The 112,151-nt window shown below is 64.0% G+C and carries 102 protein-coding genes and 1 pseudogene (2 of these 103 running past the window's edge); 32 read left to right on the top strand and 71 right to left on the bottom strand.

What is annotated here, in order from left to right; translation table 11 throughout:
• Positions 1-536, bottom strand: the 5' portion of a protein-coding gene (locus tag AC07PQ_RS22025; RefSeq protein ID WP_101337870.1) for a LysR family transcriptional regulator. Its footprint begins 352 nt before the window's first position; only the first 536 of its 888 coding nucleotides appear in the window; it begins with the start codon at positions 534-536; its stop codon lies beyond the left edge, outside the window.
• A 225-nt stretch (positions 537-761) separates the two neighbouring features.
• Here AC07PQ_RS22025 and glsB point away from each other — a divergent pair, with 225 nt between their 5' ends.
• Positions 762-1,670 (top strand): glutaminase B, encoded by a 909-nt coding sequence (gene glsB, locus AC07PQ_RS22020; protein ID WP_493186214.1) that lies wholly within the window; start codon positions 762-764, stop codon positions 1,668-1,670.
• Positions 1,671-1,875: 205 nt separating this feature from the next.
• Here the strand turns inward: glsB and AC07PQ_RS22015 are convergent, their stop codons facing one another.
• Together AC07PQ_RS22015 and AC07PQ_RS22010 are read right to left on the bottom strand one after the other, a co-directional pair.
• Positions 1,876-2,349 carry an LEA/WHy family protein gene (locus tag AC07PQ_RS22015; protein WP_007928537.1) on the bottom strand — a complete coding sequence of 158 codons (474 nt, stop codon included), beginning with the start codon at positions 2,347-2,349 and terminating at the stop codon, positions 1,876-1,878.
• 283 nt (positions 2,350-2,632) lie between these two features.
• Positions 2,633-4,072, bottom strand: coding sequence for a nucleobase:cation symporter-2 family protein (locus AC07PQ_RS22010; RefSeq protein WP_007928536.1), 1,440 nt, complete (start codon positions 4,070-4,072; stop codon positions 2,633-2,635).
• A 394-nt stretch (positions 4,073-4,466) separates the two neighbouring features.
• Here AC07PQ_RS22010 and AC07PQ_RS22005 point away from each other — a divergent pair, with 394 nt between their 5' ends.
• The 6 genes from AC07PQ_RS22005 (at position 4,467) to chrA (ending at position 9,382) form a co-directional block, all read left to right on the top strand.
• Positions 4,467-5,183: a helix-turn-helix transcriptional regulator gene (locus AC07PQ_RS22005; protein ID WP_062825795.1), complete on the top strand. Its 717-nt coding sequence runs from the start codon at positions 4,467-4,469 to the stop codon at positions 5,181-5,183.
• A gap of 86 nt (positions 5,184-5,269) precedes the next feature.
• Positions 5,270-5,578: a nuclear transport factor 2 family protein gene (locus AC07PQ_RS22000; RefSeq protein ID WP_493186371.1), complete on the top strand. Its 309-nt coding sequence runs from the start codon at positions 5,270-5,272 to the stop codon at positions 5,576-5,578.
• Between the two features lie 243 nt (positions 5,579-5,821).
• Positions 5,822-6,934, top strand: coding sequence for a cell division protein ZapE (zapE, locus tag AC07PQ_RS21995; protein ID WP_493186215.1), 1,113 nt, complete (start codon positions 5,822-5,824; stop codon positions 6,932-6,934).
• 32 nt (positions 6,935-6,966) lie between these two features.
• Positions 6,967-7,572 (top strand): DinB family protein, encoded by a 606-nt coding sequence (locus AC07PQ_RS21990; protein WP_493186216.1) that lies wholly within the window; start codon positions 6,967-6,969, stop codon positions 7,570-7,572.
• Between the two features lie 94 nt (positions 7,573-7,666).
• On the top strand, positions 7,667-8,158 hold the full coding sequence (locus AC07PQ_RS21985; RefSeq protein ID WP_009043737.1) for a GNAT family N-acetyltransferase: 492 nt from the start codon (positions 7,667-7,669) through the stop codon (positions 8,156-8,158).
• Between the two features lie 21 nt (positions 8,159-8,179).
• Positions 8,180-9,382: a chromate efflux transporter gene (gene chrA / locus AC07PQ_RS21980; RefSeq protein WP_493186217.1), complete on the top strand. Its 1,203-nt coding sequence runs from the start codon at positions 8,180-8,182 to the stop codon at positions 9,380-9,382.
• Between the two features lie 11 nt (positions 9,383-9,393).
• On the opposite strand, the gene AC07PQ_RS21975 is transcribed toward chrA, so the two are convergent.
• The 6 genes from AC07PQ_RS21975 to AC07PQ_RS21950 form a co-directional block, all read right to left on the bottom strand.
• Positions 9,394-10,812 (bottom strand): heavy metal sensor histidine kinase, encoded by a 1,419-nt coding sequence (locus AC07PQ_RS21975; protein WP_101337876.1) that lies wholly within the window; start codon positions 10,810-10,812, stop codon positions 9,394-9,396.
• Positions 10,809-11,483 (bottom strand): heavy metal response regulator transcription factor, encoded by a 675-nt coding sequence (locus tag AC07PQ_RS21970; RefSeq protein WP_007922715.1) that lies wholly within the window; start codon positions 11,481-11,483, stop codon positions 10,809-10,811. Before AC07PQ_RS21970 ends, AC07PQ_RS21975 begins: the two co-directional genes overlap by 4 nt.
• A gap of 489 nt (positions 11,484-11,972) precedes the next feature.
• Entirely contained in the window at positions 11,973-12,194 is a 222-nt protein-coding gene (locus AC07PQ_RS21965) for a hypothetical protein (protein ID WP_007922716.1), read from the bottom strand.
• A gap of 186 nt (positions 12,195-12,380) precedes the next feature.
• Positions 12,381-14,627 (bottom strand): TonB-dependent siderophore receptor, encoded by a 2,247-nt coding sequence (locus AC07PQ_RS21960; RefSeq protein WP_007922717.1) that lies wholly within the window; start codon positions 14,625-14,627, stop codon positions 12,381-12,383.
• Positions 14,628-14,829: 202 nt separating this feature from the next.
• On the bottom strand, positions 14,830-16,572 hold the full coding sequence (locus AC07PQ_RS21955) for a phosphoethanolamine transferase CptA (protein ID WP_007922718.1): 1,743 nt from the start codon (positions 16,570-16,572) through the stop codon (positions 14,830-14,832).
• Positions 16,573-16,856: 284 nt separating this feature from the next.
• Positions 16,857-17,030, bottom strand: a complete 174-nt coding sequence (locus AC07PQ_RS21950) for a DUF6026 family protein (protein WP_007922719.1) — start codon at positions 17,028-17,030, stop codon at positions 16,857-16,859.
• 230 nt (positions 17,031-17,260) lie between these two features.
• Between AC07PQ_RS21950 and gnd the strand changes: the two genes are divergently transcribed.
• From gnd to AC07PQ_RS21935, 3 genes are read left to right on the top strand one after another with little or no spacing between them, the layout of a single operon-like run.
• Positions 17,261-18,274, top strand: coding sequence for a phosphogluconate dehydrogenase (NAD(+)-dependent, decarboxylating) (gene gnd, locus AC07PQ_RS21945; protein WP_225970778.1), 1,014 nt, complete (start codon positions 17,261-17,263; stop codon positions 18,272-18,274).
• Positions 18,271-19,791 carry a glucose-6-phosphate dehydrogenase gene (gene zwf / locus AC07PQ_RS21940; protein ID WP_053261060.1) on the top strand — a complete coding sequence of 507 codons (1,521 nt, stop codon included), beginning with the start codon at positions 18,271-18,273 and terminating at the stop codon, positions 19,789-19,791. The genes gnd and zwf overlap by 4 nt, the downstream gene beginning before the upstream one ends.
• Complete coding sequence (locus AC07PQ_RS21935; protein WP_493186218.1) at positions 19,788-20,609, top strand: HAD family hydrolase; 822 nt, start codon at positions 19,788-19,790, stop codon at positions 20,607-20,609. The genes zwf and AC07PQ_RS21935 overlap by 4 nt, the downstream gene beginning before the upstream one ends.
• Positions 20,610-20,734: 125 nt before the next feature.
• Here the strand turns inward: AC07PQ_RS21935 and nhaB are convergent, their stop codons facing one another.
• The 16 genes from nhaB to paaF all read right to left on the bottom strand — a co-directional run bounded on the left by nhaB (position 20,735) and on the right by paaF (position 38,071).
• Positions 20,735-22,237, bottom strand: a complete 1,503-nt coding sequence (gene nhaB / locus AC07PQ_RS21930) for a sodium/proton antiporter NhaB (RefSeq protein WP_493186219.1) — start codon at positions 22,235-22,237, stop codon at positions 20,735-20,737.
• Between the two features lie 138 nt (positions 22,238-22,375).
• Positions 22,376-24,430 (bottom strand): phenylacetic acid degradation bifunctional protein PaaZ, encoded by a 2,055-nt coding sequence (gene paaZ / locus AC07PQ_RS21925; RefSeq protein WP_493186220.1) that lies wholly within the window; start codon positions 24,428-24,430, stop codon positions 22,376-22,378.
• A 58-nt stretch (positions 24,431-24,488) separates the two neighbouring features.
• Positions 24,489-25,742: an OprD family porin gene (locus AC07PQ_RS21920; protein ID WP_493186221.1), complete on the bottom strand. Its 1,254-nt coding sequence runs from the start codon at positions 25,740-25,742 to the stop codon at positions 24,489-24,491.
• A gap of 33 nt (positions 25,743-25,775) precedes the next feature.
• Positions 25,776-27,422: a cation acetate symporter gene (locus AC07PQ_RS21915; RefSeq protein WP_493186222.1), complete on the bottom strand. Its 1,647-nt coding sequence runs from the start codon at positions 27,420-27,422 to the stop codon at positions 25,776-25,778.
• Positions 27,419-27,727: a DUF485 domain-containing protein gene (locus AC07PQ_RS21910; protein WP_007926513.1), complete on the bottom strand. Its 309-nt coding sequence runs from the start codon at positions 27,725-27,727 to the stop codon at positions 27,419-27,421. The genes AC07PQ_RS21915 and AC07PQ_RS21910 overlap by 4 nt, the downstream gene beginning before the upstream one ends.
• Positions 27,728-27,899: 172 nt before the next feature.
• Positions 27,900-28,976, bottom strand: coding sequence for a 1,2-phenylacetyl-CoA epoxidase subunit PaaE (paaE, locus tag AC07PQ_RS21905; protein ID WP_102679948.1), 1,077 nt, complete (start codon positions 28,974-28,976; stop codon positions 27,900-27,902).
• A gap of 24 nt (positions 28,977-29,000) precedes the next feature.
• On the bottom strand, positions 29,001-29,531 hold the full coding sequence (gene paaD / locus AC07PQ_RS21900; protein WP_493186223.1) for a 1,2-phenylacetyl-CoA epoxidase subunit PaaD: 531 nt from the start codon (positions 29,529-29,531) through the stop codon (positions 29,001-29,003).
• Entirely contained in the window at positions 29,518-30,279 is a 762-nt protein-coding gene (gene paaC, locus AC07PQ_RS21895; protein WP_493186224.1) for a 1,2-phenylacetyl-CoA epoxidase subunit PaaC, read from the bottom strand. The genes paaD and paaC overlap by 14 nt, the downstream gene beginning before the upstream one ends.
• An 8-nt stretch (positions 30,280-30,287) precedes the next feature.
• Positions 30,288-30,569 carry a 1,2-phenylacetyl-CoA epoxidase subunit PaaB gene (gene paaB, locus AC07PQ_RS21890; protein ID WP_007926505.1) on the bottom strand — a complete coding sequence of 94 codons (282 nt, stop codon included), beginning with the start codon at positions 30,567-30,569 and terminating at the stop codon, positions 30,288-30,290.
• Positions 30,570-30,703: 134 nt separating this feature from the next.
• On the bottom strand, positions 30,704-31,693 hold the full coding sequence (gene paaA / locus AC07PQ_RS21885; RefSeq protein WP_007926503.1) for a 1,2-phenylacetyl-CoA epoxidase subunit PaaA: 990 nt from the start codon (positions 31,691-31,693) through the stop codon (positions 30,704-30,706).
• A 177-nt stretch (positions 31,694-31,870) separates the two neighbouring features.
• Positions 31,871-33,193 carry a phenylacetate--CoA ligase PaaK gene (gene paaK / locus AC07PQ_RS21880; RefSeq protein WP_493186225.1) on the bottom strand — a complete coding sequence of 441 codons (1,323 nt, stop codon included), beginning with the start codon at positions 33,191-33,193 and terminating at the stop codon, positions 31,871-31,873.
• A 102-nt stretch (positions 33,194-33,295) separates the two neighbouring features.
• Positions 33,296-34,501 carry a 3-oxoadipyl-CoA thiolase gene (gene pcaF / locus AC07PQ_RS21875; RefSeq protein WP_493186226.1) on the bottom strand — a complete coding sequence of 402 codons (1,206 nt, stop codon included), beginning with the start codon at positions 34,499-34,501 and terminating at the stop codon, positions 33,296-33,298.
• Positions 34,494-34,943 (bottom strand): hydroxyphenylacetyl-CoA thioesterase PaaI, encoded by a 450-nt coding sequence (gene paaI, locus AC07PQ_RS21870; RefSeq protein WP_493186227.1) that lies wholly within the window; start codon positions 34,941-34,943, stop codon positions 34,494-34,496. Before paaI ends, pcaF begins: the two co-directional genes overlap by 8 nt.
• The gene (gene paaH, locus AC07PQ_RS21865; RefSeq protein ID WP_493186228.1) at positions 34,936-36,453 is read right to left on the bottom strand and encodes a 3-hydroxyacyl-CoA dehydrogenase PaaH; all 1,518 of its coding nucleotides are present in this window, start codon (positions 36,451-36,453) and stop codon (positions 34,936-34,938) included. The genes paaI and paaH overlap by 8 nt, the downstream gene beginning before the upstream one ends.
• A gap of 2 nt (positions 36,454-36,455) precedes the next feature.
• On the bottom strand, positions 36,456-37,247 hold the full coding sequence (gene paaG / locus AC07PQ_RS21860; RefSeq protein WP_007926486.1) for a 2-(1,2-epoxy-1,2-dihydrophenyl)acetyl-CoA isomerase PaaG: 792 nt from the start codon (positions 37,245-37,247) through the stop codon (positions 36,456-36,458).
• A gap of 50 nt (positions 37,248-37,297) precedes the next feature.
• Entirely contained in the window at positions 37,298-38,071 is a 774-nt protein-coding gene (gene paaF, locus AC07PQ_RS21855; RefSeq protein ID WP_493186229.1) for a 2,3-dehydroadipyl-CoA hydratase PaaF, read from the bottom strand.
• A gap of 358 nt (positions 38,072-38,429) precedes the next feature.
• Here paaF and paaY point away from each other — a divergent pair, with 358 nt between their 5' ends.
• Both paaY and paaX read left to right on the top strand, forming a co-directional pair.
• On the top strand, positions 38,430-39,026 hold the full coding sequence (gene paaY, locus AC07PQ_RS21850; RefSeq protein WP_007926481.1) for a phenylacetic acid degradation protein PaaY: 597 nt from the start codon (positions 38,430-38,432) through the stop codon (positions 39,024-39,026).
• Between the two features lie 87 nt (positions 39,027-39,113).
• Positions 39,114-40,037, top strand: a complete 924-nt coding sequence (gene paaX / locus AC07PQ_RS21845) for a phenylacetic acid degradation operon negative regulatory protein PaaX (protein WP_087091048.1) — start codon at positions 39,114-39,116, stop codon at positions 40,035-40,037.
• 273 nt (positions 40,038-40,310) lie between these two features.
• Here paaX and AC07PQ_RS21840 read toward each other — a convergent pair whose 3' ends face one another.
• On the bottom strand, positions 40,311-40,577 hold the full coding sequence (locus AC07PQ_RS21840; RefSeq protein WP_007926479.1) for a hypothetical protein: 267 nt from the start codon (positions 40,575-40,577) through the stop codon (positions 40,311-40,313).
• Positions 40,578-40,928: 351 nt separating this feature from the next.
• On the opposite strand from AC07PQ_RS21840, the gene AC07PQ_RS21835 reads away from it, so the two are divergent.
• A complete protein-coding gene (locus tag AC07PQ_RS21835) occupies positions 40,929-42,254 on the top strand; it encodes a sigma-54 dependent transcriptional regulator (RefSeq protein WP_007926478.1) in 1,326 nt (441 codons plus the stop codon).
• Between the two features lie 60 nt (positions 42,255-42,314).
• Here AC07PQ_RS21835 and fapF read toward each other — a convergent pair whose 3' ends face one another.
• The 9 genes from fapF to AC07PQ_RS21790 form a co-directional block, all read right to left on the bottom strand.
• A complete protein-coding gene (gene fapF, locus AC07PQ_RS21830) occupies positions 42,315-43,607 on the bottom strand; it encodes a fibril amyloid transporter FapF (RefSeq protein WP_493186230.1) in 1,293 nt (430 codons plus the stop codon).
• 45 nt (positions 43,608-43,652) lie between these two features.
• On the bottom strand, positions 43,653-44,399 hold the full coding sequence (gene fapE, locus AC07PQ_RS21825; protein WP_492570332.1) for a fibril amyloid subunit FapE: 747 nt from the start codon (positions 44,397-44,399) through the stop codon (positions 43,653-43,655).
• A 44-nt stretch (positions 44,400-44,443) separates the two neighbouring features.
• Entirely contained in the window at positions 44,444-45,124 is a 681-nt protein-coding gene (fapD, locus tag AC07PQ_RS21820; RefSeq protein ID WP_087091044.1) for a fibril amyloid maturation endopeptidase FapD, read from the bottom strand.
• Positions 45,125-45,187: 63 nt separating this feature from the next.
• Positions 45,188-46,249 (bottom strand): amyloid-like fimbrin subunit FapC, encoded by a 1,062-nt coding sequence (gene fapC, locus AC07PQ_RS21815; protein ID WP_493186231.1) that lies wholly within the window; start codon positions 46,247-46,249, stop codon positions 45,188-45,190.
• 62 nt (positions 46,250-46,311) lie between these two features.
• Positions 46,312-46,890: a fibril amyloid subunit FapB gene (fapB, locus tag AC07PQ_RS21810; protein ID WP_007926468.1), complete on the bottom strand. Its 579-nt coding sequence runs from the start codon at positions 46,888-46,890 to the stop codon at positions 46,312-46,314.
• A 1-nt stretch (position 46,891) separates the two neighbouring features.
• Positions 46,892-47,353 (bottom strand): functional amyloid chaperone FapA, encoded by a 462-nt coding sequence (gene fapA, locus AC07PQ_RS21805; protein WP_493186232.1) that lies wholly within the window; start codon positions 47,351-47,353, stop codon positions 46,892-46,894.
• A gap of 354 nt (positions 47,354-47,707) precedes the next feature.
• Positions 47,708-48,232: an AAA family ATPase gene (locus AC07PQ_RS21800; protein WP_007926455.1), complete on the bottom strand. Its 525-nt coding sequence runs from the start codon at positions 48,230-48,232 to the stop codon at positions 47,708-47,710.
• Positions 48,229-48,795, bottom strand: coding sequence for a nicotinamide riboside transporter PnuC (pnuC, locus tag AC07PQ_RS21795; protein WP_493186233.1), 567 nt, complete (start codon positions 48,793-48,795; stop codon positions 48,229-48,231). Before pnuC ends, AC07PQ_RS21800 begins: the two co-directional genes overlap by 4 nt.
• A gap of 108 nt (positions 48,796-48,903) precedes the next feature.
• Positions 48,904-50,538 carry a methyl-accepting chemotaxis protein gene (locus AC07PQ_RS21790; RefSeq protein ID WP_493186234.1) on the bottom strand — a complete coding sequence of 545 codons (1,635 nt, stop codon included), beginning with the start codon at positions 50,536-50,538 and terminating at the stop codon, positions 48,904-48,906.
• Positions 50,539-50,822: 284 nt separating this feature from the next.
• Between AC07PQ_RS21790 and AC07PQ_RS21785 the strand changes: the two genes are divergently transcribed.
• On the top strand, positions 50,823-51,653 hold the full coding sequence (locus AC07PQ_RS21785; protein WP_037034808.1) for an undecaprenyl-diphosphate phosphatase: 831 nt from the start codon (positions 50,823-50,825) through the stop codon (positions 51,651-51,653).
• A complete protein-coding gene (locus AC07PQ_RS21780) occupies positions 51,653-52,078 on the top strand; it encodes a DUF1294 domain-containing protein (RefSeq protein WP_007926442.1) in 426 nt (141 codons plus the stop codon). Before AC07PQ_RS21785 ends, AC07PQ_RS21780 begins: the two co-directional genes overlap by 1 nt.
• On the opposite strand, the gene AC07PQ_RS21775 is transcribed toward AC07PQ_RS21780, so the two are convergent.
• The gene (locus AC07PQ_RS21775) at positions 52,075-52,419 is read right to left on the bottom strand and encodes an MmcQ/YjbR family DNA-binding protein (RefSeq protein ID WP_007926440.1); all 345 of its coding nucleotides are present in this window, start codon (positions 52,417-52,419) and stop codon (positions 52,075-52,077) included. The two genes, AC07PQ_RS21780 and AC07PQ_RS21775, sit on opposite strands and share 4 nt — an antisense overlap.
• A gap of 23 nt (positions 52,420-52,442) precedes the next feature.
• Positions 52,443-53,351: a LysR substrate-binding domain-containing protein gene (locus tag AC07PQ_RS21770; protein WP_493186235.1), complete on the bottom strand. Its 909-nt coding sequence runs from the start codon at positions 53,349-53,351 to the stop codon at positions 52,443-52,445.
• Between the two features lie 129 nt (positions 53,352-53,480).
• Here AC07PQ_RS21770 and AC07PQ_RS21765 point away from each other — a divergent pair, with 129 nt between their 5' ends.
• Both AC07PQ_RS21765 and AC07PQ_RS21760 read left to right on the top strand, forming a co-directional pair.
• The gene (locus AC07PQ_RS21765) at positions 53,481-54,092 is read left to right on the top strand and encodes an FMN-dependent NADH-azoreductase (RefSeq protein ID WP_007926437.1); all 612 of its coding nucleotides are present in this window, start codon (positions 53,481-53,483) and stop codon (positions 54,090-54,092) included.
• Between the two features lie 227 nt (positions 54,093-54,319).
• Positions 54,320-55,357: an alpha/beta hydrolase family protein gene (locus tag AC07PQ_RS21760; RefSeq protein ID WP_493186236.1), complete on the top strand. Its 1,038-nt coding sequence runs from the start codon at positions 54,320-54,322 to the stop codon at positions 55,355-55,357.
• Position 55,358: 1 nt separating this feature from the next.
• Here AC07PQ_RS21760 and AC07PQ_RS21755 read toward each other — a convergent pair whose 3' ends face one another.
• Both AC07PQ_RS21755 and AC07PQ_RS21750 read right to left on the bottom strand, forming a co-directional pair.
• Complete coding sequence (locus AC07PQ_RS21755; protein WP_493186237.1) at positions 55,359-56,546, bottom strand: MFS transporter; 1,188 nt, start codon at positions 56,544-56,546, stop codon at positions 55,359-55,361.
• 242 nt (positions 56,547-56,788) lie between these two features.
• The gene (locus tag AC07PQ_RS21750; protein WP_009043780.1) at positions 56,789-58,375 is read right to left on the bottom strand and encodes an ABC-F family ATPase; all 1,587 of its coding nucleotides are present in this window, start codon (positions 58,373-58,375) and stop codon (positions 56,789-56,791) included.
• A gap of 534 nt (positions 58,376-58,909) precedes the next feature.
• On the opposite strand from AC07PQ_RS21750, the gene lpxO reads away from it, so the two are divergent.
• Complete coding sequence (gene lpxO, locus AC07PQ_RS21745) at positions 58,910-59,809, top strand: lipid A hydroxylase LpxO (RefSeq protein WP_007926431.1); 900 nt, start codon at positions 58,910-58,912, stop codon at positions 59,807-59,809.
• An 86-nt stretch (positions 59,810-59,895) separates the two neighbouring features.
• Here the strand turns inward: lpxO and ligD are convergent, their stop codons facing one another.
• Both ligD and ku read right to left on the bottom strand, forming a co-directional pair.
• Complete coding sequence (gene ligD, locus AC07PQ_RS21740; protein WP_493186238.1) at positions 59,896-62,427, bottom strand: DNA ligase D; 2,532 nt, start codon at positions 62,425-62,427, stop codon at positions 59,896-59,898.
• A gap of 31 nt (positions 62,428-62,458) precedes the next feature.
• The gene (gene ku, locus AC07PQ_RS21735; RefSeq protein ID WP_493186239.1) at positions 62,459-63,343 is read right to left on the bottom strand and encodes a non-homologous end joining protein Ku; all 885 of its coding nucleotides are present in this window, start codon (positions 63,341-63,343) and stop codon (positions 62,459-62,461) included.
• A gap of 215 nt (positions 63,344-63,558) precedes the next feature.
• On the opposite strand from ku, the gene AC07PQ_RS21730 reads away from it, so the two are divergent.
• Together AC07PQ_RS21730 and AC07PQ_RS21725 are read left to right on the top strand one after the other, a co-directional pair.
• Positions 63,559-63,924, top strand: coding sequence for a hypothetical protein (locus tag AC07PQ_RS21730; protein WP_007926424.1), 366 nt, complete (start codon positions 63,559-63,561; stop codon positions 63,922-63,924).
• A gap of 67 nt (positions 63,925-63,991) precedes the next feature.
• The gene (locus tag AC07PQ_RS21725) at positions 63,992-65,143 is read left to right on the top strand and encodes a PQQ-dependent sugar dehydrogenase (RefSeq protein WP_493186240.1); all 1,152 of its coding nucleotides are present in this window, start codon (positions 63,992-63,994) and stop codon (positions 65,141-65,143) included.
• A 112-nt stretch (positions 65,144-65,255) separates the two neighbouring features.
• Here AC07PQ_RS21725 and rimI read toward each other — a convergent pair whose 3' ends face one another.
• Entirely contained in the window at positions 65,256-66,362 is a 1,107-nt protein-coding gene (rimI, locus tag AC07PQ_RS21720; protein ID WP_493186241.1) for a ribosomal protein S18-alanine N-acetyltransferase, read from the bottom strand.
• A 176-nt stretch (positions 66,363-66,538) separates the two neighbouring features.
• Here rimI and AC07PQ_RS21715 point away from each other — a divergent pair, with 176 nt between their 5' ends.
• Entirely contained in the window at positions 66,539-68,041 is a 1,503-nt protein-coding gene (locus AC07PQ_RS21715; protein WP_493186242.1) for a RimK family ATP-grasp domain-containing protein, read from the top strand.
• Positions 68,042-68,048: 7 nt separating this feature from the next.
• Positions 68,049-68,990, top strand: coding sequence for a magnesium transporter CorA family protein (locus AC07PQ_RS21710; RefSeq protein ID WP_492570347.1), 942 nt, complete (start codon positions 68,049-68,051; stop codon positions 68,988-68,990).
• Between the two features lie 4 nt (positions 68,991-68,994).
• Here the strand turns inward: AC07PQ_RS21710 and map are convergent, their stop codons facing one another.
• On the bottom strand, positions 68,995-69,759 hold the full coding sequence (gene map, locus AC07PQ_RS21705) for a type I methionyl aminopeptidase (protein ID WP_493186243.1): 765 nt from the start codon (positions 69,757-69,759) through the stop codon (positions 68,995-68,997).
• The gene (locus AC07PQ_RS21700; protein ID WP_007926402.1) at positions 69,756-69,959 is read right to left on the bottom strand and encodes a ParD-like family protein; all 204 of its coding nucleotides are present in this window, start codon (positions 69,957-69,959) and stop codon (positions 69,756-69,758) included. The genes map and AC07PQ_RS21700 overlap by 4 nt, the downstream gene beginning before the upstream one ends.
• 266 nt (positions 69,960-70,225) lie before the next feature.
• Between AC07PQ_RS21700 and ilvA the strand changes: the two are divergent.
• Positions 70,226-71,233, top strand: a pseudogene (gene ilvA / locus AC07PQ_RS21695) (threonine ammonia-lyase, biosynthetic); the annotation flags it as partial.
• A 198-nt stretch (positions 71,234-71,431) separates the two neighbouring features.
• On the opposite strand, the gene eco reads toward ilvA, so the two are convergent.
• Positions 71,432-71,914, bottom strand: coding sequence for a serine protease inhibitor ecotin (gene eco, locus AC07PQ_RS21690; RefSeq protein ID WP_102681206.1), 483 nt, complete (start codon positions 71,912-71,914; stop codon positions 71,432-71,434).
• 473 nt (positions 71,915-72,387) lie between these two features.
• Between eco and AC07PQ_RS21685 the strand changes: the two genes are divergently transcribed.
• A complete protein-coding gene (locus tag AC07PQ_RS21685) occupies positions 72,388-72,657 on the top strand; it encodes a DUF1652 domain-containing protein (RefSeq protein ID WP_007926398.1) in 270 nt (89 codons plus the stop codon).
• A gap of 147 nt (positions 72,658-72,804) precedes the next feature.
• Here AC07PQ_RS21685 and AC07PQ_RS21680 read toward each other — a convergent pair whose 3' ends face one another.
• The 8 genes from AC07PQ_RS21680 to AC07PQ_RS21645 all read right to left on the bottom strand — a co-directional run bounded on the left by AC07PQ_RS21680 (position 72,805) and on the right by AC07PQ_RS21645 (position 81,138).
• Positions 72,805-73,065: a DUF2790 domain-containing protein gene (locus AC07PQ_RS21680; RefSeq protein ID WP_007926396.1), complete on the bottom strand. Its 261-nt coding sequence runs from the start codon at positions 73,063-73,065 to the stop codon at positions 72,805-72,807.
• 278 nt (positions 73,066-73,343) lie between these two features.
• Positions 73,344-74,915, bottom strand: coding sequence for a hypothetical protein (locus tag AC07PQ_RS21675; protein WP_493186244.1), 1,572 nt, complete (start codon positions 74,913-74,915; stop codon positions 73,344-73,346).
• Positions 74,916-75,160: 245 nt separating this feature from the next.
• The gene (locus AC07PQ_RS21670) at positions 75,161-75,706 is read right to left on the bottom strand and encodes a DUF3304 domain-containing protein (RefSeq protein ID WP_493186245.1); all 546 of its coding nucleotides are present in this window, start codon (positions 75,704-75,706) and stop codon (positions 75,161-75,163) included.
• A gap of 70 nt (positions 75,707-75,776) precedes the next feature.
• Positions 75,777-76,277, bottom strand: coding sequence for a DUF3304 domain-containing protein (locus AC07PQ_RS21665; RefSeq protein ID WP_493186246.1), 501 nt, complete (start codon positions 76,275-76,277; stop codon positions 75,777-75,779).
• 90 nt (positions 76,278-76,367) lie between these two features.
• On the bottom strand, positions 76,368-76,865 hold the full coding sequence (locus AC07PQ_RS21660) for a DUF3304 domain-containing protein (RefSeq protein ID WP_493186247.1): 498 nt from the start codon (positions 76,863-76,865) through the stop codon (positions 76,368-76,370).
• Positions 76,866-76,869: 4 nt separating this feature from the next.
• A complete protein-coding gene (locus tag AC07PQ_RS21655; RefSeq protein WP_493186248.1) occupies positions 76,870-77,709 on the bottom strand; it encodes a DUF4123 domain-containing protein in 840 nt (279 codons plus the stop codon).
• Complete coding sequence (locus tag AC07PQ_RS21650; protein WP_493186249.1) at positions 77,706-79,778, bottom strand: type VI secretion system Vgr family protein; 2,073 nt, start codon at positions 79,776-79,778, stop codon at positions 77,706-77,708. The genes AC07PQ_RS21655 and AC07PQ_RS21650 overlap by 4 nt, the downstream gene beginning before the upstream one ends.
• 331 nt (positions 79,779-80,109) lie before the next feature.
• Positions 80,110-81,138, bottom strand: a complete 1,029-nt coding sequence (locus AC07PQ_RS21645; protein WP_037034791.1) for an NAD-dependent epimerase — start codon at positions 81,136-81,138, stop codon at positions 80,110-80,112.
• Between the two features lie 774 nt (positions 81,139-81,912).
• Between AC07PQ_RS21645 and AC07PQ_RS21640 the strand changes: the two genes are divergently transcribed.
• The gene (locus AC07PQ_RS21640) at positions 81,913-83,223 is read left to right on the top strand and encodes an OprD family porin (protein WP_493186250.1); all 1,311 of its coding nucleotides are present in this window, start codon (positions 81,913-81,915) and stop codon (positions 83,221-83,223) included.
• Positions 83,224-83,368: 145 nt separating this feature from the next.
• On the opposite strand, the gene AC07PQ_RS21635 is transcribed toward AC07PQ_RS21640, so the two are convergent.
• The 9 genes from AC07PQ_RS21635 to AC07PQ_RS21595 all read right to left on the bottom strand — a co-directional run bounded on the left by AC07PQ_RS21635 (position 83,369) and on the right by AC07PQ_RS21595 (position 95,103).
• Positions 83,369-83,986, bottom strand: a complete 618-nt coding sequence (locus tag AC07PQ_RS21635) for a transglycosylase SLT domain-containing protein (RefSeq protein WP_007932904.1) — start codon at positions 83,984-83,986, stop codon at positions 83,369-83,371.
• Positions 83,987-84,036: 50 nt separating this feature from the next.
• Positions 84,037-84,975: a carbohydrate kinase family protein gene (locus tag AC07PQ_RS21630; protein WP_493186372.1), complete on the bottom strand. Its 939-nt coding sequence runs from the start codon at positions 84,973-84,975 to the stop codon at positions 84,037-84,039.
• 2 nt (positions 84,976-84,977) lie between these two features.
• A complete protein-coding gene (gene xylB, locus AC07PQ_RS21625) occupies positions 84,978-86,486 on the bottom strand; it encodes a xylulokinase (RefSeq protein WP_493186251.1) in 1,509 nt (502 codons plus the stop codon).
• Positions 86,487-86,602: 116 nt separating this feature from the next.
• On the bottom strand, positions 86,603-88,087 hold the full coding sequence (locus tag AC07PQ_RS21620) for a mannitol dehydrogenase family protein (protein WP_493186252.1): 1,485 nt from the start codon (positions 88,085-88,087) through the stop codon (positions 86,603-86,605).
• Positions 88,088-88,101: 14 nt separating this feature from the next.
• Positions 88,102-89,205 (bottom strand): ABC transporter ATP-binding protein, encoded by a 1,104-nt coding sequence (locus tag AC07PQ_RS21615; RefSeq protein ID WP_493186253.1) that lies wholly within the window; start codon positions 89,203-89,205, stop codon positions 88,102-88,104.
• A gap of 148 nt (positions 89,206-89,353) precedes the next feature.
• A complete protein-coding gene (locus AC07PQ_RS21610; protein WP_493186254.1) occupies positions 89,354-90,184 on the bottom strand; it encodes a carbohydrate ABC transporter permease in 831 nt (276 codons plus the stop codon).
• Positions 90,185-90,194: 10 nt separating this feature from the next.
• A complete protein-coding gene (locus AC07PQ_RS21605) occupies positions 90,195-91,121 on the bottom strand; it encodes a carbohydrate ABC transporter permease (protein ID WP_493186255.1) in 927 nt (308 codons plus the stop codon).
• Positions 91,122-91,245: 124 nt separating this feature from the next.
• Positions 91,246-92,556 (bottom strand): ABC transporter substrate-binding protein, encoded by a 1,311-nt coding sequence (locus AC07PQ_RS21600; protein WP_493186256.1) that lies wholly within the window; start codon positions 92,554-92,556, stop codon positions 91,246-91,248.
• A 339-nt stretch (positions 92,557-92,895) separates the two neighbouring features.
• A complete protein-coding gene (locus AC07PQ_RS21595) occupies positions 92,896-95,103 on the bottom strand; it encodes a TonB-dependent receptor (RefSeq protein WP_493186257.1) in 2,208 nt (735 codons plus the stop codon).
• A gap of 239 nt (positions 95,104-95,342) precedes the next feature.
• Here AC07PQ_RS21595 and AC07PQ_RS21590 point away from each other — a divergent pair, with 239 nt between their 5' ends.
• The 6 genes from AC07PQ_RS21590 to AC07PQ_RS21565 all read left to right on the top strand — a co-directional run bounded on the left by AC07PQ_RS21590 (position 95,343) and on the right by AC07PQ_RS21565 (position 102,271).
• Positions 95,343-96,359: an AraC family transcriptional regulator gene (locus AC07PQ_RS21590; RefSeq protein ID WP_007930877.1), complete on the top strand. Its 1,017-nt coding sequence runs from the start codon at positions 95,343-95,345 to the stop codon at positions 96,357-96,359.
• Positions 96,360-96,695: 336 nt separating this feature from the next.
• Complete coding sequence (locus AC07PQ_RS21585) at positions 96,696-98,360, top strand: AMP-binding protein (RefSeq protein ID WP_053261098.1); 1,665 nt, start codon at positions 96,696-96,698, stop codon at positions 98,358-98,360.
• An 18-nt stretch (positions 98,361-98,378) separates the two neighbouring features.
• Entirely contained in the window at positions 98,379-99,140 is a 762-nt protein-coding gene (locus AC07PQ_RS21580) for an SDR family NAD(P)-dependent oxidoreductase (protein ID WP_007925739.1), read from the top strand.
• Between the two features lie 12 nt (positions 99,141-99,152).
• On the top strand, positions 99,153-100,340 hold the full coding sequence (locus AC07PQ_RS21575; RefSeq protein WP_493186258.1) for an acetyl-CoA C-acyltransferase: 1,188 nt from the start codon (positions 99,153-99,155) through the stop codon (positions 100,338-100,340).
• 9 nt (positions 100,341-100,349) lie between these two features.
• Positions 100,350-101,477: an acyl-CoA dehydrogenase gene (locus AC07PQ_RS21570; protein ID WP_007925734.1), complete on the top strand. Its 1,128-nt coding sequence runs from the start codon at positions 100,350-100,352 to the stop codon at positions 101,475-101,477.
• Positions 101,478-101,497: 20 nt separating this feature from the next.
• Positions 101,498-102,271 (top strand): enoyl-CoA hydratase, encoded by a 774-nt coding sequence (locus tag AC07PQ_RS21565; protein ID WP_007925732.1) that lies wholly within the window; start codon positions 101,498-101,500, stop codon positions 102,269-102,271.
• Positions 102,272-102,614: 343 nt separating this feature from the next.
• On the opposite strand, the gene AC07PQ_RS21560 is transcribed toward AC07PQ_RS21565, so the two are convergent.
• The 5 genes from AC07PQ_RS21560 to AC07PQ_RS21540 all read right to left on the bottom strand — a co-directional run bounded on the left by AC07PQ_RS21560 (position 102,615) and on the right by AC07PQ_RS21540 (position 107,843).
• Positions 102,615-103,766, bottom strand: a complete 1,152-nt coding sequence (locus AC07PQ_RS21560) for an acyl-CoA dehydrogenase family protein (RefSeq protein ID WP_101337936.1) — start codon at positions 103,764-103,766, stop codon at positions 102,615-102,617.
• A gap of 3 nt (positions 103,767-103,769) precedes the next feature.
• Complete coding sequence (locus AC07PQ_RS21555; protein WP_493186259.1) at positions 103,770-104,891, bottom strand: enoyl-CoA hydratase/isomerase family protein; 1,122 nt, start codon at positions 104,889-104,891, stop codon at positions 103,770-103,772.
• A 165-nt stretch (positions 104,892-105,056) separates the two neighbouring features.
• Positions 105,057-106,454: an ArnT family glycosyltransferase gene (locus AC07PQ_RS21550; protein WP_493186260.1), complete on the bottom strand. Its 1,398-nt coding sequence runs from the start codon at positions 106,452-106,454 to the stop codon at positions 105,057-105,059.
• On the bottom strand, positions 106,451-107,404 hold the full coding sequence (locus tag AC07PQ_RS21545) for a glycosyltransferase family 2 protein (protein WP_052034482.1): 954 nt from the start codon (positions 107,402-107,404) through the stop codon (positions 106,451-106,453). Before AC07PQ_RS21545 ends, AC07PQ_RS21550 begins: the two co-directional genes overlap by 4 nt.
• 25 nt (positions 107,405-107,429) lie before the next feature.
• A complete protein-coding gene (locus AC07PQ_RS21540; RefSeq protein WP_007925720.1) occupies positions 107,430-107,843 on the bottom strand; it encodes a GtrA family protein in 414 nt (137 codons plus the stop codon).
• Positions 107,844-108,160: 317 nt separating this feature from the next.
• Here AC07PQ_RS21540 and AC07PQ_RS21535 point away from each other — a divergent pair, with 317 nt between their 5' ends.
• The gene (locus tag AC07PQ_RS21535; RefSeq protein ID WP_007925718.1) at positions 108,161-109,024 is read left to right on the top strand and encodes a LysR family transcriptional regulator; all 864 of its coding nucleotides are present in this window, start codon (positions 108,161-108,163) and stop codon (positions 109,022-109,024) included.
• 169 nt (positions 109,025-109,193) lie between these two features.
• Here AC07PQ_RS21535 and AC07PQ_RS21530 read toward each other — a convergent pair whose 3' ends face one another.
• From AC07PQ_RS21530 to AC07PQ_RS21515, 4 genes are all read right to left on the bottom strand, one after another.
• On the bottom strand, positions 109,194-109,904 hold the full coding sequence (locus AC07PQ_RS21530) for an HPP family protein (RefSeq protein WP_493186262.1): 711 nt from the start codon (positions 109,902-109,904) through the stop codon (positions 109,194-109,196).
• A gap of 157 nt (positions 109,905-110,061) precedes the next feature.
• Positions 110,062-111,246, bottom strand: coding sequence for an MFS transporter (locus AC07PQ_RS21525; protein WP_493186263.1), 1,185 nt, complete (start codon positions 111,244-111,246; stop codon positions 110,062-110,064).
• Between the two features lie 217 nt (positions 111,247-111,463).
• Positions 111,464-111,997, bottom strand: a complete 534-nt coding sequence (locus AC07PQ_RS21520; protein ID WP_493186264.1) for a GNAT family N-acetyltransferase — start codon at positions 111,995-111,997, stop codon at positions 111,464-111,466.
• A gap of 42 nt (positions 111,998-112,039) precedes the next feature.
• On the bottom strand, positions 112,040-112,151 hold the end of the coding sequence (locus tag AC07PQ_RS21515; RefSeq protein ID WP_493186265.1) for an ArnT family glycosyltransferase. Its footprint extends 1,505 nt past the window's final position; the window shows 112 of its 1,617 coding nt (coding positions 1,506-1,617); its start codon lies beyond the right edge, outside the window — the gene reads right to left on this strand; its stop codon occupies positions 112,040-112,042.

Raw genomic sequence — 112,151 nt, 5'->3', positions numbered from 1 at the left:
GCGGGGGTTTGCGGGGTGCCGAGGCGCTCCAGCAGCAGCGGGCTGGCGACCAGCATATGCCGGTAGCTGCCGAGCAGGCGCGCCGGGCGCTCCTCGTCGAACAACGGCCCGGCGCGCAAGGCGACGTCGACCCCGTCCTGCGCCAGGTCGCTTTCCCGCTCGCTGGTATAGACCGCGACCTGGACCTCGGGATGGCGCCGCTGGAACTCGGCCAGCAGCTTCCACCAGCTCTCGAATGCCGCCGGCACCGACACACTCAGGCGGCCCTGCAAGTGCATTCGATCATTTCTGACAGCCTGTTCGCCCTCGGCCAGGGCCTCGATACCGCGGCTGGCGTGTTCATAGAGCTGGCTGCCGGCGGCGGTCAGCCGGGTGCCACGGGTGGAGCGTTCCAGCAGTTGCACGTTGAGGCTGCGTTCCAGTTCACGAATGCCTCGGCGGATGGTGGCCAGCGGTAGTTGCAGCAGGTTGGCGGCGGACGAAATGCTGCCGCATTGGACCACGCTGACAAACATCCTGGCGGCGTTGAGATCCATGAGCGCTCCCTGTCGAATGTAGTGGAAAGCCTATCAGCTGCGGCTCTGCCCGATCAAAAATGCGCGGTCCGCGGGCGATTTTCATCGACGGTTTTTTCTCCCGCGCGGGGGCGGTGCGAGGGGCCGCGCCAGGGATGGCCACGACAACTGTGTTCTCGACGCGGCGGGATGCGTCTAGCAGCGATAGCTTCGCGGCGGTGCGAGGCGGAACGTGCGAGTCTGAACATGCAAGCGTTGTTGAACGAGATCCTCGACGAGGTCCGTCCCCTGATTGGCCAGGGCAAAGTGGCCAGCTACATTCCGGCGCTGGCCGACGTGCCGGCCAACCAGCTGGGGATCGCCGTGTATGGCAACGATGGCCAGGTGTTCAGCGCCGGCGACGCCGATACGCCGTTCTCGGTGCAAAGCATTTCCAAGGTGTTCAGCCTGGTACAGGCCATCGGGCATTCCGGCGAGGCGATCTGGCAGCGCCTGGGGCATGAGCCTTCCGGGCAGCCTTTCAATTCCCTGGTGCAGCTGGAGTTCGAGCGTGGCCGTCCGCGCAACCCGTTCATCAACGCCGGGGCGCTGGTGATCTGCGATATCAACCAGTCGCGCTTCGCCGCGCCGGCGCTGTCCATGCGCGATTTCGTGCGGCGCCTGTCCGGCAACATGCAGGTGCTGGTGGACGGCGGCGTCGCCGATTCGGAATACCAGCACCGCGCGCGCAATGCGGCGATGGCCTACCTGATGCAGTCCTTTGGCAACTTCCACAACGACGTCGAGGCGGTGCTGCGCAGCTACTTCAGCCACTGCGCGCTGCGCATGAGCTGCGTCGACCTGGCGCGGGCCTTCTGCTTCCTGGCCAACGACGGCTTCTGCAAGCACAGCGGCGAGCAGATCCTCACGGCGCGCCAGACCCAGCAGGTCAACTCGATCATGGCCACCAGCGGCCTGTACGACGAAGCCGGCAATTTCGCCTACCGCGTCGGCCTGCCGGGCAAGAGCGGCGTGGGCGGCGGCATCGTCGCGGTGGTGCCGGGGCAGTTCACGGTGTGCGTGTGGTCGCCGGAATTGAACGCGGCGGGCAATTCCCTGGTGGGCATGGCGGCGCTGGAGTTGCTGAGCCAGCGCATCGGCTGGTCGGTGTTCTAGGGGCGGCGGGACAAGGGCGGCCGGTTGCGGGTGCTGCGCACCCGGTCGCAGGCTGCGCCAGCGGCTACAGGAACGCGGTGCTTGTGTAGCCGCTGCCGAGCCTGCGAGGCTGCGCTCGGTTTGGGCGGCATTGCGACGTAGCAACTGCAAAGCCTGAGTCTGCGGTCTGTCTGGATAAGCGTATTTGCGAGCGCAGCGCGTCCGCTTACCAGGTGAAGTTGGCGGTCTTGGGCAGGCTCAGCTGGCCTTTGTCGACGAAACGCATCGTGCCGAACGGGCCGCCGGCGAGCTTGCCGCGCAGCACGTAGGGCAGGTCGTCGAGGCTTTGCGTCTGGCTCAGGCCCAGGGTCTGGCGCAGCACGGCGAAGGCCGAGACGCTGACCGGCACCACCAGCACCCCCTCGGAGAAACGCCCGATGCTGCCGCTCTGGTCGCTCACCCCGGAGGCCAGCGGCTGGCCATTGACTTCCAGGTCCAGGGCCACGCCGTTGTAGTTGATCGCGGTTTCGTTGGGGTTCTGCAGGCGCAGCTTGACCGCGAAGCGCACTTCCAGGTCCTGGCTGGGCAAGGGTTCGATACCGACCACATTGATGTGCAACTGATCGCGCTGGGGAAACAGGGCGCAGGCGCTCAGGCTGAGCAACAGCAAGGAAAGGGTGAGGCCGAGGAATCTGCGCATCAGGGGTCGTCTCTGCGGGAAGGGAGGCACTGATGAATCTAGCGCGGCCAGGTCTGCACCACAAACCACGATGTCAAGAACGCCCGGTTTCTGTAGGAGCCAGGCTTGCCGGCGATTGGGCCGGCAGGGCTGGTAGTGAGCTTGAGGCCTGCCGTCTGGTGGTGTCGCCACCGACGCCATCGCGAGCAAGCTTCGCTCCTACAGATGCCAGTTTGGCGGTGCGGCCAATAACGCCATCGCGAGCAATCGAGCGTCGACCGGCTGCTCCTACAGATGCTCGGGGTCAGGCGTTGGCCTTGGCGCTCACATCCGGGTCCTGCATGACTTTGAGGGTCGCCGCTTCCGGGTCGAACTCGTCTTCTTCCAGCTCGATGAATTCTTCCGGCAGGAAGATGTTCAGCAGGATCGCGCACATCGCGCCCACGGTGATCGGCGATTCGAAGATGTTGTGCAGCGCCTTGGGCAGTTCGCGCAGGACTTCCGGCACCGCCGCCACGCCCAGGCCCATGCCCAGGGAGATCGCCACGATCAGCACGTTGCGTCGATGCAGCCCGGCTTCGGCGAGGATCTTGATCCCGGCCACGGCCACGGTGCCGAACATGATCAGGGTCGCGCCGCCCAGCACCGGCTTGGGCATCAGTTGCAGCACCGCACCGATCACCGGGAACAGCCCGAGCAGCACCAGCAGGCCGGCGATGAAGTACGCCACGTAGCGACTGGCCACGCCGGTCAGCTGAATCACCCCGTTGTTCTGGGCGAAGGTGACCATCGGCAGGCTGTTGAACACCGCCGCCACCATCGAGTTGAAACCGTCGGCCAGCAGGCCGGACTTGATGCGCTTGATGTACAGCGGGCCCTTGACCGGCTGCTGGGAAATCATCGAGTTGGCGGTCAGGTCGCCGGCCGCTTCCAGGGGCGAGATCAGGAAGATCACCGCCAGCGGAATGAAGGCGATCAGGTCGAAGGAGAAACCGTACTTGAACGGCACCGGCACGCTGACCATCGGCACGTCCGGCATCGCCGCCATATCGACCCGGCCCAGCAGCCAGGCGACCACGAAGCCCAGGGTCAGGCCGATGACGATCGAGCCCAGGCGCAGCATTGGGTGACTGAAGCGGTTGAGCACGACAATGGTCAGCAGCACCAGGGCGGCCAGGCCCAGGTTGCTGGCGGCGCCCAGGTCCGGCGCGCCGAAGCCGCCGGCCATGTCGGTGACCGCCACCTTGATCAGCGACAAGCCCATCAGGGTGATGATGGTGCCGGTCACCACCGGGGTGATCAGCTTGCGCAGCTTACCGATGAACTGGCTGAGGAACATCTCGATAAAGGCCGCGCAGAAGCAGATGCCGAAGATGGTCGAGAGGATTTCCTCGTTGCTGCCACCACGGCCTTTGACCATCAGGCCGGCGCTGAGCAGCACGCTGATAAAGGAAAAGCTGGTGCCCTGCACGCACAGCAGCCCGGAGCCGATCGGCCCCAGGCGCCGGGCCTGGACGAAGGTGCCCAGGCCCGAGACGAACAGCGCCATGCTGATCAGGTAGGGCGTTTCGTTCTGCAGGCCCAGCACGCCGCCGAAGATCAGGGTCGGGGAGATGATGCCGACAAAACTCGCCAGCACATGTTGCAGCGCGGCGAAGATCGCCGCGCTGAAATGCGGGCGGTCCTCCAGGCCATAGATCAGGTCGGACTTGTAGCGCGGCGTGGAGCGATCAGGTGCGGTCATGGGAAAAAGCCTGCCAATGACGTGTCGATAGGGCATGAAACACGTGGAGAAAAGGGGCGCGACGCGGGCTGTCGAAGGACGTAAGGCAAAATCTGCGGACCCGGTCAGAAAAATGGAGGCGCAGGATGCCAGAAAGGTGCCCGGGCCAGAAGGGCCAGCCTCACAATCATCCAGACATCGCCGGTCCCTGTAGCCGCTGCCGCAGGCTGCGATCGGCTGCGAAGCGGCCGCAATCCGGACAACGCACTCTGTCTGATGTACCGCAGGCTCAGGTTTTGCGGCCACTGCGTTGCCGATCGCAGCCTGCGGCAGCGGCTACGGGGTTCGCTACTGACAGATCCTGACAGGGTGCTCTGTTAAGCTGCGCCGATCCTTCCCTGTCGAGCCTGATGCCGTGTCGCGTACCACGCGTTTGTTGACCCTGTTGCAAGTGCTGCGCGGCAAGCGCTGCCCGGTGACCGCCGCGGCGCTGGCGGCGGAGCTTGCGGTGTCCGAGCGCACCCTGTACCGCGACATCGCCGAGCTGACGGCCCTGGGTGCGCCGATCCATGGCGAGGCCGGGATCGGCTATGTGCTGCGCAGCGGCCTGTTCCTGCCGCCGCTGATGCTCAACGCCGACGAGACCGAAGCCATCGTCCTTGGCCTGCGCTATGTCGACCAGCGTGGCGACGAAGTCCTCGGCAAGGCCGCCGCCGATGCCCTGGCAAAGATCGCCGCGGTGCTGGCGCCGGCAGCCCAGGAAGCCTTGCACAACCCAACCGTGCTGCCCGGCCCGCCGGCGTATCGCTACCCGGAAAACGTGGTGCCGCTGAATGTGTTTCGCCAGGCGATCCGCGAGCAGGCCAAGCTGCACATCGATTACGCCGACGTGAACAAGACGCCGAGCCAGCGCCTGATCTGGCCGCTGGCCCTGGGCTTCATGAACGAGGCGCGGGTGATCGTCGCCTGGTGTGAGCTGCGCGACGACTTCCGCACCTTTCGCACCGACCGCATCGCCGCCGCGAGCGAGCAGGGCCAGCGTTATCCGGGACGGCGCAGCGACCTGTTGCGCACCTGGCGCCAGCGCATGCAACTGGACGATGCCGGACGTTTCACTCCTGACAAGAACTGACGCGACGGCGTTTTAGCATGGCTCCAGCAATGACAAACAAGGAGCCGTAGCACCATGTCCAGCACAGCCATTCTCTCGCACCGGCCATCGCCGCCTACCTCGCGGCCACCAATGGCCGTGACAGTTCGGCGGTCGCCAGTTTCTTCGCCGAAGACGCCCAGGTGTTCGATGAGGGCCAGCACCAGGCCGGCACCCGGGCCATCGCCCAATGGATGGAAGACCGCGCCCGCCGTTACCAGCCACGGCTCGAGGTGCTCAAGGTCCAGCAACGCACTGGCAAGGTGCTGGTGGACAACCTGATCTCCGGCAGCTTTCCCGGCAGCCCGCTGGAATTGCGCTACGTGTTCCGGCTCGACGAGCAGGGCAAGATCGCCCGGCTGGATATCTCGTTGTAGCCATCGCGCCCGCGCTCGCTGTAGCCGCTGGCGCAGCCTGCGATCGGCAACGCAGTTGCCGCAAAACCTGGGCACGCGGTGTATCAGGTAGAACGCGCGGCCCGGATTACGGCAACTGCGTTGCCGATCGCAGCCTCGCGCTGCTCGGCAGCGGCTACACAGGCGTCGTGTTCCTCGTAGCCGCGGCGGTTGCAAGATGAGGCATGGCATACTGCGCGGCCCATTTGCGGATGCGTGGACCCCATGCCTTTCGATTCCCCCCTCAGCGCCTATCAGTACGCCCTCCAGGAGCGCGGTTTCGTCGCCGACGAGGCCCAGGAGCGGGCGATGCTGGCCCTGCAGCAGTGTCATGTCGCGCTGCATGAAGGGCGACGCTCGATCACCGGGGTCTATCTGTGGGGCCCCGTGGGGCGGGGCAAGACCTGGCTGATGGACCAGTTCTATCAAAGCCTCGAGGTGCCGGCGCGGCGTCAGCACTTCCACCATTTCATGGGCTGGGTCCATCAGCGCTCGTTCCAGCTGACCGGCACCGCCGACCCGTTGCAGGCCCTGGCCCGCGAGCTGAGCGAAGAGGTGCGGGTGCTGTGTTTCGACGAACTGTTCGTCAACGACATCGGCGACGCGATCATTCTCGGACGCCTGTTCCAGGTGATGTTCGAGCAGGGCGTGGTGATGGTCTGCACCTCCAACCAGTCGCCGCAACAGCTGTATGCCGACGGTTTCAACCGCGAACGCTTCCTGCCGGCGATTGCCGCGATCGAGGCGCATATGCAGGTGGTGGCGGTGGACGGCGCCCAGGACCATCGCCTGCACCCGGGGGTGGCCACCCAGCGTTATTGGCTGACCCCGGCCGGCCAACCGAGCGCCCTGGGCCCGGCGTTCGAACAACTGGCGGCGGGGCAGGCGGTGTCCAGCGCGGTATTGTCGGTGGGCTACCGCGAGGTCCGGGTGATCAAGGCCAGCGAGCGGGTGCTCTGGTGCCGTTTCGCCGACCTGTGCGAGCAGCCGTTTGCCGCCATGGACTTCATGGCCCTGTGCGACCGCTTCAGCGCGATCCTGCTCAGCGAAGTGCCCGAGCTCAGCGCGCAACAGCGCCCGGGGCGGATTGCCCGGGGCACCGAGGATGGCGCCGAGCGAGTGGTGGCGGGCGATCGCGAGCTGCCGCAGCTATCGGTGCACGATGACAGCGTGCGGCGTTTCATCGCCCTGGTGGACGAGTGCTACGACCGCAAGGTGCCGCTCTACCTCGAAGCGCGGGTGCCGATGGAGGCGTTGTACACCGAGGGCTACCTGGAGTTTCCATTCCGCCGTACCCTCAGTCGTCTGAAGGAGATGCAGCTGCAGCGTTTCGGCTGAGCACGCCTGATCATTACAAGGGAGACCTGACCGTGAACCAGCCCCTGTCCCATCATCTGCTGACCATGGCTTACCAGAACGCCTGGGCCAATCACCGCCTGGGCAAGGCCTGGGAAATACTGGACCCGAGCGAGCTGGCGGCGCCGCGGGTGAGTTTCTTTCCCAGCCTGAAAGCCACCCTCAACCACATCCTTACCTGCGACTGGTTCTACGTCGACGCGCTGGAGCTAGAGCTGCGCGGCGAGGCGCCACGGGCCGACTGCTATGTGTTTTTCGATGACGAAGAACCTTTCGACCAGGCCGCCGACCTGCGCCGCGAGCAGGCGCTGGTGGACCGCCGGCTGATCGCCTATTGCGCGCAGCAACGGGATGTGGACCTTGCGCGTATCGTCACCATCGCCCGGGAAAAACCCCAGCGCGATACCCGGTTGCGCCTGCTCTCGCACCTGTTCGAGCACCAGCTGCATCACCGTGGCCAGGTGCACGCGATGCTCAGCGGCACCCGGGTGGCGCCGCCGCAGCTGGACGAGTTTTTCTGCGCGGGCGAGGCGGCCCTGCGCGCCGAGGACTTTGCCGAGCTGGGCTGGAGCGAAGCGCAGATCTGGGGCGCGGAGGCGGTCGAGGAAAAAGAACGGTAGCGCTTGACGCGCTAGCCGCTCGTTTGGTCATGTGCCGGTGTTTACAATCGCTCTCCCGGGGACCCGCCCGGATCAATAACTGTTGAGGACAAACATGGACGTTGCAGACGTATTGGTACTCCAGGCCAGCTACACCAACCCGGTACACGCCGAGGCGATCGCCCTGGTGCTCAACCACTATGCCCAGGACCCGATGGGCGGCGGCCAGCCGCTGGACGCCGATCTGTTGCGGCAATTGCCCGGCGAACTGGCCAAGCGGCCCCACGCGTTCAGCGTGCTGGCCTTTGTCGGTGGCGAACCCGCCGGCCTGGTGAATTGCTTCGAGGGTTTTTCCACCTTTGCCGGCCGGCCGCTGGTCAATGTGCACGATGTGTCGGTGATCGATAAATTCCGCGGCCTGGGCCTGAGCCAGAAGATGCTGCACAAGGTCGAGGAGATCGCCCGCCAGCGCGGCTGCTGCAAGATCACCCTGGAAGTGCTGGAGGGCAACGCGGTGGCCCAGGCGTCCTACCGCAAGTTCGGCTTCGACGACGCCAGGCTCGACCCGAGCCATGGCCGGATGCTGTTCTGGAACAAAACCCTGTAAGGCCCTGGAGCCCGCCGGCCGATGAACTCATCTCCCCTGGATGCCCCCGTGACCCGCCGTGACAGTGCCTGGACGGTGTTCCTGGTGTTCCTGCGGCTGGGCTTGAGTTCCTTCGGCGGGCCGGTGGCGCACCTGGGGTATTTCCGTAGCGAATTCGTCCAGCGCCGCGCCTGGCTGAGCGAGGCGGCCTATGCCGAGCTGATCGCCCTGTGTCAGTTCCTCCCGGGGCCGGCCAGCAGCCAGGTGGGCTTTGCCCTGGGCTGGTCGCGGGCGGGGCTGGCCGGCGCGCTGGGCGCCTGGCTGGGTTTCACCTTGCCTTCGGCGCTGATCCTGATTGCCCTGGCCATGGGCCTGAGCGGTAGCGGCACAGGGTTGCCCGGCGGGCTGGTGCATGGCCTGAAGATCGTCGCGGTGGCGGTGGTAGCCCAGGCCCTGTGGGGCATGGCCCGTGTTTTGTGCCGCGGGCCGTTGCGCATGCTGATCACGCTGGTCTCGGCGATCAGTGTACTGCTCTGGCCGACCACCCTCGGTCAGGTCTGCGTGATGTTGCTGGCGGGGATGATCGGCGCAGGCCTGCTCCAGCCGACCTTCGACCAGCGCGAGGACGGGCTGGCGATCGCGGTCGGCAAGCGCACGGGCTACCTGGCCCTTGTGCTCTTTGCCCTGTTGCTGGCGGGCTTGCCGCTGCTGGCCGGGCTCTGGCCCAGCCTGTCGCTGCTGCTGGCCGACAGTTTTTATCGCGCCGGCGCCCTGGTGTTCGGCGGCGGCCATGTGGTGCTGCCGCTGCTGCAGAGCGAGGTGGTCGCACCGGGCCTGCTGAGCAACGATCTGTTTCTCGCCGGTTATGCCGCCGCCCAGGCGGTGCCGGGCCCCTTGTTCTCTTTTTCGGCCTTTCTCGGCGCCGCCATCGACGGCTGGCGCGGCGCGCTGGTGTGCCTGGCGATGATTTTCCTGCCGGCCATGCTGCTGATCGTCGGCGTCCTGCCGTTCTGGCAGCACCTGCGCCACCTGGGCCGGGTCCAGGCCGCGCTGGCCGGCGTCAACGCGGCGGTGGTCGGCCTGCTGGCGGCGGCGCTGTACGACCCGCTGTGGACCAGCAGCATCCTCAAGCCGCTGGACCTGGGGTTGGCGCTGCTGGCCCTGGCCGCGCTGATGCGCTGGAAGCTGCCGCCCTGGCTGGTGGTGCTCGCCGGTGGCGCCGTCGGCCTGCTGCTGGAGGCCTGAGGCCAGCGTCGTCAGGTGCGCGGCGGGTGGTTGAGCCGGGCAAACACCAGGCGGAACAGGGTGAAGCTGCCCGGCACGCTGCTGACCTCGGTCCGGCCCTGATGCAGGTTCATGATCGAGCGCACGATCGCCAAGCCCAGTCCCGTACCGCCTTCGGCGCGCGAGCGGCTGCTGTCGACCCGATAGAAGCGCTCGAACAGGTGCGCCAGGTGCTGCTCCGGGATACCGGCGCCGGGGTTGCCCACCGACAGCGACACGCTCGATTCATGTTCCTCCACCAGGATCGAAATGCTCGACGCCCGCGGGCTGTGGCGGATGGCGTTGGACAGCAGGTTGGAGATCGCCCGCTGGATCATCAGGCGGTCGCCATACACCAGGCCATCGCCGGACAGGCTGATGCCCAGGTGCTTTTCCTCGGCGCTCAGGGCGAACAGTTCCATGACCCGCCGCGCTTCCTCGCCCAGGGATATTGCTTCGAACGCCACCTGGGAGGCCGGATGGCTGACCTGGGCGAGGAACAGCATGTCGCTGACGATCCGGGTCAGGCGCTCCAGCTCTTCGGTGCTCGACTCCAGCACCGCCTTGTACTCGTGGGGCGGGCGCTCCCGGGACAGGGTGACCTGGGCCTTGCCCATCAGGTTGGTGATGGGCGAGCGCAGTTCGTGGGCCAGGTCGTCGGAGAATTGCGAGAGCTGCTGCACGCCGCCGTCGAGCCGGTGCAGCATGAAATTGATGCTGTGGGCCAGCTCGGCCAGCTCCCGCGGCAGGTTGTCCGGCGACAGCCGATGGGTCAGGTCCTGGGTGGTGACCTTGGCGGCTACCCGGCTGAATTGCTGCAACGGCGCCAGGCCACGCTGCACCACCCACCAGGCGCCGATGCCGATCAGCATCAGCAGCAGAGGCAGGGCGATCACCGTGGAACGCAGGTAGGCACTGAGCAACGCCTGGTCATTGGCCCGGTCCAGGGACAGCACTACCCGTACCTGTTCGCCATTGCGCAGGGTTATCAGGCTGGAGGCGCTGAGCAACCGGTTGCCGGCGCTGTCGAGCCAGCCGAGGAACGCCGGGCTTTCCGGCTGGGTCAGGGCTTCGGGCAGCGGGCCCAGGTTGCGGTTGCCGATGTTCAGCAGCGGTTCGGCCTGGGGATCGGCGGCGAAAATGCTCAGGTGCAGGTTGTCGTGGCCCATCACCAGGTCCAGCAGCGAATGCGGGCGGGCGGCGATATCGCCGGTCTTCAGGTCGCTGGTCAGGGTGTGGCGGATCTGTTCGAGTTTGTTGTCCAGGCTTTCCCGCGCCAGGCTGCCCAGTTCGTGGCTGAGGGCCAGGTAGGCCAGGGTCGCGAGCAGCAGCACCAGGCCCGCACCCATCAGGCTGACGGTCAGGCCCAGGCGCATGGACAGGCTGCTGGCGGTGCGTTGCGCGGCTTTCATTGGCGCACTTCCAGGACATAACCGACACCGCGGATGGTGTGGATCAGCTTGATCTCGCTGGCATCGTCGATCTTCGCCCGCAGGCGGCTGATGGAGACCTCCACCACGTTGGTGTCGCAGTCGAAGTTCATGTCCCAGACCAGGGAGATGATCTGGGTCCGGGTCAGCACCTCGCCCGATTGGCGCATCAGCACCTGCAACAGGGTGAACTCCTTGGTGGTCAGGTCGATGCGCCGCGAGCCGCGATAGGCCCGGTGCCGGCGTGGGTCGAGCTCCAGGTCGGCGACCCGCAGGGTGTCGGTCGCCGGCAGGTTCTCGCTGCGCCGCAGCAGGGTGCGCACCCGCGCCAGCAGCTCGGGAAACTCGAACGGCTTGACCAGGTAGTCGTCGGCCCCCAGGTCCAGCCCCTTGACCTTGTCGGCCAGGCGCCCGCGCGCCGAGAGCATCATCACCCGGGCGTTGCTGTCCTTGCGCATGTCTTCCAGCACCTGCCAGCCGTCCTTTTCCGGCAGATTGACGTCCAGAATCACCAGTTCGTAGTTTTGCTGTTCGATCAGGTAAAGCCCGTCGACACCGGTGGCGGCGCGGTCGACTACATAACCGCTTTCGGTCAGGCCCTGATGCAGATAATCGGCAGTTTTACGCTCGTCTTCGACAACCAGAATGCGCATGGAAAAGTGACCTCTTGATCATTAATACGATTTCAATGGCGCTGGATATGAAGTTGTTGTTGGACCAGCCATAAAGCCCGCGAAGTTGCTGCTGATAAATAGCCTCAGCCGTTTGGGTCGGGGAATGCTCAAGCCTGAAGTGGCTTTAGGGTCAAGATTTAAAGTGCTTGATATCAATAGCTTGTGCCTGTTTTCGACAGCCGGTTAGCTGGCTGGTCCAATAGCAAGCCAAGTGAAGTGATTCAAACTGATCATCTGTCATTTACTGTTTCAATATATGTCGTAGTTTGGCGGAAACTTATATTAATACAGCCGGCAGTGACGCCTGCTTAGATGGCGTAATTGTCATTTTGACGTCAGAAAGTTGATAGCCCATGGTCATGTCGCTGATATCGACGGCGATAAAAAAAGGCGCCCGTGAAAGAGCGCCGGAAGATCCTCTCTGGCAAGGGAGCATGATCGTCAGAGAGGAGTAGAGCTCGGGGCGTTTCAGGCGTCCGGTTGCGCGCTGGCGCGGGTCGGGTCCTCGGCGGGTGCCTGAGTTTTTTTCCCACTCTCGGAGGACGCCTGTTCGCTATCGGTGCGGGGTATCTGCTGGCTGATGGGGAAGTTGTCCCAGTAGTGCTTCATGCGTTCAGCGCCGCCTTCGGCGAACGCTGCACCCGAGCTGGCAATCATCAGACCGGCGAGCAGGAGTGTGGAGGCTTTCATGTGTGGTGTCCCATTGACGGTGATCGGAATTCCGTCGCGTCCCTGTAACGAAGCAGTAATAGAAGTATGGCGCGATCTTATTAACTGGGGGTTAACAGGGCGCTGAAGGCGGGATGACAATGCTGTCATCCCGGATGAGAGGCGCTGACGGCCCACTGATATGGGCCGTGTAGGAATAAGGGCGGGTTAAAGCTTCCAGTCCAGGCTCAGGGTCATAGTGCGCGGTTCGCCCCAGTAGACGCCGTTATAGAAGCCGACCCGTTCGTAGTACTTTTTGTCGAACAGGTTGGTGACGTTGAGCGAGGCCGACAGGTGCGGGTCGAACTCGTAGCGCGACATCAGCCCGGCCACGCTGTAGGCCTGCTGATGGATGCGGGTGTTTTCGGTGACGATACGCCCGTTGCCGTCGCGCCCCACCGGCCGCCGGCTGCTGCCGTAGATCTCGCTTTGCCAGTTCAGGCTGCCGCCGACGGTCAGCGCCCGCCACTGGCCCGGCAGGCGATAGGCCGTGGACAGGCGCAGCATGTTCATCGGCTCGCCGCCGTTGGCGCGCTGCTTTTCGCCGTCCAGGGCGTGGGTATAGGTGTAGCCGGCGGTGAGGTTCCAGTCCGCGAGGATTTCGCCCGAGACCTCGGCCTCGAACCCCCGCACCTTGCCGCCTTTGCCGCCCGACTTGTAGAACTCCTCGCCAGTGACCGGGTCCGGCGGCACCGAGCTGTCCAGTTCGGCGACGTTGTCCTGCTTGCTCCAGAACACCGCGGTGGCCAGGTTCAGGCGCTCCTCCAGCAGGCTGCCCTTGAGCCCCAGTTCGTAGTTGCTGCCGACCACCGGTTCCAGGTATTTGCGGCTGGCGTCGCGCTGAGTCTGGGGCTTGAAGATGTCGGTGTAGCTGACATACGCCGTGTATTCGGGAGTGAGGTCGTACAGCAGGCCGGCGTAGGGGGTCCACATGTCGTTGTGCTGCTGGCGGGTGTCTTCGAGGCTGGTCAGCTGGTTGTTGGCATCGTAGCGGCGAGAACGACTGTGGGCGCTCCAGCTACCGTAACGGCTGCCGAGCACCGCATGCAGGTCGTCGCTCAGGCTCAGGCGGGTGGCCAGGTAGCCGGCCTTTTGCCGGGTGCTGTCGCCGGAACCGGGCAGGTTGGTCACGGTGTCGGGAAACTTGGCGATGCCGCCCATGTATTTCCAGTCGGCGATGCTGGCGTAACCCGGTGGTGTCGGGCCGCCGACGGTGTAGGGCGACGACTCGCGGCGCTCGGCCTCGCCGTAGCCCAGCATCAGCTCATGTTCGCGGCCCAGCAGGCTGTAGGGGCCGGCCAGGTTGAAGTCGTACACGCGCATTTTCTGCGTGCCGATCATATGGCTGGCCCAGGCGGTCATGCCCGAGCGGTCGGCTTCCGGGAAACCGGCACCGCCGTAATAGACCTTGCCGTCGCTGTCGCTGTCGCGGTGGGTGTAGGCGGCTTTCAGGTGCCAGTCGTGGCCCAGGCGCTGGTCGAGGGTGGCGAAGGCGGTCTTGTCCCTGAGCGGCCAGGAACTCCAGTGCGCCGCCATGTTGGTGGAGCGCGGCAGATTGGCCTTGCCGCCCGCGGCGTTCCAGTAGGGCACGGTGCCCCAGGAGGTGCCCTGGACCTGCTTGTCCTGGTAGTCGTAGCCCACGGCCAGGGTGGTGCTGTCGCTCAGGTCGGCCTCGAGAATGCCGTAGCCGACTTCCCGCTGCAGCTGGTAGTGGTCGCGAAACGACTGGCTGTCGCGATAGGCCAGCACCGTGCGCCCGCGCAGGCGACCGTCGAACCCCAGGGGACCGCCGACGTCGACGTAGCTGTAGTAGTTGTCATAGCTACCGCCGCTGACGCCGGCCTTGGCCGCCCACTCGTGGGTCGGCCGCTTGCGCACCATGTTGACCGTGGCCGAGGGGTCGCCGGCGCCGGTGGTCAGGCCGGTGGCGCCGCGGACCACCTCGATGCGGTCGTAGATGATGGTGTCTGAATCGGACTTCATGCGGTTGAAGGTGTTGAGCATGCCATCGATCTGGAAGTTGTTGATGGAGTAGCCGCGGGAGGAATAGCTCACCCGGTCGGAGTCCAGGTGCTGGACCACCACCCCGGTGGTTTGCCCCAGCACCTCGGACAAGGTATCGAGTTTGAAATCGTCCATCTGCTGGCGGGTCACCACTGACACCGATTGCGGGGTTTCCTTGATCGACAGGTTCAGGCGCGTGGCGGTGCTCATGCTGCCGGTGGTGTAGGAACCGGTGTTCTCCGTGGTCGCGCCCAGGCCCTGGGCGGTGACGCTGGTGGCATCGAGCTCCAGGGTCTTGGCGCCGCGGTCGGGGTTCCGGGCGGGTTCGCTTTCGGCCAGCAGCTCGGGGCTCAGAACCGCGCCGCACAGGCCGAATGTCAAAGTCATGGAACGGGTGAATGGCGCGAGCATCGCTGCCGTCTCCTTGTCGTCGAGGGAAAAAATCCGTTTGCACTGAGACGAAAAGGCGGAAGGGTATTTAGGCTAAACGAGAATAATTATTATCTTTGAGGTGTAAAAATGCCCCATGAAGGGGCATTGAGGGCCGGTATTACGGGGCTGCGTGAGCCCCGTAGGAAAAGGCTTATTCTGGTATCGCTTATTTCTGTGCCACTTATTTCTGTACCACTGCGGTGGGTGGCGGCGCCTTGGGCTTCATCAGGCTGAAGTCGATCAGGGCTTTCTCGTTGCGCTCATAAGGATTGCCGATCAGCAGCGGGCGCGGCTTGAAGCTGTCGCTGACCAGGCTCTTGCTGCGGTCCAGTTCGTCGGAACTCAGCCCGGCCATGTCGGCCCAGGTATGGATCAGGTGCGAGCTGCTGTAGGGGCGGCCGAGGTCGCCGGCGAAGTTCCAGTCATGGCTCTGCTTCCATTTCGGCGAGGCCCAGGCGATGAACGGAATGGTGTACATCGGCGCGGTCGGCTTGCCTTCGTTGCGGCCCAGGGTGTTGTGGCCGGCGGAGTCGAACACGTCTTCGCCATGGTCCGACAGGTACAGCAGGAAGCCGTTGGGGTCGGCCTTGGCGTAGTCCTTGATCAGGCTCGAAACCACGAAGTCGTTGTACAGCACGGCGTTGTCGTAGCTGTTGTAGGTCGGCACCTGGTCGTCACGCACGCCGGCCGGCACGCCAGTGCGGTCGGTGAACTTGTCGTAGCTCGGCGGGTAGCGGTACTGGTAGCTCATGTGGGTGCCCAGCAGGTGGACCACGATGAACTTGCGCGGCGCGCCGTCGGCCAGGGCCTTGGAGAACGGCTCCAGCACATCGCCGTCGTACTGGCGGGCGTTCTGGTTGCGGTTGTTGTTCAGGTAGACCTGCTCGTCCGCCTGCTCGGAGAAGGTGGTGAGCATGGTGTTGCGCTTGGTCATGGTCTGCTGGTTGGTGATCCAGTAGGTCTTGTAGCCGGCCTGCTTCATCACGCTGACCAGGGACGGGGTCTTGAGGTACAGGTCGGGGTTTTCTTCGTCGGCGAAGGTCAGCACCTGCTGCAAGGCTTCGATGGTGTAGGGGCGCGGGGTGATGACGTTGTCGAAGATCGCCAGCTGGTCCTTGAGCTTGTCCAGCTCCGGCGTGGTCTGGCGCGGGTAGCCGTAGAGGCTCATGCGCTGGCGGTTGGTCGACTCGCCGATCACCAGGACCAGGGTCGAAGGCTGGTTGGCCATGCTGTCCTTGAGGTTCTGCAGCGGCGGGATCTTGCTCACGTTGTCGAGCATGCCCTGCATGTTTTCCAGCTGCTCGCGGTAGCGCCGGTAGGCCACCACCATCTGCCACGGCACTGCGGGCTCGATGCGCGTCTCGAATTTCTCCAGGCCGCCGGCGAAGCTGCCGGTGCGCGCGGTCTGTTTGATCAGCGGGTAGCCGATGACGGCGATCAGGATGGCCATGGCCGCCACCAGCGCGCGACCGCGCGGCAGGTAGACCGGGCGCAGGCGGGTCCAGAGGAAGAGGGCGAAGGCGGTATGGGCGAGGAACGCCAGCACCATCCACCAGGCGAAGTACTGGGTCAGGTACTCGCCGGCTTCGGAGGGGTTCGACTCGAACATGATGAAGATGACGCTCTGGGAGAACTCCTGCTGGTAAATGAAGAAGTAACCCAGGCTGGCCATGGAACAGGCCCAGAGCACGATGCCGATGACGGCGGCCATCGCGCGGGTGCGGGCCGGGAACAGCAGCATCGGCGCCAGCCAGATGGCGCTCATGATGAAGGCCTGGCGGAAACCGGCGAACCCGGAGGTGTCGGTCAGCTGGATCAGTAACTGGGTGATGCCGGAGAAGTACCAGAAGAACAGGAAGAGCCAGCCCAGGCCCGCCCAGTCAAACCCTTTCGCGGACGTCTTGTCGCGTTTAAACACTGCCATCGAGCGCTCCAGCTGCATTGAACATGACATTCGCCGGAAAGCTTCGACTACCTCGGCGAACGCGCGCCGCGCCCGTGGGGGCGGCAATATTGCGCCGGAGTATCCACAAGCAGGTGTGAAAACTTTGTGAGTTGGTACCTGCGTGTCAGATAATGCCGTCGCCAGGAGGCAGGCAGGGTAAAAAGCGACGGGCAAAAAGAAGCCGGCGATCCGTAAAGGACTCAGCCGGCTTCATTAACAACCTGTTGCAAGGACCGGCCACGGCGGGCGGGTTCCTCGGATTCTCAGGCGTGTAGCTGGGTGACGGCAGCCACCTGACCCTGGTTCTGCAATGCCAGGCGCAGTTGCGCCAGCTCTTGCTTCAACTGGTCGCGCTCGTTCTTCAGTTCGCGCAACTCGTCACGACGGATAGTGACGTAGAGGGTTTGTGCTGGTCGTGCCGGTAGTACTGTGCCCATTGCTCACCTCGCAAATGGCGTGCATCAACTGTGGTCCGGCCGCTCGAATTCCGGGGCCTGAAACACTATCGGCGGCAATTTTGATTTCTTTTGCCGGCAAAGGGAACTTTTTTATTTTCAGCGGTCGTTGTGCCTTCGAAGCGATTCGCGTCGTTATCCACTCACTGCTTGGGAAACTTAGTCCAGCCGCTCTGGACTAACCCTCACTGGCCTCGTTGGGCTATAACCTTTTGACACAATTTAGTAGTAAGGAGCATCAGCACATGCAACTGGGGATTATCGGACTGGGCCGCATGGGCGGAAACATTGCGCGGCGCCTGATGCTCAATGGGCATGAAACCGTGGTCTATGACCGTAACAGCGCTTTTGTCAGCACCCTGAGTGGCGAAGGCGCCAAGGGCGTCGCCGACCTGCCGGCCCTGGTCGCCGGCCTGGAGAAGCCGCGCGCGGTCTGGGTCATGCTGCCGGCTGGCGCGCCCACCGAAGACACCATCGAAACCCTCAGCCAGTTGCTCGAACCGGGCGACGTGATCATCGATGGCGGCAACACCTACTATAAGGACGACATCCGTCGCGCCCAGGCGCTGGCGGAAAAAGGCCTGAACTACATCGACGTCGGCACCTCCGGCGGCGTCTGGGGCCTGGAGCGCGGCTACTGCATGATGATCGGCGGCGACGCCGAGGTCGTCCGCCGCCTGGACCCGCTGTTCGATGCGCTGGCACCGGGCATGGGCGACATCCCGCGGACCAAGGACCGGGTGGCCGAAGACGATCGCGCCGAGCGCGGTTACATCCACGCCGGCCCCGCCGGTGCCGGGCACTTCGTCAAGATGATCCACAACGGCATCGAGTACGGCATGATGCAGGCCTTCGCCGAAGGCTTCGACATCCTCAAGACCAAAGCCTCGCCAAGCCTGCCGCAAGACCAGCGCTTCGACCTCAACGTTGCCGATATCGCCGAAGTCTGGCGCCGTGGCAGCGTGGTCTCGTCCTGGTTGCTGGACCTGACCGCCGACGCCCTGGCCACCGATCCGCAGCTCGACGGTTTCTCCGGCGAAGTGGCCGACAGCGGCGAAGGTCGCTGGACCATCGAAGCCGCCATCGAGCAGGCGGTGCCGGTTCCAGTGCTGTCGAGTTCGTTGTTCGCCCGTTTCCGCTCCCGCCAGCAGAGCACCTATGGTGACAAGATGCTGTCGGCCATGCGTTTCGGCTTCGGCGGCCACGTGGAGACTCCGAAAAAATGACCTCCTCGCGAAAGAAGTCCAAGGCTCAACCCGCTCCACCCACCACACTGTTTCTGTTCGGCGCCCATGGCGACCTGGTCAAGCGCCTGCTGATGCCGGCGCTGTACAACCTCAACCGTGACGGCTTGCTGGATGAGGGGTTGAAGATTGTCGGCGTCGATCACAACGCGATCAGCGATGTGGATTTCGCCAAGAAGCTCGAGGACTTCATTCGCACCGAGGCTGCCGGCAAGGTCGGCAGCGGCGCGCAAGCGCTGGACCCGGCGCTCTGGGCCAAGCTGGCCAATGGCATCAGCTATGTCCAGGGCGACTTCCTGGACGACAGCACCTACGACGCGCTGGCGGCGAAAATCGCCGCCAGCGGCACCGGCAATGCGGTGTTCTACCTGGCCACCGCACCGCGCTTCTTCAGTGAAGTGGTGCAGCGCCTGGGTGCGTCGGGGTTGCTGGTCGAAGGGGACAACGCGTTTCGCCGGGTGGTGGTGGAGAAGCCGTTCGGCTCCGACCTGCACACCGCGCAAGCGCTGAACGAATGCCTGCTCAAGGTGATGAGCGAGAAGCAGATCTATCGGATCGACCATTACCTGGGCAAGGAGACGGTGCAGAACATTCTGGTCAGCCGTTTCTCCAACAGCCTGTTCGAGGCTTTCTGGAACAACCATTACATCGACCACGTGCAGATCACCGCGGCGGAAACCGTCGGGGTGGAAACCCGTGGCAGCTTTTACGAAAACACCGGCGCCCTGCGCGACATGGTGCCCAATCACCTGTTCCAGCTGCTGGCGATGGTCGCCATGGAACCGCCGGCGGCCTTCGGCGCCGATGCGGTGCGCGGAGAAAAGGCCAAGGTGGTGGGGGCGATTCGTCCCTGGAGCACCGAAGAGGCCCTGGCCAACTCGGTGCGCGGCCAGTACGTGGCGGGCAAGGCGGGCGACAAGCCGGTGGCCGGCTACCGCGAAGAGGCCAATGTGGCCCCGGACAGCAACACCGAAACCTACGTCGCCCTCAAGGTGATGATCGACAACTGGCGCTGGGTCGGCGTGCCGTTCTACCTGCGTACCGGCAAGCGCATGAGCGTGCGCGACACCGAGATCGCCATCTGCTTCAAGCCTGCGCCGTACGCGCAGTTCCGCGATACCGAGGTCGACCACTTGCAGCCGACCTACCTGCGCATCCAGATCCAGCCCAATGAAGGCATGTGGTTCGACCTGCTGGCGAAAAAGCCCGGGCCGACCCTGGAGATGGCCAATATCGAGCTGGGGTTCGCCTACAAGAACTTCTTCGAGATGCAGCCTTCCACCGGCTACGAGACGCTGATCTACGATTGCCTGACCGGCGACCAGACCCTGTTCCAGCGCGCCGACAACATCGAAAACGGCTGGCGCGCGGTGCAGCCGTTCCTCGATGCCTGGAAGGAAAAGGCCAAGGTGCATATCTACCGGGCCGGTGAAGACGGACCGGCGGCCGGCGACGAGTTGCTGACCCGCGACGGCCGTGAATGGCACAGCCTCGGATGAGGGGCGAGGGGCAGCATCCCATCCAGTTCCTGCTCAGCGACATGGACGGCACCTTGCTGCTGCCCGATCACAGCTTGAGCCAGCGCACCATCGCCGCGGTGCGCGCGCTGCGCGAAGCCGGGGTGTTCTTCAGCCTCGCCACCGGGCGGCCGCCGCGGGCCATGTTGCAGCAGATCGAGGCCCTGGGCGTCGACCTGCCGACCGCGGCGTTCAATGGCGGCACCCTCGTCAATCCCGATGGCAGTTTCCTGGTGCGCCACCATGTGCCGGTAGCGGTCGCCAACACTGTCCTGGCGCTGCTGTCGCCGCAGCCGGAAGTCGAAGTCTGGGTGTTCGCCGACGGTGAATGGCTGCTGCGCAATCCCCATGGGCCGATGGTGCCGCGCGAGCAGCATGGCCTGGGTTATCCGCCGGTGGTGGTGGAGAGCTTCGAGGACTACCTGCCGCGCATCGACAAGATAGTCGCCGCCAGTGCCGACATTGAACTGTTGGTGGAACTGGAGGCGCGTTTGCTGGAGCAGGTCGGCGGGCGGGCGCAGGTCTCCCGTTCGCAGCCGGTGTACCTGGATGTGACGGCGCTGCAGGCCAACAAGGGGCAGGCGCTGATCACCCTGGCGGAGTTTCTCGGGGTGCCGCTTGCGCGCACCGCGGCGCTGGGCGATGGTGGCAACGACCCGGCGATGTTCCAGCAGGCTGGGTTGTCGATTGCCATGGGCCAGGCCGAAGCGGCGGTGAAACGCCAGGCCGACCTGGTGACGGGCAGCAATGTCGTGGATGGCGCCGCCGAGGCAATCGAACGATTTATCCTGCCGCGCTAATGCAAAACCTGTAGCCGCTGCCGCAGGCTCGGGCCGCGTTCGGACGATAAGGCGAAGGCCTTCAGCGATCTGGAGACCGCCGCGACCCTGCGGGTCGATCGCAGCCTACGGCAGCGGCTACATCCTTACAGCCAGTAGCTCACCGCATACCAGCCCAGCACCCCCATCACCACGGTGTAGGGCAACGCCATCCACACCATGCGTCCATACGACAGGCGTACCAGCGGCGCGATCGCCGAGGTCAGCAGGAACAGGAACGCCGCCTGGCCGTTGGGCGTGGCCACGCTCGGCAGGTTGGTGCCGGTGTTGATCGCCACCGCCAGGGCTTCGAAGTGTTCGCGGCTCATCAGTCCGGAAGCGAAGGCCTGTTTCACTTCGGTGATGTAGATGGTGGCGACGAACACGTTATCGCTGATGGCCGACAACAGCCCGTTGGCGATAAACAGCATGCCCGGCTGCTGGCCCGCTGGCAGCGCCAGCACCCACTGGATCAGCGGGGTGAACAGCTGCTGGTCGTGAATCACCGCCACCACCGCGAAAAACACCACCAGCAGGGCGGTGAACGGCATCGCATCCTTGAACGCGCTGCCCAGGCGGTGCTCGTCGGTGATGCCGGTGAACGCGGTAATCAGCACGATCACCATCAGGCCGATCAGGCCGACCTCGGCGATGTGCAGGGCCAGCGCGGCAATCAGGATCAGCGCCGCCACACCCTGTACCAGCAGCGCCGCGCGTTGCCGGTCGGTGCGTTCGGCGTTGTCTTCGGCGGCGTAGTTGGCCAGCACCGCGCGCACGTTGTCCGGCAGCAGGGTGCCGTAGCCGAACCAGCGCAGTTTCTCCAGCAGCACGCAGGTCACCAGCCCGGCCACCAGCACCGGCAGGGACACCGGGGCGACCTTGAGGAAGAAGTCGGCGAAGTGCCAACCCATTTCATGGCCGATCAGCAGGTTCTGCGGCTCGCCCACCAGGGTGCAGACGCCACCCAGGGCGGTACCCACCGCGCCATGCATCAGCAGGCTGCGCAGGAAGGCGCGGAACTGCTCCAGGTCCTGGTGATGCAGTTGCGGCAAGTGCTGGTCGTCGTTGAATTCGCTGTCCTGGCGCGGGTCGTTGCCGGACGCCACCCGGTGATACACCGAATAGAAGCCCACCGCGGCGCTGATGATCACCGCAGTCACCGTCAGGGCATCGAGAAACGCCGAGAGGAAGGCCGAGAGAAAGCAGAACAGCAGACCCAGCAGCGCCTTGGAACGTACCCCCAGCAACAGCCGGGAGAACAGGAACAGCAGCAGCTCCTTCATGAAGTAGATGCCGGCCACCATGAACATCAGCAGCAGGATCACCGGGAAGTTGTGCACCAGTTCGTCGTACAGCGCCTGGGGCGTGGTCATGCCCAGCGCCACGGCTTCCAGCACCAGCAGGCCGCCGGGCATCAACGGGTAGCACTTGAGGGCCATGGCCAGGGCGAAGATGAACTCGGCCACCAGCATCCAGCCGGCCGCCACCGGGCCGACCGTGAACAGCAGCAAGGGGTTGAGCAGCAGGAAGACGAGAATGCTGGCTTTGTACCAGCGCGGTGAATGGCCGAGAAAGTTGTGGGTGAAAGCCTGGGCCAGTGAACCGGACATTGGCTGCTCCTTGTATTGACGAAGCGCGCAACTTGCCGCAAGCACCGGTGAAGATCAAGAAACTCTGAAATCTTTTGCCACAAATACCGCCCGAGCCCGCGCAGGAGCCGATAAACCAGCTCCTGCGGGCGGTGCCGGTCAGTCTTCGCGTTTGACCACCAGGGTCAGGATGTCGTAGCTGGCCACCAGCTCGCCCAGCTGGTTGCTGACCTCCACGTCCCAGGCCACCACACCCTGGGGGATGCCTTGCGGGCTCTGCTTGCCCTGGTCGATCTTGCGTTTGCAGGTCAGGCGCGCCTGGATGGTGTCGCCGATGCCCACCGGGTTGATGAAACGCAGGGTGTCCAGGCCATAGTTGGCCAGCACCGGGCCCGGCGCCGGGGACACGAACAGCCCGGCTGCCGCCGACAGTACGAAGTAACCGTGGGCGATGCGCTTGCCGAACTGCGACTCCTTGGCCGCGATCTCGTCGAAGTGCATATAGAAGTGGTCGCCGGACAGGCAGCCGAAGTTCACCAGGTCGGCCTCGGTCACCGTGCGTCTGTGGGTCAGCAACGACTCGCCGATCTGCAGGTCCTGGAAGAACCGGCGGAACGGATGCACCTCGGTCTCGATGACCTTGGCGCCGCGCACGTATTCGCCGGTGACCGCCGCCAGCATGGTCGGCGAGCCTTGCACCGCTGCCCGTTGCAGGTAGTGCTTCACCGCGCGCAGGCCACCGAGTTCTTCACCGCCGCCGGCGCGGCCCGGGCCGCCGTGCTTGAGCTGCGGCAGCGGCGAGCCATGGCCGGTGGATTCGGCGGCGGATTCACGGTCCAGCACCAGCAGGCGCCCGTGCCAGGCCGCGGCCACCGGGATGGCCTTGGCGGCGATGCGTGGATCGCGGGTCACCAGGCTGGCCACCAGGCTGCCTTTGCCTCGCGCGGCCAGGGCCAGGGCTTCGTCGAGGTCGTCATAGGCCATCAGCGTGCTGACCGGGCCGAAGGCCTCGATATCGTGGGCGCCGCCTTCGGCATGCGGGTCGCGGGCCTGCAGCAGGGTCGGGGCGAAGAACGCGCCCTCTCGGGTGTTTGCCCCGCGCGGCTCGAAGCCGTCGCGGGCGCCGAACAACAGGTCGCTGCTCTGCAACAAGCTCTCCAGGCGTTCGGCCACGTCCCGTTGCTGGTCGTGGGAGGCCAGCGCGCCCATGCGCACGCCTTCCACCGCCGGGTCGCCGACCACTACCTTGGCCAGCCTGTCGCGCAGGCGGCTGGCAACCGCGTCGAGGTGCCGGGCCGGCACTATGGCGCGGCGAATGGCGGTGCATTTCTGCCCGGCCTTGGTGGTCATTTCCCGGGCCACTTCCTTGATGAACAGCTCGAACTCTTCGTCGTCCGGGCTCACGTCCGGGGCGAGGATCGCGCAGTTCAGCGAGTCGGCCTCGGCATTGAACGGCACCGAGTTGCGAATCAGCTGCGGGTTGGCGCGCAGCCTGGCCGCGGTGTTTGCCGAGCCGGTGAAGGTCAGCACGTCCTGGCCCAGCAGGCGATCGAGCAGGTCGCCGGTGCCGCCGATCACCAATTGCAGGCTGCCGGCGGGCAGCAGCCCCGATTCATCCATCAGGCGCACCACGGCTTCGGTCAGGTAGCTGGTGGCGGTGGCCGGCTTGACGATGCACGGCATGCCGGCGAGGAAGCTCGGGGCGAATTTTTCCAGCATGCCCCAGATCGGGAAGTTGAAAGCGTTGATATGCACCGCCAGGCCGCCGCGGGGCACCAGGATATGGGTGCCGGCGAAACTGCCGAGCTTGCTCAACGGCAGCGCCGGGCCTTCGTGGACGATATTGCCCGAGGGCAGTTCCCGCGAACCCAGGCTGGCATAGGTGAACAGGGTGCTGTTGCCGCCCTCGATGTCGATCCAGCTGTCGGCGCGGGTGGCGCCGCTGTGATGGGAGATAGCGTACAGCTGTTCCTTGCGCTCGCTCAGGTACAGCGCCAGCGCCTTGAGCCGCTGGGCGCGCTGCTGGAAGTCCAGGGCCATGAGGGAGGCGATGCCCTGGCGCCGGCCATGGTCGAGCGCCTCGGCGAAATCCAGGCGTTCTTCATGGGTGCGGGCCAGTTCGTGGCCGTCGATGGCGCTGCGCAGCACCTGGGCGCCGTGTTGGCCGATCCAGCGGCCGGCGATGAAGCTTTGCAGGGTAGGGGCGTGAGGCATCACGATTCCTCCGGATGATGAATGAGGCCGGCGCGGCCAGCGACCGCGCCGGCGGGGTTTACCAAAGAGCCAGGGTGTAGCCGAGGATCAGGCGGTTCTCGTCGAGGTCGGTGGTCAGGCCGTTGCCCGAACGAAAGGTCACGTTGCGCCAGCGGATGCTCAGGTCCTTCAGCGGTCCGCTCTGGATCACGTAGGTGATGTCGGTGTCGCGTTCGGTCTCGCGGCCGTTGTCGATGTTGCCCGCCTTGACGTGGCGGCCGTCGGTGTAGCGGGTCATGAAGGTCAGGCCGGGCAGGCCCATGGCCGCGAAGTCGTAGTCGTAGCGCAGTTGCCAGGAGTCTTCCTCGGCGCGGGTGTAGGTGTTGTAGGTCACCAGGTTGACCACGTAGGGATCGCCGCCGTTGAGGAACGGGAAGGCGCTGTCACCGGACAGCTGCTGCCAGGTGGCGCTGATTTTGTGCGGGCCTTTGATCAGGCTGAACATGCTGTTGAAGTTGCGGTTGTCGATCCGCCCGGCGCGCTCGGCGCCGTCGCCACGGCTGTCGAAGTAGCGCAGGTCGCTGCGCAGGCTGAAGCCGCCGCCCAGGGGCTGGGTATGCAGCAGGCCGAGGTAGTGCTGGCGATAGATCTGTTCGAGCTTGCCGTAGTAGTAGCTGAGGCTCAGTTGCGGGTTGAAGGCGTAGCTGCCACCGGCGAAGTCGAAATGATCGCTGCGGGCGGCGCCATAACCGATGTCGTCGTTGCTCGAGGAGTCCCGCAGGTTGGCTTCGGTCAGGCGCCCGGCATTTACCGTCAGGCCGCTGATTTCCTGGCTGGTCAGCAGGCCGCCCTGGAACGTCGAGCCGAGCAGACGGGTGTCGTTGTAAGTGGCCACGGGCAGCAGCGGTTGTAGGGTGCCGATCTTCAAGACGCTTTTCGACAGGCGCAGCTTGCCGGTCAGGCCCAGCTCGCTGAACTCGTCCGCAGGTTCGTGGCTGTTGGGGCCGAACGGCAGCAGGCCAGTGCCGCGGCGATCCGCGCTGGAGTCGAGCTTGAGCCCGAGCTCGCCGAGGGCGTCCAGGCCGAAACCCAGGGTGCCCTCGGTGTAGCCGGACTCGAGTCGCGCGGTGAAGCCCTGGGCCCATTCCTCGGCCTTGGACTGCGCGGCGTTGGCCTGGCGGAAGTCACGATTGATGTAGTGGTTGCGCATTTCGATCCGCGCCTTGCTGTCGCCGATGAAGTCGGCTTGTACGCTGCAGGTGAACAGGCCCAGGCCCAGCGAGGCCATGGCCGGCAGCAGGTGTTTCGGTGAGGCGATGGAAACGGGGTTCATTGTTGTTATTCCCTGTCATCGATTGGAACGGGTTCAGTGTTTGCTGGCGCCGGAAGCGCCGATACCGGTCATCGAGCGGATGAACTGCGCGAGGTAGCGGCCACGCTCCAGTTCGGCCCGCGCCGAGGTGTCGGTCACCGAGAACAGCCAGGCACTGAGGAACGCCAGGCTCATGGAAAACAGCGCCGGGTTGGAATAAGGGAACAGCGCCCGTTCGTGATGCAGCACGTTGACCCAGACCGCCGGGCTCAGCACCAGCAGCACGATCGCCGACACCAGTCCGGCCAGGCTGCCGGTCACGGCGCCGCGGGTGGTCAGGCCTTTCCAGAACATCGAAAGGAACAGCACCGGGAAATTCACCGAGGCGGCGATGGCCAGCACCAGCCCGGAGAGGAAGGCGATGTTCTGCGACTCGAACAGCAGGCCGAGGACGATCGCCAGCACGCCGATGCACAGGGTGGCGATGCGCGACACGCGCATTTCCTGCTGCTCGCTGGCCTGGCCTTTGCGCAGCACGCAGGTGTACAGGTCGTGGGACACCGCCGAGGCGCCGGACAGCGCCAGGCCGGCGACCACCGCGAGGATGGTGGCGAAGGCCACCGCCGAGATGAAGCCGAGGAACAGGTTGCCACCCACCGCCTGGGCCAGGTGCACGGCGATCATGTTGCCGCCGCCGATGATCGCGCCGCTGGCGTCGCGGAACGAAGGATCGGTGCCGACCATGACGATCGCGCCGAAGCCGACCACGATCAGCAGCAGATAGAAGTAGCCGATGAAACCGGTGGCGTAGAACACGCTCTTGCGCGCTTCCTTGGCGTCGCTGACGGTAAAGAAGCGCATCAGGATATGCGGCAGGCCGGCGGTGCCGAACATCATGCCCAGGCCCAGGGAAATGGCGTCGATAGGGTTCGACAGCAGCCCGCCCGGGGCCATGATCGCGCTGCCCTTGGCGTGCACGGCGCTGGCCCCGGCGAACATCGCCTCGGTGCTGAAACCGAAATGCCTGAGCACCATGAACGCCATGAAGCTGGTGCCGAACAGCAGCATCACCGCCTTGATGATCTGCACCCAGGTGGTGGCGAGCATGCCGCCGAAGGTCACGTAGAACACCATCAGCACCCCGACCAGCATCACCGCATAGAGGTAGCTGATGCCGAACAGCAACTCGATCAGCTTGCCGGCGCCGACCATCTGCGCCACCAGGTACATCAGGGCCACAGTCAGGGTGCCGAAGGCCGAGGTCAGGCGCACCGGGGTCTGTTCCAGGCGGTAGGACACCACGTCGGCGAAGGTGTATTTGCCCAGGTTGCGCAGGCGTTCGGCGATCAGGAACAGGATGATCGGCCAGCCGGCGAGTACGCCCAGGGCGTACAGCAGGCCGTCGTAGCCGTTGAGGAACATCATCGCCGAGATGCCCAGGAAGGACGCTGCGGAGATCATGTCGCCGGCGATCGCCAGGCCGTTCTGCAAGCCGCTCATGCCGCCGCCGGCGGTATAGAAGTCGCTGGCCGAGCGGGTGCGCAGGGCGGCCCAGCGGGTGACGCCGAGGGTGAACAGGACAAACACCAGGAACATGCCGATGGCGTTCCAGTTCAAGGGGCGCGCGCTGCCTTCGGCGGCCAGCGCCAGGTCGGTGGCGAACAGACACGGCAGGGCGAACAACGCCAGCAAGCGCTTCATTGGGCGCACTCCTGCTTGAGCTTTTCGTTCAGCGGGTCGATCACGTTATTGGCGCGATAGACATAAAAGCCGGTGAGGGCGAAGGCCAGCAGCACGATCGCCACGCCCACCAGCATGCCCACCGTGGTCACCCCGCCACTGAGCGAGCGCCCCAGGGTGCTGGGGGAAAACGCCACCAGCAGCACGAAGCCGTAGTAGATCACCAGCATGGCCAGGGTCAGGGACCAGTAGAGGTTCTGTTTGCGGCGCACCAGCTGGATGAAGTCGGGGTGCCGGCGGATCTGTTCGATGTCTTGCGGGGTCATGGGAGCGCTCTCTTGATGTTGTTTTTGTTTTGGTTGAAACGCGGTGAATTTTTTCTGTAGCCGCTGCCGGAGGCTGCGATAAGGCCGAAGGCCTTCAGCGATCTCAAGACCGTGCGCCCGCTTCGTCGGAGTGCCGCCCAAGTCGATCGCAGCCTCCGGCAGCGGCCACAGGTCAGAGCTGGTCGAAGTCCAGCACCACCTTGTCGCTGACCGGGAACGACTGGCACGACAGCACGTACCCAGCAGCCACTTCGTAGTCCTCGAGGGCGTGGTTGCTGTCCATCTCCACTTCGCCCTCGATCACCTTGCACTTGCAGGTGGAGCACACCCCGGCGCGGCACGAATAGGGCAGTTCGGCGCCCTGGGCATTGCCGGCGTCGAGGATGCTCTGGCTATTGCGTGGCAGGTCGAAGGCCAGGGCGCGACCGTCGCTGATCACGGTGATCTGGCTGACCGCCGCATCGAGCTGCCGGGCGGCTTCGCGCGCCTCGCGCTTGTGCGGGCTGCCCGCGGCGGCGAACAGCTCGAAGTGAATGCGCTCGGCGGCCATGCCATGGGCTTTCAGGCTGTCGCGCACGGTTTCGGTCATCGCCTGCGGGCCGCAGATGAAGGCGGCGTCCAGGGCCTTGACGTCGAGCCAGCGGGAAAACAGCCGGGCGCATTTGTCGGCGTCGATCCGGCCGTTGTAGAGGTCGACGTCCTGCTGTTCGCGGCTGAACACGAAGATCAGGTTCAGGCGTTGCAGGTAGCGATTCTTCAGGTCTTCCAGCTGTTCGCGAAACAGGGCGGCGGAGCTTGCGCGGTTGCCGTACAGCAGGGTGACGCGGCTGTGGGGCTCGGTTTCCAGGGTGCTCTTGATGATCGACAGGATCGGTGTGATGCCGCTGCCGGCCGCCACCGCCAGGTACTGGCCATGGCGCGCGGGGTCGAGTTCGACATGGAAGTGCCCGGCGGGCGGCATCACGTCCAGGCAGTGCCCGGGCTTGAGCCGGTCATTGGCGAACGCCGAAAAACGCCCGCCGGCCACGCGCTTCACGGCAATGCGCAACTCGCCGTCGTTGACCCCGGCGCAGATCGAATAGGAACGGCGCACTTCCTCGCCATCCAGCTGGGTGCGCATCACCAGATGCTGGCCCTGGGTGAAATGAAAGCTGTCCTGCAGGTGCTGCGGAATTTCGAAGGCGATAGACACCGCATCGCGGGTTTCGCTGCGCACATCCTTGATGGTCAGGCTGTGGAATTTGCTCATGGTTGTTCTCCCACTGACACGGCGTCAGATGCACTTGAAATAGTCGAACGGCTCCAGGCAGTCCCGGCAGCGATACAGCGCCTTGCAGGCGGTCGAGCCGAATTCGCTGAGCTGTTCGGTGTGGCTGCTGCCACATTGCGGGCAGCAGATGGCAGCGCTTTCGCCCAGCAGGCTGCGCTTGCTGCTGCCCACGGGCGGGGCGATGCCGTAGGCCCGCAGCCGTTCGCGGCCGCTGGCGGTGATCCAGTCGGTGCTCCAGGCCGGGGTCAGCCGGCGTTGCAGCCGGGGCGCGGAAAAACCGGCGAGTTCCAGGGCGGCGCGGATATCGCCCTCGATCACCTCGGTGGCCGGGCAGCCGGAGTAGGTCGGGGTGACCACCACCTGCAGGTGGCCGTCGTGCCAGTCGAGGTCGCGGACGATGCCCAGCTCCACCACGCTGACCACCGGCACCTCCGGGTCCATGACCGCGCTCAGGATGCTCCAGGCGGCTTCCAGGTCGCCCGGCTGCTGGGCACGGGCGCCGCGGTCGCTGGAAATCAGCTCACCAGGTCGCATCGGGGTACGCTCGTGGCAGCGCCTGCATTTCCGCCAGCAAAATGCCCAGGTGTTCGCTGTGCAGGCCGCGGCGGGCATCCAGGTAGAAATGGCTGGGGGCCGCTGGCAGGGGCAGGGTGGCGCTGGCGAAAATCCGCGCCACTGTCGCCTGCCAGGCGCTGGCGACCTGCGCGGGGTCGGCGATGATGCCGGCGCCGTGCAGGTGGTTTTCGCTGTCGTCGCCGCCGATCAGCTCGACGGTGAAGCGCCAGAGCAGGGGAATCGCCTCCAGCATGCGCTGGTGGCTGTGCTCGGTGCCGTCGCCCAGGCGTTCGACCCATTCGCTGGAGCGGCGCAGGTGATAGGTGACTTCCTTCACCGCCTTGGCGGCGATCCCGGCGATGCGTTCGTCGCTGGACTGGGCCAGGCCCTTGAGCACTTCCAGGTGCCAGGCATCGTAGAGAAACTGCTTGAGCAGGGTCACGGCGAAATCGCCGTTGGGCTGTTCCACCAGCAGCAGGTTGCGATAGGCCCGCTCGTCGCGGCGGAACGCCAGGTGGTCGGCATCGCGGCCGTCGTCCAGCAGTTCGGCGGCGTAGTCCAGCCAGTTGCGGGCCTGGCCCACCAGGTCGAGGCCGACGTTCATCAGCGCCAGTTCTTCTTCCAGGGCCGGCGCGCGGCCGCACCACTGGCACAGGCGCTGGCCCTGGACCAGGGCGCTGTCGCCCAGGCGCAGCAGGTATTGGATCAATTCGCTTCGCGTGTTCATGGTCGACCTCACATGTGCCCGACTTCGGCCGGCAGCTCGTAGAAGCTGGCGTGGCGATAGACCTTGTCGTCCGCCGGGTCGAACAGCGGGTCCTTTTCATCCGGGGACGAGGCGACGATCAGCGCCGAGGGCACCACCCACAGGCTCACGCCTTCGCTGCGGCGGGTGTAGAGCTCGCGGGCGTTCTCGATGGCCATGGCGCTGTCGGCGGCATGCACGCTGCCGACGTGCTTGTGGTTGAGCCCGTGCTTGCTGCGCACGAAGACTTCGAAGAGGGTCCATTCGGACATATGGGTGACTCCACATCAGGGGCTGAATTCATGTAGCCGCGGCCGCAGGCTGCGATCGACCCCGAAGGGCGCGCGCTCTTGAGGCCCTCGAAGGCCCTTCGAGCCTTATTGCAACCTTCGGCAGCGGCTACGGTTCACGCGGCGTTTTTATTGGTTTTCTTGCGGGCGTGGGCGACCGCGGCTTCGCGGACCCAGGCGCCGTCCTCGATGGCCTTGCGCCGGGTAGCGACGCGTTCCTGGTTGCAAGGGCCGTTGCCCTTGAGCACTTCGTAGAATTCGTCCCACTGGATCTCGCCGAAGTCGTAGTGGCCGCGTTCGGCGTTCCACCTAAGGTCCGGGTCCGGGCAGGTGCAGCCGAGCAGCTCCAGCTGCGGGATGGTCTGGTCGATGAAGCGCTGGCGCAGTTCGTCGTTGCTCTGGCGCTTGATCTTCCAGGCCATGGACTGCGCGCTGTTGGGCGAGTGTTCGTCGCTGGGGCCGAACATCATCAGTGCCGGCCACCACAGGCGGTTGATGGCGTCCTGGACCATGTCCTTCTGCGCCTGGTTGCCCTCGCGCATCATGGTCAGGAGGATTTCGTAGCCCTGGCGCTGGTGGAAGCTCTCTTCCTTGCAGATGCGCACCATGGCCCGGGAGTAGGGGCCGTAGGAGGTGCGCTGCAGCACCACCTGGTTGACGATCGCCGCGCCGTCCACCAGCCAGCCCACCGCGCCCATGTCGGCCCAGTTCAGCGTCGGGTAGTTGAAGATGCTCGAGTACTTGGCGCGGCCGCTGTGCAGCTTGGCGATTTCCTCGTCGCGATCGGCGCCCAGGGTTTCCATCGCGCTGTACAGGTACAGGCCGTGGCCGGCTTCGTCCTGGATCTTGGCCATCAGTTGCAGCTTGCGCTTGAGGGTCGGGGCGCGGGTCACCCAGTTGCCTTCGGGCAGCATGCCGACGATTTCCGAATGGGCGTGCTGGGAAATCTGCCGGATCAGGGTTTGCCGATAGGCATCCGGCATCCAGTTCTTGGCTTCGATCTTGATTTCCGAATCGATTTTGTCCTGGAAGGCACGTTCCTGTTCGGACATCTCCGAACGCGGCTTGATGCTTTTGACTCCGGTCTCTACCAGCTGTGCGTACATGGTGCGTCTCCTGCCGTGAAGGATTGCCTGGGCATGGAGAACTTTATATGTGATACAAAAATAAATATCAAACATAAAATGGCGTGTCGTATATTGTTTTGTATCGCTTTGCTCATTGAAGGCTTTTCCTCGGGCAAAAAAAGCCCCGCCGAAGCGGGGCTTTAAGCTGGGAATGGCTTATTTCTGCCGATTGTCCACCACATGGCTGGCCTTGCCCTCGGAGCGCTTGAGGGAAAAGGCCGGGCGCAAAACGATACACGAGCTGATACCGATGTAGGTCTTGATGTGCCGGCTCAATTCGTCGCAGATGGCTTTCTGCTGCTCGTTGCCCAGTTGTTGATGCTCGTTCTTGAGCTCCACATGCACCTCGACGCTGTCGAGGTTGCCGTTGCGATATAGGTGGATCTCGTAGCATTCGCAGAGTTGCCGGATCTTGAGCACCTGCTCCTCGATCTGTGTGGGGAACACGTTGACCCCGCGAATGATCAGCATGTCGTCGCTGCGTCCGGTGATCTTGTCGATACGCCGCATGGGTCGCGCGGTGCCGGGCAGCAGGCGGGTCAGGTCGCGGGTGCGGTAGCGGATCATCGGCAGGGCTTCCTTGCTCAGCGAAGTGAACACCAGCTCGCCCATCTGGCCGTCCGGCAACACCTGGCCGGTCACCGGGTCGATGATCTCGGGGTAGAAGTGGTCCTCCCAGATGGTCGGCCCGTCCTTGGTCTCGGCGCATTCCATGGCCACGCCCGGGCCCATGATTTCCGAGAGCCCGTAGATATCCAGCGCGGTGATGCCCAGGCGCTGTTCGATGGCGCTGCGCAGTTCGGCGGTCCAGGGTTCGGCGCCGAAGATCCCCAGGCGCAGGGCGAGCTTTTGCGGATCGATGCCCTGGCGCTCGATCTCGTCGGCGATGTTGAGCATGTAGGAGGGCGTGACCATGATGATGTCCGGCTGGAAGTCCTTGATCAGCTGCACCTGTTTTTCGGTCTGGCCGCCGGACATCGGAATCACCGTGCAGCCCAGGCGCTCGGCGCCGTAGTGGGCTCCCAGACCGCCGGTGAACAGGCCATAGCCGTAGGACACATGGACCTTGTCGCCACGCCGGCCGCCGGCGGCGCGAATCGAGCGCGCGACCACCCTGGCCCAGGTGTCGATGTCGTTCTGGGTGTAGCCGACCACCGTTGGCTTGCCAGTGGTGCCGCTGGAAGCATGCAGGCGCACCACGTCCTCGATCGGCACGGCGAACATGCCGTAGGGATAGTTGTCGCGCAGGTCGGACTTGCTGGTGAACGGGAACTGCGCCAGATCCTCCAGGCTGCGCACGTCGTCGGGGTGCACGCCCTGCGCGTCGAAGCGCTGACGGTACAGCGGCACATTGCGGTAGGCGTGGTTCAGGCTCCAGCGCAGGCGTTCCAGTTGATGCTGGCGCAACTGGTCGACGCTGGCGGTCTCCAGCGGGTCCAGCAGGGGATCAAGCACGGCTTTGGCAATTGGCATGTTCATGGCTTCACTCGAATTATTGTTGTGTCGAGCCGCCTGCAGGCGGCTCCTGAGTGCCTGCGCCCAGGATACCCGTGGGGGCTCCGGGCGCGGGTGTATCCCGTCTTAAAGTCGTTCGATGATCAGGGCGATGCCCTGGCCCACGCCGATGCACATGGTGCACAAGGCGTAGCGACCCTGGCGTTGCTCCAGTTCGTGCAGCGCGGTGGTCACCAGGCGCGCGCCGCTCATGCCCAGGGGGTGGCCCAGGGCGATGGCGCCGCCGTTGGGGTTGACCCGCTCGTCGTCGTCCGCCAGGCCCAGCTCGCGCAGCACCGCCAGGCCCTGGGCGGCGAACGCCTCGTTAAGCTCGATCACGTCCATGTCCGCCAGGCTCAGCCGGGCCAGTTCCAGCACCTTGCGCGTGGCCGGCACCGGGCCGATGCCCATGATCCGCGGTTCGACCCCGGCGGTGGCCATGGCGACCACCCGGCCGCGTGCCTTGAGGCCGTAGCGTTGCGCGGTTACCGCGTCGGCCAGCAACAGGGCGCAGGCGCCGTCGTTGACCCCCGAGGCGTTGCCCGCGGTGACGCTGCCGCCCTGGCGGAATGGCGTGCCGAGCTTCTGCAATTGTTCGAGGGTAGTGTCGCCCCTTGGGTGCTCGTCGTGTTCGACCAGGCTCGGCGGGCCTTTGCGCTGGGGGATGGGCACCGCGACTATTTCCCTGGCCAGGCGTCCGCTGGCTTGCGCCGCCGCGGCCCGCTGCTGGCTGCGCAGGGCGAAGGCGTCCTGGTCGGCGCGGGAAATGCCGAACTGCGCGGCGACGTTTTCCGCGGTTTCCGGCATCGAGTCGATGCCGAAGCCTTGTTCCATCAACGGGTTGACGAAGCGCCAGCCAATGGTGGTGTCGAACAGCTCGGCCTGGCGCGAAAACGCGGTCTGCGCCTTGCCCATCACCAGCGGCGCGCGGGACATCGATTCGACGCCGCCGGCGAGCACCAGCCCGGCCTCGCCACAACGCAGGGCGCGGGCGGCGCTGCCAATGGCGTCCAGGCCGGAGCCGCACAAGCGGTTGAGGGTGGTGCCGGGGACCTCCACCGGCAACCCGGCCAGCAGCGCCGACATGCGTGCCACGTTGCGATTGTCTTCGCCGGCCTGGTTGGCGCAGCCGTAGATCACTTCGTCGACCCGGCTCCAGTCGACTCCGGGGTTGCGCTGCACCAGGGCGCGTAACGGCACCGCGCCCAGGTCGTCGGCGCGCACGCTGCTCAGGGCGCCGCCGTAACGGCCGATGGGGGTGCGGACTGCATCGATGATCAGGGCGTCATTCATTGGGGGCCTCCTGCGCCAGCACCGGGCCGCGCACTTTGTAGGATTTGCCGTGGAACAGGGCGATCAACACGCCATGCTGGTTTTCGATCCGTACGTCGTAGTTGCCGGTGCGGCCGTTGCGGCTTTGCTCGATGCAATCGGCGGTCAGGGTGTCGCCCAGGCGGGCCGGGGCGATGTAGTCGACGCTGCAGCCGATGGCCACCGTGGCTTCGTCATAGGTATTGCAGGCCAGGGCGAAGGCCGAGTCCGCCAGGGTGAACAGCAAGCCGCCGTGGCAGGTGCCGTGGCCCTGCAGCATGTCTTCGCGCACGCTCATGCCCAGCCGGGCGGTGCCGGGCGCTACTGACAATAGGCGCATGCCCAGGGCCTGGCTGGCGTTGTCGCGTTTGAACAGGCTCTGGGCGCAGGCGCTGGCCAGGCTCATGGCGGGGTGATCAAGCATGCAGCGTCCTCCCTTCGGCAACCCGGCGGCGCAACAGCAGGGACGGTCGATAACGTTCCTCGCCGTAGGCGGCCTGCAGGTTTTGCAGGACCTCGAGCACCCATGGCAGGCCCAGGCGGTCGGCCCAGGCCAGGGGGCCTTCGGGGTAATTGACCCCGGCGCGCATCGCCAGGTCGATGTCCACCGCCGAGGCCACGCCTTGCAGCAAGGCGTCGGCGGCTTCGTTGGCGAGCATCGCCACGGTGCGCAGGACCAGCAGCCCCGGGCTGTCGCTGAGCTGGCTGACCTTGAACCCGGCGCGTCGCAGCAGCGCCACCGCCTGGTCGCGGGCCAGTGGGCTGGTGGTGGCGCAGCAACTGATGCCCAGGCGGCCGGCGCTGGCGTAGTCATGGGCCAGGTCCAGCAGGATCAGGTTGCTCAAGCCTTGGTCGCGGGCGCGCTGGCTGGCCAGGCGTCCGTCGCTGACGGCCAGTACCGCATCGCCGACTCGCACCAGGCCAGGGCCATCACGCTCGACCAGGCGCACACCGGACTCGCGCAAGCGTTGCAGCAAGCCGTGGGCAGCCCCCAGGTCGCCCTCGACCACGCAGTGCTCGATGTTTTGCTCGCTGTGCAACTCCACGGGGGCGGGGCGTTCGACGCCCTCGGTATAGGCATAGAAACCCTGGCCACTCTTGCGTCCGAAGTACCCGGCATCCACCAGTTCCTGCTGAATCAGCGATGGCTGAAAACGCATGTCGCCGTAATAGGCCTCGAATACCGAGCGGGTCACCGCGTAGTTGACGTCATGCCCGATCAGGTCTGTCAGTTCGAAGGCGCCCATGGCAAAACCACCGGCCTCGCGCAGCAGGGCGTCGAGCGTGGCGCAGTCGCCGGCGCCTTCCTGCAGCAGGCGCAGGCTTTCGGCGTAGAACGGCCGGGCCACGCGGTTGACGATAAAGCCCGGGGTGGAGCGGGTGTGCACCGGCTGCTTGCCCCAGTTCGTGGCGGTGTCGTACAGGCACTGCGCCAGTTGCCGGTCGCTGGCCAGTCCCGAGACGACCTCGACCAGCGGCATGACCGGCGCCGGGTTGAAAAAGTGCAGGCCCAGCAGGCGTTCGGGTCGTTTCAGGCCGGCGGCGATGCGGGTGATCGACAGCGAAGAGGTGTTGCTGGCGAGGATGCAGCTGTCGCGGCACAGGCTTTCCAGCTGGCGAAACAGCTCGCGCTTGGCTTCGAGGTTCTCGGCGATGGCTTCGATGATCAGCTCGCTGTCGGCCAGTTGCTCGATGGCTTCGGCCGCCTGCAGTCGGGCCATGGTCGCTCTGTGCGCCTGGGCATCGAGCTTGCCATTGGTCACGCGCCTGGCGAGTTGCCGGTCGATGCTGGCGATGGCTTGCGCCGCGGCGCCCGGGCGGTTGTCCAGCAGCCATACCGGATGGCCGGCCTGGGCCGCGACCTGGGCGATGCCGGCACCCATCGCGCCGGCGCCGATCACCGCGACGCGGGCCTGGGGTGTCAGTGGGTTCATGTTCAACGCCCCTTGAAGGTCGGTGTGCGTTTGTCCATGAAGGCGCTCACGCCTTCGCGGTAGTCCTCGCTGCGTCCGGCCAGGCGTTGCAGGTCTTTTTCCAGTTCCAGCTGTTCGTCGAAGCTGTTGTTCAGGCTGGCGTTGAGGCTGCGCTTGATCAGTGCCAGGCCATAGGTCGGTTGGGTGGCCAGGTGGCGCGCAAGCTTGAGGGCCTCATCACGCAATTCGGCATCTTCGACGCAGCGATAGATCAGGCCCCATTGCTCGGCCTGTTCGGCCGTCAGGCGATTGCCCAGCAGGGCCAGGGCCTTGGCCCGCGCCATGCCGACCAGGCGCGGCAAGGTCCAGGTGCCGCCGGAGTCGGGGATCAGGCCGATCTTGCAGAACGCCTGGATAAAGCTCGCCGAACGACCGGCCAGTACCAGGTCGCAGGCCAGGGGAATGTTGGCCCCGGCCCCGGCGGCCACGCCGTTCACCGCGCAGATCACCGGCAGCGGCAGGTCGCGCAACTGGCGGATCAGCGGGTTGTAGAAGCGCTCGATGGATTCGCCCAGGTCCGGCACCTCCGCGCCGGGGGCGACGTTGCGGTCGCTCAGGTCCTGACCGGCGCAGAAACCCCGGCCTTCGCCGGTCAACAGCAGCACCCGGGCCTCGGGATTGGCGCGCAGTTGCTTGAGCGCTTCGCGAACCTCGCCATGCATCTGCGCATTGAAGCTGTTGAGCTGCTCGGGGCGGTTCAGGCTGAGGAGGGCGACGCCTGCCTCGACGGAAAACAGGATGTGTTCGAAGTTCATGTTCTGGCGCTCTCTGACAGGTCGTGTGAGTCGTTGGCCGCTGCGGCGGCCTAGTGGCCGGTGAAGCTGGGCCGGCGTTTTTCCTGGAAGGCACGGATGCCTTCTTCGCGGTCGCGGGTGCCGGCCAGTACCGTGAAGGCATGGCGCTCGAAGCGCAGGCCGCTGGCGAGGTCGGTGTCCAGCGCCTTGAGCAGCGCCTCCTTGGCCAGGCGCAGGGCCAGCGGCGCCTTGCCGGCAATCAGCCGCGCCAACTGCAAGGCACGCTCGACCGTGAGTTCCGGTTGGGTGACTTCGCTGACCAGGCCGGCGCGCAAGGCATGGCGGGCATCGATCGACTCGCCGCCAAGGACCATCTGCATGGCCAGGGACTTGCCGACCGCCCGCAGCAGGCGCTGGGTGCCGCCGGCGCCGGGCATGATCCCGAGGTTGATTTCCGGCTGGCCAAAACGGGCGTCCTCGCCGGCGATCAGGATGTCGGCGTGCATGGCCAGCTCGCAGCCGCCGCCGAGGGCGAAACCATTGACCGCGGCGATCAGAGGCTTGCTGAAGCCGGTGATCCGCTGCCAGGAAGCCTGGCGCGGGTCATTGAGGATGCCGGTGAGATCGCGCTCGGCCATTTCATTGATGTCGGCGCCGGCGGCGAAGGCCTTGCGGCTGCCGGTCAGCACCACGACCTGGACAGTGTCATCGGCCTGGGCGACGTCCAGGGCGGCCGCCAGTTCGCCGAGCAATTCGCTGGTCAGGGCATTCAGGGCGGCGGGGCGTTGCAGGGTAATCAGTCGAACGCCGCCATCGAGGCTTTCGACAGCAAGGGTTTGAGGCATGGCGGATGCCCTCACGGTGCACGCTCGGCGCAGGGCCGGGTCATTATTGGATCGGCTGGGAAGCCGGTTTTCGCCGAGTATATCGCCAATGCGATACATAAATGCAACGTAAAAATACTATTGTTGTGTCTTTATGTTGAGGGTTTGAATCGATTTCGCTAGGACGAAGAGGCTCGATCAAGTCGTGATTTTCTAGATTTTACTGGGGCTATGGCCTTTGCTTAGCGGCCTTCGCTGAGCAGAGACGTGAGACTGTTTTTTTGCTTTTTCGTTTAAGCTTGATGTGATACAAAATAAATCCTGAGCGGCATCGCTTTGCGCAATGTTTCGACTTGCTGCCCTAGCCAAGGAGTACCTCATGACCTGCTACAGCCTCGACGGCCTGACCCCGGTGGTCCATCCCAGTGCTTATGTGCATCCGTCCGCCGTGCTGATCGGCGACGTGATAGTCGGTGCCCATTGCTACATCGGCCCGCTGGCCAGCCTGCGCGGCGATTTCGGGCGGATCGTGCTGGAGGAGGGGGCCAACCTGCAGGACACCTGTGTGATGCACGGTTTTCCCGACAGCGACACGGTGGTCGAGCGCAACGGCCATATCGGCCATGGCGCGGTGCTGCATGGCTGCCGGATCGGCGCCGATGCACTGGTGGGAATGAACGCGGTGGTGATGGACAACGCCCGGATCGCGCCACGCTGCTTCGTGTCCGCGGCGGCCTTCGTCAAGGCCGGCTTCGAGTGTGCGGAGCAGTCGCTGGTCATGGGCGCCCCGGCCAGTGTCAAACGCCGCCTCAGCGACGAAGAGCTGCACTGGAAGCAGGCCGGCACCCGTGAATATCAACAGCTGGCCAGGCGCTGCCTGGAGCAGATGCAGGTCTGTGAGCCGCTCGCGGAACCCGAAGCCAATCGCCCGCGCATCACTGACAGCGGCCTGCGCCCGAAAAATACTGGTCAGTGAACAAGCAGGGCACAGTGGGTCGCGCGCTCCAGGCCACTCCAAGCCGGTGAAACCCGGTATATTTCTTCCTTTTTGTCCGGTACGCCCATGTCGTCCCTAGCACCGTTGAATCATCTTGTGACCCGTTTCCAGGAGCAGACGCCGATTCGCGCCAGCTCCCTGATCATTACCCTGTACGGCGATGCCATCGAACCCCACGGCGGTACGGTATGGCTGGGCAGCCTGATCCAGTTGCTCGAACCCATCGGCATCAATGAGCGGCTGATCCGCACCTCGATCTTTCGCCTGACCAAGGAAGGCTGGCTGAGCGCCGAAAAAGTCGGGCGCCGCAGCTATTACAGCCTGACCGGTACCGGTCGCCGGCGTTTCGACAAGGCCTTCAAGCGGGTCTATAACGCCAGCGTGCCGGCCTGGGATGGTTCCTGGTGCCTGGTCATGCTGTCGCAGCTTGGCCAGGACAAGCGCAAGCAGGTGCGCGAAGAGCTGGAATGGCAAGGTTTTGGCGCGATTTCGCCGGTGGTGCTGGCCTGTCCCCGCAGCGATCGGGCGGACATCAACGCGACCCTGGTGGACCTTGGCGCCCAGGAAGACACCATTGTGTTCGAGACCACTGCCCAGGACGTGCTGGCCTCCAAGGCGTTGCGCTTGCAGGTGCGCGAAAGCTGGAACATCGATGAGCTGGCGGCTCACTACAGTGAGTTCATCCAGCTGTTCCGGCCGCTGTGGCAAGCGCTGCGCGAGCAGGAGCAACTGCAACCGGCCGATTGTTTCCTGGCGCGCCTGCTGCTGATTCACGAGTACCGCAAACTGCTGCTGCGCGACCCGCAGTTGCCGGACGAATTGCTGCCTGGCGACTGGGAAGGCCGGGCGGCGCGCCAGCTCTGCCGCAACATCTATCGCCTGATCTACGCCAAGGCTGAGGAATGGCTCAACGACGCACTGGAAAACGCCGACGGTCCGCTGCCCGACGTGGGCGAAAGTTTCTATCGGCGTTTTGGCGGTTTGAAGTAAGGCGTTTCAAGATACAGCCCTCGTTCAGGAACACTCGAGTGCCGGGGGCACCTGGCGAGGGATGTGCGGCAGATACTAAAGCGCCATGTCAGGCGCGGACTAAGGCGGTAATAAAGAGGTTTTAACGAGTGTCTGGAGACTCGCCTTGAAACAGGCGGGAGAGAGGCAAGTCAGGCCGCGAAAGTTGAACTTTCTGCCAACTGGCTAAAGTGCGGCTATATCAACTGCGACAAAATAACGCAGATCACCCGAAGGTGATCTGCGTTCGTGTTCTTACTCTGGCATGGCCCAGGATTGCAGTGTGTAACCTTCCTGGCTCAGTTCGGCGCGGGCCTGTTTCAGCAGGTCTTCCAGTTGCGCCGGGTCGGAGTAGGCGCTGCTTGGAATCTGTTTGCGGCCAATACGGGTATTGGTGCGGTCGATGACGGTCAGGCTCAGTTCGCCGTTACCGTCTTGTGGGGCCCAGGCGACGCATTGAAATGGCTGGAATGCGCGGTCGGCGATCAAAAGTGCTTCGTTGATACGGAGCGGGGCGTTCATGGGGTCTTCTCTCTATGTGCCCAATCAAATGATGTGCCGTCGGTTGGGCTTACCGTTCGGCTGGTTACTTGTACTGATGTCTCGAACCAGGGATCAGGTCACATAGAAAGACCAGAATTTACAACTTTTGTTCACACCCGCGATTCAGAGCCTTCTTTTGAAAGCTGAATGAAAGATTGGCGCAGGCAATTAAACCGGGCTTTTGGATCCATCTAAGGGTTAGTCCAAATGGTGATTGGTGCTATAAACAATCGATACAAGACAGCGTCAAGTAATTGCTAATGTTACAGCCAGGTTTGCCAAACTACTGTTTCTAATAACTTTTCCTCTTTTTGGCGCCAAGGAACAGTCATGCTTGAAGCGACCGCCTTACGCCGCCTTTTAGTGGTTGACCCGTGCGACGATTGCCATCGTCTGCTGCCTGGATTACGCACGGTGGGCTGGGATGTCGACAGTTGTGACCTGGAATCGGCCGTCGATCGCGGCTGTGACGTCGGCTTGCTGCGTTTGCAGGCTTTTCACCTGGAGCGACCGGAAGCGGTCAAGGACCTGATCAGCCGCAGCGGTACCGAGTGGATTGCGGTGCTCAGTCCGGACGTGCTGCGCCTGCAGAAGGTCGGCGATTTCGTTTGCGAGTGGTTTTTCGATTTCCACACCCTGCCGTTCGATGTCTCGCGGGTCCAGGTGACGCTCGGACGGGCTTTCGGCATGGCCCGCCTGCGTGGCCAGGGGCATATTCATGTCGCTCAGCCCGAGCATGAGTTGCTGGGCGACAGCCGACCGATCCGCGACTTGCGCAAGCTCTTGAGCAAGCTGGCGCCCACCGAGTCGCCGGTACTGATTCGCGGCGAAAGCGGTACGGGCAAGGAGCTGGTGGCCAGGACCCTGCACCGCCAGTCGCAGCGCCACAGCAAACCCTTCGTGGCGATCAACTGCGGGGCGATCCCCGAGCACCTGATCCAGTCCGAACTGTTCGGCCATGAGAAGGGCGCGTTCACCGGCGCCCATCAACGCAAGGTCGGGCGTATCGAGGCGGCCCACGGCGGCACCCTGTTTCTCGACGAAATCGGCGACCTGCCGCTGGAGCTGCAGGCCAATCTGTTGCGCTTTTTGCAGGAAAAACACATTGAACGGGTGGGTGGCAGCCAGCCGATTCCGGTGGATGTACGGGTGTTGGCGGCGACTCACGTCGACCTCGAGGCGGCGATCGACAAGGGGCGCTTTCGCGAAGACCTGTATTACCGCCTGAATGTGTTGCAGGTGGTCACCGCGCCATTGCGCGAACGGCATGGCGATATCGGCATGCTGGCCAGTCACTTTTCTCACTTCTATAGCCAGGAAACCGGGCGCCGACCGCGCAGTTTCAGCGAAGACGCGCTGGTGGCCATGGGCAAGCACGACTGGCCGGGCAATGTCCGCGAGCTGGCCAACCGGGTGCGGCGCGGCCTGGTACTGGCCGAGGGCCGGCAGATCGAAGCCCGGGACCTGGGTCTGCTCAGTCCGCAGGCCAGCATCGCGCCCATGGGCACGCTGGAGGACTACAAGCACCGGGCCGAGCGCCAGGCCCTGTGCGATGTGTTGAATCGGCACAGCGACAACCTGAGCGTCGCGGCCAGGGTGCTGGGCGTATCGCGCCCGACCTTCTACCGGTTGCTGCACAAGCATCAGATCCGCTAGGGCGGTGCGACGAAAAGGCCCGCGGCGAGATGATCGCCGCGGGCCTTTTTTGGTTGGTGTTTAGAAGTAGTAGGGGAATTTCAAGCTGAAGGTGAAGTCCGGCGCATCGTCGGTCAGGCCGATGGACAGGTTGGGCACTATGGTCAGGTTGTCGGTGGCCGCCACCGTCATGCCGACGTTGAAGTAACCGGCGTTGGCGTCGCTGGACACCACGGACTGCCAGTCCTGGCCATCTTCCTTGAGCTTGCTCTTGCGCTGGATCAGGTCCGAGAAGGAGAACGACATACTCATCTTCTCGTTCAGGGCGAAGGCGATGCCCATGCCGATCTGGAAGCTGTCGCCGAGCTTGACCTTGCCCGGGGTCTTCAAGTTGACCGTGGAGCTGATGTCGTCGAACGATTCTTCCAGGTTGTGGGTGTAGGAGAGGGTGCCGAACAACACCGCCGGGTCGAAGGTCTTGACCAGCGAGATGCCGGGGGTGATCGACCAGACGCCGTTACCGGTCGGCAGGTCATCCGGGACGAACAGGTTGGTGTTGTCCTGGACCTGGCGCAGCTTGATGCCGAACGGCTCTTCGCCGGTCGGCGCCTTGACGCGCAGGGTCAACACCGCGTCCGGGGTATTGACCGATTCGTCGAGGAATTTGTAGGCGATGCCGAAGTTCACGTCGCCGAGGGTCGGGTCCTTGGACACGGTCTTTTCGCTGGTGACGCCCGCCGCGCCGTTCTGCGCGCCGCCGGACTGGTAGGTCGATTCGCGGTAGACCACCGGCACGTTGACGTCGAACTGCCAACGGTTGTCCAGGTTGTAGCGGGCCGTGAGGTCGAGGGTCCAGTTGTCGGCCTTGATCCGGTCCAGGTTGATGTCGCCGAGGAAGATCGAGTCCAGCGCCAGGAAGCCGTTGAGAATCAGCTGCCGGGTGTCATAACGGGAGTAGGTCAGGCCGGTCTCGACACTGAACTTGCCGCCGCCGAAGAAGCCGCTGGCTTCGTCGTACAGGTTGGACACACTCTGCGCCGGTTGTGAATCATCCTTGAGCGATTCCCCGTAGGAACTGCCGCCGGCCGGGGTCGGGCCTTGGCTCGTGGTCCCGGCCACCTGCTGGTTGCCACGCATGTCCGCTGGCGACTTGGCCAGGCGTTTCGGTGGTGGCGCCGCCGGTTGCTCCTCGACCTGGCGTACCCGTTGTTCCAATACCGCCAGTGCTTTCTGCTGCACTTCGTAACGTTGCTTAAGCTCCAGTAATTCTTGTTTCAGGGCCTCTACGTCGGCATCCGGCGCTGCCTGCAGCAGCGCTGCCGGAAAGAGCGTGCTCAAACATACAACTGCGCGCAGCGAGACTGATCGATACATGAATAAGCCGTCCCTTTAAGCCTAATGATCGAGAATCAGCGTAGTTCAATATCCCAGGTTGCGAAGGCCCTTGAGCTGGGTCAGGTTGCAGTCCAACGCGCCGGCGCTCGCCCCATTGTTGTTGAGCACCACGTTCAGTTGGGTCAGGTTGCTGACCAGGTTGCTGTCGCCCAGCAGGCGGGTGTTCTGCAGCAAGCCGCCCTGGGCCACTTGTTGCAGGGCTGAGCCCTGGTTGTTGCTGGCCTGGATGGCCATCTGGATGCCGCCACCGGTGGCGGACACGGCCACGCTGCCCGCGGCATTGCTGCCGCTGATGGTTTGCCCGCTCATCAACAGCTGGCCCTGCGCCGGCACCAGCGCCGGGGCATGCCTGGCTTCCTTGACGTCGATGGAGACGTTGTTATAGGCGCTATTGCCATCGCCCGCCGCGCGTACGCTCTGGGTCACCCCTTGGGTGGTGGCCAGGCCCGCGCCACCGATCACGTTGCCCGAGCCCTGGGTCGGCGTCGAGCCGTTGCCGCTTTCGGTGATCGTGGAGACATAGAATTCCGGCTTGATCGTCGATTGCTGGATCTGCATGGTGGTCGTGGCGCCGATCAGATCGCCCGAGGCATTGCGCCAGGTGCTGCTCATGACAATGCCGAAGCTGATGATCCGCCCTGGCATGACGTAGCGACCGCGGAGCTCGGAGAGTTCCTGGTCCTTGATTTCTATAGGCTTGAACCCTGCGTTGGCGTACGCAGGAAAACTTGTGACCAGGCAGGCAGCGGCCAGCCAGTAAGCGCTTTTCATCTGCTGCTCCCGGAGCATCCTGCCCCTTTATCCTTAGGGCGACCCTAGAAGAAGTCGCTCTGAATGAAACCGAATTCCATCAGTTCTGCGTCTTTGACCGGGTTGAAGGTATCCAGCTTGTTCTTGGCCGTCAGCGGGTTGGGCGGGTCGCGCAAGGCGTTGGCCTTGTCGTAGCCGGGGCCGACGATGGCGAAGACGATACCGTTCCAGCCTTTGACAAAGTCTTCGTGGGAGTAGCGTTTATGGCCGAGGACGGGGTCGCCGATATAGACCCAGTCTTTCTGCGCCCGCTGCATGACCACGAAGTGCTTGTAACCACGAATGTCCATCAGTACCACCACCGGAATGGAGACCGCCTGCAGTTTGTCGGGAGGTATCCGGTAGCCCCGGGCGCGCATGCCGATGCTTTCCAGGTAGCGCTTCATGTCCAGCATGGAGAAGCCCTGGGTACGCACAAGGTCCTGGTCAGCGGTGGCCAGCATGCCTTTGATGACGTGCTCCTCATCGACGTCGAGCCAGTAGGCCTGGCGCAGCACCGTCGCCAGCGCGGCGGCGCCGCAACTGAAGTCGGTTTTCTGCTCGACCAGGTCGGCGAATTTGCGCTCCCGCACGCTCTGCACCTGCTTGTACACCAGGTTGCCGCCAGGCAACACGGCCACCGGCATCTGCGCGGCCTGAGCCAGGCCGGTCAGGCAAAGCAAAAGGGAAAAGGTCGCCATTCGCATGATCGCTACGCCTTGTGGGACGGTGGAAAAGCCCCGTTTCCGGGGCTTTCGTCACTCTCGTGATTACAGGCAGGCTCTGCAGCCGGCAGCGATGGACAGCGAGTTGCTTTGTTGGTTGCCGACCCCCGCCGAGACGTTGGCACCGCCGTTGCCGGAGAAGCCGTTCATCGAGCCAGACATCGACGCGTTGTTGATCACAGGGTTTTTCCAGCCGTCTTTGGTCAGCACTTGCTTGGTCCAGACGCCGGAAAGTTCGATCGTGCCTTGTTCCTTGAAGGTGAATTTCTGATCGTCGTTATCGTGGCCGCCACGACGGTCGTCGTTGTAGCCATGATGACCACCGCCATGGTGATCGTCGTCGCCCTGGATCTTGCCGTAGCCGGTGCCTTTGTAGGTGCCGTTGGCCTCGAACTCGCCTCTGAGGGTTTCTTTTTTGTAGGTGCGCACGCCCTTGTTGTCCACGTCCAGGCCAGTGGAGGTCTGGTCGGCCGAAGCTGACGCAGTCGCTACGCGTCCGCCGGATACGGCGATTGCCAGGTTGTTTTTCTGTTGGTTGAAGTCACCGGCGGTGACGTTGATGCCGATGTTGCCGGAGCCGCCGTTGCCAGCATTGTCGAGTGTTGCGCTGTTTTGCGTGGACCAGTTTTTCACCGTGTTGTTGGTGTTGGTCTGGGTCGCGCTGGAAGTGGCTACCGCGCTGCCGAAGATGAAGCTTTCATCGGCGGTGGCCAGGGCGACGGCGTTGTCTTGCTGGTTGCCGTCGCCGGCAGCCACGTTGGCGCCCATGTTGCCGTTGGAGTTGTTCATCGAGTCGCTGGCGTCGGCGTTGTTTTCGGTGCCGCGGTTGCTGACGCTGTTGCCCGAGCTGTACTGCTCATCGGTCACGTTGGCCACAGCCCCGGCGGTGATTTGCAGCTGGGTGTTGAGGTCTTGGCCGCCGTGTCCGCCGTGTCCGCCATGGCCACCGTGACCGCCGTGGTGACCATTGTGACCGCCATGGCCACCGTGGCCGCCATGACCACCGTGACCTCCGTGGTTGTCGTCATTACCACCTGCATGTGCAGCGATTGCCATCACTGCGGCAAGTGCAAAAACCAGTGGCTTGAGAGCCATTGTAGGTTTCATGGTGTTTCTCCGTGCTTATTAGTTGGTTAAGTGTTGGTACTTTCCAATCGCACTGCTGCGGGTCAGTCAGCGACCCGTATGCTCAGGGTGTTAGCCATTCGGTTCCCCACCCCGGCACTCTGGTTCACCTGAATCACTCCCCGGCTGCCGGTGAAGGCCTGGTCGCTGGTAACGACCTGGCGGCTGCCTTTGGAAGCGTCAGTTGCTCCCGAGCCTGGTAACAGCGCCACGTTCTGTTGGGACAGGACGCTGTCGTCGATGCTTTGCGGCTGGGCACTGATGCTCACCCGCATTGCGTTGATCATCTGGTTGTTGGCGCCGGCTCCCTGGTTCACGCCCAGGACCCCGTTGCCATTGCTGAAAGCGTTGCCGCCGATGTTGCTGCTGGCGTCGATCGCGCTGCTGGCCGGTGTGCCGAGCTTCTGCCGGACCACAGTGGTGGCCTGGGCGTCGGTGCCGATGGCAATGGCGCGTGTGTTGGTCTGTTGCTGCTGGTCGCCGGCGGCCTGGTTGACGTTGAAGTTGCCGTTGTAGCGGGCGCCGGAGTTGTGAAGGGTGGCGGTGTCCACCGCCTGGATGCCTGGGTCGGCCATCACCGAAGCGCAGCCGAACAGTGCAAGCCATACGAGGGTACGAGTCATCTCATTGGCCTCCGGCCATTCTGCCCAAAGGAGCCAGGCCAGAATTCAGCGAGCGGTTGATGGCGCCGGAGATGGCGCCACCGCTACCGCCGCCGTGGCCGGCACTCATGCCGGTCAGGCCGTTGGGGTTGGTGACGCTGTTCAGCCCCTGCAGGTTGACGCCGTTGGGCATGACGCTGCTGCTGATCGTGGAACCGCTGCTGACCCCGGCAAAATCACCGTCGCTCAATTCGGTGTTGCTGGTCATCTGTTTGACCCGGGCCGATGGGTTGGCATTGACGGTGGTCGGGTAGGGGTCAGGATGCAGCGGAGGGCGGCCGACGCTACGAGGTTGAACGTCGCGGTCGAGAACGATCCTGCCGTCCCTGATGTCGTCGGCAGCCTGGACCGGGAGGCTGAGCAGCGAGCCGATGGCACAGCCGATCAGCAGGAGGTGGGTCAGAGCTGAATTGAGATTCTCCACGGCAGCATTCCCTTCTTCTTCGCTGGCCCTAGTCAGCGTTGCCAGGGTAGAGAGCAGAAGCCGTGCCGCTTTTCGATTGTTTCAAAAATTCAACAGGTTACGAATAACCAGGTGTGTTGCCGGGGCAGGGGTGTTTCAACGATGAGACCAGTATCGCCTTCGACAGCCCGGTATGGCCGTGGCGAGGCTCTGGATCGGGGGGCTCGCGGCGGGTTGTATCAGCGTTTTAACAGATGGCAGAAGGGCAATGAGAAGCCCTTTGATTTGGCCGTTCTGCGCAGCGGCGGGTGTTTCAGGGATGGACGTTTTTCTCGCCAGCAGAGGAGAAAAAAAGCGGACAGGAAAGGGATTCGGCTAACCCTGAAGTAAACGCTCGACCCGCTCGAATGCCCGTTGTCGACGGGTTTCCCAGTCGCCGCGAATCACTTCGAAGGGCTGCTGGTGTTGCACCAGCCAATCACCGGTGGCCTTGAAGAAGGCCAGGCGCTCGCTCAGTTGGGGTTGGCAGCGCTGGCCGTCGTTGCTCCAGCCGACATCTTCGGGGGAGAGTAGCAGGTGAAGATCGTAGCCGCGAGCCAGCAGCTCGGGCTCCAGCCAGTCCGGGCAGGCGCCGAACAGGGTCTGGCTCCAGAGCATATTGCTCAGCAGGTGCGTGTCGAGAATCAGCAGCGGCGGCTGTTGTGCCCGGGCCTGGTCCTCCCAGGCCAACTGGCCGCGGGCGATCTCCGGGATATCCGCCAGGCAGGTATCGCGTCGCTGCTGCTCGATGAAATGGCGAACGTACTCGCCCACCTGGATGCCGCCGAAGCGTGCCTGCAAGTGGCCGCTGAGCCAGCTTTTGCCGCTGGACTCGGGGCCGGTCAACACCAGGACCTTCATGCCGGGCGCAACGCTGAGTCGGCCCGCCAGGCGCGCCAGCCCTGCACGGCCAGCAAGGTGAACAGCCCGTACAGGGCCGCCGTCAGGTACAGGTCCTTGTAGATGAACAGGCCGACAAAAATCACGTCGACGGCAATCCACAGCGGCCAGCATTGCACACGCTTCTGCGCCATCCACCACTGCGCCACCAGGCTGAAGCCGGTCAGCGCGGCGTCCAGCCAGGGTTGCGCGGCATCGGTCCAATGGGCCATGGCGGCCCCCAACAGCAGGCTGCCGATAGCCCCGAGGCTCAGGCCCAGCAGCATCGAGCGTGGCGCCAGCAGGCTGACCGGACGGCCCTGATGACTGGCGCCACCGCGGGTCCACTGCCACCAGCCATAGAGTTGCAGGGCGGCGTAGACCACTTGCAGCAGCATGTCCGAATACAGCTTCACCTCGAAGAAGATCCAGCTGTACAGCAGCACCATGACCAGGCCGATCGGCCAGCACCAGGGGTTCTGTCTGACTGTCAGCCAGACGGCGATCACGCCGAGTGCGGCGGCGAACAGTTCAAGCCCGGACATGAAAACTACCTGGAAGCGGAGGAGGGTGCGGATTGTAACCAGAAGCGGCCTTGCATGTTAGTGAAGGCCGGCAACCGTGGCGGGGCGAAAACCCCGCCACGGTCAGCTTCAGACCCGGAACTGGCGCAACAGGCCGTTGAGCTGCTCGCTCAGTTCCTTGAGGTGCAGGCTGGCGGCACTGGACTGCTCGGCCGCCAGGGCGGTGCTGTGGGACAGGCCGGCGGCCTGGGTCACGTTCTGGTTGATGTCTTCGACCACATGGGCCTGTTGCAACGTGGCGCTGGCAATCGAGGCGTTCAGCCCGTTGAGGTTGCGCAGGGCCTGGCCAATGGCGTTCAGGCTTTCACCGGCCAGCCCGGCCTGCTCGATGGTCTGTTGCGAAGCCCGGCTGCTGTCGCCGATGACCTTCACCGCGGCTTCCGAGTGCCCTTGCAGGCGCTCGATCATCGACTGGATCTCGGCGGTGGACTTCTGCGTCCGCTGGGCCAGCAGGCGCACCTCATCGGCCACCACGGCGAACCCGCGGCCCTGTTCGCCTGCGCGGGCGGCTTCGATCGCCGCGTTGAGCGCCAGCAGGTTGGTCTGCTCGGCGATCGAGTGGATCACCTCCAGCACGCTGCCGATCTGGGTGCTTTCCTGGGCCAGGGTGCGAATCACTTCCACGGCCTGGTCGATGGTGCCCGAGAGCCGGTCGATCTGTTGCAGGCTGCCGTCGATATTGACCTGGCCCTGCTGGGCCTGGGCTTCAGCGTCGCGCATCTCGCTGGCGGCGTGTTCGGCGTTCTTTGCCACGTCCTGTACGCCGTAGGTCACTTCGTTGATGGCGGTGGCCACCAGCTCCATCTGCTGCGACTGCTGCTGGCTGCGTTCCTGGGCCTGGCTGGCATTGCTGCCCAGGTCGGTGGAGGACTGCGCCAGGGCTGCGGCCGATACCTGCAGCTGGCTGACTACAAGACGCAGCTTGGCGGTGAAACCGTTGAAGTGCCGGGCCAGTTCGGTGACTTCGTCCTGGCCGTGGGTGTCGAGGGTGCGAGTCAGGTCGCTTTCGCCGCTGGCGATATTGGCCATGGCGTGCACGGTTTCCTGCAGCGGGCGGACGATGCTGCGGGCGATCAGCAACACCAGCAGGGCCATGAGCAGGGCAATGGCGATACCGACGACCGAGGCCTTCACCACCTGGCTGCGGAACTCGGCCTGCACGTCATCGATGTACACCCCCGAACCGATGATCCAGCCCCAGGGCTGGAACAGTTGGACATAGGAGGTCTTCTGCACCGGCTCGCTGGCGCCCGGTTTCGGCCAGCGATAGTTGACCATGCCGGCGCCCTTGGCCTTGGCGATGGCCACCATTTCGTTGAACACGGCAAAGCCGTCCGGGTCGCGAATGGCCGCGAGGTTCTGGCCGTCGAGCTTGGGGTTGGTCGGGTGCATGACCATGACCGGGGCCAGGTCGTTGATCCAGAAGTAGTCGCTCTGGTCATAGCGCAGGTTGCGTATGGCACTCAACGCCTGCTTCTGCGCCGTCGCGCGATCGAGGCTGCCGGCGCTTTCCAGGCCCTGGAAATAGGCCAGCACACCGTTGGCGGTCTGCACCACATGCTGGGTCTTCTGCGCCTTGGCCTGGTACAGGTCGTCGTGGATCTGCTTGAGCATCAACATGCCCAGGGTCATCAGCATCAGTACCGCGACAATCAGGATGAGCCACAGCCGGCGGCTGATCGACATTCTGCGTAAGCTGTTCATGAATCTGTCACTCCCGATTGTTGTTCTTGTAATAGAAACACTCCGTACATCCGTCATGCGCTCCTTGCAGTCCGGTCCCGCTGATTCTCTCAACGCGACAGCGTTTATCGAGTATGTCTGCTAGGATTTCGGCCTCATCGCGAAAAACCTGAATCCGGCTGATTTTTCACGGAATTTTCAGGGGCGATGATGATCCTATTGCGGCTGCGAAGTCGCGACGCACGTGTCAGTGAACATTGAAGAAAAACTAAGAGGCATGCCACGGCATGACCTTCGGGGGATTGATGGAGCTTTGGACTGCCGTACAGGCATTGATTTTAGGGATTGTGGAAGGGCTGACGGAGTTTCTGCCCATCAGCAGCACGGGCCACCAGATTATCGTTGCCGACTTGCTCAACTTCGGTGGCGAGCGCGCCATGGCGTTCAACATCATCATTCAGCTGGGGGCCATTCTCGCGGTGGTCTGGGAGTTTCGCCGCAAGATCCTCGACGTGGTCACCGGCCTGCCGACCCAGCGCAACGCCCAGCGTTTCACCATCAACCTGCTGATCGCCTTCCTGCCCGCCGTGGTGCTGGGGGTGATTTTCGCCGACCTGATCCATGAATACCTGTTCAACCCGATCACCGTCGCCACGGCGCTGGTGGTGGGGGGCGTGGTCATGCTCTGGGCCGAACGCCGGCAGCATGAAATACATGCCAACACGGTGGACGAGATCAGCTGGAAAGATGCCTTGAAGGTCGGTTTCGCCCAGTGCCTGGCGATGATTCCAGGCACCTCGCGCTCGGGTTCCACCATCATCGGCGGCCTGTTGTTCGGCCTGTCGCGCAAGACCGCCACCGAGTTCTCGTTCTTCCTGGCTATGCCGACCATGGTCGGTGCCGCGGTCTACTCGGGCTACAAGTACCGCAATCTGTTCCAGCCGGACGACCTGCCGGTGTTCGCCATCGGCTTCATCACCTCGTTCATCTTCGCGATGATCGCGGTCAGGGGCCTGCTCAAGTTCATTGCCAACCACAGCTACGCGGCCTTTGCCTGGTACCGCATTGCCTTCGGCCTGGTGATCCTCGCCACCTGGCAGTTCGGTTGGGTCGACTGGACCTCGGTCCATTCCTGATGAACGCACGCAATCAGAACCGCCCCGGCGAAGTCGCCGGGGCTCGGATCCAGCAGCCAAGGCTCAAGGCGGTGATCTTCCTGCTGCTCTGCGCCTTACCGCTGTGCGGTTCGCTGCTGTTGGGCGTGAAGGGGATTTCCTGGGTACCGCTGGCGGCCTACGGCGCGGTCAGCGTGCTGACGTTCTTCCTCTATTGGAGCGACAAGCGCAAGGCCCGCAGCGACAGCTGGCGGACCCCGGAAAACGTCTTGCACGCCGTGGAGCTGGCCGGTGGCTGGCCAGGCGCCTTGCTGGCGCAACAGGCGTTTCGCCACAAGACCCGCAAGCTGTCCTATCAACTGGTGTTCTGGCTGATCGTGCTGCTGCACCAGGTGTTCTGGATCGACCGGCTGTTTCTCGAAGGCAGCCTGTTCTCGCTGTTCTAAAGCAACAGGCCTACCTGTACCCGCTTGGGCAGCTTGCTCACCACCAACTGGTGCGAACGCCGCAGCAAGTCCCGCAGTTCGCCGGCGCCCAGCGGGTAGGGCGTCTGCATGATGATCCAGTGCGCCCGGGCCAGGTACGGCGCCGGCGCGATGCCGGGACGGTCGACATGGCCGAGGAACAGCTCCTTGTCCACCTTGAACGCCAGTGACTCGCCCCGCAGGTTCTGCAGGGCGAACATCTTGTTGCCGGCCACGGAAAACACCCGCACGCCGCCCCATTTGTAGTCTTCGCGCGCGCCCGGCAAGTCCAGGCAGAATTGCGCCACATCCGCTTCAGTCATGGTTTTTTCCTTTTGTCGCGCTGTCACAGTGTGCGGTCCCCGCAGCCTTTGAACGCTTCGCTGACATGCTCGATCCAGGCCCTTACCGCTGGCAATACACCGCGCCGGTGAGGGTAGACCGCCTGCAGCCAACCGCCAGGCAGCGACCACTCGGGCAGCAGTTGCACCAGTTGCCCGGCCTGCAGTTCTTCCTCGCAATACATCATCGGCAGGATGGTACAGCCAAGGCCGGCGAGGGCGCAGGAACGGCGCACCAGAAAGTCGTCGATGCCCAGGCGCGCCTCCAGGACCAGGTCGCATTTCTCGCCCTGGGCGTCGAGCAGGCGCAAATGCACCATGCGGTCGGCCTCCAGGGCTCCCAGCACCGGCACCTTGTGCAGGTCTTCGGGACTGTGGATCGGCCATTCCCGGGCGAACCCCGGGCTGGCGACCATCACGGTCTGCGCCTGGCGCAGGCGGCGGGTTACCAGCAAGGGGTCTTCGTCGCCATGCTCGCGAACCCGCAGCGCCACGTCGATGCCTTCGGCGACCACGTCGACCCGGCGGTTGAGCAGCTGCATGTCCAGCTGGACCTGGGGATATTGCTCGAGGAACGAGCTGATAACGGTCGGCAACATATGATGAGCCAGGCCCACCGGGCAGGACACCCGCAGGCGCCCGCGAGGTTCGCTGGACATGCTGGCCACGGCCTCGTCGGCCATTTCCGCTTCCAGCAGCATGGCCTGGCAGTGACGCAGATAACGTTCGCCGACTGCGGTCAGCTTCAGTTGGCGGGTGGTGCGTTGCAGCAATCGGGTGTGCAGGCGTTCTTCCAGTTCGGCGATACGCCGCGACAAACGGGATTTTGGCACCCCCAGTAAACGCCCGGCGGCGGCGAAACCACCGGCTTCCACCACCTTGGCAAAGTAATAAAGATCGTTGAGGTCTTGCATATCCTGACTCTACTGTCCTGCTGATGGGACAAACTATCGCATTTATGCCGACTAATCAGCTATTGGTTTCACCTGTAGGATTGTCCTCAATTGATCGCCCGGTGGCGATCCTCACTTGGAGAATCCCAGATGAAACTGTTGCATATCGATTCGAGCATCCTTGGTGACAACTCGGCTTCCCGTCAGTTGAGTGAAAGCGTGGTCAAGGCCTGGAAAAACGCCGATGCCAGCGTTGAAGTGACCTACCGCGACCTGGCCGCCGATGCCATCAGCCATTTCAGCTCCGCCACCCTGGTGGCCGCCGGTACCCCGGCCGAAGTGCGCAACGCTGCCCAGCAGCACGAAGCCGAACTGAGCGCTTCGACCCTCGCCGAATTCCAGGCCGCCGACGCTGTAGTGATCGCCGCGCCTATGTACAACTTCACCATCCCGACCCAACTCAAGGCCTGGATCGACCGCATCGCCGTCGCCGGCCAGACCTTCCGCTACACCGAAGCCGGTCCTGAAGGCCTGTGCGGTGGCAAGAAAGTCGTAGTGGTCTCCACCGCGGGCGGCCTGCACGCCGGCCAAGCCACTGGCGTGGCGCACGAGGATTACCTGAAAGTGCTGTTCGGCTTCCTCGGCATCACCGATATCGAATTCGTTCGCGCCCACGGCCTGGCTTATGGCGACGAAGTCCGCAACAAGGCCCTGAGCGACGCCCGGACGCACATCAGCGAGCAACTTTTCGCTGCCGCGTAAGGCTTGTGTAAAAGTCGCTTACGCCCCAGGCAATGCCCTTTAAACTCTGTATTCTGATGCCCTCCAGGCAGCGGAATACGGAGTTTTTCGTGTTCGTGCTATTTGTTCTGGCTCGGGTTATGCAGTGGCTTGACCAGGCCCGACAGCTCCAGGCAACAGGCCAGCGAATTCCTGGCCAGTGAAGCAATGAACCGGCGTTTTCATCAGGTAGGGAAGGTGGTGCATCCATGATGCGTCTTTGGGCAATGTCACTGATCTGCCTGCTCGGCGGCCCGATTATCGTGCACGCCGCGCCCGCGCCCCATCCGCACTGGAGCGTGGGCTTCCACGAGATGAGTTTTCTCGACCCGCTGGACCAGCAGCCGATGCGCGCCATTGCCTTCTATCCCTCCACTGGCATCGAACACAGCAGCAAGGTCGAGGGTTATCAGATCGCCGCCTCCCGGGATTCGAAGGTCGCCATCGGCCGTTTTCCGCTGTTGATGCTGTCCCATGGCAATACCGGCACGCCGCTGGCCCTGCACGACCTGGCCACCTCGCTGGCGCGCAAGGGCTTCGTGGTGGTGGCGGTGATTCATCCGGGCGACAACTACAAGGATCACAGCCGGCTGGGGACCCTGAGCAATCTCTACGGCCGGCCGATCCAGATTTCCGAAGCCATCACCGCGACCCTGGCCGACCCGATGCTGTCGCCTTTCGTCAACGCCGGGCAGGTCGGGGTCATCGGTTACTCGGCCGGCGGCGAAACGGCGTTGATCCTGTCCGGGGCTACCCCCGACCTGGACCGCCTGCGCCGCTACTGCCAGGAGCGCCCCGACGATCACGATGCCTGCAATACCCAGGGCGAACTGATCGTCGATCGCGACGACCTGCAACCGGTCACCGACCCGCGGGTCCATGCGTTGCTGCTGATGGCGCCGCTGAGCCTGAAGTTCGGGCGCCAGACCCTGTCCGGCGTGCATGTGCCGGTGCTGCTGTACAGCGGCGACGTCGACAAGCTGGTGGCTCTGGATAAGAACGCCGCGGCCTTGGCCCGCAAGCTGCCGGTCGCGCCGGACTTCAGGCTGTTGGCCGGGGCCGGGCACTTCGTGTTCATGGCGCCGTGCACCGAGGAGCAGTTGCTGAGCATGCCGGCCTTGTGCACCGACGCCGATGGCGTCGACCGCGAGGACATCCACCGCAATCTGATCGCCGAGGCCGGCCGCTTCTTTGCCCAGGCCCTGGGCAAGCCGAGCCGGGCCGGGATGCAGACCGCGGATCAGTGACTCAGGCGTCGGCCCGGTGCTTGAGCAGCAGGGTCAGGCCCAGGGCGCTGAGCGACAACAGCGCCGCGCAGAAGAAAATCCACGAATAGCCCAGGTTCAACGCCACCGCGCCCATCAAGGGCCCGGCAATCGCCAGCGCCAGATCGAAAAACACCGCGTAGGCGCTCAGGCCGGCGCCGCGGCTGGTGCTGGGCACCTGCTTGATCGCTTCCACCCCCAGCGCCGGGTACACCAGCGACAGGCCGAAGCCGGCGAGCCCGGCGCCGATCATGGCGAACGCCGTCGATGGCGCCAGCCACAGCAGGATCAGGCCCAGGGTCTCGATGCTCATGCAGGCGATGGCCGCGCGATAACCGCCAAACCGGCTGATGCTGGAGATGAACAGCAGGCGCGAGAGAATGAAACAGATGCCGAATACCGTCAGGCAATAGGCCGCGCCGGTCCAGCCGCGGCTGAGGTAGAACAGGGTAATAAAGGTGGTCAGGGTGCCGTAGCCGATGGACGCCAGGCTCAGGCCGGCGCCGTACGGCGCGATACGGCCGAACACCGCGCGAAACGACAGGCGCTCGCCACGGATCACCGGCACCGATGGCTTGTTGCGGATCAGCAGCAGGGCCAGGGCCGCCAGCAGCGACAGGGCCAGCCCCAGGCTTTCGAAACCGTAGTCGGCGACCATCACCACCCCCAGCGGCGCGCCGATGGCAATCGCGCCATAGGAGGCGATGCCGTTCCAGGAAATCGAGCGCGCGGTGTGCTCGGCGCCGACCTGGCCCATGCACCAGCTGATGGTGCCCACGCCGATCAGGCCCTGGGCCACCCCCAGCAGCAAACGTCCCAGCAACAGGACGCTCAGGCTGAGCAGCGGCAATGTTTGCAGGAGGCTGGACGCCAGGGTCAGCAGCCCGCTGAGGAAAATTCCCGCCAGGCCGTAGACGATTGCCCGTTTGGTGCCGATGTTGTCCGACAGGCGCCCGGCCATGGGCCGGCTGAGAAGGGTGGCCAGGTACTGCGAGCCGATGGTCAGCCCGGCCACCACCGCGCTGAAGCCCAGTTCGCCGTGGACGTAACCCGGCAGCACCGCGATCGGCAGGCCGATGCAGAGAAACGCGATAAAGGTATAGAAGACGATAGAGACGATCTGCAGGGTGATCGTCATGGAGCTGGGCACGGGCTGTTGTTGCGCAGACATGAGGGCTCGTTCGCGGGCGGGCGGTTGGAGAACTGCATCATGGCGCGGGCCGGAAATAAAAGGAAGCAGGCTAACGATTTCTTTATGGCCGGCTATTTGTGGGGGCAGGGAGGACACCATCGCGGGCAAGCCTCGCTCCTACGGAAACGCGTACGCACGCTTGCCCGCGATGCTTTTATAGCCGTACAAAAAAGCCCCGTCACCAGGACGGGGCTTGCAGACCGGCAACTGGTTGGCGTTCCTTAGAACACTACGCCCTGGCTGCGCAGGTAGTCGTCGTAGGTGCCGCTGAAGTCGGTCACGCCGTTCGGGCTCAGCTCGATGATGCGAGTGGCCAGGGACGACACGAACTCACGGTCGTGGCTGACGAAGATCAGCGTGCCCGGGTAGTTTTCCAGGGCCAGGTTCAGCGCCTCGATGGATTCCATGTCCAGGTGGTTGGTCGGTTCGTCCATCACCAGTACGTTGGGCTTTTGCAGGATCAGCTTGCCGAACAGCATGCGACCTTGCTCACCACCGGAGATGACCTTGACCGACTTGAGGATCTCGTCGTTGGAGAACAGCATGCGGCCCAGGGTGCCACGGATGATCTGCTCGCCCTGGGTCCACTGGCCCATCCAGTCGAACAGGCTGACGTCGTCTTCGAAGTCATGGGCGTGGTCCTGGGCGTAGTAGCCCAGCTCGGCGCTTTCGGTCCACTTCACCGAACCGGCGTCCGGGGTCAGCTCGCCCATCAGGGTGCGCAGCAGGGTGGTCTTGCCGATGCCGTTCGGGCCGATGATCGCCACGCGCTCGCCGGCTTCGACGGTGAAGCTGAAGTTCTTGAACAGGGTCTTGCCGTCGAAGCCCTTGGACATCTGCTCGATGGTCACGGCCTGGCGGTGCAGCTTCTTGGTCTGTTCGAAGCGGATGAACGGGCTGACGCGGCTCGATGGCTTGACCTCGGCCAGCTGGATCTTGTCGATCTGCTTGGCGCGGGAGGTGGCCTGCTTGGCTTTCGAGGCGTTGGCCGAGAAGCGGCTGACGAAGGTCTGCAGCTCGGCGATCTGGGCTTTCTTCTTGGCGTTGTCCGACAGCAGTTGCTCGCGGGACTGGGTCGCCGCGGTCATGTACTCGTCATAGTTGCCCGGGAACAGGCGCAGCTCGCCGTAGTCCAGGTCGGCCATGTGGGTGCAGACGCTGTTGAGGAAGTGACGATCGTGGGAAATGATGATCATGGTGCTGTTACGCGCCGTCAGAATCGTTTCCAGCCAGCGGATGGTGTTGATGTCCAGGTGGTTGGTCGGTTCGTCGAGCAGCAGCACTTCCGGATCGGAGAACAGCGCCTGGGCCAGCAAGACCCGCAGCTTCCAGCCCGGAGCCACTTCGGTCATCGGACCGAAATGCTGTTCCAGGGGAATGCCCAGGCCCAGCAGCAGTTCACCGGCGCGGGACTCGGCGGTGTAGCCGTCCATCTCGGCGAAGTCGGTTTCCAGCTCGGCCACGGCCATGCCGTCTTCTTCGCTCATTTCCGGCAGCGAGTAGATGCGATCGCGCTCGGCCTTGACCTTCCACAGCTCTTCGTGACCCATGATCACGGTGTCGATCACGGTGAATTCTTCGTAGGCGAACTGGTCCTGGCGCAGTTTACCCAGGCGAACGTTCGGCTCCAGCATGACCTGGCCGCCGGACGGCTCGAGGTCGCCGCCGAGGATCTTCATGAAAGTCGACTTGCCGCAACCGTTGGCGCCGATCAGGCCATAGCGGTTGCCGCCGTTGAACTTGACCGAAACGTTCTCGAATAGCGGCTTGGCGCCGAACTGCATCGTGATGTTAGCTGTGGAGATCAATTACTTTACCTATCAAGGGGTTGCGAGCATCGTGTGGGCTCTTGGGCCATTTCCGGGGCATTCTGGAGCTTTTCCATTTCGCCAGGGTCGAGCCAGGGTCGAGCCAGCGAGCATAAGTAGACAGCAACATCTGGACGCTATGGCCAAGTTGCTGGGCAATAAAGGTGGGAGGTCATGTTGGAATTTGGCGCGCATTGTCGCATATGTGCGCCGGCAGTTGTATGACAGTGACCCACGGATTTTTCATCCAGGCCGGTAAACGTCAGGTGTTGTAAAAATCGCCGCTGCGGATTTGTCCCGGGCAATGCGACTTAGGTCGTGGCATAGCGGACGGACACATTTTCACAAATCGGAGTTAACCTTTGGTTACAAACTGTGGCTAAAATGCCGACCAGTTGCCACATGCCATCATTGGCATGGGCTCAAGGACGTGCCTTCAGGACCTCTTATCGCTTTCGGACGCTGCATATGACCCCGGCCCAGGTGGCCCACGTGGGGGCGCAGTATGTTCTCTTCTGACATGTGACGATTTCCGTGAAACTCATCATTGCCGCTGTTTACGTTTTATCCATTGCGTATGTGCACCTGCGTGGTCGCGTGCGCCATAAACTGGGCCGCCAGCTGAGTGATCACTCGACCTTCCTGGCCCCGATCAACTGCTTCCTTTATCTGTTCTCGAAGATCCCCAACCGCCCGTACCTCGATCCGGCCGACTTTCCCGACCTGAGCCCGTTGCAGGCCCACTGGGAAGAAATCCGCGCCGAGGGCCAGAGCCTGCTCAGGGCCGGGGAGATCAAGCGTTCGGAGCAGTACAACGACGTCGGCTTCAACTCGTTCTTCAAGACCGGCTGGAAGCGTTTCTATCTGAAGTGGTACGGCGACAGCCATCCTTCGGCGATGAAGCTGTGCCCGCGGACCACCGAACTGGTGCAAAGCATCGGCTCGATCAAGGCGGCGATGTTCGCCGAACTGCCGCCGGGCTCGAAGCTGGTGCGCCACCGCGACCCTTATGCCGGTTCCTACCGTTACCACCTGGGCCTGGAAACGCCCAACAGCGCCGGTTGCTATATCAATGTCGACGGTGAGCACTATCACTGGCGCGACGGCGAAGCGGTGATGTTCGACGAGACCTACATCCACTACGCGGAAAACACCACCGAGCAGAACCGCATCATCCTGTTCTGTGACGTCGAGCGGCCGATGAAGTACCGCTGGGCCGCCGCCTTCAACCGCTGGTTCAGCCGTACCGTGATGGCCGCCGCGGGTTCGCCCAACGATGCCGGCGACCGCACCGGGGGTCTGAACCGCGCCTTCACCAAGCTGTACAAGATCCGCCTGCGCGGTAAAGAGCTGAAAAAACGCAACCGCAAGCTTTATTACCTGGAAAAGTGGGCGATCTTCGCTGCGTTGTTGCTGCTGTTCATCTTCATCTGATTCGCCGGATGGCGAATTGCCGGTCGCGGGCAGGCCTCGCTCCTACAGGGGCTCTGTAGGGGCGAGGCTGGCCCGCGATCACGTCCTCAAGGCTTGTCCACTCCCAACTGCTGCCACATCTTCGCGGTGATCCGCTGCCGATGGGCGTAGCCGTGCCACGGATCCCGGGGCAAGGCCTCCAGGCGTTGCCTCAGGTTCGCCACGTTCCACTGCTGGGCATGCCGGACATCGCCCAGTTCATCCCGCGCGATAGGCACCGAGACCGGCAGCCCGGGGCGGGCCCGTACCGAATAGGCGGCCACGGTGCTGGCGCCACGGGTGTTGCGCAGGTAATCGACGAAGATTTTGCCGACCCGGTTTTTCGGGCCCATGGTCGCGGTGATGCGCTCCGGCAACTGCTGCGCCATGAATTGCGCGATGGCCTTGGCGAAACCCTTGACCATATCCCAGTCGGCCTTGCGCGCCAGCGGCACGATCAGGTGCATGCCTTTGCCGCCGCTGGTTTTCAGGAAGACCTGCAAACCCAGCTCATCGAGCACCGAAAGGGTCAGTTGGGTGGCCTCCAGCATGCTTTTCCAGGGCAGCGCCGGGTCCGGGTCGAGGTCGAGCACGAACAGGTCCGGGGTTTCGATCTGGTCGTGGGTCGCGCCCCAGGTGTGCAACTCGATGGTGCCCATCTGCACCGCGCCGATCAGCGCCGCAGTACTGTCGATTTCCATCAGGCGCGCGTGGCCGGGGTCCAGCGCCGGGTCGAGGTGGCGGATATGGGGGATGGCCAGGTGCTCGGCATGTTTCTGGAAAAACTGCTCGCCTTCCACCCCTTCGGGGGCCCGCAGCAAGGACACCGGGCGGTTGCGCAGGTGCGGCAGGATCTGCTCGTCGATGCTGGCGTAGAACTGCGCCAGTTGCAGCTTGGTGGTGCCGGACTGCTGGTCGATGACCCGATCCGGGTGGGTGATCCTGACCCCGGCGACGCTGTGGACGGCCGATTTGTCCGAACGGGAGGCCGTGCCCCGGCTGCGGGTCTCGACGGCGTTGGAGGTCTGCGGCTGCTCGCGAACGATTTCCCTGGCCGGCTTATCGCTGCGCAGAGCGACGAACGCCGCCTGGCGCACCACCTGCTCGCGGGTCCACTCGGCGAACTCGACTTCGGCCACCAGCTGCGGCTCGATCCAGTGCACGCCGCGGGCCTGGGCCGCGGTCAGGGGCTTGGCCAGGGGCGATGAGTCCCGTTCAAATTCCTGCATCCGCCCATGCAGATGCTTCAAGGTCTGCTGGTCGAAACCGGTGCCGACCCGGCCGGCGTACACCAGCCCGCTCGCGTCGTTGACTCCCAGCAGCAGGGCGCCAAAGCCGCTGCGCGAACCTTGCGGCTTGGTATAGCCGACCACCACGAACTCCTGGCGCAACCGGCATTTGAGCTTGATCCAGTCGCTGCTGCGGCGCGACACATAGGGGCTGCCGGCCCGCTTGCCGATCACCCCCTCGAGGGACAGGGCACAGGCGCTTTCGAGGATGTCGTGGTGCTGGGCGGCGAAGGCTTCGGAAAAACGCAGGACCTTGCTCGACTTGCGAGCGAGCGCCTGCTTGAGGGCCTGACGGCGTTCTTCCACCGGCGTTTCGCGCAAGTCCTCGCCCTGCAGAAAGGGCGCGTCGAACAGGTAATAAATGATGTCCACGCTGCGACCGGTATCGAAGGCGTTCTGCAGCGCCTGGAAGTCCGGCAGGCCTTGGTCGTTGAGCACCACCATTTCGCCGTCCAGCCAGCTGTCCTTGAGCTTCAGGGCGGCCAGGGCCTTGGCTTGCTGGGGCAGGCGGCTGGTCCAGTCGTGACCGTTGCGGGTCAGCAGGCGCACCTCGTCGTCCTGGATTCGCGCCAGGATCCGGTAGCCGTCGAACTTGATCTCGTAGCGCCAGTCGCCGCTGGGCGCCTTGTCCACCAGGGCCGCTAACTGCGGCGCCAGGCTTTGCGGCAGGACCACGGCTTTTTTCCCCGATGGTTTTTTCTCGGCTTTTTTTGCGGCCTGGGGTTTGGCGCTGGCAGCTTTGCGGTCGCCCACTGTGGCGCCACTGAGCACGCTCCTGGGCAGGGCCCGGACCACATCGTACTCGTCGCTCGGTCGCGCCTGGGCATCCTGCTCCTTGATCAGCAGCCACTGTTCCTTGTCGCCGCTGCCGTGCATATGGGTGCGCACCAGGGTCCAGTCGCCGCCGAGCTTTTCGCCGATCAGGGTGAACTTGAGCTTGCCCGCCCGGTAGCCGGCCTCGGGGTCGTCATGGGGTTGCCAGACGCCATGGTCCCAGACGATCACATCACCGGCACCGTATTGCCCGGCGGGGATGCTGCCCTCGAAATCGCCATAGCTCAGCGGGTGGTCCTCGACATGCACCGCCAGGCGTTTTTGTGTGGGGTCCAGGCTCGGGCCCTTGGGCACCGCCCAGCTTTTCAGGCTGCCGCCCAGTTCCAGGCGAAAGTCGTAATGCAGGTTGCGCGCATCGTGCTTCTGGATCACGAAACGCAGGGCCGAGGGGGACTTGGCGGAGGCTTTGTCCGCCGCCGGCTCCGAGGTGATCGCGAAGTTGCGCTTGCGCTGGTATTCACTCAGGGATTTGGCCATGACCCACTACCTTGTATGGCGAGCCGGCGGTTCAGGCACGGGATCGCTTGGTGGCTTTCTTGGCTGCCGCGGGTTTGTCCGCGGCCTTGCCGGGCTTGTCCGGGCTGGCGGGCGCCTTGCTCCTGGACTTGGCGCCCAGGCTGCGCTTGAGCATCTCGGTCAGGTCGATGATGTCGGCGCTCTGGCGTTGCTCTTCGCCGGCGACGCTTTCCACGTCCTCGATCTTGCCGGCCCGGGCCTTTTTCTCCACCAGGGCCATGATCTTGTCGGTGAAACTGTCGCGGTATTGTTCAGGCTGCCAATCGGCGCTCATGTCCGCCACCAGGCGCTTGGCCATGTCCCGTTCGCCCTTGGTCAGGTCCGGCTGGGTCACCTCTGGCCCCAGGGTCAGTTCGTCGAGGCTGCGCACCTCGGCCGGCCAGCGCAGCATTACCAGCACCAGCGCCGACTCCAGCGGCATCAGCGCCGCCAGATGCTGGCGGGTGTGCAGCACCACCAGGGCCAGGGCGACTTTCGAGGTGCTCTGCAGGGTTTCGCGCAGCAGCGCATAGACCTTGCCGCCACGCTTGTCGGGGGCCAGGAAGTAGGGAGTGTCGATGTTCTGCAACGGGATCTGCTGGCTGTCGACGAAGGCGAAGATGTCGATGGTCTGGGTCGCCAGCGGGTGGGCCGAGCGGATCTCGTCCTCGCTGAGCAGCACATAGCGGCCTTTTTCGTAGGCCACGCCTTTGACGATATGTTCCTTGCCGACTTCCTTGCCGGTGACCTTGTTGACCCGCTTGTAACCCACCGGGTCCATGCTGCGCTGGTCCAGCCAGTCGAAGTCGACGCCCTGGGAGGCGGTCGCCGAGACCAGCGCCACCGGAATGTGAACCAGACCGAAACTGATCGCGCCTTTCCAGATTGCCCGTGCCATGAGTCTGTCCCCGTATTGACTGTGGAATCGCCATGCAGCGACTGGTTTTCAGGTGACCCGTGGCGCGGCGCGAAAGTTTCCCTGGGGTGCTGGCCTGCATAGGCAAGCCGATAACTCGTGTTACATGTCTGACGGATTATTTAATTAACAAGGCCGAACGCGCGACGTAGCCTGGACTCGAATGCGATAACTCGTCGCCATCCAAGAGGGTCGCCATGGACAACCTGCTTCGCTGTCTTGTCGTGTTCGCACTGATGAGCGGGGCCAGCACCGCGGTATTCGCCGCGCCCCAGGCAGCGTATACGGGCAGCAGCCCGACGTCCGCCATGCTGTTGGCGCAGAACCTGCCCGGCAGCAACAACAACCCCTACAACAGCCCGATTCGTCGGGCCAACCCCAACAGCATGCAGGGCACCCAGCCCAGCGCCCCGACTGTCCGTGGGGTTAATCCGGTGCCGGTGCAACGCCCTCCGACCCTGGAGAACGGCGGCATCGGCAACGGCTACCCGCGCACCATCACCCAGCCAAGGATCATCGATCCGACACCCGTGACCCCACCGCGTAACCAACAGCAGCGATAAACGCTGACCGCCCGAGGCCGATGCCGGCTCCGGGCGGAAACCTTTTTATCGACAGAAGGAATCGTGCATGTTGCGTAAAACCCTCTTGGCAACCGTCTGTGCCAGTCTTTTTCTGAGCAGTGCGCTACCGGTCGCGGCCGCCCCCAGTCAACCGTTGCAGAGCGAGCTGGGCCCCCTCAGCGTGACCCCGCTGGTCGAAGGCCTGGATCACCCCTGGGCCCTGGCGTTCCTGCCGGACCGCCAGGGCATCCTGGTGACCGAGCGGCCGGGCAACCTGCGGCTGGTTGGCGCCGACGGCAAGCTCTCGGCGCCCCTGGGCGGCGTGCCGCAGGTCTGGGCCAAGGGGCAGGGTGGCTTGCTGGATGTGGTGCTGTCGCCGGACTTCAAGCAGGACCGCCTGGTCTACCTGTCCTACGCCGAAGGTGGTGGCGAGGGTGGCACGGCGGGGACGGCGGTGGGGCGCGGACGGCTGTCCGAGGACCTGAAGACGCTCAAGGACTTCCAGGTGATTTTCCGCCAGGCGCCCAAGCTCTCCACCGGCAACCATTTCGGTTCGCGCCTGGTGTTCGACCGCGACGGCTATCTGTTCATCACCCTGGGGGAAAACAACGATCGCCCGACCGCCCAGGACCTGGACAAGCTGCAGGGCAAGATCGTGCGCCTGTATCCGGATGGCAGGATTCCGCAGGACAACCCCTTTGTCGGCCAGCCGGGCGTGCGCCCGGAGATCTGGTCCTACGGCCACCGCAACCCCCAGGGCGCGGCGCTCAACCCCTGGAGCGGCACCCTGTGGGATAACGAGCACGGGCCCAAGGGCGGCGACGAAATCAACCTGATCGAGCGTGGCAAGAACTACGGCTGGCCCCTGGCGACCCACGGCATCAACTATTCCGGTGCGCCGATTCCCGAAGCCCAGGGCAAGACTGCCCCAGGCACCGTGGGCCCGCGGCATGTCTGGGAGAAATCCCCCGGCATCAGCGGCATGGCCTTCTACGACGGCGACCGCTTCAAGGCCTGGCAACACAACCTGTTCATCGGCGCCCTGGCGTCCCAGGAGCTGATCCGCCTGCAATTCGACGGCGACAAGGTGGGCCACGAAGAGCGCCTGCTGGGTGAACTCAAAGAGCGCATCCGCGACGTGCGCCAGGGGCCGGACGGTTATCTGTATGTGCTGACCGACGAGGACAAGGGCCGGCTGTACAAGGTTGGCCTGGAATAACCCAGGCCCTTCTTCTGTAGGAGCGAAGCTTGCTCGCGAAAAAATCTTCAACGACAACGCGTGTTGGCAGGATGAATCGCCGCTTCGCGGCTATCGCGAGCAAGCTTCGCTCCTACAGAGGCACTGCGGGCGGGTAGAGGATCACCGCCGCTTGCAGCTTGCCGCTGCCGAAACGGCACATCTTGGCGAACTCGCCGTGGCTCACCGGCAGATGCTGGCAATCCATCGGCTGGCGGTGCTGGCTGTGGTCGACATCGGGATCGTGCAGGTAGACGAACTCTTCGTCGCAGTCGGTGACCATTACCCAATGCGGGGCCTTGGAGCGGGTCAGGCGGTAGCTGCTGATCAGCACCAGGGGCTGGCCGCCATCGGCCAGCAGCTTCGGCAGGTCCAGCGGGCCGCCCAGCACCTGCAAGACGTCGCTGCTATCCAGCTGGGCGCAGAACTCCTCATGCACCAAGCGCATGACGTCTTTTTTATGCTCGTCGCGCACCCCGCCGAGAAACAGTGGCCCCCGGGTATTGACCTGCAGCCGGACCCGGAAGCCCCGGCGCCACGCGGCCAGCGCCAGCCCCTGCGGGCTGCAGCCGCCATGGCCGGAGGTCATGAACACGGTGGTCGCCTCGCGCCACAGCTGCAGTTCTTCTCGGCGCTCCAGGGCGCGCCCGGGTTGCAGCGCGGCCATGGCCATCAGCAGGCAGGCCGGGCCGCAAGTGAAGTCGGTGGTCTGCTGGTAATAGGGCACGCGGATGGTGCGGGTCTCGCGATGCTGCAGGATGCGCTTTTCCAGGCGCAGGGCATCGGCGTGGTCCTCGTAGTAGTCGTGCAGCACGGCGAAGCGCCGGTAGCCGCTGCGTTCGTACAGGGCGATGGCCGTCGGGTTGTCGCTGCGCACCTCAAGCCGCAGGTAGGCGCAGTCATGCTCCCGCGCGCAGGCTTCGATCCGCTCCAGCAGGCGCTTGCCCAGGCCCGACCCGCGGGCCTCGACCGCGATGGCGATCGAGTACAGGCGGGCCAGGGAGGTCCCGCGATGGAACAGCACCAAGGCATAACCCAGCAGTTGTTGCTCCTGCTCGGCGACGATCAGGCACGCGTGGGCGCGGCTGATCATCCACTGGAAGCTGCGCACCGTCAGGCGATCGGTGGTGAAACACTGCTGTTCCAGTCGCACTAAAGCAGGCAAGTCCTCAGGTGTGGCAATGCGAAAGACAAGGTCCATATAACCGCCGTAAAAGTTGCGTAACGAAACGAGACTTTCGAAAAAGTTCGTGCTTAATAGAAAAGGTCTTGTTCTTAAGCGGATCAAACATTATGTCAGCGGTACAAGGTCATTGGCGTGGAGTATCCGAGCAAAGTCTGCCGGCGACAATAACTCCGGTTAATTATTTTTCAGCGATGAGTGAAACTTCCAGCCAGTTGCTGATTATTGTCGAGCGCAGGGAAGATTGGGCCTCCTACTTCCCCAGCGAAGACATCCTCAGCGCTCAGGAGTACCTGGAGCAGACCCGTGAAACCCAGCCCGGCAAGCGGGTCCAGGTGATCAACCTGTGCCGCAGCTACAAGTACCTGGGCCACGGTTACTACTGCTCGCTGCTGGCCGAGGCGCGGGGGCACAAGGTGATTCCCTCGGTGCGCACCATCAGCGAGCTGACCCGCAAATCGCTCTACGGCCTGGCCCTGGACGACCTGGATAAAACCCTGGAAAAGGCCCTGAGCAATCATCTTTACAGCGATACCGAAGGTTTTACCCTGACCCTGTACTTCGGCAAGACTCATATCGAACCGTTACAGGAGTTGGCGCGACAGTTATTCGAAGTCTTTCCCTGTCCGATACTGCTGGTGGACTTCAAACGAACTAACGGTTGGCATATCGAAGGGGTGAAGTCCGGCGCCTTACATAAGTTGCGCGAAGACCAGGAAGATCAATTCGCCCATTCCCTGGACAGTTTCAGTCGCAAGATCTGGCGCATGCCGCGCTCGAAAAGATTGGCCCGCTATGACCTGGCGATCCTCCATGACCCGCAGGAAGCCCTGCCACCTTCCAACGCCCGGGCGCTGGAGAATTTTGTCCGGGTTGGCAAGGGCCTGGGCATCGACGTCGAACTGATCGAGAAGAAGGATTACTCGCGTATCGCCGAGTACGACGCCTTGTTGATCCGTGAGACCACCAGCGTCGACAACCACACCTACCGTTTCGCCAAGAAGGCCGAAAGCGAGGGCCTGGTGGTGATGGACGACCCGGCCTCGATCCTGCGCTGCACCAACAAGGTCTACCTGACCGATCTGCTGAAAAGCCACCAGCTGGGCATGCCCGCCACCGAGATTCTCTACAAGGAACGACCGGAAGACTTCGAGCGGGTTGGCGAGCGCCTGGGCTTCCCACTGGTGCTGAAGATTCCCGACGGCTGTTTCTCCCGTGGGGTGATCAAGGTCGAGAGCCAGCAGGCGCTGCTGGAGGCCACCGCCGAGCTGTTCGAGCATTCGGTGTTGCTGCTGGCCCAGGAGTTTTTCTACACCGAGTACGACTGGCGCATCGGCGTGCTCAACCGCAAGCCGATCTTCGCCTGCCAGTACTTCATGTCCAAGGGCCATTGGCAGATCTACAACCACAAGGCCAAGGGCCAGGACATCAACGGCGAATGCCGCACCCTGGCGGTCCACGAGGCGCCGCGGGCGGTGGTGGAACTGGCGGTGAAGACCGCCAACCTGATCGGCGACGGCCTGTACGGCGTCGACCTCAAGCAGTCCGGCGACAAGGTGGTGGTGATCGAAGTCAACGACAACCCCAACATGGACGCCGGCATCGAAGATGCCTACCTGCGCGACGACCTGTATTCCCTGGTGCTCGAGGAGTTCGTCCGCCGCCTGGAGCTCAAGCGCCGCGGGCAGGCCTGGTGAACGGCCGATGATCAAGAGCTACCAGTTGAGCCAGGGCCGCCTGCTGCCGGTGGAGCACCTGGATGCCGAAGTGATGCTGTTCAGCAACCCGGACCCCGCCGAGCGCGATCTGCTGCGCACCGGCTTCAAGCTCGACGAACACGCCCTGGCCTCGGCGCTGGACCCGGACGAGGTGTCGCGCATCGAGTTTCACCCGGACAACCTGTTCCTGATCTGGAAACGCCCGGAGAACTACTCCGGCGGCGGCAGCCTGTCGTTCGAGGTGTCGTCCTGCGGCCTGCTGTTTTCCCCGCAACGCCTGCTGGTGATCGCCCACGACGACAGCCAGCTCAGCGGCCTGGGCGCGCGGCAGGCCCTGAATAGCCCCCTGGATGTGTTGCTGGACCTGCTGTCCACCAACATCCATCACTACCTGGGGCACCTCAAGGTGATCAAGATGGTCGCCCGCGAGTTGCAGCAGCAGTTCAACGACTCGATGGAAAACCGCCACCTGATCCAGATGTTCAACCTCAGCGAGAGCCTGATCTATTACATCAACGCCATTCACAGCAACGGCGCGGTGCTGACCCGGCTGCGCAACCACGCCGAGAAGGCGCACTTCAGCGCCGAGGCCGTCGGCCTGATCGACGACCTGATCATCGAGAACAACCAGTGCTACAAGCAGGCGGAGATCTATTCGACGGTGTTTTCCGGGCTGATCGACGCGCGCGGCAACCTGATGAACAACAACATGAACAGCCTGTTGCGCAAACTGACCCTGATCAACGTGGTGTTCCTGCCGCTGAACCTGATCGCCAGCATCGGCGGCATGTCCGAATTCAGCATGATGACCGCCGGCACCCCGTGGTGGATTGCCTACCCGCTGTTCCTCGTGGCGATGCTGCTGGGGGCAGGGGGGATGGTGCTCGGTCTCAGGCGCCTGGCCGGCGGCAACGGCAAGTGCGCCTGAGGTTTCAGGCCGGTTGCAGGGTCAGTACCTCAAAGCCGTCGCGGGTCACCGCCACCGTGTGTTCCCACTGCGCCGACAGGCCGTTGTCGCGGGTGACCACGGTCCAGCCGTCTTTCAGGCCGCGCACCCGGGCGCTGCCCTGGTTGATCATCGGCTCGATGGTGAACACCATGCCTTCGCGCAGCTCCAGGCCGGTACCGGGGCGACCGAAATGCAGGACCTGCGGCTCTTCGTGCATCTGCCGGCCGATGCCATGGCCGCAGTACTCGCGCACCACGCTGTAGCCCCGGGTTTCGGCGTGTTTCTGGATGGCATGGCCGATATCGCCAAGGCGCGCGCCGGGGCGGACCGCCTTGATGCCTTCCCACATCGCCTCGAAGGTGGTGCTCACCAGGCGCTGGGCCTTGGGGCTGACATTGCCGATCAGGTACATCTTGCTGGAGTCGGCGATAAAGCCGTTCTTTTCCAGGGTGATGTCGATGTTGATGATATCGCCGTCGTTGAGGATGGCCTTCTCATGGGGCATGCCATGGCACACCACTTCGTTGATCGAGGTGTTGATCGAGTAGGGGTAGTTGTACTGGCCCTTGCTGGCCGGACGGGCGCCCAGGTCGTGGCGGATAAAGCGCTCCACGGCCGTGTCCAGCTCCATGGTCGAAAGGCCGGGCGCGACCAGGTCGTCGAGAAAGCTGAACACCGTCGCCAGCAGGCGCCCGGATTCACGCATCAGCGCCAGTTGCTGCGGGGTCTTGATCAGGGCCTGGGTCATGCGCTGCGCCCCCGGATCAGATCGCTCTTGTTCAGCAGCAGTTTGTTGATCAGGTCGTTGTAGGCCAGATGCGGATTGAGCTCGGCCAGCAGGCCGATCTTGATCCAGAACTCGGCCTGGGCGTTGATGGAGCGATCCATGGCGTCGCTGGCGACGCGGATCTGTTCATGCAGTTGATCTGAAATCTTGACGATGCCCACGGGGTTTCTGTCCTGGTAAATATACGAAGCATATACGTTTCGTATATTTTTCGGCAAATGGCAGATAGCTCGACCTGTCATTGGCCATTGACTCACCGGCGACCCGCCGGTTAATTTCCTCGCCATGACTTTTTCCGCATTGCGTTCCCAGCCAAGCATTATTACCGCCATTCCTGATTGGCGGGTCTGACACTGCACCCAACCCGCCCTAGAGGCGGGTTTTTTCTTTCTGTCTCCGGGGCTTTCAACACAGCCAGGAGAGCCGTATGAACCATCCCGCCGAGCCCGACACGCAACTGGACCTGCTTGAGCACTACGTGAAGAAGATTCTCGCGGCGCCGGTCTACGACCTGGCGGTGCGTACGCCATTGCAGCCGGCTCCGGCCCTGTCGGCGGCGCTGGGCAACCAGGTGCTGCTCAAGCGCGAGGACCTGCAACCGACCTTTTCCTTCAAGATCCGCGGCGCCTACAACAAGCTGGTGCAACTCAGCGACGAGCAAAAGCGCCGTGGGGTAATCACCGCCTCCGCCGGCAATCACGCCCAGGGCGTGGCGCTAGCGGCGCGGGAGCTGAGGATCAAGGCGACCATCGTCATGCCTTCCACCACGCCGCAGCTGAAAGTGCAGGGCGTCAGCAGCCGTGGCGCCGAGGCGGTGCTGCAGGGCGATAGTTTTCCCTTTGCCCTGGCCCATGCCCTGCAACTGGCCGAGCGCAGCGGGCAGACCTTCGTCTCGCCCTTCGACGACCCGGACGTGATCGCCGGGCAGGGCACGGTGGGCATGGAGATTTTGCGTCAGTACTCCGGGCGCCTGGACGCAATCTTCGTCCCGGTGGGTGGTGGCGGATTGATCGCCGGCATCGCCGCCTATGTGAAATACCTGCGGCCCGAGGTGCGCATCGTCGGCGTCGAGTCCGAGCACTCCAACTGTCTGCAGCAGGCGTTGCAGGCCGGGGAAAGGGTGGTGCTGCCCAGCGTCGGCACCTTCGCCGACGGCGTTGCCGTGGCGCAGGTCGGTGCCCATTGTTTCGAGCTGTGCCGAGTGCTGGTGGACGAGGTGATCACGGTCAGCAACGACGAACTCTGCTGCGCGATGAAGGACATCTACGACGACACCCGCTCCATCACCGAGCCGTCGGGAGCGCTGGCGGTGGCCGGGATCAAGCAGTACGTGGCCCGCAGCGGCGTACAGGGCGAAACCCTGGTGGCCATCGATTCCGGGGCCAACATCAACTTCGATCGCCTGGGGCAGGTGGCCGAGCGCGCGGCCTTGGGCGCGGTTGCGCTGGTATAAGAAGGGAGCAGGGCCTCTGTAGCCGCTGGCGAAGCCTGCGCACGAGCACGAAGCACTCGCCAGCCGAACCACTGATGCACTGCGTTGCCTGGCCTGGCGGCTACTGCGTCGGAGTGCCGCGCAAACCGATCGCAGCCTGCGGCAGCGGCTCCATCACCCGCGATGTAGCCGCTGCGCAGGTTATTCCGCGCGGGCCTTCTCGACCTTGTCCGCGGCGGACCACAGGCGGTAGCGCACTTCGACGTCCTTGGGGGCGTAGATCACGATTGGCAGCTTGCTGTTGTAGCGCAGCACGAAGCCTTCGCCGACCACCGGCACGAACGCCTGCTTGCTGCTGCCCTCGGGGCAGGCCATCAAGGTGCTCATCGGCCCGCTGACCTTGTCCAGGCGGTAGTAGGGGTAACCCCAGCCTTCCAGGTTCTTCTCTTCCAGGGTGCCGCCCAGGCGCTGACGGTTGCAGTCGACGGTCAGGGTCTTGCCGGCCAGGACCTCGACCTTGAAGTCCTCTTCCTTGGCCTGCTTGGGCAGATGGATCACCTGACGCACAAAACCTTCTTCAGCCTTGGGGTAGGGCGCCACGTCTTCGAGTTTGGCCGCATGGCTCAGGGTGGACAGACCGCTCAACAGCACAGCGATGGCGGTGGATACAGGAAAAAAGCGCATAAGGCCTCCTTGCAGGTTGATCGACGGCTCTCTCCATGGAGGGAACCCTTCACTTGAAACGCCGGGCAGTTTGACTGGGGAACGCCCGGTCATGCAAACCGTGGCCCACTTCGCCGCGGCAGTTAACATGACGTTTTCCTTCAATACCCAGGGATAAGTCGATGATTTATAACGCATGAAAACGAGCGGGAGGACGGCATGCCTGTGTTCCATCCCCTATCGGCGAGAGGCCAGCATCGGGCTCGCAGGAAGCTCCTCCAGCGGACGAAAATCCCAGGACCGAGGGTGAAAAAAAGCCTCACTGCTCAGAGCAAAATAGAATTTAGTGGATGCGCCAATACGGCCTAGTCTAATGAATGGCTTTCTCTTCCAGGGAGGTTTAGTCATGCCGTACGCCGTATTTCGGGGGTGGAATCCCGAGACGATATTCTTGCCATCATTGAATGGCCACTGCACCAACGGAGAGATCTGCCATGTTCTTATCTGCCTTGGAACTGCGCAATATCATTGAATGCAGCTTCCTGCCCAAACGCTGCGAGTGCACCCTGAGCCCCGACCTGCACATGACCGTGAAAGTCTATGGCGACCATGAAACCGACCGCGTGGACCTGGTGGTCACCGGTATCGATGCGGCGAGCCTCAACGGCTGCCGGGAAATCAACGATTTGATCGCCGAGTTGCGCTACGACCTGGCGAATCATCCGGGAAGCCAGCCCATCGCCCTGAAATCCAGGGCTCATTGATAGGCGGCTTTGCCAATGCCTGTGTTGCTTGCCTGGCCTGGATAACCTCCGGGCCAGGCGCAACCTCGACCTTCACCGCGAATAAAATCCCTGCCTGAATCTCGCCGAGCTGCCTGCAACCTTGCACGCGGTAGAGCAGGGCAGCCCTCAGTTCTGATAATTGCAAGCATCCGACAGCTTGCGGTAACTGATGGCTTCCAGCTTGCCCGCCTTGTCGATAAAGGTCATGTCCGCGGTGACCACCTTGCACTCCGGCGTCGCGGGCTCGGTCATCGACACCACCTTGGCCACGTTCAGCGGCATGCCATAGTGATAAGGCACCGGCTGCACCTGGGCTGTGTCCGCCTGAGCCACACCCACGACCCCGGCAAACGCCAGGGCCCCGACCAGCAAAATACGCATATTCATGAGCGTTCTCCGATAAGCCCGACAAAATCGCATCGAGCGCGCCGCGGAGGGCGACAGGGGATTCTGCGCTGCGCGGTCTCGTACAGTTTTGGGCGGCGGGATTAATCGGAGATTAAGTAGGGGGCTAATGATTTGGGAAGGGAAACTGCCTGACGAAATGTGCTTTGCGCAGAAACGCCTATTCGATGTCAGCGGGGGCTTGAAGGCAGGGGGGACACAAGCCCCTGCCTTGCAGGTCGTCAACGCCTTGCCCGACTCCGGGCAGGCATTGAATGCACTTATTTCTTGTCTTTCTCCTTTTCTTCCTCTTCTTTCTCCAGCAGATCGATCCCGCGGATATCGAAGTAGCATTGTCCGCTCACCGACTTGGCTGAGCGCTGAGCCAGGGACTGGACCAACTGGTCATGTATGAAGTGGCCGAACAACAGGCTCACTTCCTCCGGCAATGGCGACAGTTGTTCCTTGAACCATTCCTCCTCCAACAGCACCTGCCACACCAGCATCTGCTGCGGTGTGCCGGCGGCCCTGTAGCCATCCCGCGTGCGGCCGCTGCGCATGCTGCGGGCTTCGCTGTCGACATCTTCCAGCCAGCCGAGTTGTGCCCTTAGTGTCTGGCGCTCGGTTTGCAGTTCCTGGGTGCACTTGAGGCGGGCCTGCCTCTTTTCCGGGGTTTCCACCGGGCGGCTGAACATTCCGGCGCTATTTCCCGCGGCATATTGGCTGGCGTTCAGGCGATCTTCCTCTTCGCCGATTTCCCGCAGGCGCTGCACATAAGGGCGCGAGATCGACGCCAGCCAGCGGATATACAGACGCATATGGCCGAGGAAGGGCGCTTGGTCACCCAGGTTGAGGTTTTTCAGCTGGGCGATGCTGGCCTTGGCGGCCGACTGATACTTCTTGACCAGCCCAAGGGCAGTTTTTCCGTTGATATGGTCGTTGAAGGTGAACAGTCCGGCGGTTTTCATATCGATGTCTGGCAGGTCTTCGATATGTGGGAAGGGCACTCCCGCCTGGAACGCGGCGCGGTACATGCGGTGCAAGCTGACCAGCGCCAGCTCGGCACTGGGTTTCTGCTCGCCGGGCAGCAGGCTGCCACCGATATCCTCGCTGACCCCGGGCATCAGTTCTTCGCGCCACTTGGCGTTGCCTTTGCCGAGCAGGCTGGCCCGCCGGTAAAAGCGCCGCTCGTGGGCGGCGACCAGATGCAGCGCCTGCCTGACCTGCTTGGGCAGGACATTGGCGTCCCCCAGCACGTTACTGGTGGGCACGGGTATATAGTCGTCGATCAGCGGTATATCGCTACGGCTGCGATCCACCGCGTCGAACAGGCCGGCGAACAGAATGACCACCTGGGCGCCCTGGTACTCCACTTTCTCGCCATCGATCAGGCAGCGGTCCAGCAGGCGATACAGAAAGCCCCGAGCCAGGGTGGCGCCGTAGTCGAAGCCGTACACGGACAGTTCGATACGCTTAAGGGGCGGGCCGCTCAAGGCCTTGACCTTGCTCACTTCGTCGTTCAGGTAGTCGATGGCGCCATCGATGCGAATATTGGCTCCAGTCTTGGCTATCTCAGCCATGATGGGGTTGTCGCGCAGGGGCGGTACGACTTCAGCCACGGCGTCAACCACCGCGCCTTTTAACACTTTGAAGACTTTGTAGGGGGCATTTACCAAGTCGCCCAGGTCACGCTTCAAGCGCTCCCACCAGTCATGACCTTTCAGCACATCCTTGAGGATCTTTTTCCCTTCGTCCTTTGCCACATCCTTGGGCACATCGGCTGCCTTGCTGCCAGCGGTATCCACGCCGGCATTGGCGGTAACTGTCAGATCTGCGATGTACTCCGCGCCCATCCCGGAAAGATATCCCCGTCGATAGTTATACGCATCTTTATCCTTTTCGGTGTGGGGGTGAGCCATATACATCTTGGCCACGTTACTGACCCGACCTGTCTGCAGGTCTTTCAGCAAATGGCGTCCAAAACCGTCAAAAAAAAATCCGATCCGCAAGGTTCGTTCACAAGTAGTGACATGCGAGTTATTGAACGGCCCCGCACAGCGGGCACCGGCAGCGGCTGCCAAATCAGCATTACGGGTGCTCATTGGGATTTGGTTTCCTGATCCTTGGCATTAGGCACTGGTGGGGCTTCCTTGAGATTTTCATAAGGTGTGTCCAGATTGGCACTCCAAGCCAGGCGAACTTGGTCACCGGGGAAAAAGTGCACATGTAAATACCGGTCACTGCGCTGGCGCGGAGGGTTGGGGATCTCGATTGACAGGGTTTCTTCCTTAGCCCCCTGTTCATGTTGCGTACGGGTCATGCTCTTGATCCAATCCACCTTCAGTGTTGTGCCTTCTATACGCCAACAACAGGTCATACCCCCTCCACCATTTGCAGCGGCATTCCCTCCCCAGTTGTCATTGACGAAGTAGCTGAAGATGGGGCGTTCCGTATGGTTGTGAGCGTAGAGTGCCGCCCCTGGCGTTCGGCTGTACTGCCAGATGAAGTAAGCAGCGATCAGGCCACCCCAGACCAACACGTTGATCAAGGTCTTCTGTAGTCCAGACAAGGACTTCCAGCGATTTCTGAGCGATTGAATCGATGTCACAACAAACTCCTTGTCGGTCCGAACCTGTTTCTGCATACGGTCATGTTCTTTTGCCCAGGTTGGGCAGTTCGTATCGTTTTAATGATTGATGCTGAAAATCGCTGACTCATTGAGCTTTGGCTTCCTGATCCTTGGTAGCAGGCACCGGAGGCGCTTCCTTGAGGTTTTCGTAAGGTGTGTCCAGGTTGGCACTCCAGGCCAGGCGAACTTGGTCACCGGGGAAAAAGTGCACATGTAAATACCGGTCACTGCGCTGGCGCGGAGGGTTGGGGATCTCGATTGATAGGGTTTCCTTTTTAACCCCCTGACGCACTTGTTCTCCTGTGCGGCCTTTTATCCAGTCCACCTTCAGCGTCCTGCCCTCGATACGCCAGCAACAGGTTGCTCCGCCTCCTGCGTTTGCTGTGGCATTGCCTCCCCAGTTGTCATTGACGAAGTAGCTGAAGATGGGGCGATCAGTTTGGTTATGCACATAGAGCATTGCCCCGGGCATCCGGCTGTACTGCCAGATGAAGTAGGCAGCGATCAGCGTGCCCCACACCAATAGGTTGATCAGGGTTTTCTGAACCTTGGGTAAGGATTTCCAGCGGTTTACGAGTGACGCCATCACCACAGACTCCTTGTCCGGCTGCCTGCAGCCTTTCAACCGATGGCGCCGAAAGCCGCAGAGCGACAACCAGATGGGAATGAAGGCGGCTCATTCGGACCGACGCTCCTGATCCCCGGCATAAAACTCGCGCAGCTCCTCCTTGAGTGGACTGGTGTGTTTGTCACTCCAGGCCATGCGCACCTGATCTCCGGGCAGGAAATGCACATGCAGGGTATCGTCGGTTCGCTTGCGAGGTGGGTTAGGGATCTCGATTGAAAGGGTTTCCTCTTTAACACCTTGGCGTGCTTGTTCACCCGTACGGCTTTTTATCCAGTCCACTTTCAGTGCCTTACCCTCGATACGCCAGCAACAGGTCACACCACCTCCGCCATTTGCAGCGGTATTGCCTCCCCAATGGTCATTGACGAAATAACTGAAGATGGGTCGATCCGTATGGTTATGCCCATAAAGCGCCGCGCCCGGCATGCGGCTGTACTGCCAGATGAAATAACCGGCGACCAGCGCGCCCAGAGCCAACCACTGGATCAGGGTTTTCTGGCGGCCGGGCAGGCGCTTCCAGCGCTTTGCGAGTGACGGCAACGGCATCGCCTCAGGCGCCTTCTTGTGCGGCCAGGGCGTTTTCCAGGGTGTCCCGGTCATCGGTGACCTGACGCAGGATTCCCGCCCATTCGGGGCGCTGGTGCAGTGGGCTGCGGGTGATCAGGCTGTGCAACACGAAGGTCGACTGATCTTCCTGCTGGTCCAGGCCCTGGTCTCTGGCGATCTGCAGCAGGTCTTGCACCTGTTGCAGGCGTTCGCCGTGGCAGTCGCTGGCAAAGGCCTCGGGGGCGACGTTTTCGGTCTGCACCAGCAGTTGCTCGGCGTGGGCGTCATGCTGCAGGCTGTGCATCATCGGCTCATCCAGGCGGATCGGGTGGTACTCGGGCACTTCGCTGTGCGCCGGACCGGCAAGACGCTGCCAGTCTTTTTCGGCCTTGACCCACCAGGTGTCGAGGGGGCCGAACAGCCACTGGTGCCATGGCTGGCCGACTTGCTGGTGGAGCAGGGGCAGTACCTCGGCGCTGTAGCTGCGGATCAGCAGCACCGAATCGTTGGCGTCCTGGCAGACCAGGGCGTCGCCAAGGTGGGTGGCCAACCGATTGGCTGGCAGGGTGCTGCTCAACCAGCCGGCCAGGTTCGAGCCGAACAGTTCGTGGATCGCCACCAGCCGCTCGAACGGTTGACCGGTCATGTCCAGCAGTAGCGGCCCGTCATTGCGCAGCTGGACCAGCTCGGCCTGGTACATCAGGGGCCAGCGGGCGCCTTCCAGTTCACCCAGGGCATTGCGCTGCGGCGCGCTGAGCAGGGCCTGCTCGACGATCGCCGTGAGGCTCAAGCCCTTGGCCGCGGCGTCGACCCAGTCCTGCTGGCCTTGCTGCAAATCGCTCATGGCTGTGCTCCGGACAGAATCGCCTGGCGTTGGCGGATGGCCTTGAGCAGGCACTCGACGCAAATACCCTTGGGCGGTGTCAGGCGCGGTATGGGCGAGTTCAAACGACCCAGCAGCAGGCCGCCGGCCTTGTCGGCGTCAGCGAGCTTCAGCAGTCCCGGCAACAGCGGCGCCGCCGGCGTACCCACGCCCGGCGCGCCTCCGGAGTTGATCTTCACGTCGGCCCCGCTGATGGTCACGCCGCCACCGTCGAGCTTGACGAAGCTGCCGCCGGCCTTGGCCGTCAGTTCCGCGCCTGCCTCGACCACGGCCTTCCCACCGGCCTTGTAATGAATCTCCTGGCCGGCTTCGACGAATTGCGCGGTGCCGATATTGGCGTGCTGGGTGACGGCCACGCTCAGGTGGTCGTTGGCGCGGATTTCGCTTTTTCGGTCGAGGTGGGTGATGCGGTGTTCCTCGGCCTTGAGTTCGGTCAGGGTGTTGGCTTCGACCGTGTCGTGGCGTTGGTTGCCGACGCGGATCCGCTGGTCGTGCTCGACGTTCTCGTCCCAGTCGCGCTGGGCGTGCAGGTAGATCTGCTCGGCGCCTTTCTTGTCTTCGATGCGCAGTTCGTTGTAACCCTTGCCGCCCGGCGAGCTGAGGGTCTTGAAGGTGCTGCGGGTCTTGTTCGCTGGCAGGTCGTAGGGGACCACGTTTTCCTTGTGGTACAGGCAGCCGGTGACCAGGGGCTGGTCGGGGTCGCCTTCGAGGAAGGTCACCAGCACTTCCATGCCAATCCGCGGGATGGCGATGCCGCCGTAGGCCTTGCCGGCCCAGCCGCTGGCGACGCGGACCCAGCAGGAGGTGTTGTCGTCGGCCTGGCCATCGCGGTCCCAGTGGAACTGCACCTTGATCCGGCCGTATTGGTCGCAATGGATTTCTTCGCCCTTGGGCCCGGTGACCACCGCGGTCTGGCTGCCCAGGGACTTGGGTTTCGGGTGTTCCAGCGGCGGGCGGTAGTGGGCGTCCCAGGGCGTGGCGAGGAAGCGGTTGCGATAGCCCTGGTGGAAGTCGTCCTTGTTGCTGGTGACGTCGCTGGTGATGTTCTCGCCCAGCACTTGCGGCTGCTTGCCTTCGTGGATCACCTCCAGCAGCAGCCACAGGTCGTTCCATTCGCTGCGCGGGTGGGCGGCCAGGGTCAGGAAGTGGCCGCTGACCAGGCTCGGCTCGTCACCTTTGCCTTCGGCCAGCCGGTAGTCGCTGCGATGGCGTTCCAGGGCGCGGGTCGCCAGTTGTTTGCCGCGGGCCTGCTGGGTGAACAGGCCGGGGTAGTCGTAGTCTTCCAGGTCCGGCATGAATTCGGACTTGGCCGCGCCCTCGGGCAGCAGGCGCGGCTTCTCGAAGTCATAGTCGCGGCGGCTGACGCGGCTGGTGCGGGTTTCCAGGCGCAGGTTGAAGCGCTTGATCACCGGCTGTTCGGCGGCCATGCCCGAGTCCTGCTGGTAGTTCACCGCCGCCAGCTTGCGGAACACCGTCTGGTCGTCGCCGAACACCAGTTTGTGGCCGCTGGCGCTGTGCTGGAAGTGGAAGTGAATGCCTTCTTCTTCACACAGGCGCTGGATGAAGTGCAGGTCGGATTCGTCGTACTGGGTGCAGTAGACCCGCTCCGGGTAGGTGGCGCCAAGCTGGAAACTGTAGGCGTCGGCCAGGATGCCGCGGGCCTCGAGGACCTGGGCGATGATCTTCGGCACGCTGAGGTGCTGGTAGATCTTCTGATTGAAGTTGTGGCGCAGGTAGTTGAGCTGCGGAGTCAGGCTGATGCTGTAGCGGGTCAGCTTGCGCCCGGAATCGCCCTGGGCGATGCGGTACACCAGGCCGTGGATCAGGCCTTTACCGGTCGCGCCAAAGGTCAGGCAGGCCGGCTTGTGCAGGAGTTCTTCGAGCTTGAGGTCGGGACGCGCGCTGACCAGCTCGATATCGAAGCAGAAGGGTTGATTGAGGGCTTCGCGGCCAACGAAACTGAGGACCTGAAGGTCGACCGAGGCGCCTTCGATCGTCAGGGAAATATGGGTAGCGTTAGCATCCAGCATGCCGTGAAATCCATCCATTGAATAAGCAGGGGGCGGATGGTGCAGGAATAAGCCGGTCGATTCAAGCCGAGGTGGCCGCGGCTTTCCGCCCGCCAGAACATTCAGAAATGTCCGCGATAACCATTACTTATGCCTGACAACCCATCCGGCTAACGCCCTACGGGCATCAGCGGAGTTGGCTGTAAGGGATACGCCGATGGTCGCTCAGGGATTCCCGTGGCGACGCGGGCCGGCGACGGGCCTTCGAGCAGCGAGCCAGCGCCGCAATTGCCGTCGGCCAGTTGGCCCGCAAGGGCGACACAGGCTGTCGCCGGGGCAGGTCGTTGTCGCGTCAGGAACGCGGGGGCAACGGCGGCCGGTAGTAGCTCTGGAACCAATCGACAAAGCGTCCCAGGCCCTCGGCCAGGGGGACCTGAGGGCCGAAGCCGGTGACGTTCTCCAGGGCGCTGGCATCGGCGCAGGTGTTCAGCACGGTGCCGGGCTGCAACGGCAGGTACTCGACCTTTGCCTTGCGCCCGAGCAGTTGCTCCAGGGTGGCGACGTAGTCCTTGAGTTCCACCGAACGTTGCCCGCCGATATTGAACAGACGCCAGGGCGCCATGCTGGTGGCGGGGTCGGGTTGTTCGCGGTTCCACAAGGGGTTGCGCACCGGTGGCTTGCCCAGCAGGCGAACCAGGGATTCGACCAGGTCGTCGATATAGGTGAAGTCGCGCTGGTGCATGCCGTAGTTGAACAGCTTCAGCGGACGGCCTTCGCAGATGGCCCGGGCGAACAGCACCGGCGACATGTCCGGGCGTCCCCAGGGGCCATATACGGTAAAGAAGCGCAGGCCGGTGGCCGGCATGTCGAACAGATGGCTGTAGCTATGGGCCATCAGCTCATTGGCCCTTTTGCTCGCGGCGTACAGCGACAGCGGATGGTCCACGGTGTCGCTGGCCTTGTGCGGCAGTTGATGGTTGGCGCCGTACACCGAACTGGACGACGCGTAAATCAGGTGTTCGGGCGGATAGCGCCGGCACATTTCCAGCAGGTTGAGAAAGCCGCCGAGGTTGTTGTGCAGGTAAGCCTTGGGGTTTTCCAGGGAATAACGTCCCCCGGCCTGGGCCGCCAGATTGATCACCACCTGCGGGCGAACCTGGGCGAACAGCCGGTCGAGGGCTTCGGTATCGCCGAGGTCGAGGCGGTACAGCGGGAACTGTCCCACCTGCTGCTCCACCCAGCGCACCCGGTCGTGCTTGAGTTGCGGGTCGTAGTAGTCGTTGAAATTATCCAGCCCGGTGACCTGATGCCCATCCTTGAGCAAACGCAGTGCGGTATGGGCGCCGATGAAGCCGGCGGCCCCGGTGATCAGGATATTCATGCGCAGAGCGCCCCCGGTACGCGCCAGGGTAAGCCACTGCCCGGGTGACACTGGCGAGCGATGTCCCGCGCGATGGCGAGGGCGACTGCTTGTACCAGGCCGACATGGCCGGTACCAAAAACGCTGACATCCAAGGGAGGAACCTCATCCGTGATGGGTAATGCGTGAGTTTCATGGCCCACTTTTTAAAGAACTGAATAGGTGCAAGTCCTTTTCGCGTTCTTTTTTTGACACTACCACAGCATGGAGACGGTTAATTGGCGTTTTGCCGTGTTATATAAATGACGAAGACGTTTTGTATAACCCTATTTAAGAAATAATAGTGTTTAAAATCAATTAGATAATATGAATGAAAAGCTCATGAAAGCCTTGGGGCAATTCCTGGGTAACAAACCCGGCAGAGCAAATTAATCCGACGAGCGGTAGAGGTTTTTAACGAAAAAACTCATTTTTATCCTGGGTGCAGGCTTACTTGGATCCAAAACCTCTCGAAGCGCCCAATGAATAGCGCCTTGGCCAAGAGCCTGGAGAAAGGCAAAGAGTGTTGGAAATGATCGCTTTATTCCAGGCGAGGGCAGCGCGTTGAAGGAGGGTGTTCAGAGCCAAAGGCTGTAGCCGCTTCAGACTAAAGTCGGGTGTAGCCCGTCAAAGCCATCTGCCATCATTTGCGATCAACATTGATTTGATCAATTCACCTGGCCATAAATGATTCGCCAGATGGATTGCTATTGCCTTTCTTTCATCTGCTTTACCGATGCACTGCTGGAGCTTTTCATGCCTTTCCCTTTGCTGCACTCATTCCGACCGCTGCGTTATCCAACGGTGGGCCTCGGCGCCCTGTGCCTGTGCGCGGGTTTTACCGCCCGGGCCGAGGCCGCGGGTTTCTTCGAAGACAGCAGCGCCAAGCTCGAGTCGCGCACCATCTACTTCAACCGTGACTTCCGCGACGGCCATACCGGCAACGATCAGGGAGCCTCCAAGCGCGAAGAGTCGGCGCAAGGGTTCATTCTCAACCTGCAATCGGGCTACACCGAAGGCACCGTCGGCTTTGGTATCGACGCGCTGGGCATGCTCGGTTTCAAGCTCGATTCCAGCCCCGACCGCAGCAACAGCGGCCTGCTGCCGTCCAGCGGCCAGGACCCGCGGGGTTCCAAGGACCAGTACGCCAAGCTCGGCCTGACGGCCAAGGTGCGCCTGTCGCAGAGCGTGCTCAAGTACGGCGCGCTGCTGCCGGACCTGCCGCTGCTCAAGTACAACGACGGGCGCCTGCTGCCGACCATGTTCAACGGCGCCATGCTCACGTCCAAAGAGATCAAGGACCTGACGTTCACGGCCGCGCGGCTGGACAAATACACCGCCCGGGACTCCACGGACACCCAGGACATCCGGGTGCACTGCAAGAACAAGCGGTATGCCTGCAACGTCACCGCCGACCATTTCGACATGTACGGCATCGACTACAGGTTCAACGATCGCCTGACCGGCCAGTATCACTACGCCGAGCTGGAAGACATCTACCGCCAGCACTTCATCGGCCTGCTGGCCAACCAGCCGCTGGGCCAGGGCGTGCTCAAGGCTGACCTGCGCCTGCTCAAGAGCGCCGACAGCGGCGCCGAGCGCGCCGGTTCCATCGATAACCGCGCCCTGAGCGGCATGCTCGGCTACGCCATCGACGGCCATACCTTCAGCGCCGGCTGGCAGCGCATGAACGGCGACAACTCGATGCCGTACCTCGATGGCAGCAACCCGTACCTGGTCAACTATGTGCAGGTCAACGACTTCGCCGCCGCCCAGGAGCGTTCCTGGCAGTTGCGTTACGACTACGACTTCAAGGCCATCGGCATCAACGGCCTGAGCTTCCTGACCCGCTATGTCAGCGGCGACCATATCAAGGTCCCGGGCAGCGACCAGGAAGGCCGCGAGTGGGAACGCGACAGCGAACTCAAGTACGTGGTGCAGAGCGGCACCTTCAAGGACGTCAGCCTGCGCCTGCGTAACGCCACCTACCGCAGCAACTACGAAAAATACGCGCGGGACGTGGACGAGACGCGGCTGATCGTCAGCTACAACTTCTCGATTCTCTGACGGCGCTGCCGGAAGCTGAATCCGCGATCTGTCTGGATGAACGCATTGGCTGGTTTGCGACTGCTTCGCAGCCGATCGCAGGCTGCGCCAGCGGCTACAGAGCGTGCGCAGGCGGGGGAGATGTGCGCAAGCGCCGTTCGGGCCGTTACAGCCAATGCCAGAAGCGGCTCCAGAAGCCGCGGTTCAACTCTTCCCGGCAGCCGGCGTATTGCTGGCCGTACAGGCTGGAACGGCTTTGCACCTTCATTGCCACGGTTTGCAGCCAGGGCTTGGCCGTATAGGTCTGCCGGCGGTAGCCGCCCCAGCCTTCGTGATAGTTCAGATACTGGCGGTAGGCGTCCTGCTTGGTCACGCCGTTGACCCGTGTGGTCTGGTCCATGTACCAGCCGATAAAGTCGGTGGCGTCGGCGAAGTTGGTGCGGCTGGCCCAGTAGTTGTCGCCCTTGCGCTGGTAGTCACCCCAGACTTCGTCCTTGGCCTGCGGGTAGCCGGCCGCCGTGCTCACCCGGCCCCAGGGAATCACCCACAACAGGTATTTGCGTGGCGGCAAGGCATCCTGCTTGAAGCTCGATTCCTGGTAGATGATCGACAGCGGCACCTGGATCGGCACCCCCCATTTCTCTTCAGTGGCCTTGGCGGCTTTGTACCAGTCGCTTTTTTCGCGAAAGATCTCGCAGATGTCGTTGGGGTTGGCCGGCGGCGAGGTCGCGCAGCCGGTCAGGATGAGGGGGAAGACTACGGCGGCACAGGCAAAACGGGTCAAAGGCAAGGCTCTATTCGGGTCGGTGGGAGCGCCGTGTGGCGCTCCTGCGATCAGTTCAGTTGATGGCGATAGGGCAGGTCCGGTCCGGTCTTGCCACAGGTCAGCGCCGCGGCGCGGATGGCGAACCTGAACATCTGGTCGATCTGGTCCCGGCTCAAGCCCGCCACACCTTCCAACGAATCCAGCTGCCGTTCGGTCAACCAGGCAATCAAGGCGGCCTGGAAGGTGTCGCCGGCGCCCACGGTGTCGGCCATCTTAATCGGCATGGCCGGCGCCGACCAGCGGCCATGCACCCGACTGAACACCGTCGCGCCCTCTGCGCCGCGGGTCAGGAACACCAGCTGGCAGTGATGCTGCAGCCAGCCTTCAATCACGTGCTGTGGATCCTGGCCGGGGTAAAGAAGGTGCAAGTCTTCGTCGCTGACCTTGATCAGGTCGGCCAGCCGGACCAGGGTGTCGATGCGCTGGCGCCACAGCTGGATGTCCGGGGCCGGGTTGAGGCGCACGTTGGGGTCGAGGCTGATCAGGCGCTGGCCGCGCTCGCGACGCACCAGCGCCAGCAGGGTGTCGCCGATCGGTTGCACCACCAGGGAAAACGAACCGATGTGCAGGCCGCGCACCCGGCTGTCGAGCGGTGGCAGGTCGCTGAGCTGCAACTGGCGGTCGGCGCAGCCTTCGCCACGGAAGCTGTATTGCGGCGAGCCGTCGGCGCCCACCGCGACCATCGCCAGGGTGGTCGGCGCCTCGACGTGCAGCAGGTAGTCCTCGCCCACGCCTTCCTCGCGCAGCACCTGCAACAGGCGCCGGCCGAGGTAGTCGGTGGACAGCCCGGCGAACAGCGCCGCGTCCACGCCCAGGCGGCGCAGACCGACCGCGACGTTAAAGGGCGAACCGCCGGCGATGGCCTGGAAGTTGACCCGCGATGCCCGACCGCTGGCATCGTCTTCGCTGAAAAAATCGAACAGTGCTTCACCACAGACCAGATACATAGTCATTCGCTCTTCAAAAGGGTTGCCACATGCTGTTGGTAACGTTCATAGGCCTGCTGATAGGCCGAGACATTGGCCGCTATCGGCAAGGTTTCGCTGCTTGCATCGAGCCTCACGCAGCGCTGGCACAATTGCGCCAGGCTCTGCGGCTGGCCGCTGCTGCGGGAATAGCACCAGGCCGCCTGGATCGCCGCGCCCAGGGCCGCGGCCTCGCTCTGCTCGGTGCAGACCACCGGGGTGTGCATGATATCGGCGACCATCTGCCGCCACAGCGGGCTTTTCGAACCGCCGCCGATCAGGCGGATGCCCTGGCTTTGCAGGCCGTTTTGGCGTAGCAGGTCGAGGCCGTAGCGCAGGCCGAAGGTGGTGCCCTCGATCACCGCGCGGCACAGGTTGGCCCGGGTCAGGTTGTCGGCGGTCAGGCCCAGCAGGCTGCCGCTGGCATGGGGCAGGGCGGGGACCCGCTCGCCGTTGAGGAACGGCAGCATGCACACGCCCTCGGCACCGATCGGCGCCTGCGCCACCAACTGGTTGAAGGCGTCGATATCCAGCTCGAACAGTTCGCGCACCGCGCCGGAGGCATTGGTCAGGTTCATGGTGCAGATCAGCGGCAGCCAGCCGCCGCTGGAGGAGCAGAAGGTCGCCACCGCGGCGTCCGCGCTGACCCGCGGTTGCTCGGCATAGGCGTACAGGGTGCCGGAGGAACCCAGGCTCATGGTGATCGCCCCGGGCTGGATATTGCCGGTGCCGATGGCCCCGAGCATGTTGTCGCCGCCACCGCTGGACACCAGCGCCCGCGGGTTGAGGCCCAGGCGCCGGGCGAGCTCCGGCAGCAGCGTGCCCACTGGCTGGTCGGCTTCGAGCAGTTCCGGCAAGGCGGCTTCCAGGCGGCCGTCGGGGTCGATGTGCCGGAGCAGTTCCAGGTCCCACTGGCGGCTGCGCACGTTGAAATAGCCGGTGCCCGAGGCATCGCCGTATTCGCTGCAGCAGCGGCCGGTCAGCCAGTAATTCAGGTAGTCGTGGGGCAGCAGCACATGGGCGATGCGCTGGAAAATCTGCGGATGCTGTTCCCGGGTCCACAACAGTTTCGACACGGTGTAGCCGGGGGCAATCGCCACGCCGAGGCGCTCCAGGGAGCCCTGTTCGCCGCCCAGGTAATCCAGCAGGCGCTGGTTCTGCGGGGTGGATTCGGTGTCGCACCAGAGCTTGGCCGGGCGCAGCACCTGGCCCTGCTGGTCGAGCAGGACCAGGCCGTGCTGCTGGCCGGAGACGCCGAGGCCGAGGATGTCCAGGCCGCTGACCCCCGCCGCCAATAACGCACGGCGGGTGGCCAGGGTGAACGCCTCGCGCCATTGCTCGACGTCCTGTTCACGGCGGCCGTTGGCGCCGCTGATCAGGCTGTGGGGCGCCGCGCCCAGGCCCAGTACTTCACCGCTGGCGGCGTCGAGGACGATGGCCTTGGTGCCCTGGGTGCCGCAGTCGATGCCGAGGAAAAGCTGTCTGTGGTTCATTCGAGATGCTCGTCGATAGGTTGTGAGCGCGTTGCGCTCTATCGCGAGCAAGCTCGCTCCTACAGGGGATCATGCTCATCTGTAGGAGCGAGCTTGCTCGCGAAAAATCTCCCGGGTCACGCTGTCGGTTTGTCCAACACCCGCTCCAGGGTGCGGGTCACGCCGTTGTCGCGCAGGCTGCTGTAGCAGCGTTCGAAGGCTTCGACAAAGTCGGGCGAGTTGGGGATGGCGCTGCCGAAGATCTCTTCGACCGCCAGCAATCGCTGGCTGATCAGTGCGTCGTCCGCCACCAGCGCCTGGCAGAACGCGGCGCGCGGGTCGGGAATGCGGTAGGTGTCGCCGTTTTCGTCCACGCCCTTGAGGTACCGGGCCCAGGCGGCGACCACCAGGGCGGCGCGCTCGGTGTCGCGGCCGTCGGCGATCAGGCGGTTGAGGGTCGGCACGCTGAACTTGGGCAGCTTCGACGAGCCGTCGGAGCAGACCCGTTCCAACTGGTCGGCAATCGCCCGGTTGGAGAAACGCGCCACCAGGGTGTCCTTGTAGGCGCAGAGGTCGATGCCCGGCACCGGCGCCAGTTGCGGGGTCACGTCCAGGTCCATGTAGGCGCGCATGTACGCCACGAACAGCGGGTCGGCCATGGTCTCGTGGACAAAGCGATAACCCTTGAGGAACCCCAGGTAGGTCAGGGCCAGGTGGCTGCCGTTGAGCAGCTTGATCTTCATCTCCTCATAGGGCGTGACGTCGTCGGTGAATTGCACGCCGACCTTTTCCCAGGCCGGCCGGCCGCTGACGAACTTGTCTTCCAGCACCCATTGCGCAAAGGGCTCGCAGACCACCGGCCAGGCGTCGTCGATGCCGTGCTGGTCGTGCAACTGCAGGCGGTGAGCGGTGCTGGTCATCGGCGTGATGCGGTCGACCATGGCATTGGGGAAGCTGACGTGGGTGGCGATCCAGTCGCGCAGGTCGGCGTCGCGCTGCCCGGCGAAGGCCAGCAGCGCCTTGCGGGTCACCGCGCCGTTGTGCGGCAGGTTATCGCAGGACATCAGGGTAAAGGCCGGGACCCCGGCCACCCGGCGCTGGGCCAGGGCCGCGCAGAGAAAACCGAACACGGTCTGCGGCTGCTGCGGGTGGGCCAGGTCGTGCTGGATCTGCGGCAGGTGGGCCATGAACTCGCCGCTGCTGTCGTCGATGCAGTAGCCACCCTCGGTAATGGTCAGCGAGACGATACGGATCTGCGGGCTGGCCAGTTTGTCGATCAGCGCCTGGGCGCCGTCTTCGGCCAGCAGCATGTCGCTAATGGCGCCGATCACCCGCACTTCGGTGGCATCGCTGTCGCCCAGCTCGAACAGGGTGAACAGGTAGTCCTGGCCGGCCAGGTCGTCGCGGGCGCGGCGGTCCTCGGCGCGCAGGCCGAGCCCGCAGATGCTCCAGTCCAGGCCTTCGCCGGTGTTCATCAGGGCATCGGTGTAATAGGCCTGGTGGGCCCGGTGGAAACCACCCACGCCGATATGCACCATGCCTTGCCGGGTCTCGGCCAGGTCGTAGGCGGGCAGGCGGACTTCAGGGGCCAGGTGGTGGAGGTTGTGTCGGTTCAGTTTCATCGTTCGGTTCTCGTTCAGGCGGCGGCGCGCAGCGGCCTGGCCACGGCCACGCCGTCGGCATCGAAGAGGTGGCAGTGCTCGGCATCCAGGTTCAGGCTCAGCTGCTGGCCATAGGCGCTGGCCAGGTCGCCGCGGATGCGCAGGGTCAGGGCCTCGCCGGAAGCGGTGACGACGTGGCAGAAGGTGTCGCTGCCCAGGCGTTCGCTGACGTCGGCGGTGACCTGCAGGCTGCAGTCGCCGGGCCGGGCCAGCTCCAGGTGCTCGGGACGAATGCCCAGGGTCACCGGGCTGCCGACGCTCAAGTGGGCGCCGCTCTGCGGCAGCTGGATGCGGGTGCCGGCCTCCAGCAGCACCTCGCAGCCCTGGCCATCGACCCGGCTCAGCCGGCCCTTGAGAAAGCCCATCTTCGGCGTGCCGAGGAAGCCGGCGACAAACAGGTTGGCTGGGCTGTGGTACAGCTCCAGCGGCGAGCCCACCTGTTCCACGCGCCCGCCGTTGAGCACCACCACCTTGTCGGCCAGGGTCATGGCTTCGACCTGGTCGTGGGTCACGTAGATCATGGTCGCCTGCAGCTCTTTATGCAGGCGCGCCAGCTCCAGGCGCATCTGCACCCGCAGCGCCGCGTCGAGGTTGGACAGCGGCTCGTCGAACAGGAAGATCTTCGGGTTGCGCACGATGGCCCGGCCAATCGCTACGCGCTGGCGCTGGCCGCCGGACAGCTGCTTGGGCTTGCGTTCGAGCATCGGCCCCAGTTCGAGGATGCGCGCGGCTTCGTCGACCTTCTGTTGCACCTCGGCTTTCGGCACGCCGGCCAGGTCCAGGGCGAAGGACATGTTCTTGCGCACGCTCATGTGCGGGTACAGGGCGTAGGTCTGGAACACCATGGCCAGGTCGCGCTTGGCCGGGCTGACCTCGGTGATGTCGCGGCCATCGAGTTCGATGGTGCCGCCGCTGACTTCCTCCAGCCCGGCGATCAGCCGCAGCAGGGTGGACTTGCCGCAGCCCGAGGGGCCGACGAAGACCACGAACTCCTTGTCGCGCACCTCCAGGTCGATGCCTTTGATGATGGAAAAACCTTCGAAGCCTTTTTGCAGATTGTTGATTTTCAGGTTGGCCATGACGGGCCTCCATGTTTCTGAATGTCGGTGTAGCCGCTGCCGCAGGCTGCGACAGGCACCGAAGGGGCCTCGGCGTCTGTGCGATCGCTGGCGAGCCTGCGGCTCGATCGCAGCCTTCGGCAGCGGCTACAGGTAGTGAGTCGTCTGGTTATTTCACGGCGCCGAAGGACAGGCCGCGCACCAGTTGTTTCTGGCTGATCCAGCCGAAGATCAGGATCGGCGCGCAGGCCAGGGTCGAGACCGCCGAGAGCTTGGCCCAGAACAGCCCTTCGGGGCTGGAGTAGGAGGCGATCAGCGCGGTCAGCGGCGCGGCGTTGGACGAGGTCAGGTTCAGCGACCAGAACGCCTCGTTCCAGCACAGGATCAGCGACAGCAACACGGTGGAGGCCAGCCCGCCCTTGGCGATCGGCAGCAGCACCCGGAGCATTTCCTGGCCCAGGGTCGCGCCGTCCAGCCGCGCGGCCTCGAGGATGTCCCGGGGGATGTCCTTGAAGTAGGTGTAAATCATCCAGACCACGATCGGCAGGTTGATCAGGGTGTAGATCGCGATCAGCGCGATGCGCGTGTCCAGCAGGCCAAAGCTCTTGGCCAGCAGGTAGATCGGCATCAGCACGCCCACCGGCGGCAGCATCTTGGTCGACAGCATCCACAGCAGGGTGCGCTTGGTGTTGCGGGTTTCAAAGAAGGCCATGGAGTAGGCCGCCGGTACCGCGATCAGCAGGCACAGGGCGGTGGCGCTGAAGGAGATCACCACCGAGTTCCAGGCGAAGGCGAAGTAGTTGCTGCGCTCGTTGATGTGCAGGTAGTTCTCCAGCGTCGGCGTGAAGATGAACTGCGGCGGGGTGGCAAAGGCGTCGATTTCGCTCTTGAAGCTGGTCAGCAGCATCCAGAAGATCGGGAAGAAGATCAGGACCGCGATGGCCCAGGCCAGGGTGCCGAGCAGCAGGCTTTGCAAGCGGCGGGATTGTTGCAGGGTCATGGCGCGCACCTCAGGGCTTGTCAGTCAGGTTTTTGCCGAGCATCCGTACCAGGATGATCGCGGCGATATTGGCGATGACCACGGCGATCAGGCCGCCGGCCGAGGCCATGCCCACGTCAAACTGCACCAGCGCCTGGTTGTAGATCAGGTAGGCGAGGTTGGTCGAGGCGTAGCCCGGGCCACCGTTGGTGGTGGTGAAGATTTCGGCGAACACCGAGAGCAGGAAGATCGTCTCGATCATCACCACCACCGCGATCGGCCGCGCCAGGTGCGGCAGGGTCAGGTGCCAGAAGATCGCGATGGCCCCGGCGCCATCCAGGCGCGCGGCTTCCTTCTGTTCCTGGTCCAGCGACTGCATGGCGGTCATCAGGATCAGGATCGCGAACGGCAGCCATTGCCACGAGACAATGATGATGACCGACAGCAGCGGGTAGTGGGCCAGCCAGTCCACCGGCTGGGCGCCGAACAGCTTCCACAGCGCGGCGAGAATCCCCGACACCGGGTGGAAGATCAGGTTCTTCCAGATCAGCGCGCCCACCGTGGGCATGATGAAGAACGGCGAGATCAGCAGCACCCGGACAATGCCGCGGCCGAGGAACTCGCTGGCCTCCAGCAGGGCGCTGATTAGCACCCCGAACACCACGCTGATCAGCAGCACGCTGCCCACCAGCAACAGGGTGTTGGCGGCCCCGGGCAGGAAGCCCGAGTCGGTGAGGAAGTAGCTGAAGTTCTCCAGGCCGACGAACTGGTTCTCGCCGGGGTACAGCAGGTTGTAGCGGATCAGCGAGAAGTACAGGGTCATGCCCAGCGGCACGATCATCCACAGCAGCAACAGCGCCACCGAGGGGCTGACCAGGAACCAGCCGGGGTTGAGCAGGCGGCGCTTGCGCGCGGCCTGGGGGATTTGCAGATGAGCGTTGGCAGTCGAGGTATTCATGGCGATCACAACCGTTCCGGTACAGATGCGTTCCCTCCCGTAGGAGCGAGCTTGCTCGCGATCACGCCGAAGGCGTGGAAAGCATCGCGAGCAAGCTCGCTCCTACAGGTACAGGGATGGGGGATTACTTGGGGTAGCCGGCGCGTTTCATTTCGCGTTCGGTGGTCTGCTGCGCGGCGGCCAGGGCCTGGTCGACCGTGGTCTGGCCGATCAGCGCGGCGGAGAACAGCTTGCCGACCTGGGTGCCGATGGCCTGGAACTCGGGGATGGTCACCAGCTGGATACCGATGTAGGGCACCGGCTTGAGGGTCGGCCTGGTCGGGTCGGCGACTTTCAGCGATTCCAGGGTCACCCTGGCGAACGGCGCGGCTTGCATATAGGCCTCGCTGTAGGTGGAGGCACGGGTACCCGGCGGTACGTTGGCGATGCCGTCTTTCTCGGCGACCAGGGCCCCGTATTCCTTGGACGTGGCCCAGGTGGAGAAGGTTTGCGCGGCGTCCTTGGCCTTGGAACTGGTGGGGATCGCCAGCGCCCAGGAGTACATCCAGGCGCTGCCCTTGTCAGTCACCTGCTGCGGCGCGTAGGTAAAGCCGACGTGTTCACTGACCTTGCTCTGCGCCTTGTCGGTGACGAAGGAGCCGGCGACGCTGGCGTCGACCCAGATCGCGCACTTGCCGCTGTTGAACAGCGCCAGGTTCTCGTTGAAACCGTTGCTGGAGGCGCCGGGCGGGCCGGCCTTTTTCATGGTGTCGACGTAGAAGGCCAGGGCGTTTTTCCATTCCGGCCCGGTGAATTCCGGCTGCCACTGCTCATTGAACCAGCGCGCGCCGAAACCGTTGGCCAGGGTGGTGATCAGGGCCATGTTTTCGCCCCAGCCGGCCTTGCCGCGCAGGCAGATGCCGTACTGTTCCTGCTCGGGTTTGTTGAGCTTGCCGGCGAATTCGCCGATCTGTTCCCAGGTCGGGTGTTCGGGCATGACCAGGCCGGCGTCCTTGAACAGGTCGGTGCGGTAGTAGGTCATCGAGCTTTCGGCGTAGAACGGCAGGGCGTACAGCGTGCCCTTGGCCGACAGGCCTTCGCGGACCGCAGGGAAGATGTCCTGCAGGTCATAGGCGGCGGGCAGGTCCTGCATCGGTTGCAGCCAGCCCTTGGCGCCCCAGAGTGCGGCTTCGTACATGCCGATGGTCAGCACGTCGAATTGCCCGCCCTGGGTGGCGATGTCGGTGGTCAGGCGCTGGCGCAGCACGTTCTCTTCGAGCACCACCCAGTTCAGCTTGATGTCCGGGTGCTCGCTCTCGAAGGCCTTCGAGAGTTTCTGCATGCGGATCATGTCGCTGTTGTTGACGGTGGCGATAGTCACGGTCTGGGCGCCGAGGCTGACGCCGCTTAAGGTCATGCAGGTGGTGACGAGCAGGGCTTTGATGCAGGGTTTCATCGTGCACTCCTCTTCCGGGCCCGGTGGGCGGCAGAAGGACGGTTATTGTTGTTGTGTCTTCCGGATGCTGGGAAGAATGTGGGCTGATTACAGCCCTCAACGACCGCGCCTGACAAATCATCCCTGACACTTGAATTGATACTTTTTTGCACTGCGATGAAAGCCTTCGCCCGGCGCAAGCCGCCATGGGCCAAGGATTCGCCCGTTCGGGCCGGGTAAAACAGGGGAGATTGCGTATTGGTTTTTTTACCGTGGCGGCCTGGACCGGAGAACGGCGAGAAGGTGCCGATGACAGTGGCGAAGCCCCGGTCGACCGGGGCTTCGCACTGAGGGGAGGGGTCAGAAGCTATAGGTGGCCGACATGATCGCCGCGCGCGCGTCGCCGTATTCGATGGCCGAGGAGCGTGTCGTCGAGCCGCTCTGCTGGCGCACCCGTTCCACGTAGTCCTTGTCGAACAGGTTGTTGACGTTCAACTGCAGGTCGAGGTTGTGGTTGACCTTGTAGCCGAGCATGGCGTTGTGCACCCAGTAGGCATCCAGCTTGGCGCGGGTGCTGGAGCTGACGTTGCGCTCGCTGACATAACGAGTGCCGTAACCCAGGGTCCAGCCGGCTGGCAACTCATAGGTGGTCCACAGGTTGAGCGAGCGCGGCGGCGTGTTGCCCAGGGCCTGGCCCTTGCGTGCGATGCCCGAGGCGGTGTTCGCCGCGTTGAGGATTTCACTGTCGAGGAAGGTGTAGTTGGCGAACACATCCCACTGCTCGCTGACATGCCCGGTGACGCCGATTTCCACACCTTGCACCCGCTGCTTGCCGGCCAGTTGGGTCGAACCGTCGGCCATGGTTTCCCGGGCGTTGCTCTTCTCTACGCGAAACAGCGCTCCGTCCAGTTCCAGGCGCTTGTCCAGCAGCTCCCACTTGGTGCCCAGTTCCCAGGTCTCGTTCTTCTCCGGCGCCAGGTCCTGGTTGCCCTTGCTCAAGCCGCCGCCGGTGGAGGCCAGGTTCTCGGCGGAAGGGTTGAAGGAATTCCCCCAGGCGGCATAGATGCGCCCGTTTTCGGTCGGCTTGAACACCAGCCCGGTGCGCGCGCTGGCCTTGTTCGTGTCCGAGGCCAGGCTGTCGCTCTTCACATGGCTGGCCGAGTATTTGTCGACATCGCCCTTGATCTTGTCGTAGCGCAGGCCGAGGTTGAGGTCCCAGCGCTCGCTTAGGGCGATGTTATCGAACAGGTAGTACGCCTGGCCTTTGAGGGTGGTTTCGGTGTAGCCGCTGGTGGCCTTGTTGACCGGGCCGTTCCAGCGCCCGGGCGGGCTGCCAAGGGCGTAGCCGTTGCGCGGATACAGGGCCGTGCTCAGGCCATGGTTGTAGGTCTTCAGGTCGAGGGTTTCCCGCGACAGTTCCAGGCCCGCCGCCAGGTCGTGGCGCATGCCGGCGAATTCGAAGTCGCCGATCAGGTTGCTCTGGTTGATCCACATCTCGGTGGTGGCGTCGCGCCCGTAGGCCTGGGGCCCGGCCGGGCGGTAGCGACCCGCCGGCAGGCCGCTGGTATTGACATGGGACGCCGAGACGACGGTATCGCGCGCGGTGCGGCTGTAGCGCGTGAGGTTCTGCAGGCGCAGGTGGTCGTTGAAGTCATGCTCGAAGTCGGCGGTGAAGGCGTTCTGTTCGATCTCTTCCTTGTCGAGGTTCTTCCAGCCGAAATAGGCATCGCGCTTGACCCCGGCCAGCTTCTTGCCGTCGAGCGCCGGCACGCCATAGTCCGGCAGGTTGTCGTCGCTCTGGTGGAAAGCGCTGAGGGTCAGCCGGGTGGCGTCGCTGAAGCCCAGGCGCAACGAGGGCGCGATGCCCCAGCGCTCGCGGTCGATTTTCTCGCGGCCGGGCACATCGTTCTGATGGCCCATCAGGTTGATCCGCACCGCGCTGTCCTGGCCGACACCTTCCAGCGGCTGGTTGCTGTCCAGCGTCAGGCGGTAGTAGTTGTCGCTGCCGAGGCTGCCGCCAAGGCGGGTGAAGGCCTGGTTCTTGGGCTGCTTGCTGACCACGTTGATGCTGCCGCCGGTGGTGCCGGCGCCGCCGAACACCGAGTTGGGGCCCTTGATGACCTCCACCTGCTCGACGTTGAAGGTGTCGGAACGGTTGGTCTGCGCGCTGTCGCGCAGGCCGTCGATCTGCATGTTGCTGTTGGCCGAGAAGCCACGGATGTTGATGCTGTCCCCCGAGCCGCCACCGCCTTCGCCGGCATTGAAGGTGATGCCGGACACGTTCGACAGCACCTGGCGCAGGCTCAGCGCCTGCTGTTCCTGGATCAGCTTGGGTGGCACCACGGTGATGGTCTGCGGGGTGTCCAGCAGCGGCGCCACGTACTTGGTGGAGGCCGAGCGTTCGATGCGGGAACCGGGTTGCTCGGCCTCGACCTTGATGTTGTCCAGTTGCAGGGATTTCTGCCGTTCGCCGGCTTCGGCCGCGCCGGCGCAGGAGGCGAGGGCAAGGCCCAGGGTAGAGGCCAGCAGGCGATGTGGTGGCAGTGTCGATGGGGCTTTCGTTTGCATAAGAAACGCTCTCTTTTTGGTGAGAGTTAATCCTATTTGAGATTGATTGCTAAGAACGGCTGCGAGGGGGCTACTTGCGGCTATCCCGCAAAATTTAGGACGTTTCTAGAGGGAGCCCAGTAAAAGTCACTACTGGGTGTCGGACGTATGCTGCACTTTAGATAAAAGCGCTCTGGCTTTTTACCGGTCACTGCCTAAGATGACCGGCCATCTCTTTATGCAGGAAGCCGTTCAGCGCGATGTCGGAAAAAGACACCATCTCCATGCAACTGGTGCGCGAAGCGCTGCTGCAAAGCTGCGCCCCGGGTGCCGCCAGCGATGAAGTGCTGCTCAAGGCCGGTATCGACCCGGCCCGGCTGGATGTCAGTGCCGCCCGCGTGCCCGCGCTGGCCTATGCCCGGCTGTGGCGCCTGCTGGCCCGGCGCACGGACGACGAGTTCTTCGGCATGGACCCGCGCAAGCTGAAATCCGGCAGCCTGGCGTTTCTCTGTCGCACCGCCATGGCCCGGCAGAACCTGGCCGCGGGCCTGGAATCCGGGCTGGCGTTCCTGTCGCTGATGCTCGAACGGCTGCCGGCCCAATTGGTGCGCCAGCAGAGCCTGGCGGAGATCGTCCTGCTGGAGGATGAGCAGGCACCGCGCCGCGCCTTCACCTATTTCACCTACTGGATGATCGTCCACGGCGTGGCCTGCTGGCTGGCCGGGCGGCGCATCCCGATCCTGGCCATCGAGCTGCGCTGCCCGGAGCCGGATTTCTGTGACGACTACCAGGTGATGTTCTCGCAGAACCTGCGCTTCGACCGGCCGCGCACGCGGATGATCATTGCCGCCGACTGCCTGGATTTGCCGATCAAGCGCAGTGACGAGGAGCTCAAGCGCTTCCTGGCCCAGGCGCCGGCCAACATCCTGGTCAAATACCGCGACCCAGAGAGCCTGGCCAGCCGCATCAAGCACGACCTGCGCCAGCTGCCCGCGGCCCAGTGGCCGGAGACCGAGAGCCTGGCCCACAGCTTGTGCATGTCGGCCTCGACCCTGCGCCGCCGCCTGGCGGAAGAAGGGCAGACCTACCAGGGCCTCAAGGACGGGGTGCGCAAGGAGCTGGCGATCGCCTGGCTGGCCGAGCCGCAGATCAGCTTCACGGAAATCGCCAGCCGCCTGGGCTTCGCCGACGCCAGCTCGTTCTACAAGGCCTTTCGCAAGTGGTCCGGCTCCAACCCCGGGCACTACCGCAGCCTGATCCTCAACGACCCGACCTGAGCGCCTCCCTGCGGCAGCGGCTACGGGGAACCTGGGTAGCCGCTGCCGAGCAGCGCGAGGCTGCGATCGGCAACGCAGTTGCCGCAAAACCTGAGCTTGCCGTGCGTCAGGCCGAACGCGCCGCCCGGCTTGCGACCGCTGCGCGGTCGGTCGCAGCCTCGCAGCCTCGGCAGCGGCTACAGGGGCTTGATCGCCATGGGATTCTTGGCCAAACCAGTCACGCAACTTGAAAGCTTTGACCATTGTCCCGCCCGGGCCGTGGCGCCAGTATTTGCCTGATGTCTTTGTGGTTCCCATTGGTTCCCATCCTAATAAGAACAGCGAGGGATTCTGGCAATGCGCGATTACCTGTCTGCCACGGCACACTTCAATTATCAGCACACCGTCGACGCGGCCCTGCACGGCTCCTTGTCGGCCCTCAATGCCTGCGTCGAATGCTGTGACCGGCACGCCTTGCCGGGGCGCATCGCGCTGTTCTGGGAGGGCCGCGACGGCAGCAGCGCGACCTACACCTTCAGCGAGTTGCAGGACCAGGCCGCGCGTTTCGCCAACTTCCTGCTGGCCCAGGGCGTGGGCCAGGGCGACAAGGTCGCCGGCCTGCTGCCGCGCAACGTCGAACTGTTGATCGCGGTACTCGCCACCTGGCGCATCGGCGCGGTCTACCAGCCGCTGTTCACCGCCTTCGGCCCCAAGGCCATCGAACACCGCCTGGGCAGTTCCGGGGCCAAGGTGGTGGTGACCGACGCGGTCAACCGGCCAAAGCTCGCTGAAGTGGCGGACTGCCCGACCATCGTCACGGTCGCGGGCGCCAAGGGCCAGGGCATCGTCCGTGGCGACTTCAGTTTCTGGGCCGAGCTGGGCAATTACCCGGCGCAGTGCGAACCCGTGCTGCTGACCGGCGAAGACCCGTTCCTGCTGATGTTCACCTCCGGCACCACCGGCCCGTCCAAAGCCCTGTACGTGCCGCTCAAGGCCATCGTCGCGTTCCAGAGCTACACCCGCGACGCCGTCGACCTGCGCCCCGAAGACGCGTTCTGGAACGTCGCCGACCCGGGCTGGGCCTATGGCATCTACTTCGGCGTCACCGGCCCGCTGGGCCTGGGCCACCCGATCACCTTCTACGATGGGCCCTTCACCCTGGAAAGCACTTGCCGGGTGATCAACAAATACGGGATCAGCAACCTCACCGGTTCACCAACCGCGTACCGCCTGCTGATCGCCGGCGGCGACGAGTTCGCCCGCTCGATCAAGGGCAAGCTGCGCATTGTCAGCAGCGCCGGCGAGCCGCTGAACCCGGAGGTGATCCGCTGGTTCGCCGACAACCTTGGCGTGGTGATCCACGACCATTACGGCCAGACCGAACTGGGCATGGTCCTGTGCAACCACCACGGCCTGGAGCACCCGGTGCATGTCGGCGCGGCCGGTTTCGCCTCGCCGGGCCACCGCATCGTAGTGCTCGACGAGCAGCACCAGGAACTGTCGGTCGGCCAGCCGGGGATCCTCGCCATCGACCGCAGCCAGTCGCCGATGTGCTGGTTCAACGGCTACCACGGCGTGGTGACCAAGGCCTTCGTCGGCAACTACTACCTCAGCGGCGACACCGTGGAGCTGAACCCGGACGGCAGCATCAGCTTCGTCGGGCGCAGCGACGACGTGATCACCACCTCCGGTTACCGGGTCGGCCCGTTCGACGTCGAGAGCGCGCTGATCGAGCACCCGGCGGTGGTCGAGGCGGCGGTGATCGGCAAGCCCGATCCGGAGCGCACCGAGCTGGTCAAGGCCTTCGTCGTGCTCAGCCCGCAGTACCGCGCCGCGCCGGAGCTGGCCGAAGAGCTGCGCCAGCATGTGCGCAAGCGCCTGGCCGCGCACTCGTACCCCCGTGAAATCGAATTTGTCAGCGAATTGCCGAAAACCCCAAGCGGCAAGTTGCAGCGCTTCATCCTGCGCAACCAGGAAATCGCCAAGGCTCAAGAGGCCGCGGCGCACAAGGCTTCGGCCTGAATTACCCAGGAACTCATGATGCACATCGAAAACAAGGTTTTTCTCGTCAGCGGCGGCGCTTCCGGTCTCGGCGCGGCCACCGCGCAGATGCTGGTCAAGGCCGGTGCCCAGGTAATGCTGGTGGATCTCAACGCCGAGGCTGTCGCGGCCCAGGCGCGCCAGCTCGGTTGCCAGAGCACGGTCGCCGATATCACTGACGAAGCGGCCGCCGAAGCGGCGGTGCAGGCCACGCTCAAGGCGTTCGGCGGCTTGCACGGGCTGGTCAACTGCGCCGGCATCGTGCGCGGCGAGAAGATCCTCGGCAAGCACGGTCCCCATGCCCTGGCCAGCTTCAGCCAGGTGATCAACGTCAACCTGATCGGCAGCTTCAACCTGATGCGCCTGGCCGCGGCGGCAATTGCCGAAGGCGAACCGAACGCCGACGGCGAGCGCGGGGTGATCATCAACACCGCCTCGGCGGCGGCCTTCGACGGACAGATCGGCCAGGCCGCCTATGCCGCGTCCAAGGGCGCCATCGCCAGCCTGACCCTGCCGGCCGCCCGCGAGCTGGCGCGCTTCGGCATCCGGGTGATGACCATCGCCCCGGGCATTTTCGAAACCCCGATGATGGCCGGCATGAGCGACGAAGTCCGCGCGTCGCTGGCCGCCGGCGTGCCGTTCCCGCCACGCCTGGGCAAGCCGGACGAGTACGCCGCGCTGGTCGGGCATATCATTAGCAACAGCATGCTCAATGGCGAGGTGATCCGTCTCGACGGCGCCTTGCGCATGGCAGCCAAGTAAAGAGGATTGATCATGAACCAGGATCCGATCGTTATCGTCAGCGCCGTCCGCACCCCCATGGGCGGCTTCCAGGGCGAGCTGAAAAGCCTGACCGCGCCGCAGCTTGGCGCCGCCGCTATCCGTGCCGCCGTCGAGCGTGCCGGGGTGGCCAGCGACAGCGTCGATGAAGTGCTGTTCGGCTGCGTGCTGCCGGCCGGTCTCGGCCAGGCGCCGGCCCGTCAGGCGGCGCTGGGCGCCGGGCTGGACAAGGCCACCCGCTGCACCACCCTGAACAAGATGTGCGGCTCCGGCATGGCCGCGACCATCGCCGCCCACGACATGCTGCTGGCCGGCAGCGCCGAGGTAGTGATCGCCGGCGGCATGGAAAGCATGTCCAACGCGCCTTACCTGCTGGACCGCGCCCGCAGCGGCTACCGCATGGGCCACGGGCGGGTGCTCGACCACATGTTCCTCGACGGCCTCGAAGACGCCTACGACAAGGGCCGGCTGATGGGCACCTTCGCCGAAGACTGCGCCCAGGATAACGGCTTCAGCCGCGAAGCCCAGGACGCCTTCGCCGTGGCCTCGCTGACCCGCGCCCAGCAGGCGATCAAGGACGGCAGCTTCAATGCGGAAATCGTGCCGCTGCAGGTCACCGTCGGCAAGGAACAGCAGACCATCAGCGACGACGAACAGCCACCCAAGGCCAGGCTGGACAAGATCGCCGCGCTGAAACCGGCGTTCCGCGACGGCGGCACCGTCACCGCGGCCAACTCCAGCTCGATCTCCGACGGCGCCGCGGCCCTGGTGCTGATGCGCCGTTCCGAGGCGGAGAAACGTGGCCTCAAGCCGCTGGCGGTGATCCACGGTCACGCGGCGTTCGCCGACACCCCGGGGCTGTTCCCGGTGGCCCCGGTCGGGGCGATCAAGACGCTGCTGAAGAAAACCGGCTGGTCCATCGACCAGGTCGAGCTGTTCGAAATCAACGAAGCCTTTGCCGTGGTCAGCCTGGTCACCATGCAGAAGCTGGAAATCCCCCACGACAAGGTCAACGTCCACGGCGGCGCTTGTGCCCTGGGCCACCCGATCGGCGCGTCCGGCGCGCGGATCCTGGTGACCCTGCTCTCGGCCCTGCGCCAGCAAGGCCTGAAGCGCGGCGTCGCGGCCATCTGCATCGGCGGCGGCGAAGCCACGGCCATGGCCGTCGAATGCCTGTATTAAGGAATCAGCATGCTGCCTAATGACGAACAACAGCAGATCAGCGACGCGGCCCGACAGTTCGCCCAGGAACGCCTGAAGCCGTTCGCCGCCGAATGGGACCGCGAGCATCGCTTCCCCCGCGAGGCCATCGGCGAGATGGCCGGGCTGGGCTTCTTCGGCATGCTGGTGCCGGAGCAGTGGGGCGGTTGCGACACCGGTTACCTGGCCTACGCCATGGCCCTGGAAGAGATCGCCGCCGGCGACGGCGCCTGCTCGACCATCATGAGCGTGCACAACTCGGTGGGGTGCGTGCCGATCCTCAAGTTCGGCAACGACGAGCAGAAGGAGCGTTTCCTCAAGCCCCTGGCCAGCGGCGCCATGCTCGGCGCCTTCGCCCTGACCGAACCCCAGGCCGGCTCCGACGCCAGCAGCCTGAAAACCCGCGCGCGGCGGGAGGGCGAGCATTACGTGCTCAACGGCTGCAAGCAGTTCATTACCTCCGGGCAGAACGCCGGGGTGGTGATCGTGTTCGCGGTGACCGACCCGGCGGCAGGCAAGCGCGGCATCAGCGCCTTTATCGTGCCCACCGACTCGCCGGGCTACAGCGTCGCGCGGGTGGAAGACAAGCTCGGCCAGCACGCCTCCGACACCTGCCAGATTCTCTTCGAGGACGTGAAGGTGCCGCTGGCCAACCGCCTGGGCGAGGAGGGCGAGGGCTACAAGATCGCCCTGGCCAACCTCGAAGGCGGTCGCGTTGGCATCGCCTCGCAATCGGTGGGCATGGCCCGCGCGGCTTTCGAGGCCGCCCGTGACTACGCCCGCGAGCGGCAGAGCTTCGGCAAGCCGATCATCGAGCATCAGGCGGTGGCTTTCCGCCTGGCGGACATGGCCACCCAGATCGCCGTGGCGCGGCAGATGGTGCACTACGCCGCGGCCCTGCGCGACAGCGGCAAGCCGGCGCTGGTGGAGGCGTCGATGGCCAAGCTGTTCGCCTCGGAAATGGCCGAGAAGGTCTGTTCCGCCGCCTTGCAAACCCTGGGCGGCTATGGCTACTTGAATGACTTTCCGCTGGAGCGCATCTACCGCGATGTGCGGGTCTGCCAGATCTACGAAGGCACCAGCGACATTCAGCGCATGGTCATTTCGCGCAACCTCTGACTTTTAGCAGGAGCTGATCCATGAGTTACGAAACCATTCTGTTGGAGATCAAGGACCGCGTCGGCCTGATCACCCTCAACCGCCCGCAGGCACTGAACGCCCTCAATGCGCAGATCGTCAGCGAAGTGAACCAGGCCCTGGACAGCCTGGAAGCCGATCCACGGATCGGCTGCATCGTCCTCACCGGCTCGAAGAAGGCCTTCGCCGCCGGCGCCGACATCAAGGAAATGGCCGAGCTGACCTACCCGCGGATCTACATGGACGACCTGTTCAGCGACAGCGACCGGGTGGCCAACCGGCGCAAGCCGATCATCGCCGCGGTCAACGGTTTTGCCCTGGGCGGTGGCTGTGAACTGGCGTTGATGTGCGACTTCATCCTGGCCGGCGACAACGCAAAATTCGGCCAGCCGGAAATCAATCTCGGGGTGTTGCCGGGCATGGGCGGCACCCAGCGCCTGACCCGCGCCGTGGGCAAGGCCAAGGCCATGGAAATGTGCCTGACCGGGCGTTTCATCGATGCGGTGGAAGCCGAGCGTTGTGGCATCGTCGCGCGCATCGTGCCGGCCGATGAGCTGTTGGACGAGGCGTTGAAAGTCGCGGCGCTGATCGCCGGCAAATCGCTGCCGGTGAGCATGATGATCAAGGAAAGCGTGAACCGCGCCTTCGAAGTCAGCCTCTCGGAAGGCGTGCGTTTCGAGCGCCGGGTGTTCCATGCGGCCTTCGCCACCGAGGACCAGAAGGAAGGCATGGCGGCGTTCATCGCCAAGCGCGAGGCGCAGTTCAAGGACAAATAGTCCGGGTTGTCGCTCGCCATGAAAAATCGCAGCCTTGGCTGCGATTTTTTTGTGTGGTGACGGAAGCTATCGCGGGTAGCGCGTGTGCCTGTAGCCGCTGGCGCAGCCTGCGATCGAGGCCGAAGGACTCGCTGTCGGCCTTGACGCGGTTCATCTACCGAACCGCGTTGCCCGCCTTGCGACCGTCCCGGTCGATCGCAGGCTGCGCCAGCGGCTACATCGGTTGGCGGGGGTTGAAATGCTTTCGCGGGCAAGCCTCGCTCCTACGGGGTTGTGTTGTTTGCGTCATAGCGATCAACACGCGCGCCTGTAGGAGCGAGGCTTGCCCGCGAAGCTTTTGGGGTCACAACAGATAGTGCTTCAACTCCCGGGCGATCAGCATGCGCTGGATCTCGCTGGAGCCTTCGTAGATCTGGGTGATCCGAGCGTCCCGGTAGTAGCGCTCCACCGGGTAGTCCTCGAGGTAGCCGTAGCCGCCGTGGATCTGGATCGCCGAGGAGCAGACCTTCTCGGCCATTTCCGAGGCGAACAGCTTGGCCTGGGAGGCTTCCGACAGGCACGGCTGGCCGGCGCTGCGCAGGCGCGCGGCATGCAGGATCAGCAGGCGCGCGGCGTTGAGGCGGGTGTGCATGTCGGCCAGCAGGTTGGCGATGCTCTGGTGCTCGATGATCGGCTTGTCGAACTGCACCCGCTCGCGGGCGTAGGCCAGCGCCGCCTCGAACGCGGCACGGGCGATACCCAGGGCCTGGGCGGCGATGCCGATGCGGCCGCCTTCGAGGTTGGACAGGGCGATGGCCAGGCCCTTGCCGCGCTCGCCCAGCAGGTTGGCTTCAGGGACGGTGCACTGGTTGAAGGTCACCGCGCAGGTGTCCGAGGCGCGGATGCCCATCTTGTGTTCGCTGCGGTCAACCACGAATCCCGGGGTGTCGGTGGGCACCAGGAACGCCGACAGGCCTTTCTTGCCCAGCTCGGGATCGGTCACCGCGAAGACGATGGCCAGCTTGGCGCGCCGGCCGTTGCTGACGAACTGCTTGGCGCCGTTGATCACCCACTGGCCGTCCTTGAGTTCGGCGCGGGTGCGCAGGTTGTGGGCTTCGGAACCGGCCTGGGGTTCGGTCAGGCAGAAGCAGCCGATTGCCTGGCCGCTGGCCAGGTCCGCCAGCCAGGTCTGTTTCTGTTCCGCGCTGCCGTAGTTGAGGATCGGCCCGCAGCCCACCGAGTTGTGGATGCTCATCAGCGCACCGGTGGCGCCGTCGCCGGCGGAGATTTCTTCCACCGCCAGGGCGTAGGCCACGTAGTCGACGTAGGTGCCGCCCCATTCCTCGGGCACCACCATGCCCAGCAGGCCCAGTTCGCCCATCTTCGCCACCAGGGTGTCGTCGATCCAGCCGGCCTTTTCCCAGGCCTGGGCATGGGGGGCGATTTCACCGCGGGCGAAGTCCCGGGCCATGTCGCGGATCATCACCTGCTCTTCGCTCAATTCAATGTCGTGCATGGCTCAGCTCCGGCTGGGGTCGAAAGCGCTGAAGAAACTCGCCACGTGCGCGGCGTCCAGCGCCTGCAGGGTCGGTGGGTTCCAGCGTGGGTTCTTGTCTTTGTCGATCAGCAGGGCGCGCACGCCCTCGATCAGGTCGCCGCGCTCGAACCACTGGCGGTCCAGGTGCAGCTCCAGGGCGAAACACTGTTCCAGGCTCAACTGGCGGCCGCGTCGGAGCATTTCCAGGGTCACAGCCATGGCCAGGGGTGAGCGGGTCGACAGCAGGTCGGCAGTGCTGACAGCCCATTCATGAGTATCGCCCAGGGTCACTTCGCGCAGTTGCTGCACGATGCTCGGTACATCGGCCTGGGCAAAGAAGTGGTCGATGGCCGGGCGCAGCGCCGCCAGTGGCGCATCCGGCAGTTGCTGCACACCGAGCTTGGCCAGCAGGCCTTGCAGATCCTTGAGCGGGGTGTCGTGCCATTGCAGGCTGTCGAGGCGCTGGTCCAGCAGGCTCAGCTGGTCGCTCTCCAGGTACCAGTCCGCCAGCCCGCAGTACAGGGCGTCGGCGGCGCGGATCTGCACGCCGCTGACCCCCAGGTAGATGCCCAGCTCGCCGGGGATGCGCGACAGGAAATAACTGCCGCCGACATCCGGGAAATAACCGATGCCGACTTCCGGCATCGCCAGGCGGCTGCGCTCGGTGACCAGCCGCAGGTCGGCGCCCTGGACCAGGCCCATGCCGCCGCCGAGGACAAAACCGTCCATCAGCGCCAGCACCGGCTTGCGGTAACGGTGGATCGCCAGGTCCAGCGCGTATTCCTCGACGAAGAATTCCTCGTGCAGGGTCTGGCCGTTCTGGTAGCTGTCGTACAGGGTGCGGATATCGCCGCCGGCGCAGAAGGCTTTTTCGCCGGCGCCGCGCAGGACCACCGCGTGCACCTGCGGGTCCTGGGCCCAGGCATCGAGCTGGCGCTGCAGGGTGCGCACCATGCCGAGGGTGATGGCATTGAGGCCGGCGGGGCGGTTGAGGGTCAGGTGACCGATATGGTTGCGGACTTCGGCCAGCACGTCCTGTGGCGAGGCCTCGACCGACGTGGCGCCGGCGTCTCGCGTGGCCTGGGATGGAACCTGAGCAGTCATCACTAACTCCCTGCTTTTATTGTTCTTTATAGGTGTGTTCGCGCGCGAACGATGAGGGATCGTAACAGTGCAAATTTGCCATGTACAACCGGGATAACTGCAGGTTGGCTGTGCATTTTTGCATGGGCGCGCGGGGCTCGCGACAGCGCCGCCCATGGCCTGCCTTCAACGCCCGGAACACTTGAACAGCACGCTCTGGCTGGCCCGCAGCCGCTCCTCGCAGCCCAGGGGTTGCAGCTGCGCGCGGTCCCGGCCCAAGTCCTTGGCCCGGCGCGCCAGGTAGAAGGCGCCGCTGGCGGGCAACTCCGCGAGGTCCTTGACCCGCCGCGCCTGCCCCGCGCTGTAGAACTCCCCTGAATAGGAGCGCCGCCCCCAGTAGTACAGCGGCGCGGCCTCGGTCGCTTGCAGGTCGCTCCAGGCCCGGGCCAGGGCTTGCTGGTTCTGTGGGCGCTGGAAGGTTCCGCCCTCGACCACCGCGACCGTCATCCCCAGGGGCAGGGCCAGCGCCAGGCCGGCCACCAGTTTGCCGGGGGCGTTCAAGCGCGTGCGCAGGGCCAGCGCCAGCAGCAGGCACCAGGCGGGCAGGGCGGGCAGCACATAGGTCCAGAGGATGTTGCCGGAGAAGGTGAAGAACAGCGGGGTGGTGAGCGCCCACAGGCTGATGAAGCTCAGGCTGGGACGCATGCCCGCCTGCTGCCGATAGACCCCGTACAGCAGGGGCAGGAACAGGCTCCAGGGAAACAGCGCCAGCAGCAGGTCCAGCCAGATGCTGCCGGGCGGGCGGGCATGGGCGCTGCCATACAGGTCGCCGGCCCAGTCGCTGATCACATAGCGTTTCCAGTGTTCGCCCACTAGGAAGTAATCGAGAAACCCGGGGCTGCGCAGTTCGGTCCATACATACCAGGGCAGCGCCACCAGCAGCATCAGCGCCAGGCCGCTGAACCAGGGCAGGGCCCGGAGGGCGCGCCATTGTTTGTTCAGCAAGGTCCAGAGCCCCGCCTGGACGCCCATCAGCACCAGCACCAGCGGTCCCTTGGCCAGCAGCCCCAGACCGAGGCCGAAGTAGCCGGCCAGGGCCCAGGCCCGGTCGCCATGCACGGTGCCGCGCCAGAAGCCATAACCGGCCAGCAACACGGCGAAGCCCAGGGCCGGATCGGTCAGCACCACACCCGCCGAGACCAGGCCCAGGCTGGAGCTGGAAAACAGGATGGCCGCCACCAGCCCTGTGCGTTCGTCGTATTCCTCGCGGGCGAAGCGGATGACGATCAGGCAACTGCCGACATGCAGCAGCCAGGCGGGCAAGCGCGCGGCGAACTCGTTGATGCCCAGTAACTGCATGCCCAGGGCCTGGGTCCAGAAGGCCAGCGGCGGCTTGCCCCAGAAAGGCACGCCGTAGTCGAACATTGGGGTTACCCAGTCGTCGAGTTCGAGCATCTTGCGCGCCATTTCGGCGTAGCGCGCTTCCGAGGTGTCCATCAGGGGGTAAAGGCCGAGGGTCATCAGGCGCAGGCCCAGGATGCCGAGCAGCAGCCACCACAGGTGGCGGGTTGAAAGGTTGTTCATCGGATCTCGTCTTGTTCGTTGGACTGCACGCTGGGCGGTGCTTCCAGCCGCCGGGGAAAACCGCCAAAGGTGCTGCGCAGGAAATACAGGGGGCGGCGCTTGACCTCGACCAGCGTGGCGCCGATGTACTCGCCGACCATGGCGATTCCCACCAGGGCCAGGGCCAATGCGCCGAGGATCAGGTGATGCACGTCGAAGGCCTCGATCAGCCACTGGCGCAGCAGGTAGCCGCCGGTCAGCAGCAGGGCCGCCAGGCTGAGCACGCTGAACCAGCGCAGGGGTTTGCGGGAGAACGCCAGCACGCCTTCCATGGCCAGGTCCACCAGTGCCATGGGGCTCCATTTGGACTCACCGGCGCCGCGGCGCGCCCGTTCGTAGGGGATTTCCACGCTCTTGAAGCCCAGCCAGTTGACCAGGCCTTTCATCAGGGTGGCGCGCTCGGGCATGGCGCGCAGCGCGTGCAGGGGCGCGGCGCCGATCAGGCGAAAGTCGCTGACGTCCGGTGGCACCGGGTACTTGTCCACCAGCAGGTTCATCAGCTTGTAGTAGAGCCGGGCGCTCAGGCGCTTGCCCGCGGTGTCGCTGCGCCGGTCGCTGCGCTGCATGTTGACGATGTCGTTGCCGGCCAGCCATTGGCGGACCATCAGCGGAATCAGTTCCGGCGGGTCCTGCAAGTCGGCATCGATAAACAGCAGTGCATCGCCGGTGGCATGATCGAGCCCGGCGGACATCGCCGACTCCTTGCCGAAGTTGCGACTCAAGTTGAGGCAACGTACAGCGGGCATGTGGCAGAACGCTTCCAATAAGTCGCAACTGCCATCCTGGCTCCCGTCATTCACATACAATACTTCGTAAGTTACCGGAAGTGTCTGCATCACCAACATCAGGCGGCGATGAAACTCGGGCAGGACATGAGCTTCGTTATAACAGCAGATAATAACGCTGAGCATGTCGTGCGTGTCTGATTGAACGCAACTAGGCAACTTCATTTTTAAAAGTCCAGGTTCGGTTTATCCAGTAACTGACCAGGGTCAGGCAGAGGGTGCTGAGCACTTGCATCAGCAGTGGCGAGTCAGGTTCGAAGCGCAGCAAAAACAGCATCAGCAAGGCATTGCCGAGGTTGTAGCCAGCGGCCGTCAGGCAGAACCGCAGGGCCTGATCCGCCCTGGCCTGGCGGTCCGCCCGGGAGAAGGTCCAGCGCCGGTTGCCCTGGTAGCTGACCCAGGTGCCCAGGCCGGCCCCCAGCAGGCTCGCCAGCAGCGCCGGCATGCACGCGAGCAGGGCCAGGAACAACGCGTAGTGACTCAAGGTGGCGAGAACGCCGACCAAGGCATATCGGGAAAGTTGCTGCAGATAATGATTGAAGGAGGTTTTTAATGATTGCGACATCGACAATTCCCAGAATGGCGAGCCCGTTAATTCTTCGAGGAGTTGTGTCGAGGTTAAGTGGGGTTTTTGTGAAAATATTGTTTGTCGGGTCGGGGAAGATATTTCACGAAGTAACCTGACAAATAAGACATTATTTGTACGGCGTCAGTAAAGTCGCGGTGTTGCCGGAGTTGGAAACAACTAAGCTTACTGCAACATGTCGTGGCTGTTATCCAGCTGTCAGCTTGTCATGGTCAGTCCCGGGCAAGAGTTGAAAACCTGGTTCGATGGCCGAGGCTCGCTACAATGGCGCTCGACTTTCGTGACCCAGAGGCAACATGGACATCGACCTGGCCCGCACCTTTTTGCAAATCGTCCGCAGCGGCAGCCTGATCGCCGCGGCCGAACGCCTGCACCTGACCCAGACCGCGATCAGCGCCCGGGTGCAGAACCTCGAAGGCCAGCTCAACTGCAAGCTGTTCGTGCGCAACCGCGCCGGGGCCCGGCTGACGGCCGACGGCGAGGCGTTCATCGTCTACGCCAACCAGCTGGTGCAGACCTGGGAAGCCGCCCAGCGCGACCTGCCGCTGCTGGCCGGTTATCGCAACGTGCTGCACATCGGCGGTGAAGTCAGCCTGTGCAACCCGCTGATGCTCAACTGGGTAAGGCGCTTGCGCCAGGCGATTCCCAGCCACGCGGTGCGCAGCCAGATCGCCGAGGGCGCGAGCCTGCAACGCCAGCTGGAGCTCGGTGTGCTGGACGCCGCGCTGGTGTTCCAGCCGGTGTACGGGCCGGGGTTGCAGGTCGAGCAGTTGCTGGAGGAAAAGCTGATCCTGGTGCGCCTGGCCGGCAAACCCGAGCCTTATGTGTACATCGATTGGGGCGAGGATTTCCGTCGCCAGCACGACGCGGCGCTGCCGGATCAGGCCAAGGCCGCGGTGGGTTTCAACCTCGGGCCGCTGGCCTTGCAGTTCATTCTCGAAGGCGGTGGCAGCGGCTACTTCCGCACCCGGGTGGTGCAAAGCTACCTGGACAGCGGCGTGCTGGAACGGGTGGAAAAGGCCCCGGAATTCAACTTTCCGACCTACCTGCTGTACGCCCGCGAACGGGATTCGGCGCAGCTGCAGCAGGCCTTCGAGGTGCTGCGCGAAGTCATCGCCAGCGACACCGACTGGTCGCAGCGCTGGGATCCGATGATCTGAGTCGTAAAACGCGGCGCCTGGTCTTACGACCGCTTCGCGGTCGAGCGCAGCCTGCGGCAGCGGCTACAGGGATTGCGGAGCCCGTGTAGCCGCTGCCGAGCCCGCGAGGCTGCGATCGGCAACGCAGTTGCCGCAAAACCTGGGTTCGCGATCTGTCCGGATAACCCGATCAAACCCGCGGCGCCAACACCTCGCCAATACTGCGCCGGCGCGCATGGGCCTCACTGGCGTGGATCAGTTGCTCCAGATCTTGCGGGGTGACGTCGAAGAACTCCTGCATTTCATCCAGCGCCAGCTTGAGGTCGGCGGCGGTGATGGCCTGGGTATCGCTCGGCGGCGGATGGTCGGCGGGCAGTTGGGTCGCGGGTTCGCTCTGGCCCTTGGGGTAGCGGATGCGGGTCAGGTTGTTGTAGGCCAGGGCGCTGAGCAACAGGCACAGGGCCGCCAGCATCACCGGGCCCAGGGCCTGCCAGTCGAGGGCGATGGTGGCCGGGTCGGCCAGCACCATCGTCAGGGCCACGGCGCCGGCCGGCGGATGCAGGCAGCGCAGCCAGCACATCAGCACCAGGGACATGCCGGCGGCCAGGCAGGCGCTGCCCAGGGTGCGCCCGAGCACATGGGCCACCAGCAACGCCAGGACCGCGGCGCACAGGTAGCCGCCGAGGATCGACCAGGGTTGCGCCAGCGCCCCCGACGACACCGCGAACAGCAGCACCGCCGAGGCCCCCAGCGGACCGATCAGGTGCAGCGCCACCTCCATGCCGAACACCCGGCCGCACAACCAGACACTGAACAGCGTGCCCAAGGCCATGCCGATCGCGGCGCGGCTCCATTCCGAGGGGCGGGTATTGATGGCGGCGGGTTTCCAGCGAGCGAGCATGACGAAGCGATCCAATTCCGGTTTTGCGGGCAAAAAGAAGGGCTTGTCTGGAGCACCAGAAAGCCCTGAAACGTTCCAACAGTTGGGGGGAGGAACCGGCACAGTGTGCCGATCAAACCAAGCGCCTACAAATTCATAATAATGCTGTTTAAGTGCATTATTTTTGTACTGTGGCGGCCTGGGCCACCCGCCGTCCGCTCATGAAACACAGCAGGCCGCCCAAGGCGGTCAAGCTGCTCAGGGCATAGAACATGGTCGGTGCCGGGGTATGCACCAGCAGGTAGCCGCAGATCACCGGGCTCAAGGCGCCGCCCAGGGCCGCGAGGTTCTGCGCGCCGTAATAGCTGCCGCGCAGGGCCTCGGGGGCCAGGGTGTCGATGAACAGGAATTCCGCCGGGTAGATGATCATCTCGCCAAGGGTGAAGACGAACATCGCCAGGCACCAGCCCAGCAGGCTGTCGGCCAGGCTGAAGCCGATCAGGCCGAGGATGAACAGGCTGGTGCCGACGGCGATCCAGTAGCGCAATTGTTCGCGCTTGAGGAAACGGCCGATCTGGTACTGCAGCAGGATCACGCTGATGGCGTTGCAGGCCAGCAGGGCGGCCATGGTGTCGAGGGCGCTTTTCGCGTCTTCGGTGACCAGCAGGTACTGCGACAGGTACAGGGTGAAGCGCCCATGGACGATGGTGCTGAGCAGGCAGCCGCAGGTGAACATGATCAGCGTGCGGTCGTTTTTCAGGGTCACCAGGGTGTCGAGGAAACTCTGCGGCTTGCTCAGCGAGGGCAGGCCCGGCGTGGCTGGAATGCCGCGCATCAGCAGGGTACTGAGAAAGGCGATGGCGCCGGCGATCAGGAACGGCGCCAGCGGCAGGTGCCCGGCGATCACCACGCCGAGCATGGGGCCGGTGGCGTAGCCGATATTGGTCAAGGTGTAGCGCAGGGAGAACACCCTGGCCCGCTGACTCACCGGCAGGTTTTCGCCGATGATCGCCTTGGAGCCGATCAGGAACAGCGCCGAGGCGGTTTCGGTGATCACCAGGATCGCGGTGGTCAGGTAGAGGTTGTGGGCGAAGGTCAGCAATACAAAGCCGATGCCGCTGGAGAGCATGCTCAGGATCAGCAGCCGGCGCTTGTCCAGGCGATCGAGGATGTAGCCGCCATACAGCGCGAGCAGCGTGGCGATGAACACCGCGACCCCCAGCAGCAGGCCGACGTCCTGCTGGTCGAGGCCGAGTTTTTCGCTGAGGAACAGGGTGAGCAGGGGGCTGGTGATGGCGCGACTGACGACAATGGTCAGCGAGCAGATCATCAGGCGGCGGATAACCAGCGAGTAAGTGGCCACGGTGGTGCACGAGTCCTTGTTGTCTGAGTGGGCGACAATCCCTAGCCCCAGGCTTGCCATCCTCTGACAGTTGCGCGAGCACTTCAAGACAGGCCCGCACCCCATCTCAAATACCGCACCCATCTTCCGTAGGAGCGAAGCTTGCTCGCGATAAGGCCGGCACATTCAACGGCGGCGATGTGGCCTGTCAGGCCGTCATCGCGAGCAAGCTTCGCTCCTACAGTTGCATAGGGTGGGCAGGCAGTATCAGGCGCATGGCGCAGCGCCGGGCCGCCGGCAGGCCATGGCGAGCTTCCTCGGCCAGCACCTGCCGCAGGCGCGGCCCCAATTGCTCGGCGTCCAGGGTGACGAAACCGCAGCGCTGGTAGAAGGGTTCATTCCACGGCAACTGGCGAAAGGTGCTCAGGGTCAGGGCGGTAAACCCCTGCTGGCGCGCCTGTTCGCCCACCGTCTGCAGCAGGCGGCGGCCAATGCCGCGCCCTTGGGCGGCGCTGGCGACCGAGATTTCCCAGATATGCAGCGCGTCAGCGCAGGCTTCGGCGTCGAGGAAGGCGCACACCTCTTGGTCGAGCACCGCCACCCACACCCGCTGCTGGCGGATATGTGCGCGGTGCTGCGCGGCGTCGGGCACCTCGGCATCGGCCAGCCAGGCCAGTTCGGGGTCGCGGCGAAACAGCGCGGCGGCGCTGCGTTCGATGGCAGGGAGCAGGGTGGCATCGGCCTCTGTGGCCAGGCGGATTTGCAGAGTCATGGGGCGCGAGTGTAAGTAGCCAGGGCGCGACCGATCAACCGTTCAGGGGGGCGTGGTGGCGGGAAGGTGCAGCATGACGTAGTCGTTCTTGTCGAAACGCCCGCCGAGCACCGGGGTCAGTCGCGCCAACGGTGTGGCCTTGAGCGTCGCCAGG

The sequence above is a fragment of the Pseudomonas sp. GW821-FHT09E12 genome, assembly GCF_059416085.1.
Note: the sequence above shows the minus strand (reverse complement) of the source record. Positions and strands in the feature narration are given on the sequence as shown.

Excerpts from the sequence above, each read along its gene's own strand:
- paaH (WP_493186228.1), bottom strand. The coding sequence starts at position 36,453 with ATGAACCCACTGACACCCCAGGCCCGCGTCGCGGTGATCGGCGCCGGC.
- ku (WP_493186239.1), bottom strand. The coding sequence starts at position 63,343 with ATGGCACGGGCAATCTGGAAAGGCGCGATCAGTTTCGGTCTGGTTCAC.
- AC07PQ_RS21835 (WP_007926478.1), top strand. The coding sequence starts at position 40,929 with ATGCTTGAAGCGACCGCCTTACGCCGCCTTTTAGTGGTTGACCCGTGC.
- AC07PQ_RS21560 (WP_101337936.1), bottom strand. The coding sequence starts at position 103,766 with ATGCACGACATTGAATTGAGCGAAGAGCAGGTGATGATCCGCGACATG.
- nhaB (WP_493186219.1), bottom strand. The coding sequence starts at position 22,237 with ATGTCCGGTTCACTGGCCCAGGCTTTCACCCACAACTTTCTCGGCCAT.
- AC07PQ_RS21755 (WP_493186237.1), bottom strand. The coding sequence starts at position 56,546 with ATGTCTGCGCAACAACAGCCCGTGCCCAGCTCCATGACGATCACCCTG.
- AC07PQ_RS21730 (WP_007926424.1), top strand. The coding sequence starts at position 63,559 with ATGGACAACCTGCTTCGCTGTCTTGTCGTGTTCGCACTGATGAGCGGG.
- AC07PQ_RS21915 (WP_493186222.1), bottom strand. The coding sequence starts at position 27,422 with ATGAAGCGCTTGCTGGCGTTGTTCGCCCTGCCGTGTCTGTTCGCCACC.
- paaA (WP_007926503.1), bottom strand. The coding sequence starts at position 31,693 with ATGTACGCACAGCTGGTAGAGACCGGAGTCAAAAGCATCAAGCCGCGT.
- AC07PQ_RS21645 (WP_037034791.1), bottom strand. The coding sequence starts at position 81,138 with ATGAATATCCTGATCACCGGGGCCGCCGGCTTCATCGGCGCCCATACC.
- fapD (WP_087091044.1), bottom strand. The coding sequence starts at position 45,124 with ATGCGAATGGCGACCTTTTCCCTTTTGCTTTGCCTGACCGGCCTGGCT.
- AC07PQ_RS22010 (WP_007928536.1), bottom strand. The coding sequence starts at position 4,072 with ATGACCGCACCTGATCGCTCCACGCCGCGCTACAAGTCCGACCTGATC.
- AC07PQ_RS21765 (WP_007926437.1), top strand. The coding sequence starts at position 53,481 with ATGAAACTGTTGCATATCGATTCGAGCATCCTTGGTGACAACTCGGCT.
- paaG (WP_007926486.1), bottom strand. The coding sequence starts at position 37,247 with ATGAACTTCGAACACATCCTGTTTTCCGTCGAGGCAGGCGTCGCCCTC.
- zapE (WP_493186215.1), top strand. The coding sequence starts at position 5,822 with ATGCCTTTCGATTCCCCCCTCAGCGCCTATCAGTACGCCCTCCAGGAG.
- AC07PQ_RS21565 (WP_007925732.1), top strand. The coding sequence starts at position 101,498 with ATGAGTTACGAAACCATTCTGTTGGAGATCAAGGACCGCGTCGGCCTG.
- AC07PQ_RS21725 (WP_493186240.1), top strand. The coding sequence starts at position 63,992 with ATGTTGCGTAAAACCCTCTTGGCAACCGTCTGTGCCAGTCTTTTTCTG.
- AC07PQ_RS21575 (WP_493186258.1), top strand. The coding sequence starts at position 99,153 with ATGAACCAGGATCCGATCGTTATCGTCAGCGCCGTCCGCACCCCCATG.
- AC07PQ_RS21550 (WP_493186260.1), bottom strand. The coding sequence starts at position 106,454 with ATGAACAACCTTTCAACCCGCCACCTGTGGTGGCTGCTGCTCGGCATC.
- paaK (WP_493186225.1), bottom strand. The coding sequence starts at position 33,193 with ATGAACATGCCAATTGCCAAAGCCGTGCTTGATCCCCTGCTGGACCCG.
- AC07PQ_RS21840 (WP_007926479.1), bottom strand. The coding sequence starts at position 40,577 with ATGAACGCCCCGCTCCGTATCAACGAAGCACTTTTGATCGCCGACCGC.
- AC07PQ_RS21965 (WP_007922716.1), bottom strand. The coding sequence starts at position 12,194 with ATGAAAGCCTCCACACTCCTGCTCGCCGGTCTGATGATTGCCAGCTCG.
- AC07PQ_RS21800 (WP_007926455.1), bottom strand. The coding sequence starts at position 48,232 with ATGAAGGTCCTGGTGTTGACCGGCCCCGAGTCCAGCGGCAAAAGCTGG.
- pcaF (WP_493186226.1), bottom strand. The coding sequence starts at position 34,501 with ATGAATGACGCCCTGATCATCGATGCAGTCCGCACCCCCATCGGCCGT.
- paaF (WP_493186229.1), bottom strand. The coding sequence starts at position 38,071 with ATGCCTCAAACCCTTGCTGTCGAAAGCCTCGATGGCGGCGTTCGACTG.
- AC07PQ_RS21790 (WP_493186234.1), bottom strand. The coding sequence starts at position 50,538 with ATGAACAGCTTACGCAGAATGTCGATCAGCCGCCGGCTGTGGCTCATC.
- AC07PQ_RS21975 (WP_101337876.1), bottom strand. The coding sequence starts at position 10,812 with ATGAAAGCCGCGCAACGCACCGCCAGCAGCCTGTCCATGCGCCTGGGC.
- AC07PQ_RS21520 (WP_493186264.1), bottom strand. The coding sequence starts at position 111,997 with ATGACTCTGCAAATCCGCCTGGCCACAGAGGCCGATGCCACCCTGCTC.
- AC07PQ_RS21595 (WP_493186257.1), bottom strand. The coding sequence starts at position 95,103 with ATGCAAACGAAAGCCCCATCGACACTGCCACCACATCGCCTGCTGGCC.
- pnuC (WP_493186233.1), bottom strand. The coding sequence starts at position 48,795 with ATGTCCGGGCTTGAACTGTTCGCCGCCGCACTCGGCGTGATCGCCGTC.
- fapF (WP_493186230.1), bottom strand. The coding sequence starts at position 43,607 with ATGTATCGATCAGTCTCGCTGCGCGCAGTTGTATGTTTGAGCACGCTC.
- map (WP_493186243.1), bottom strand. The coding sequence starts at position 69,759 with ATGACCCAGGCCCTGATCAAGACCCCGCAGCAACTGGCGCTGATGCGT.
- AC07PQ_RS21955 (WP_007922718.1), bottom strand. The coding sequence starts at position 16,572 with ATGGCAGTGTTTAAACGCGACAAGACGTCCGCGAAAGGGTTTGACTGG.
- AC07PQ_RS21650 (WP_493186249.1), bottom strand. The coding sequence starts at position 79,778 with ATGCTGGATGCTAACGCTACCCATATTTCCCTGACGATCGAAGGCGCC.
- AC07PQ_RS21545 (WP_052034482.1), bottom strand. The coding sequence starts at position 107,404 with ATGCTCAGCGTTATTATCTGCTGTTATAACGAAGCTCATGTCCTGCCC.
- paaE (WP_102679948.1), bottom strand. The coding sequence starts at position 28,976 with ATGAGCAAATTCCACAGCCTGACCATCAAGGATGTGCGCAGCGAAACC.
- AC07PQ_RS21660 (WP_493186247.1), bottom strand. The coding sequence starts at position 76,865 with ATGCCGTTGCCGTCACTCGCAAAGCGCTGGAAGCGCCTGCCCGGCCGC.
- fapB (WP_007926468.1), bottom strand. The coding sequence starts at position 46,890 with ATGACTCGTACCCTCGTATGGCTTGCACTGTTCGGCTGCGCTTCGGTG.
- AC07PQ_RS21970 (WP_007922715.1), bottom strand. The coding sequence starts at position 11,483 with ATGCGCATTCTGGTTGTCGAAGACGAGCGTAAAACTGCCGATTATCTG.
- AC07PQ_RS21670 (WP_493186245.1), bottom strand. The coding sequence starts at position 75,706 with ATGCAGAAACAGGTTCGGACCGACAAGGAGTTTGTTGTGACATCGATT.
- chrA (WP_493186217.1), top strand. The coding sequence starts at position 8,180 with ATGAACTCATCTCCCCTGGATGCCCCCGTGACCCGCCGTGACAGTGCC.
- zwf (WP_053261060.1), top strand. The coding sequence starts at position 18,271 with ATGACCTCCTCGCGAAAGAAGTCCAAGGCTCAACCCGCTCCACCCACC.
- AC07PQ_RS21910 (WP_007926513.1), bottom strand. The coding sequence starts at position 27,727 with ATGACCCCGCAAGACATCGAACAGATCCGCCGGCACCCCGACTTCATC.
- AC07PQ_RS21585 (WP_053261098.1), top strand. The coding sequence starts at position 96,696 with ATGCGCGATTACCTGTCTGCCACGGCACACTTCAATTATCAGCACACC.
- paaI (WP_493186227.1), bottom strand. The coding sequence starts at position 34,943 with ATGCTTGATCACCCCGCCATGAGCCTGGCCAGCGCCTGCGCCCAGAGC.
- paaC (WP_493186224.1), bottom strand. The coding sequence starts at position 30,279 with ATGAACACGCGAAGCGAATTGATCCAATACCTGCTGCGCCTGGGCGAC.
- AC07PQ_RS21630 (WP_493186372.1), bottom strand. The coding sequence starts at position 84,975 with ATGTATCTGGTCTGTGGTGAAGCACTGTTCGATTTTTTCAGCGAAGAC.
- AC07PQ_RS21950 (WP_007922719.1), bottom strand. The coding sequence starts at position 17,030 with ATGGGCACAGTACTACCGGCACGACCAGCACAAACCCTCTACGTCACT.
- AC07PQ_RS21770 (WP_493186235.1), bottom strand. The coding sequence starts at position 53,351 with ATGCAAGACCTCAACGATCTTTATTACTTTGCCAAGGTGGTGGAAGCC.
- AC07PQ_RS21540 (WP_007925720.1), bottom strand. The coding sequence starts at position 107,843 with ATGTCGCAATCATTAAAAACCTCCTTCAATCATTATCTGCAGCAACTT.
- AC07PQ_RS21640 (WP_493186250.1), top strand. The coding sequence starts at position 81,913 with ATGCCTTTCCCTTTGCTGCACTCATTCCGACCGCTGCGTTATCCAACG.
- AC07PQ_RS21665 (WP_493186246.1), bottom strand. The coding sequence starts at position 76,277 with ATGGCGTCACTCGTAAACCGCTGGAAATCCTTACCCAAGGTTCAGAAA.
- AC07PQ_RS21685 (WP_007926398.1), top strand. The coding sequence starts at position 72,388 with ATGTTCTTATCTGCCTTGGAACTGCGCAATATCATTGAATGCAGCTTC.
- AC07PQ_RS21570 (WP_007925734.1), top strand. The coding sequence starts at position 100,350 with ATGCTGCCTAATGACGAACAACAGCAGATCAGCGACGCGGCCCGACAG.
- AC07PQ_RS21760 (WP_493186236.1), top strand. The coding sequence starts at position 54,320 with ATGATGCGTCTTTGGGCAATGTCACTGATCTGCCTGCTCGGCGGCCCG.
- AC07PQ_RS21775 (WP_007926440.1), bottom strand. The coding sequence starts at position 52,419 with ATGACTGAAGCGGATGTGGCGCAATTCTGCCTGGACTTGCCGGGCGCG.
- AC07PQ_RS21680 (WP_007926396.1), bottom strand. The coding sequence starts at position 73,065 with ATGAATATGCGTATTTTGCTGGTCGGGGCCCTGGCGTTTGCCGGGGTC.
- AC07PQ_RS21615 (WP_493186253.1), bottom strand. The coding sequence starts at position 89,205 with ATGGCCAACCTGAAAATCAACAATCTGCAAAAAGGCTTCGAAGGTTTT.
- AC07PQ_RS21785 (WP_037034808.1), top strand. The coding sequence starts at position 50,823 with ATGGAGCTTTGGACTGCCGTACAGGCATTGATTTTAGGGATTGTGGAA.
- glsB (WP_493186214.1), top strand. The coding sequence starts at position 762 with ATGCAAGCGTTGTTGAACGAGATCCTCGACGAGGTCCGTCCCCTGATT.
- AC07PQ_RS21935 (WP_493186218.1), top strand. The coding sequence starts at position 19,788 with ATGAGGGGCGAGGGGCAGCATCCCATCCAGTTCCTGCTCAGCGACATG.
- AC07PQ_RS21920 (WP_493186221.1), bottom strand. The coding sequence starts at position 25,742 with ATGAACCCCGTTTCCATCGCCTCACCGAAACACCTGCTGCCGGCCATG.
- AC07PQ_RS21655 (WP_493186248.1), bottom strand. The coding sequence starts at position 77,709 with ATGAGCGATTTGCAGCAAGGCCAGCAGGACTGGGTCGACGCCGCGGCC.
- fapE (WP_492570332.1), bottom strand. The coding sequence starts at position 44,399 with ATGAAAAGCGCTTACTGGCTGGCCGCTGCCTGCCTGGTCACAAGTTTT.
- ligD (WP_493186238.1), bottom strand. The coding sequence starts at position 62,427 with ATGGCCAAATCCCTGAGTGAATACCAGCGCAAGCGCAACTTCGCGATC.
- AC07PQ_RS21530 (WP_493186262.1), bottom strand. The coding sequence starts at position 109,904 with ATGCTCGCTCGCTGGAAACCCGCCGCCATCAATACCCGCCCCTCGGAA.
- AC07PQ_RS21535 (WP_007925718.1), top strand. The coding sequence starts at position 108,161 with ATGGACATCGACCTGGCCCGCACCTTTTTGCAAATCGTCCGCAGCGGC.
- eco (WP_102681206.1), bottom strand. The coding sequence starts at position 71,914 with ATGCGCTTTTTTCCTGTATCCACCGCCATCGCTGTGCTGTTGAGCGGT.
- AC07PQ_RS21960 (WP_007922717.1), bottom strand. The coding sequence starts at position 14,627 with ATGCTCGCGCCATTCACCCGTTCCATGACTTTGACATTCGGCCTGTGC.
- paaX (WP_087091048.1), top strand. The coding sequence starts at position 39,114 with ATGTCGTCCCTAGCACCGTTGAATCATCTTGTGACCCGTTTCCAGGAG.
- rimI (WP_493186241.1), bottom strand. The coding sequence starts at position 66,362 with ATGGACCTTGTCTTTCGCATTGCCACACCTGAGGACTTGCCTGCTTTA.
- AC07PQ_RS21580 (WP_007925739.1), top strand. The coding sequence starts at position 98,379 with ATGCACATCGAAAACAAGGTTTTTCTCGTCAGCGGCGGCGCTTCCGGT.
- paaY (WP_007926481.1), top strand. The coding sequence starts at position 38,430 with ATGACCTGCTACAGCCTCGACGGCCTGACCCCGGTGGTCCATCCCAGT.
- AC07PQ_RS21610 (WP_493186254.1), bottom strand. The coding sequence starts at position 90,184 with ATGACCCTGCAACAATCCCGCCGCTTGCAAAGCCTGCTGCTCGGCACC.
- paaB (WP_007926505.1), bottom strand. The coding sequence starts at position 30,569 with ATGTCCGAATGGACCCTCTTCGAAGTCTTCGTGCGCAGCAAGCACGGG.
- AC07PQ_RS21590 (WP_007930877.1), top strand. The coding sequence starts at position 95,343 with ATGTCGGAAAAAGACACCATCTCCATGCAACTGGTGCGCGAAGCGCTG.
- AC07PQ_RS21985 (WP_009043737.1), top strand. The coding sequence starts at position 7,667 with ATGGACGTTGCAGACGTATTGGTACTCCAGGCCAGCTACACCAACCCG.
- AC07PQ_RS21675 (WP_493186244.1), bottom strand. The coding sequence starts at position 74,915 with ATGGGCGCGGAGTACATCGCAGATCTGACAGTTACCGCCAATGCCGGC.
- paaD (WP_493186223.1), bottom strand. The coding sequence starts at position 29,531 with ATGCGACCTGGTGAGCTGATTTCCAGCGACCGCGGCGCCCGTGCCCAG.
- AC07PQ_RS21600 (WP_493186256.1), bottom strand. The coding sequence starts at position 92,556 with ATGAAACCCTGCATCAAAGCCCTGCTCGTCACCACCTGCATGACCTTA.
- fapC (WP_493186231.1), bottom strand. The coding sequence starts at position 46,249 with ATGAAACCTACAATGGCTCTCAAGCCACTGGTTTTTGCACTTGCCGCA.
- AC07PQ_RS21715 (WP_493186242.1), top strand. The coding sequence starts at position 66,539 with ATGAGTGAAACTTCCAGCCAGTTGCTGATTATTGTCGAGCGCAGGGAA.
- AC07PQ_RS21620 (WP_493186252.1), bottom strand. The coding sequence starts at position 88,087 with ATGAAACTGAACCGACACAACCTCCACCACCTGGCCCCTGAAGTCCGC.
- AC07PQ_RS22015 (WP_007928537.1), bottom strand. The coding sequence starts at position 2,349 with ATGCGCAGATTCCTCGGCCTCACCCTTTCCTTGCTGTTGCTCAGCCTG.
- AC07PQ_RS21555 (WP_493186259.1), bottom strand. The coding sequence starts at position 104,891 with ATGACTGCTCAGGTTCCATCCCAGGCCACGCGAGACGCCGGCGCCACG.
- xylB (WP_493186251.1), bottom strand. The coding sequence starts at position 86,486 with ATGAACCACAGACAGCTTTTCCTCGGCATCGACTGCGGCACCCAGGGC.
- AC07PQ_RS21780 (WP_007926442.1), top strand. The coding sequence starts at position 51,653 with ATGAACGCACGCAATCAGAACCGCCCCGGCGAAGTCGCCGGGGCTCGG.
- paaZ (WP_493186220.1), bottom strand. The coding sequence starts at position 24,430 with ATGCCTCACGCCCCTACCCTGCAAAGCTTCATCGCCGGCCGCTGGATC.
- AC07PQ_RS21710 (WP_492570347.1), top strand. The coding sequence starts at position 68,049 with ATGATCAAGAGCTACCAGTTGAGCCAGGGCCGCCTGCTGCCGGTGGAG.
- AC07PQ_RS21605 (WP_493186255.1), bottom strand. The coding sequence starts at position 91,121 with ATGAATACCTCGACTGCCAACGCTCATCTGCAAATCCCCCAGGCCGCG.